The organism is Pelagibacterium xiamenense (genome assembly GCF_021166475.1).
GTDB classification, from domain to species: domain Bacteria; phylum Pseudomonadota; class Alphaproteobacteria; order Rhizobiales; family Devosiaceae; genus Pelagibacterium; species Pelagibacterium xiamenense.
In genome coordinates, this window is record NZ_JAJOYS010000002.1 from 851,069 (window position 1) to 966,411 (window position 115,343).

A 115,343-nucleotide genomic window follows, 5' to 3' on the forward strand; every position below is an offset into this window, starting at 1 on the left:
CCTTGTAACCGCAACCTGGGTTGGCTCGGAGAAGCCGTTCTCGGCCAACGATCTGAAGCGGCCCTCCGGTACGGGCCGACTGAAATAATAACCTTGTGCCTCGGTACAGCCGGCGCTGAGGATCACCTGCAACTGTTCCGGTGTTTCGACACCTTCGGCAACGGTGCTCATATTGAGCCGCCCGGCCAATTCCGACACCGATCTGATGATTTCAAAGCTGCCAAACGCGCCTTGCGAACCACGGATGAACGACTGGTCGATCTTTATCTTATCCAATGGAAAACGCATCAAATAGCTCAGCGAGGAGTATCCGGTGCCGAAGTCATCCAGGGCAACTTTCAAACCCAGAGAACTCAGATGTCTCAACATTTCGATGTTGGCCTGCGTATCCTGCAGCAGGACGGACTCGGTGATTTCCAGTTCTACGCGCTCCGCGGCCAGACCGGTCTCTGCAAGCGCCTGAGCAACCTGGTCGCACAGATTCGGGTTTCTGAACTGGACCGGAGAAAGGTTCACCGAAATGCGAGCATGCCCCGGCCATCCACAAGCATCCCTGAAGGCGCGTCTGAGTACCCACTCGCCCAGAATGTCGATAAAGCCGGTTTCCTCGGCGATCGGAATGAATTCTTGTGGCGACACCGGCCCAAACGTTGGGTGTGTCCAACGCAGCAGTGCCTCGCCCGAGGCCACCTGCATGGTTTCGAGCGCGACAAGAGGCTGATACAAAACCTCGAACTGACCCAGTTCCAGGCCAGTCCGGAGGTCGTCACCCAATTGGCGCCTGCGCAGTATCTTCGTTTCCATGTCCGGATCGAAACACATATAGGTGTTCGGTCCCGCGGCCTTGGCACCATAGAGCGCCAGATCGGCCTTCTTGACCAATTCATCGCTGGTCGTCCCAGCCTCTGTGGCAAACGCGATCCCAATGCACGTCGTCAAAGCAATATCTCTGCCGTCCAGATGAAAGGGCTGGCTGAATGCCGCAAGCAGACGCTCGGCAATGTCTACGGTATGCTCGATGAGGTCCCATTCTTGACGGACGAGGATCGAGAATTCGTCACCGCCCAGACGAGCGACAAGAGCGCCTTCGCCTGCCACAGAAGTCAGGCGCTGCGCTGAGGCCTTTAACAGGGCATCACCGACGGGGTGCCCCAATGTGTCGTTGATTTCCTTGAAGCGATCGAGATCGAGATAGAGCACCGCCAATCCGGCGGTTTTCCGATCGATCTGCTGAAGCGCCTTCTGAGTCTGATCCCAGAACGAGAGCCGGTTCGGCAAGCCCGTGAGATAGTCGTGATGCGCCATATGCGTGATCTTGTCCTGAGCGCGCTGGCGTTCGCTGATATCCTGGAATGTCGAGACCCATCCACCATCCGACAAGGGTTCATGAGACACACTGATGCTCGATCCGTTCTCCGTGCGAAAGACCATGGCGTGGAACGACGCTTCGTCCGAGGCAACGCTCCCCGCTCCAGGGATCACCTCTTTCGGAACCAGGTCCGACAATAAAGCGTTCGCCCAGTTGGCGTCTTCACTCAGTCCGAAGAGTTCGAGGAACCGGCCGTTGCAAACCAGCAGGCGCTGATTGGAATCGGTCAGGCAAAGTCCCTGCGACATGTTGTTGATGGCCGCCTCGAACCACTCGTTGCGGGTCTGTAGCGCCCGCTCCTTGCGGTTAAGTTGTTCGGATGTGTTCGCCAGAAGGCGATTGTGGAGCAGCACCAAAACTATGAACAGAAAGCCGCAGACAGTCAGCCCGACGGTTGCCCAGGTGAACAGGCGCTGGAGGTTGAACAACTCGTCGCGGTCCGCGTTTATGCGAGCGGAATTCCATGAATTTGCCGCAACTGATAGGCGCACGAGTTTCGGGTAGACGGGAGCGAGTATGGCCAAGGCCTCCTCAGCTACCCCCGGCGAGGCCAGATCGGTAATGAGCGGTTCAACCGCAGCCAAACTGGCGGCGAGATGGTCGACCGTTTCGCGGTTCCGCGGGTCGGCCAGTATGAACTCTGTAAGAAAGGCGGCTTGAAGGGTCTTCAGCCGATTGAGCACAATATCGAAACGCAATCGGACTTCCGCGACGTCAGCGTGCTCTTCGCCCAGCCGAAACGCGCTAATACGCTGCTCCAGCCGTGCAAATTCCGATGGCGTTTGAGCAATCAGCCAGCTCTCGTTGAGCCGGCCCATCGGATCAATCGTCACCTGCCTGTGGATGACCAGCGCGCCGAGATAGAGGGTCATGGTCACAAAGGAAATCGCGCTTGCTGCAAGTATAATCCGCAACAGGCGAAATGCCGGGCTCTCCTGCCTCACCGGCGACATGGAACGTTACTCGACGTAAATTTCTTTGACCTGCCATACCGCGCGGCCGTGGTAGGGTTGCCCCTGCAGTTCGGGATCGCTGTCAAAGGGATACATAACAAAGAACGGACCTTGGTCGCTGACCGGCATGTATTCTCCGTTTCTCTTTATGGCGAGGATGACACCATATTCTGTGAAATCGGTGACCGGAATGTCGACGCTATAGTCGTTTAGCGCCGTTACGGTTGCCGTGGAGCCCCCTATGTCGGCTTCCTGGAGGATCGTTTCCAAGGGCACGCCTTCGAAGGTGACCTCGCCCTCGTTCCACGGGGTATGCGTTCTCATCGTGACGAGCCCCATGCGCTCGAGATCGTCCCGGCTGAATATCACGGGGGCAGCCGTTTCTGAGCTTTCCATCACTAGCATAGGCACGTCGCTCTGGGCGGCGGCTGGTGCAGCAAGCAAAGAAAGGGCGATCAAGGACGCCACGCACAGGGGGGAGGCAGCTTTAGTCATGGGCTTGCTCCTTTCCTGCCTTATTCTTCGCACAAGAGCCTTCAGATGCAGTTAACGGCGAGGGTGCAACATCCTTGCGGACGTTAACCAAGCCTGCCAGATACGACCTCATCGGTGGGCCGGCCTAGACCTGCCAAGGAACCGATTCATTGGCCGATTGGTCAGGGCAGAGATTGCGAGGTGGCGAAGGTGACAAGGGGTCGATCGATATACCTGGACTTTGGAGCCAATGACGGCTCGACAGTGGCGGCTTACCTCGCCGCAGCGAAGGTGGATCTTTGCTACGCCTTCGAGCCGAACCCTACGCTTGCCGCCGCACTTCGTCTCCGGTTCGACGGTCAAGGGGTGGAGGTCGTGGAGAAAGCCGCTTGGGACAGAGATGGCACCATGCCTCTCTATCTCGGCCATTCCCAGTCATCGACGTTGCTCACCGGGAAAGTGCCTTTGGACAATTACCCCGAATATGTGATCACCTATGACGCATCCGTGGATGTGGTCACACTCGATACAGCGAAATGGTTGCGTGAAACCATCCGGCCTGGAGATGAGGTGGTCATGAAGATGGACATCGAGGGCTCGGAGTATGTCGTTTTGCCCAAGCTGATCGAAGGCGGCGAGATCGACATGATCGCCGAACTTCGATGCGAGTTTCATCCGGAGCGTTTTCCTGCGTACCAAGGTCTTCACGGCGACCTCGTGAAGGACCTTGCCTCCCGAACCCGACTGGTCGAGTGGCACTAGCCACTTCCGCCCATCGGCGCCTAGAATTTCCCGACGATGTTGATGAACACGCCGCGGTCGTCGAGGGTGAGGTCGCGCAAATCGTCCGAGAAACGACCAAAGTTGTAGCCCAAGCCGACCTTGAAATTATCACCGAAATGCCGGTAGGCGGCAGCGAGTGCGCCATAGTCGGTGGTCTGGGCTTCGGGCATATGCATCACGCGGCCTTCGATCAGTACGTCCCAGTTCTTGACGACATGCAAGTCGGCACGGATGATCGCCAAATGCGCTGAGGAGACCTGCCAGGTGTTCTCGAACGCGGTGCCCGATCCGTTGTCGGTCCGGTAGCGGATTTCGCCGTAGCGGAACCCGTATTTGCCGCCGAGGGTGAGCCAAGGTGTCAGGTCGTAATTGACGTCTGCAGAAAGAATGTGACTGCGCTGCGCGGGGGCATACTGGTCGCTCGCACTCCCGCTCGTGACCTGGTTGTTGCCGGGCAGGTCATAGAGCCAGGTGTAGCGGAAGAGTGCGTTGAGGCGCTCGTTGTCGACGGGTCGGTAGGCATAGCCGAACGAGGCTTCGACATAGTCGGTGTCCCCAAACGCCGTTTCCGGCGCGGTCGCGTCCGAAAGCACCGCGTTGATATTGGCGAGTAAACGCCAGTCGTCGCTGGTTTTCCAGGAAAGCCCCGAATTGAGCAGGTAGGAATTCTGATTCCGGCTGCCGTCCGACGACTCTTCGAGCCGCACTTCGGCATTGGCATGCGCGCGGATACCCGTCTCTTCGTTAACATAGCCGATGCCCACCGATGGCACCACGCGGTCGAAGTCCGCCCGCTGCAGGCCGGTCACGGGATCGATCGTGTCGTCCCGCACCTGCCCGGCCACCAGCCCGACATCGACGCTCCAAAACGCATCGGGTGTCAAAAGAACGCCATAGGTCTGCGTCAGCGAGCGGCGGCCGCCGAACATGTCGTAGCTGGTCTCCGCATAGGTCGAGGCGACTTCGTTGAGCCGGCGCTGCAGCCCCGTCACGATGGTCCCGTGGTCTTCACCCAAAAGATCGAACGTCTGATCGAGATCGAACGCCCGGTTTGGATCCAGCCGATAGCCGATATAATAGTGCTCGTCGTCGTTGGGATCGTACCCCAGCGATGCGAGCACCCCTAGCCCGTGCGTGCCATAGGAAATCTCACCGGACACCGACAGCGTCTCGGTCAACTGGAATTCGACCCCGACGCCGGTCCGGTCGTTCCGGTCGATATCACCGTCGCGCGCGAGCGTGGTTTGGCCGAAGACGTAGGCCAGCATATCCTCGTCCCATTCGTAGGTGAGCCGCGCGCCGGCATCGAGCCGCGAACCGTCATAGCCGCTTTTTCCCGCGGAGATGGCGTCCGGCGACATGAGTTCGGTGTAGCCGAGACCGAAGGCTACGCTTAAATAATCGTCGATCTGCCACGTGAGACTCGCATCGCCCTCGCGACTTATGTCACCGTCCGCGTCGCCGAAGTCGTCGTAACTTGCCGCGATCCCGAACGTCTCGCTAAGCGCGACATCGGCGCTTAGGCCCCATGCCCACTGGTCGGTCTGCACCTCTTGGGAGAGCGTGGCGAAGCCCTCGTCCTTTTCCTCGTAGTAGGCCTCGACCGTCCCTGCGAGCCCTTCCGTGCCAAGATCGGCGAGATCGGCCTGGCCTTCCACCCGCCACGCCCAGGCAGCGCGGTTAGAGACCCAGCTGATCCCTTGCTCGCCCCAGGTCAGGCCGCCATCGACGGACCGCAGGGACCCGAACCCTGGCCCCTCGGACCGAGCAATCTCCGCCCGGAGGAAGGTCGTCTCGGAATAGCGCAGTTGCGCATCGACGCCGACGGCGGTCTGGTCCGCGATGCCCGTGGTCTCGCTCAATCCCGTGACGCCGATCCGCACGTGATCGTTGAACCAGTGCTGGGCGCGCCCGCCGAGCGAATAGCCGTCCAGGTCCTCCGCCGAGGGAACATATTCGTACTGCGCAACCATGTAGACTGCATCGCCGCTCCCCGCACCCGGCTGCACCGGACTGCCAGACCCGGTGAACCAGGGCAGCGGCCGCGCCAGGATAACGACGCCCTGCAGGTAGTCGATGGTGTAGTCCTCGCCATAGCGCAGCACGCGCCGCTCGATCACCCGTCCGCTCACGCTGTTGCGGACTTCCACCGTGATGGTTTCCGACCCGATGGTGATGTCCTGCCGCTGGAGGAAATAGGCCGAGCCGCCCGTCGCCAGAAATTCCTCTCGCTGGGGCAGCGTATCGGGCAAGGCCGCATAGACCGTTACTTCGGTCTGCCGTTCGCCAAAGCCCGTCACCTGATCGGAGCGGTAGACCGCGTTGGCGCCGTAAAGCATGCGTTCGGTCCGCATGAACTCGGTACCGGTGATGCTGGTTTGGTAATTGCCCCACATCGCGTGGCTGTCGCCGCGCTCGAGCCGGACGTAGAACTTGCCGCTCGTGGGCGCATCCTCGATCATGGAGGAGTCATCGCCATAGACCGGGTAGTAGTCGTCAGGGTCGAGGTGACGCAAGAGCGCTCGTGGATCGCGGTCCCCAAGATTGGAAAAGAGGCTACCGAGCCCCTCTTCGCCAGTATCCGCGGCCGCGGTAAGCAGATACTCGCCTCGGATCTTGCCCTTGAGATAGAAGGCCAGCCGGCCCTCCGAGTAGACCGCATCGTATTCTCCTGGCCGCACGTTTTCGATCATCTCGTCGCCCATGCGCCTGCCGATGGTGAGATCGGCCAGGGCCACATAAAACCAGTCATTTTCCGGGATGGTGACGTCGCGCACGAACTGCAGCGTACTGCCCTTGCCGTACCCCGTGAGGTTAACGTCAACCGCATGCTGGCCAGCAGGCATTATCCGCCGGATGACGAAGCTCCTGTTGCCATCGACCGGCACCATCTCGCCAAGCGCATAGACATCGAACCCTTCGGGCACATTGCGGCCGTAGACCGTGACTGCGCCGCCATAAACCTGGATATTGCGGATCGCCGTCCGGTCGGTATCGAGATCGGGCAGCCGCGGGTCGAACCGGCCGTCACCACTAAGCGGCACCGTGGTCTTTACAATCGGCAGAGGCGCTGTCTGATCGAAGCGGCCCTGCGCATCATAGACACGCAGCACATAGGCATATTCGGATGCCTCGTCGTCAGGCACCCTCCATTGCGGCAAGTCCCAGGGCGTCGACGGCAACACCGCAAGGGGCCGGTCCGCGGACCCCGCACCGGCATCGTAGATCCGCACTTCGGCTTGCGCCACAAAGGCGGGGTAGTTGACATAGGCCCGGAACCGAACCGGATCGCCTGCCGCATACGACGTCCGGCGCGCCTCGGTCACGACATTGAGGACAGGCGTCGTGTCGAGCCCGTCATACTTCACCTGGATATCGACGGCGCTCAGCGCGAGGTCGGTGCTCCGCTCGACATCGGCAAGTGCGATCGGTGCGCTGGCGTCGAGCGGTTGCCCGTCGACACTGATGCGGAACGGGATCGACCCTGAGGGAACGCCCGATTCTGTGTTTTCTCCCACAGGCATGGACCCGGATTGGCTCTCATAGGCCGCCGCACCCGGAACCCCTTGCGTGCACCCGGCATCGGCGCATGGTCCGGTCTGCGCCGATGCGGCCGTGGAGGCCAGGACGACACCAGTCAGCAGGGTCAGCCACGACAAGAATGCGCTGGTAGCCTTGTTGTCCAACACCCTCATTGTCCGCCCTCCACGCGCACTTCGATTTCAAGTCTGTACAGCTCCGCAAAGGCGCTCCAGCGCGCGCGGATGAGCGCCGCCGTCTCGCGCAAGCGTGCTTGTGCGATATCGGTGTCGCCGCCCGCGGTGACGTAGGAAAGACGCAGCACCGAATGTTGCTCAGCCAGGAGCGCAACGAGCTGGTCGATCCCCTCGTCCCATTGCGGATTGAGCGCGGTCGTGCCGGGCACGAACGCGCCGTCCTCGAGATCGAGCCGCACCACCCGCCCGATCGCCGCACCGAAATTCAGTTCGGTCATCTTGCCCGCCGTGAGCCGCACGACGCGCGGGTTCTCCGTGGTCACCCGATAGCCCGTCGGCAGGGTGCGCGTGTCGAGCTTGAGGATGAAGTTCGAGCCGATGCGATGATCGGGCAAAAGCGCACACGCGACGTGGAACCGGCCATGTTGATCGGTGGTGATGAGCCACCCTTCCACCGATGCCAGCCGCACCCCGGGCAGCCCTAATTCACCTTCGTCCTGATAGCCGTTACGGTTGACATCATCGAAAACCTTCCCGACCACATCCCCGCAGTCGAATACGGCATCGTCCAACACGGTGAAAGGCGCTGTCACGACGGGGGTCACCGGCGTGTCCGGCGGTTCGGTGACCTGCACGGAATTCCTGTGTTCGCCCGGCTCGGCCGAACTGAGCACAAGAAGGCGCAGGCGGATTTCGAGCTGGCTATTGCCCGGCACCGACAGATTTTCGAAGTTGACGGTGTTGCCGCTGACCGTCGGGGTCGCCGGATTGCCGTCGATGGTTGCCGAGCCTTCGACGAAACGGAAGCCTTGCGGCACGATCTCGGTCACCGTCAACCCATCCCGCTCGTCAGGCGCAGCGTTGGTCGCTGTGATGAGAAATGGAACCTCCTCGCCCCGCCGAACAACCCGCAGCAAAGCGACCTTCTCGATTGAGATGAGGCCCGGAGCAGGAGGAGGGTCGTTCCACTGGATGACCAGCAAACCATTTCCGCCCGAGCCTAGCCGAGGGCCACCAATTGCCACACCGGCGATATACTGGGGGTCCGTCGTATTTGCAGGGTTCTCACGGTTGCCGGCAACAGTGCTGCCACTACTGATACTCGTCGATAGGTAGCTTGAACCGCCCGCCCCGCCGCCCTCTTGGCCACGTGCCGGATTGATGCCACCACACGTAAGGGCAACGAATTGTGCGGCTCCGCCGCCGCCGCCGAAAAAGCCACCGCCGCCACCACCGCCGGCGCCGGTATTGCCGGCATTCGTAAAGCCGCCGGCACCGCCCTGAAAACTGGAACCGGCCTCGCCCGGCCTGTTGCCCGCTCCCCCAGCGCCGCCGGCAACAAGCGTGCCTGCCGTTGCAGGAGCGCCGGGTCTGCAGCCATTGCTGAAAGCGGCATCCTGCTCCCCTGCGCCGGCAAAACTCTGGACGAAGGCTGTGCCTGCGTTGCTCGCGGTCGCTCCGGCTGATCCGCCACCGCCGGCAGCGGTAACCAATTCTGTGCCGGTGTCGTCGCGAAGCGCAGAACGGCCACCGCCGCTACCACCATCGAAATTGCCCGCGGTACTATCGTTACCACCCGCGCCACCGCCACCGTAAGTCGGCGTCGTGCTGCGGCTCTTGCCCCCTTCGCCGACGATGACGGTCAAAGTGCTGCCTGCATTCACCGTCAACGTGCCGCCAGCGAAGGCACCGGCGCCACCCAAACCTGTAGCACCGCCCGATGATGCGCCGCCGCCGCCGCCGCCCCAAAGCCTTACGTCGATCGTGGTCACACCAGACGGCACCGTGAAGGACTGATCGGTGCCCGAAAAACTGAAACGGCTGCAATATGCAAATCCGGCATCGGGCGTACAGCTTTCCTCCGCCGCCCGGAGACCTCCGGGCAGATCCAGGCCCCAGACCCACAAGGAGATGCCAAGAACCATGGCAAGGCGCCCTGCCCCCCTCATCGCGACGCCTCCACGCGCATTTCGATTTCAAGTCTGTACAGCTCCGCAAAGGCGCTCCAGCGCTCGCGGATGAGCGCCGCCGTCTCGCGCAGACGTGCTTGTGCGATATCGGTGTCGCCGCCCGCGGTGACATAGGACAAACGCAGGACCGAATGTTCCTCAGCCAGGAGCCCGACGAGCTGGTCGATCCCCTCGTCCCATTGCGGCGCGAGCGCGGTCGAACCGGGCACGAACGCGCCGTCCTCGAGATCGAGCCGCACCACGCGCCCGATCGCCGCACCGAAATTCAGTTCGGTCATCTTGCCCGCCGTGAGCCGCACCACGCGCGGGTTCTCCGTGGTCACCCGATAGCCCGTCGGCAGGGTGCGCGTGTCGAGCTTGAGGATGAAGTTCGAGCCGATGCGATGATCGGGCAAAAGCGCGCACGCGACGTGGAACCGGCCATGTTGATCGGTGGTGATGAGCCACCCTTCCACCGATGCCAGCCGCACCCCGGGCAGCCCTAATTCACCTTCGTCCTGATAGCCGTTACGGTTGACATCATCGAAGACCTTGCCGATCACGTCGCCGCACTCGAACACCGGATCGGCCAGCACGGTAAATGGCGCGGTGACAACCGGCGTCACGGGCGTATCGGGCTCCTCGATGACCTGCACGGAATTCCTGTGCTCGCCCGGTTCTGCGGTACTGAGCACCAGCAGACGCAGGCGGATTTCGAGCTGGCTGTTGCCTGGCACCGAGAGGTTTTCGAAGCTGACAGCGTCGCCGGAAATCGTCGGGGTCGCCGGATTGCCGTCGATGGTTGCCGAGCCCTCGACGAAACGGAAGCCTTGCGGGACCATCTCGGTGACTGTCAACCCATCCCGCTCGTCGGGCGCAGCGTTGGTCGCTGTGATGAGAAATGGAACCTCCTCGCCCCGCCGAACAACCCGCAGCAAAGCGACCTTCTCGACCGTAAAGGGGTCCTCATTGTCGAGGATGGTGTAGGTGCTGCTGACATTGGGCACGGCGCCGCAGGCTTGGGTTCCCGAGATCGTATAGTTGGCCGGATCCTCCTCGATCCGTATTTCGATGGTTTCGTCGCTCTCGGCATCGTCATCATCGACAATACTGATGCCCAGCGGAATGGGCTGGGTCGCGTCGTGCTCACCGGCCGGCACCGTGATGGCAAACACATTGGTGCCGCTCGGCGTGGTAAAGTCGGCGCCGAGCACCGCCGTGCCGCCGGTGATCGTGATCTGCACCGTCACTGGACTGTCGAGCGTGCCAGCCAGCCGGATCGCTGGAATGTTCGCCGTCGCGATCTCTTCGGCTCCTGATGACGAGCCCGGCTGAAACTCGATATAGGGCGTGAGCCTGACATCAATATCGTCGAGAATATTGCCTACACTGCCGGCTTCGCGCGACTGGAAGCCGATCGTCGTGAGGCCGTTCTGGTTCCAGGTAAAGGTGCCGGAATAGCGGGCCCAGGTCGTGCCGTCGGCCTGGTTTTCGAGATTGACAGTTCCGAGGCCGGTCGCCTCGATCAATCCGGAGCCTGCCGTGTTGGTACGGGCATCGAATATGGTCGTGGCGCCCGCGCCGCTTGGGTCAGTACCGATATTGAAGCGGAAGAGGTCCGTGTTGATACGGCCGCGGTGAAAGAGACTCCACTGCACCTGCTCTCCGGTGACCATGCAAACTTCCTGGTAAAGCCGCCGCCCGCCAGTATACGCGTTGAGTTCGGCCCATTGGTGGCCGTCAGGAGCAGTTATGCCTTCGGCATTGCGGAACATCTGGATGGGGCTCTCGACCGGCGGAGCCGCCTTGTGACCACCGCAGGTGCCGTGAGTACCGGCATGCCATGCACCGTTCCAGGTGGGCTCGGTCGTCTCCCACGCTGGAACGAGACTGGATTCACGGATGGTAAAGCAATTGGCGCTTGGCAGCACCGGCTCTTCGAAGCTGGTGTTGATGAAGCTGCGTTGGACTTGCCCATGCACGGCGGCAGTCGGAGCAAGCGATACGGCGACGGCAATGAAGAACGGGACAATGATTCGCAAAATGCGCGACATCGGGGACAGCGCGCAAACACTCCTCGCGGCACGGCCGGAAGACCGCCGAATGCGCACCGGCGTCAGGCTCCGTGCAGAACGTAGCGCCCTGTATCTGCAGGGGCAGACGCGTAAATGGATCGATTGTATTCAGCCATGGGTATCGCCGCTCTAAGTCCCCACATCTTAGAAATTATTTACCTTTAATTTCAATCAGGTATCTTAGCCGCCTGGTTTCCTCTCGCTATCCGTTATCGGAAGTCGTCGTATAGACGACCATCATTTGGGGGCATAGCAGACCGGTGGGAGACACATTTTTCTTCGGTTTTCGCGATATCGACGATTTACGCGAAAACTTGCGTGGTCGGAACACAGCGCCCGTACAGATTGAACCGGGTCAACTGCACATCCGCATGCGCAGCAGAGACCTCGACGGCGTAATATTCTCCGACGTCCATGTAAACCGTAAGGTCATAGACCATACTCGTATGGAGCCCGGATGGATCAGCTTTGTGGTCAACCTTTCCCCGGCGGTATTCTGCGGCATGGATGTCGCCGGGGGACATCTGACGATGTTGGCGCCAGGACAAGCATATCGCAGCGTGCTCGCCAGCCCATGGCACGCGATTGAGATGACCGGGCGGTTGTCGGTGTTTTCCGCCGAGGGGTTACGACCACCCCACGGTTCTGCGACCGGGCCCGGAAGAACAACGATTCCATTGACCAGTACACTGATCGGGGTTTTCAAACGCCTTGCCGCCGCAGCCTTCGAAGCCGGCGGGGCCAAGGATAGCTGGCTTCGATTTGCGGTGTTGAGTGCCCTTGGCGAAGCACTCGGAATAGGACAGTCCGTGCGAAAAGATCCGGACCGCCGGCCCTTGGCATCGGGCTACGGGTTAGCGCAGAAGGTGGTTCGGCACATTGAGAACCGATTTGGACAAAAGGTCTCCGTGACCGATATTGCCTCCGAACTCGGCGTGACGCCCCGCGCCCTTCACTATGCCGTTCGGTCCATATTCGGCATAAGTCCGTTCGAATTAATTCTCGCTTTCCGCCTCGGACACGTGCGCAAAGAATTGTGGGACAGACGGTTCCACGAGCACGGAATTACACGTGCAGCAATGACGCAAGACTTTGGGCACCTGGGAAGGTTTTCGCAGCAATATCGCTTTCTGTACGGGGAATTGCCGTCCGAAACACTTGATCGGATCCGACGGCTTGCCGGCACGTAGGCCGTTTGGCCCCCTGTCCCCGGCCGACGAACGACACTTGCTTGCCTCTGCTCCCATCGCGCAAGCAGGCATCGACGCGGGACAGCGAAGACGCCGACATCCCGCCTCGGCCGATCGCTACCTCGCTCCGCCGCACCATAGGACTGACGGACCAGCCAGCCCTGCTGAGCACTGACGCGGCGGTGCAGCAAACCGCCAGCACCGGCAAACCCGTCTGCGGCACCTTACTTCTTTAGGGCCGCAGAGCATTTGAGGCCGACAGTGGCCCGTCCGGTTCTGGTCGGGAAGGGATAAACTGTCAGTATTGCCGCCACTCTTTGCAGCCGACCAAGGTTCGTCGAAAATGCGCTTCGTAGCTCAAGGTAAACACACGGGAAAATCGGTAAGCCATTTCCACATGCGACCCGTGCAACACCACGAGTTAGACGCGCACCATGTCGCCTTGCGGATCAGTCGGCAATCTCGGCCACGATAGCGTCGCGCGGCGGCACGGTGAAGCGCATGCCATCAAGAGCGTCGCTCGCGCCCCAGAAGATTCGGCCAAACCTGGCCGAACCGTCCCCAAGTGCGATCCGGCCACTTTGCGGCTGCCGCGTCGAGTTGACGATCCAAAGGTAGGAGGATTTTCCGTCCGAGTGTACACGCGCCTGGACGTTATTGTTAGTGCTCGACACCCTTGCAGGCCGCCCGGCCCATTCGAGCATCTGCGCAAAAAACTGACGCCCGGCTTCGCTTTGGGTCCGGTAGTAGCCCACCGAGGGGTGCGTTCCCAATAAGAGGGTGTGCCCCGCACCGAACCGGTTCTCCGCGGCGGCAACACGGCCATCGGCGAACCAGCCACGCTCGCGGCCCTCACATCCGGAATAGGACTGGAGGAACCCGCCACCCTGGATTTGCGCCCCCTCGTAGTCGAACCGTATCCGGTCGCCGATGTCCGGCATGAACTCGACAGTATCTTCCTTGACCCCAAAGACCGCATCGAGACCCAGATTGGGCTGGACCGTGCCAGCCCGCCCGCGATCACCGAAATAGCCCGGACAGGCCTCGCAGATCAGCCGCCCGCCCTTGTTCACCCAGTCGGTCAGTTGGCGGGCGTGTTCGGCGGTGAGCATGATCGGATACGGGAAATAAAGGGTCTCATAGGCAGCGATGTCGTCGATATGTACCCAGTCTGCCTGAATGTTGTTGTCGAAAAAGCCGCGATAGGCGCCCCACATGGCCGCTGCATAGGTGTCGTAGCCACCTTCATGGCTCAGAAGATAATCCCATTGCTGTGTTTCAGGCGCGACAACGATCCCAATGTCGCCTCTAACGGGGCTGGCGGCCATGAGCGCTGACTGGTCGGGATGGTTGGCCCATTTGGCTATCGCGCTGGCGGCGTCCGAGCGCGGGGTGCGCGCACCGTCCATGCCGTAGGACCCAAAGGCGCCAAAGAGCGGGCCGTCGAGCAAGGGGCGATAGCGCAGATTGAGCACGCCCCGAGCGCCGCCGGCAAACGAGGTTAGCGTCCACACGCGGACATCCTCGGGCTCGGCGACGCGTCCGTCCTCCTTGTCGCGGCCCACGACCTGCGGTTGCATCCAGAGCGGGCCGCCCTGGCGCTCGGCGTGCCAGAACGGCTTGCCCCGCGCGGCGGCGCGGTTGAGATCGGCGGCATAGAAGCTGCGCCAGGCCTGGTTGCCCTTGCGCGCCTGAATCCAGGTGTAGCCATAGACTTCGACCTTGGAAGCGGCGAGCCAGTCATCGCTGCCGCGCGCGGCCATATCGGGTATGGCCCCGGCAACGCCATGCGCGGCGATCAGGCACTCGGAATCAACGGCGCGGATCGTATCGATGCGCCATTGCATTTGGCCGTAGTAGTTATCGCGCTTGAAGGCGAGCCAGTCGAGACATTCTGGATAGGGCGCGGTCTGGACCGGGGGTTCGATATCGTCCCATTCAGCATAGGAATAGCGATACCAGGCGCGCGCCAGCGTATCGAGGTCACCGTATTTCTCGCGCAGCCACTCGCGGAACGCGGCCTTGGTGTGGGGATTGTAATCGACGAGCGGGGAATAGTTGCACTCGTTCCAGACATCGTACCCCAGAAGCCCTGGGTGCCCCTTGTAGCGCTCGGCAAGCGCGGTAAGGAAACCGCCCGCGGCCTGTTTGACCTCAGGGCAGTTGAGCGTTAGCGCACCCGCCCCGCCCCCATTGGGAGCAAACCCGCCGGTTGCGGCCGAGACACCCATAATCGAGGACAAGGCGGTGCCGTCGGCCTTCATCTGGCGGGCGTGGGCGAATTTCCGATAGGCCCAGTCGGGCACGGTATGGGTCAGTTCCGCGATGATCGTCTTGATGCCGTTAGCGGCAGCGAGATCGAGCTGCCGGTCGTATTCTTCCCAGTCGTATTCGCCGGGTCGGCGCTCGATGGCGCTCCACATGAACCAGTGACGGAAGACGTTAATCCCGTCTTCGGCGGCAACCGCGTAATCGCGCTCCCAGTCCTCCCGAGGAGGGTTGGATTTGCGGAAATAGACAGCGCCGAATGGCACCTGCATATCGATCTTCGCCATGTGCTGAACTCCGTTTTGGCGGGTCACCGGCCACACCTCACCCGCGTTCCCGGCAGGCATGTGCCGGAAACAACGGTCGCGCGGGGCACCGGTCCTCGGTTTAGCTGTTGCCCGCGAGGGCCTCGAGGGTGAGATAGAGCGCCGAGTGATCCCGGTCGCCGTCGCCGCGTGCGATCGCCGCGTTCATCAATTGCTCGACCGCCGCCGCGTTGGGCAAGGCAAGGCCCAGCTGCCGCGCAGAATCGACTGCAAGTGCCATGTCTTTGCGGTGCAGCTTTATTCTGAACCCGGGGTCAAAGGTCCGCTCGATCATACGCTCGCCATGAATCTTCATGATCGTCGAGCCGGCGAAGCCGCCCAGGAGCGCCTCGCGCACGCGCGCGGGGTCGGCGCCCGCCTTTTGGGCAAAGACGAGACCTTCGGCCACCGCTTCGATGGTGAGACCGACGATGATCTGATTGGCAACCTTGGCGGTCTGTCCGTCGCCCACCGGGCCGACATGGGTGATGGTCTTCCCCATGATCTCAAACAACGGCTTTGCACGGGCGAATGCGTCTTCGCGCGCACCGACCATGATGGTGAGCGCAGCGTTGCGGGCCCCCACCTCGCCGCCGGATACCGGAGCGTCGACATAGGAACAGTCCAGGGCCTCGATGCGTGCGGCAAAGTCCTTGGTGGCAACCGGAGAAATCGAACTCATGTCGATCACCATCTTGCCGGCGCCTAGGCCTTCCGCCACACCGTCGGGCCCGAACAGGACCGCCTCGACGTCAGGGGTGTCGGGCACCATGAGGATCACCACATCAGCCGCCTCGGCTACCGCGCGCGGGCTTTCGAGCGCCTTGCCGCCCTTCTCGACTAATTCCTGGCTCTTGGGTTTGACCCGATGGAGAAACAGCTCGTGGCCTGCATCGATCAAATGTCCGGCCATGGGAAGCCCCATGACGCCAAGTCCGATAAATCCGATTTTCATCGCTGCACCACTCCTTAGATATAGGGTTTCATCCAGCCCAGACCGTCGCTGGTCTTGCCGCGGGGTTTGTACTCACACCCCACAAAACCGTCGTAGCCGATCCGGTCGAGTTCGGAGAGCACGAACCCGTAGTTGATTTCGCCGGTGCCGGGCTCGTTGCGCCCGGGATTGTCGGCGATCTGAACGTGGCCGATTCTATCCTTGTGCCGGGCGAAGGTCGCAACGAGATCACCCTGCATGACCTGAGCGTGATAGACGTCGTATTGCAGGAAAGCGTTGTCCGCTCCGACGGCATCGAGTATCCGCAAGGCGTGGTCGGTCCGCGAGACGAAAAAGCCCTGCACGTCGGCTGTATTGACCGGTTCGAGCAAGAGCATGATGCCCGCCTCCGCCATCCGGGGCGCGGCGTAGCGCAGGTTGTCGACAAGCGTCTCCTCGAGCGTGGCGGGATCGGCGCCTGCCGGTGCGAGCCCGGCCAGGCAATTGATCTTCCGACACCCGAGTACGCCAGCATAGGCAATTGCCTTGTCGACGCCCTGACGGAATTCGGTCACCCGGTCCGGCAAACAGGCGATGCCGCGCTCGCCCCCGGCCCAGTCGCCCGAAGGCACGTTAAAGAGCGCTTGTGTCAGATCGTGTTTGGCGAGTTGTTCGGCGATGTCGCCGGCGGGAACGTCGTAAGGGCTCATGTATTCGACCGCGGAAAAGCCGTCCGCCGCCGCGGCACCGAAGCGGTCGAGAAAGTCGTGCTCGGAATAAAGAAACGAAAGGTTGGCCGCGAATTTGGGCACGAGAACCTCCTTTTAGGCTTGGAAACGGTGGCGGTGCAGCATGCGCTTGTGGCGCGGATCGGGGCTCGGCACAGCGGAGATAAGGCTCTTGGTGTAAGCCATCTCCGGCGCGGTGCAGATCTTTTCTGCCGCATCGAGTTCGACGATCTTGCCCTTATGCATCACCGCCACGCGGTCGCAGAAATAGCGGACCGTCGAGATGTCGTGGGAGATGAAAATGTAGCTCAGGTCCAGCTGGCGCTGGATGTCGAGCAACAGATCGAGAATCTGGGAGCGGATCGATCCGTCGAGCGCCGAGGTCGCCTCGTCCGCAACGATGATCTTGGGATCGAGCGCCAAAGCGCGCGCGATGCCGATACGCTGGCGCTGACCGCCGGAAAAAGCGTGCGGGTAACGCTCCATGGCGAGCGGGTCGAGACCCACAAGTTCGAGAAAATGCGCGACCTTGTCCTCGATGGCCTTGCCGCTCATGCCTCCGGTGACGACGAGCGGATCGGCGATCACCTGTTTGACGGTCATGCGCGGGTTGAGCGACGCAAACGGGTCCTGAAAGACCAGCCGCACCTGACGGTGAAAATCACGCAGCTTGTCCTTGGACAGGGCCCGTACGTCGATCTCCTCGCCCGGTCCGGGCCGATAGGTGATCTTGCCTTCGGTGGGCTCAGTGATCCGCAGGATCAGCCGGCCGAGAGTTGTCTTGCCCGACCCGCTTTCGCCCACAATGCCAAGGTTTTCGCCTGCGTGGAGATCGAAGCTCACACCATCGACCGCCTTGAGCGCGGAAGGCACCTTGCCGAACCAGCTCGTACCGCCACCATAGACTTTCGTCATCTCACGCACCGAGAGGATCGGAGTGCTCCACTCCGCCGGGCCGCCCTGGGCCGCCTTGCGGCCTTCCTCGAGCTTGACCGTCGCCGCGAGCAAACGTTTGGTATAGGGGTGCTGCGGCGCGTGAAAGATCGTGTCGACATCGCCCGTTTCGACAATCCGCCCGAAGCGCATCACCGCAACCTCGTCGGCCACCTCGGCAACCACGCCGAGATCGTGGGTAATCAGCAGCATCGCCATGCCACGCGAGGTCTGCAGGCGCTTGATGAGGTCGAGAATGTCAGCCTGCGTCGTCACGTCGAGCGCCGTGGTCGGCTCGTCGGCGATCAGGATGTCGGGATCGCACGCGAGCGCCATGGCGATCATGGCACGCTGGCGCATGCCGCCCGAGAACTCGAAGGTGTAGCGGTCAATCATCTCTTCGGGTTTGGGGATTTCGACCTGTCGCAGGAGTTCGATGGTTTCGGCCCGCGCTTCGGCCTTGCTCATATCCCGATGAAGCCGCAGGACCTCGATGATCTGCGAACCGATCGTGTGAACCGGCGAGAGCGAGCTCATCGGTTCTTGAAAGATCAGCCCGATCTTGCCGCCGCGCAGCTTCAGTATCTCCTTGCTGCCGTCAGGAAGCGCCGTGACGTCGAGCGGATTGCCATCGGTGTTAAGTGTCACCGTGCCGCCCGAAATCCGCCCGGGCTTGTCGACGATGCGCATGAGCGCGCGCGCCGTGACGCTCTTGCCCGATCCACTCTCGCCCACGAGGCAAAGCGTCTTGCCGCGTTCGAGAGTGAACGAGACGTCGCGCACGGCGTGCAGGATATGCGTGCGAAGCGGGAAATCGAGGCTGAGATTTTCGACAGAAAGCACCGGCCCGCCGGTATGAGGCCGTTGCCCTGTTTCGCCGATTGCAGATATTTCAGCCATGGTCAGGACTCGTAGGGGTCGGCGGCATCGCGCAGACCGTCACCAAAGAAATTGAAGGAAAGCACCGCTACCACCACCGCGCCTGCGGGCCAGACAAGAAGCCACGGCGCGCTGGAAACGGTCCTGATGTTCTGGGCGTCCTGAAGCAGAACACCCCAGGAGACGACAGGCGGTTTGAGCCCGATGCCGAGGAATGAAAGCGCCGTTTCCGCGATGATCATGGTGGGAATCGCCAGCGTCACGACTGCCAGAATGTGGCTTGTGAGCGAGGGCAGGATATGCCGGAAGATCAGGCGCCGCTCCCGCGAGCCGTCGAGCCGCGCAGCCGTGACGAAATCCTCGGTCTTGAGCGCAAAGAAGCGCCCGCGCACCTCGCGCGCCAGCCCGGTCCACCCCAGAAGCGAGACGATCAGCGTGATGATGAAATAGACCTGCAGGGGCGACCAGGTGAGTGGAATGGCGGCGGCCAGACCCAGCCAGAGCGGAATTGTGGGCATGGCGCTCACGACCTCGATCAAACGTTGGATCGCGGTATCCACCCAGCCGCCGTAATAGCCCGAAAGACTGCCCAGAACGATGCCCAGAACCAGGCTCATACCCACACCGATCAGGCCGATCGACATCGAGACGCGGGTGCCGTAGATGAGCCGGCTCAAGAGGTCCCGCCCCAGCCTGTCCGTTCCCAGAAGATACATAGGCTGGGTCGGATCGAGCGCCCCCAGCAGGTGCATGTTCATGTCGAATAGCCCCCAGAACTTGTAGGGGGCGCCTTCGACAAAGAACCCGATCGGTACGATCTGCTCGTCGTCGGGCACGAAGGTCCGGCGATACGATTCCGGATCGACCTCGACCGCGTATCCCTTGACGTGGGGCAGGAACCGGCTCTCGCCGTCCCCGCCATCCACGAAGAACCCGATCGGCTGGGGCGGCGCGTAGGTATATTGCGGCCGCGACGCCGAGGGATCGCCCGGCGCCAGGAATTCGGCGAAGGCTGCGACAAGGTACAAAACGATGATGATTGCAGCCGAGACCAGCGCGAGCTTGTTGCGGATGAACTTGTGCCAGATCAGCTTCCACTGACCCGCCGCAGCCATTTCCTCGCGGCCGCCCTCCGGTTTGAGTGGCGTTACTGCGGGTCCGGTCTCATCCTGTATGTGAACTGTTCTATTCATGGCCATCACCGGAACCTGATACGCGGGTCGAGAAGCGCGAGGAGGATGTCGGAAATCAGCATGCCGACGAGCGTGAGGACGCCCATGAGCAAGATGAAGCTCCCCGCCAGATACATGTCCTGGGAGATCAGCGCGCGCAGCAGCAGAGGCCCGGCTGTCGGCAGATTCAGGACGATTGCGGTGATCGTGATGCCCGATACCAGTTCGGGCAGTACCCAGCCGATCGCGGAGACGACCGGATTGAGCGCGATCCGGACCGGATATTTGAGAATGACCTTGTGCTCGGGCAGTCCCTTGGCGCGTGCGGTGACGACATAGGGCTTGTGCAGTTCGTCAGTAAGGTTGGCGCGCAGGATGCGGATGAGCTTCGCCGTACCGGCGGTGCCGATCACGATGACCGGAATCCACAAATGCGCCAGAAGATCGAGCAATTTGCCCCAGCTCATCGGAGCGCCGGTATATTCGGGCGAATAGAGCCCGCCCACGCTTTGGCCCAGAAACCTGTAGGAGACATACATCAGTGTCAGCGCCAGAATGAAGTTGGGGATCGCAAGCCCGAGAAACCCGAAGAAGGTGAAAACGTGATCGCTGATCGAATGACGGCGGACGGCCGAATAGATGCCGATCGGAATCGAAACCGCCCAAACGAACAGGAGCGATGCGATGGAAAGAGAAAGCGTGGCGCCCATGCGGTCCCAGATCAGTTCCGAGACGGGCCGGTTCCACTCAAAGGAGTGACCGAAGTCGCCTCGCGTAACGATCCCCGTGATCCACTTCCAATATTGAACGTAGATAGGATCGTCGAATCCGTAGATCCGGCGCAAAAGCGCGATCTGGGCAGGGTCGACGTTCTGCCCGCTCTGGGTCATCGACGCGATCATCGAGGTCAGGTAGTCGCCCGGCGGCAACTGGATGATCAAAAAAGCGATCAGCGACATGCCGAACAGGGTCGGGATCATGTAGAGCAGCCGCTTGATGATGTATCGGATCATGGTCCGCCCTCCTCCGGCAGAGTCAGTCCGTATTGGTGGGCCGGTCCCGGCCGCGCCGGTCCCGATTTGACAAAGCCGGTGCTAGGCCCAGGTCAGATGAACGACCTCGAGCAGTTCGACCGAGGGCACGCGAACGCGCAGCACCGCGCCGACCCGTTCTGCATCGGCCTTCTCCCCAGAGACCAGCAAACGGGCGTTTACCCCGGCAATCCCATCGGGCAACCGCACGTTGACCGTTTGTGGCGCCGAGGGTTCGACGGACCGGATCGGCCCCTTCATCATCATTGGATTGGTGAGATTGAACAACACGACCGCCATACCGTTATCGCCGGTCCGGGCCGCCACGTCCATGACCCCAGGGCCCTCGACGCTGATCGCAGGCTCATCCCTTAACGTCCAGCGCACGAGATTGTCGATCAGGCGCCCGTGATCGGCTGCCAGCACCTGCCAGAACGTGGCGCCCAGGTTCCAGGGCACGTAGGCCGTGCGGCCGCCGGCGGCGTTTTCCGAAAGAATGACGGCCGGGGCGTGCGCGGCCTCGCGAGGATAGACTTCCTCCATGGGCAGATCGGGAAAATCAGGCACGAACAGGAAGGGCGTCTCTGCCTGTCCGGTCGCGGCGACATCGAGAAGCCGCGTGCCGCCGATGATGCGGCGGGCGCCCTCGTAGCCCGCGTTGACGGGATGGGCGTCGGTGAGCTCGACATAGGTGTTCTTGACCGGACCGCGCGCGTGTGCGCGTAGGGTAACGCCGAGCGCGTCCGCCAGACCGATTTCCGTGCGGCGCTTGCCGTCGGGGGTGCGGGTCGCGGTTTCCGAGGCCGCGATCAGACTACCGCCAGCAGCGACGTAGTCCGAAAGGACAGCGCATTGCGCGTCGGACAGGCAGACCGCGTTGGGCAGAACGACGACCTTGAACCTATTGAGCTTTTCAACCGTCATCGCCTCGTCCGAGATCATCTCGAACGGCAGGCCCGCCTCGACAAGCGCATGGTAAAAGCCAAGATCGTCGGCCTCGATGACGCGGCGCTCCTCGGGGGAGAACTGCTTGAGGGTCGTGCTCGGCTCGATCAGCGCGATTTCGGCGGTCGCCGTCATTGGGGCGAGCACCGGCTCGAGATCGGCATGGACGGCGAAGGCGTCGGCCACCGGTGCAATCCAGCGCTCGTCGGGCACAACGCCGTTGAATTTGGTGAACCAGGGCAACATGCCGTGTGCGGCGCCGTTCATCATCCAGGACTGGATTTCGGGCCCAGTGGTTACCGAATCCTTCCAGCGGTGCTCCTCTTCGGGACCGACCGAGGTAATCAAGATGGTGGGCCGCTCGGGGAACGTGGCGCGCATGCGCTTGGCGTTGCGCCCCGACATCCAAACGGGCTCTAGTCCGCGCCGCCCCTGATGGTCAACGACGAGGAACGGGCAGTGCTTTTCGATCAGCGCAAGGTCGAATTCCATGAGCGACGCGCCGCCCATATTGGGAATGAAGCTGGCATGGGGCTTGATCGCCTTGACCGCCTCGTCCCAGGAAATGACCATATTGGTCAACACCTTGCGCCGCCAGCCCTGCCAGGCCTGCCATGCAGGATCGTCCACCTCGGTGGTCGTGGGAAGCTCATGGCCGGTTTCGGCGCCGAAACGGCTCCGGCAGCTATCGCAATAGCAGATGCCGTGTCCCTGCCAGCGATTGGCAAAGACCGCGTCGATGTCGTAATCGCGGGTGATTTCCTTGACGACGTCGAGCATGAAGACGTTGTTGTAATCGCCATAGGCGCAGGTCACCCAGACGTCGGGATAGGCCCAGTGCCGGCGCGGATTGCCATCCTTGTCAACCGCGATCCATTCCGGGTGCGCATCGGCTGCGTCCTGATGGATGGCGTGCGGATCGACGCGGGCCATGACGTGCATGTCGAGAGCGCGGGCCCCCTCGACGAGCCGGCCGAACGGGTCGGTGTTCTCGATATACTTGCTCACATAGTGCAGCGGCACCTTGCTCGGGTAATAGGCGACGTACCCGCCTGCGCTCAAACAGACCGCGTTCGATTGCGTGCGCCGGAAAATGTCGATCCATTGCTCGGGATCGAACCGGATCGGGTCGTCTTCAGCGAGCGTCAATTGCGTCCAGCGCGTCGCGGACTTGTACCAGTCGCTCGTGCGCAATGTGGGTTTTGTGGTGGATTTCGTGTCGAGCATCGAACCGTCCGGTCAAGATGTGTTGGTGGGTGCGCCGGCCCCGCTGGGGCCGGCGCGGACGCGCCACAGGGAGGAGCGCTGTCAGGCTTTGAAGAACTGCTCGGGCATCGAAGGGGCCGGTGTGGGCCAGCCGAATGAGTTGGGCATGGTGTCCATGGTGTTGACCATGGCGTTCTTCACCACCCCGTAGCCATCGGGCAGATGGCACACCCCGAACACCAGGAACTGGTCGGCAGCGGTCTCCAGAATTTCGCGCATGATCGCGGTCTGCCGCTCCTGATCGCCGGTTTGCAGGAGCGTCTTGTAACGCTCCTGGAGCGCCTTGACGTCCTCGGGCGGCTCGATGGCATCGGGATTGTTCGGATCCGAGAAATAGAGTGCCCAGCCCGGCGCATAGAGCGAGTTCGACGTGTGCGGCACGAAATAACGGGCGTCGAGCATCGCCGCGATGCCGCTGTTGGCGCCGAATTGGTGCGCCGTGGCATCGAACTCGCGGCCGTTGCGGACGCGCGTTTCCCAGAGCGAACGGTCCATGGTGCGAATCTGCACGTCGAGGCCAACCCGTTGGAACATGGGCACAGCGAGCTGGAACATATCGATGAAGGTCGGACGCGCCTGATCGATCTCGAAAATGATCGTCAGTCGGTCGCCGTTCTCATCGAGACGATAGCCTTCACCGTCCTTCACGGGCAGCAACTCGTCCAAAAGAGCGGCGGCCCGGTCCGGATCGTATTCGATGTGCTGTTTCGCCAACCTCTCGACATAGAGCGGGTCGCTTTCGATGATCGAGGGTTGTGCCGGTGTGGACTGACCGACAAAGACCGAGTCGATCAGCGCCTGACGGTCAATTGCGATCGACATGGCCTCGCGGAAACTGCGGGTGTTGAACAGCTCGTTCTTGAACGGGTCGGTGTGGTTGAGATTGAGCTGGAAGACCATGGCATTGGCGGCGGTTTCTTTGAGCGTGTAGAACTCGTAATTGCCGCTTTCGCGCCCGTCGAACAGCACCGGTCTGTTGGTCGGCGTGGCGATGTACTGGTCCATCATGTCGATCTCGCCCTGCAGCGTCTTGAGCAGCAGAACTTCCGGATCGGCAACCATCTGATAGACGATCCGGTCGAAATAGGGCAGCTGGGTGCCTTCGGTATCGATCTTGAAATAGTAGGGATTGCGGACCGAAACGACCCGCTCTGTGCTCTCGCCTGGGGCGATGTCGAACATCCACGCGGTCAGCGTCGGTCGGTTACCGTTCTGGAAATAGGTATTGTCTTCGGCAAGTCCGGATTCATTCTGGAATAGCGCGATCCAGCTTTCCATGCCGCGTTCGCGGGCGAGTGCGTCGGCATCGGGGTTGTATTTGGCGTGGAACTGGCTGAGGTAATGCTTGGGCGCACGCACAGTCTGATCCTGGTTGGCCCAGGCGAGCTGCTGAACGAAGAAGCCGTTCGGCTCGGCAAAAGTCACCTTGAATGTCGTCTCGTCGACGACCTCAAGCTGGCCGACCTCCCCGCCGGAATACCAGAAGGCCTGCGTGCCCATGGCGACGTTTTCGTCGAGGAAGATGTCCTCGTACCAGAACTGGATATCGGCGGTGGTAAACGGCTCGCCATCGGACCACTTCATACCCTTGCGCAGGTGGAAGGTGTATTCGGTCGCGTCGTCGTTGACCTCGTAGCTCTCGGCCACGTTCGGGGTCACGCCCGACCAGTCGGGGGTAAAACGCACGAGCGGCTCATAGGCCTGGTAGCGGAACATCATGGACAACGAGCCGCCGCCCACCAGCGCGTGGTTCCAGTCGCCGCCCTGCTGTCCGGGACGTTCGCGGGGCGTCACCACCAGCGGGTTTTCCGGCAGGCGCTCGTTGATGGGTGGCAGATCACCGGCCTCGACAGCCTCGCGCAGCGATTCACTCTCAACAGGCGTCGCGGACTGCCCCAGGGCAACGGGGGCCATCAGGCTTCCAGCCAGCGCCGTGCTGCCGAGCAGAAACATTCTACGATCAAGTTGCATTTTTATCCTCCTCCGAGTGCGCTAGAAAACTCTCCAAATTTTCTGCGTTTGTTATTGCTATTTTCGGTATTTTGTTATGTAAAGCGTTATGTTTTGTTATCGAAGAACGACGGGTTGGATCGGGACCCAGGCGATCGTTCCCTGATGGATTCCCGCTCCCTGTTGCATGCAGTTAGGAGCGCAGTTAGTTGAAGGGTTCACATTTGGGACAAACCGAATGCCAAAAATAACGCTACAAACGCTCGCCGAGGAAACAGGGCTTTCGAAATTCGCGGTGTCGCGCGCCCTGGCGGGCAAGAGCGGCGTCAGCGACGCGACACGGGCACGCGTGCTCGAGGCCGCCGACAGGCTCGGCTACAACCGCACCACCCGCAAGGACATCAAACCGATCGGCCTCGTCTTTGACGATACCGACGTCATCAACAGCGAATTGCACCTTCAGATACAGAGCGGAACGCAGCGCGAGGCAGACAGGCAGGGATATCCCGTGCGTGTCCAATGGACACACTTCGCCGAGGAACTTGCTGTCTTCGCGTCCCGCTGTTCGGGCCTGCTGCTGGTGGGCCCACACCGCAAGGAGAGCCTCGCGCGGGCCTACGCGACCGGCGTTCCGATCGTCAGGCTGGGTTGGGTGGACCCGCTCGAGCAGGTCGACAGGGTCGCAGGCACAGACCATGACGCCGGCGTCGCGGTGGCGGACTATCTTTACAATCTGGGACACCGCACAATCATCTACGTGCAGGGCATTCCCGGCTATCGCGGTCGCCTCGAGCGCCTGCACGGCCTGCGCGAAGGACTAGAGGACAAGCCGGACGCGTCAGTCATCAACCTCGATTGGGAGGAAGGTGACAGCTTCAAGAATGTGCTGCGCCGCCGTTTTCCCGAGGGCTTTGACGCCACAGCGTTCTTCTGTTCCCACGACGGATTGGCCGTGACCGTAGTGTCAGAGTTGCTTTCGTGGGGGTATCGGATACCCGAGGACATTTCGGTGATCGGGTTTGGTGATCACGCCGCAGCCAAACAGATCTTGCCGCAGCTGACAACGGTACGCACCCCGGGTTACGAAATCGGCGTCGCCGCGGTGCGCCTGATTCTCGACCGGCTGCAGCAAACCGACGGCGCGGTCTTTCCGATGCGTATACAGATCCCGTGCACACTGGTCGAACGTGATTCGGTGGCGCCCTGCCCCACTGCAAAACGAAGCCGCACGGGGCGGCCACGGGCCCGCACTTAATCTCGGCATCCTAGCCGCAAGATCGAATTGGCTTCACGCCATCGAACTTCGGCTTGCGGGATACGGTGATAGTCCGAAGGATTTAGCATTCTCGAACGCGCAGCCTTTCGGGTTCTGGCCAACAAACGGAGAGAGTCGACATTCGGCGTCCATAAGCCGCTCTTGGCAGCGGCGAAGCCGAGGTTGCCATCTCTCCATCGAAGACCGTTGCAGAAGCGATTAAGACTGTAGGGATAAGCGGCCCAGTTCTGACGTGATCTCGCGCGATGAGGTCTGCAAACCCTCAAGGTAGCGGTCCACGGCCTCCGCCCGGTTGCGAAACGCGGATGTGAAATAGGTCAGCCCCAGACTGGCGGCGACACGGCCCTGCTCGTTGAATACCGGCACAGCCAGCGTATTTGAATTACTAGGTTCAACATGTGCCGCACGCTCTGCAAAGCCCTGCTTCCGGACGCGCTTGATCAACGACCAAAGCCTGTCTGGATCCCGCGCCAGTTCATTCTCAGCGTCAGGGCTGTGCGAAAGCATTTCGATGGTCAGTTCGATCTGCTCGTCAGGCGCAAACGCAAGGTAGGCCAGACCCAACCCCCGGTAAAAAAGCCCCAGACGCATATTGACCGTCTTGTGGAACGGCGACATCGCGCTATCGGGCACGGTCGAAAACCGGACCACAACGGCGTCGGTATCGAATATGGCAATCGCGATCGGCCATTGATGCGCGCGCGTTAGGGCAACCGCCCAGGCCCGTCCCGCTTCAACCACCAGCGGGTCCTTATGATACCCCGAACTCAACGAGTCGACCAACGCCGTCACTTGGTAGCCGCCCTGGCGCGGGTCATTGTCGACATAGCCCGCTTGCTCGAGCGTTGATAAGATCCGCACAAGAGTGGACTTTGCCAGGCCCGTCCGCGCATGCAGGTGCGCGATGGAGGATACCGGCTGCAGATTGAGCTCTTGCAGCACGCGAAACGCCCTTTCCACCGACCGTACTGACATCCCATCCACCTTCTTGCCGTTCCATCTGGCGGAACGATAACGCATTTGCTTTGCCTCTTCTGCCCCTCTTCGGAGACATTGCCTCGAAAATTCGCCCACCCTCAGGGAGAGACGAGCACAATGACCAAGACTTCATTTCGGGACGAAGCGCGAGAGATCATGGCGGGCGCGGACGAAGCGCTCGTGGATGAGTTGATGCAGGGCGCGGTCGACCTCCACGTCCACTCCGGCCCCTCGACAATGCCTCGCCAGCTCGATCACTTCCAGGCTGTCGAGCAAGCCGCTCAAGCCGGCATGCGGGCCGTGCTTTTCAAAGATCACCACTATTCAGTCGCGCCCTTCATCCCCATCATGGACCGCGTGCTCGGTCACCATGGGGTCAAAATGTTTGGCGGGCTTGTGCTCAACAACGCCCCGGGCGGACTGAACCCCTATGCGGTCGACTTCAACGTGAAATCGGGTGCGAAGCTGATCTGGATGCCTACCGCCCATGCGGCCAACCACATTCGCAACACCCACCGCAAAGCCCGTCTTGCGAGCACTGTGCAGCTTAAAAAGCCCTACGGCATCACCGTCGTCGATGCCAACGGACAGCTCCTCGACGTGGTCAAGGAAATTCTCGACATCATCGCAGAGCACGACGTTATCCTGTCGTCGGGACACTTGCACATTGCCGAGGTCTGGCCACTCTTTGATGAGGCCAAGCGTCGCGGCGTCGGAAAATTGCTGGTCAACCACCCCTCGTATGGCCTCCATTGCACCTATGACGACATGGCGGAGCTCGCCGGGATGGGCGCTGTACTCGAACAGTCCGCATGCCTCTATGTCGATTCCCGCTTCAACGTTTACCCGCCCCAGGAACTCAAGCGCCAGATCGATGCCGCAGGGGTCGATAACTCCTCGATCGGCTCGGATCTGGGCCAGGTCGACAACCCCAGCCCCGTCGAAGGCATGCGGCAGGCCATAAAGCTTTGCCTCGGACTGGGATATTCGCCCGACGAAATCAGAAAACTTGTCGGCACCAACTCCGCCCGTCTTCTCGGGCTCGATCAATAGGCCCGTGCGGCCCATACTCAGGGAGGATCAATCCAATGACAAATTACCTTCGCTCAACTCTTCTTGCCACGACACTTGCTTTTGCAGGCGTCTCCGGTGCCGCCGCCCAGGACGGCGATATCAATCTGCCCAACACGCTGGCCTGGAGCGCATTCGACGTCGGAAGCTCGGGCTATAACCAGGCCGTCGCCATCGGCCAGGCCTTGCAGAACGCATACGGCATCTCGCTGCGGGTCATTCCTGCGGGCAACGACGTTTCAAGGCTGGCTCCGGTGCGCAACAACCGCATCCCCTTCGCCGCGGCCGGCAACGACGTGTTTTTTGCAGCCGAGGGCGTCTCTGCGTTCGCGACACCTGAATGGGGGCCCCAGCCGCTGCGCATGCTCTCGAGCGCGTCCGCAGACAATTGCCTGGCACTCGGAACGGCCGGAGAAGCCGGCATCCAGTCCATGGACGACATCGCAGGAAAGCGCATCGCCTGGGTTCTGGGTGCCCCCGCGCTGCAGACAAATATCCGGGCCTTCCTTGCCTTCGCCGGTCTGACAGTCGATGACGTGACTCTCGTTGAGATGCCCGGCTACGGCCAGGCATGGCAGGCGCTGATCGACGGCCAGGTCGACGCCACCACGGGCCTCACGACCGGTGGCATCGTTGAACAGGCCGCAGCATCCCCCAGGGGCCTGCACTGGGTCGACATGCCCTTCGACAACGAGGAAGGCTGGGAAAGGCTCAAGGAGGTCGCTCCCCATCTTGCACAGCGCGAAGGAACCGTGGGCGCCACCTTGTCGCCGATGAACCCCCTGCACTGTATGGCGGCCCCCTACCCGGTTCTGGTGACGTATGAGAACCAGGATGACGAACTGGTTTACAATATGACCAAGGCGGTTGATCAGCAGGTCCAGGCGTTCGCCAACGCCGAGCCAACCGCAGCCGGGTGGATCGCCGAGCGCCAGTTGTTCACATGGGTTCTGCCGTTCGATGACGATGCCATTCGCTACTGGAGTGAACGGGGCATCTGGACGGACGAGATGCAGGCGCACAACGACCAGCTGGTCGAACGCCAGTCGGTTCTCGCTGAGGCCTGGGAAGGTCTGACGGATCTTTCCCCGGAAGGGTTTGAAGAGCGCTGGATGGACGCGCGTGCAGCGGCGCTTACTGAAGCCGGCATGCCGGTCTATTTCGAGTAAGGGTAATTACCGGTCAGGAGACCCAGAATGCAGGTTGAACAACACGCTCACGAGCAAGAGGTGAAGGACAAACGGCTCGGGGGATTCCCGCTGTGGATCACCCGCGCCTTTACCGTCGCCATTCTCGTTCTGGCGGTCAACCAAATCTTTAACCTGGGCTTCCTGGCCGGATTTACACTGCTCGAAAACCGTTACCTTTACGCGATCCTGGCGTTCGCGCTCCCACTGATATTTATTTACTACCGCGCCAATCCCAACTCCCGGGCCGAGACGGTTCCGCTTTATGACTGGGCGCTCTCGGCCATCGCTTTCGCCACCTGCGGCTATTTCTTTGCCAATGGGCTCAATATCGTCATGCGGGGTTGGGAGATGGCCCCGCCCGATCAGGCGGTCTGGGTTTCGGGTGTTTTGTGGGTCCTCGTCGTGGAGGCTGGCCGTCGCGCTGGCGGAACTGTTCTGGCCGCCATCGTCGGCATCCTTTCGCTTTACCCGATCTTTGCGGGCTCCCTACCCGGGCCTATTTCCGCCTTTCCCGCCCCGCTTGATCTCACAGCCGCATACCACGCCATGAGTTCAGAGAGCATTTTGGGTGTGGCGTTCCGCTCGTTTGCCAACCTTATCGTGGGCTTTATCATCTTTGGCGCCGCCCTCCAGCACACCGGTGCGGGCAAATTCTTTATCGACCTGGCGTTCGCGCTGCTCGGCCATGTTCGGGGCGGCCCGGCCAAGGTGGCAATCTTTTCGAGCGGATTGATGGGCTCGATGAGCGGGAGCGTCGTGACCAATGTCCTGACCACCGGCCCGATGACCATCGCAGCCATGAAACGCACAGGCATGAAGGGCACCTTTGCCGCCGGGGTGGAAACCGCGGCCTCAACCGGAGGGGTGTTGATGCCGCCGGTCATGGGGGCCACGGCCTTTGTCATGGCCAACCTGCTTGGTGTTCCTTATGCCGATATCGCTCTGGCCGCCATCATTCCATCGGTCCTGTTCTTTTTCGGCCTGTTCATACAGATCGATGCCCGCGCGGCCAAGGAAGAGCTCAAAGGGCTGCCGCGCGCCGAACTGCCAAAGCTCGGCGAAACGCTGCGAGAAGGCTGGTACTACCTGTTCGCTTTCGGGCTCCTGATCTTCATGCTGCTGGTGCTCAAGCGTGAGACGATCGCGCCGTTTTTTGCCGCCCCGGCGCTGATCATCATCAATCAGCTCGCCTCGCGCAAACATCGGTGGGGATGGGCCGAATTCGGTGCCTTTATCGACAGCCTTGGCCGCTTGTTCGCCAATCTCATTGGCATTCTCGCCGCGGTGGGACTGATCATCGGCGCCCTCTCGGTGACCGGGCTTGCAGGCACCCTCGTCAACGATCTCCTGCGGATCGCCGGGGGCTCCTCCATCCTGCTCCTGATCATGGGCGCCATCACCAGCCTCATCCTGGGGGTCGGGATGACCTCGACCGCCGCCTATATCTTTCTGGCCATCCTGCTTGCCCCGGCGCTCATTTCCTCGGGGCTCAACGCCATCGCGGCGCATATGTTCATCTTTTACTGGGGGATGCTCTCCTTCATCACCCCTCCAGTTGCCCTGGGCGCCTTCGCAGCGGCCTCTGTGGCACGCACGCCGCCGATGCGCACCGGCTTTGAGGCAATGAAGCTCGGCAGCGTGATCTATTTCATCCCGTTCTTTTTCGTCTTCCAGCCCGCCCTCGTCCTCCAGGGCACGCCGTTGGAAGCCGTCGTCGCGCTTGGCTTGGCGGCGGCCGGGATCCTGATCTTTGCCGGCGCCATGCAGGGATACCTTTTAATGGTGGGGCCGCTGTTTACCGACAAGAGCTACAGCTGGCCGTTGCGCCTCGTGCTGATCGCCGGAGCCCTAATCATGGCCGTGCCCGCTGACGCCATCCCCGGATGGACTGATTTTGCCCTCACCGTGCTGGCGCTGGTCTTTATCGCACCGGTCATCCTGCTCGCACTGGCGCAAAACCACTTCTGGCCGGCCAACAAAGCCCAAACCAATTAGCGTCTTTTAAGAACCTCGGAGTGTCGAAATGAAACTGGGTACCATTCTCCAGAACAATAAAGCTGTGCTTGTTGCCGAGCGTGACGGCAAAGCCGTGCCCGTGGTCCAGGCCTACAAGGTGGCGGGGCTCGAGGACGCCCCCTGCACATTCAACGACCTCGTCGAAGCCGGCAAGGACGAGCTCGCGCGTCTTACGACCGCCGTCCGTCAGGCCCCTTTGGACATCGCGCTCGAACTCGAGCACCTGAACTGGCTGCCGCCCCAGCCCCGCCCCAGCAAGGTCATTGGGGTGGCGTTCAACAATATGGGCATTCGCAAATCCGCCCATAAGGACCCGGGCGTGCCGAACTTCTTTTTCAAAGCGCCCTCCTGTTTGACCGGGCACAACCAGCCCATCGTCATGGAAAAGCACTACGGGGAAACCATACCCGAGCTCGAACTGGGCGGCGTCATCGGCAAACGGTGCAAGCACATCTCGGTGCAGGAGGCCAAAGAGGCCATTTTTGGCTACACCATCATCAATGACGTCACGTCCCATGGGCTCAAGTTCGGCATGGACTCCATTGCCACCACACGTGAGCCGCACCTCCTGCGATCCCACCATCTGGCCTGGCGCAACCGCAAGGGTGAGGACGATAACGACGTCTATTTCGTCTATCACGCGCGCTCGAAAGCCAGCGATACGTTCGGACCAATGGGCCCCTGGATTACCACCGCCGATGAGATTGCCGATCCCAATAGTTTGGACGTCAAGGGTTGGCTCGACGGCAAGCCGTTCGCCGTCGACAACACATCGAGCTACCGCTTCAAGATTGAAGAAGTGGTGGCCGAGGCCAGCCGCTACTTCACGCTCGAGCCGGGTGATGTCATCTGTTTTGGAACCTCTGCCAAGGGCGTGGGCGAGTTCCCCAACGGTCATCGCAACGTCAATCTCCACCAGCGCGACGGGACCATTACAATTGAAATCGAAGGCCTGGGGTCGCTCGCCAACCCCATTCAGCGTAGTTGGGCCAAACAGGACGTTTAAAGATGGCGCAAACAATGCAAGTGGTCGAAGTCCGCGAACCCGGAGGACCTGACGTCCTCTATTTTGGTACGCGCAACGTACCGGTACCCAACGCCCACGACGTGCTGATCGAAGTCAAAGCGGCCGGCGTGAACCGACCCGATATTCAACAGCGGCGTGGGCTCTATCCGCCTCCGCCAGGGGCCTCGGATCTGCTGGGACTCGATGTCGCCGGTATCGTCGTCGAGGTGGGCGACGCGGTAACCGGGATCGCCGTCGGGGACAAGGTGTGCGCCCTCACAAATGGCGGCGGCTATGCCCAGTATTGCGCCGTTCCCGCACCCCAGGTCATGCCTATCCCCGAGGGGTTCGACTTCGTTCAGGCAGCGTCGCTGCCCGAAGCGTTCTTCACGGCCTGGAACAACGTGGTCTGGCTCGGACGGCTGGGACACGGCGAAAAACTGCTCATTCAAGGCGGAACGAGCGGTGTGGGGCTGGCGGCCACCCAGATTGCCCATCAGTTGTTTAACGCCAGAGTGGTGGCGACCGCGAGCACCCCGCAAAAGCGAGCTGTGTGTCGCGAACTTGGCGCCGAAGCTGCCTTCGACTACAAGCTGGAGGACTGGGACGCGCAGATCGGTCAGTATATCGGTCCGGATGGTTTTGACGTCATCTTGGATGGTCAGGCCGGTCCCTACACCCAAAAACAGCTCGACCTCCTTGGCTTTGATGGTCGTTTGGTACTCATCGCCAGCCATCTGGGGCCACAATCCGAGGTAAACGTGCGCGCGCTTGTCCGGCGACGTCTGACACTCACCGGCTCGACGCTTCGGCCCCGCGATGCTGCCTATAAGGGCGCGTTGGCATCAGAGTTGGTCGAAAAGGTCTGGCCGTCGCTGACAAGCGGAGCCATCAAAAGCGTCATCTTTGATGTGCTGCCCTTTTCCGAGATTTCCCGAGCGCACCAATTACTCGATGCCAACCAACAAATTGGCAAGGTTGTCCTGAATTTGGACGAGCTTTGACACAACGGCGTTGGCACTTCGTCGGTTAAAACTTACCTCGCAGCTAAAAAAGAGATTAGCCTACGAATACGGCCACGGCTCGTACAACGATTGCGGCAGGCTCCGCCTGGTTCAGACCGCAAGCACTGGGTACTGAGCCTACCTTCCCGGCAACGAAACCGCCTTTGTCAGGCGCAATTCAAATCACGATCGAGCGCACACGTCCTACCGGCATTATGCGTGGGCTTCGTGATCAACCGGATTGCAGGGTCTCATTGCGTGTTGCGAGGGAAGCGTATTGCCGAGAGTGGCTGAACGCCCCGGTTGCGGCGGCTGCATTGTCAGGAAGCAGCAACCAGCGAAGTGAAGCAGGTATCAACGCTTTGATACCCCATAACCTCGCCGTGAGCCGATACATCTCGAATTGGACACCTTCTGACCAGTTGCACCAAACTTCGATGGCAGCAGGGCAATTTTGAATTGTCCTCGAGGGGTTCCTGCCAACGATAATCGATCCGACACCTCGAACTACACGTGGCCAGGCTAAAGCGGCCCAGGCGGCCCTGGCGGTGTCGATTGTGTCATCATTGAACGCAACGCATTGGATGGCGGCGACAGCCGCTTTGCATTTGCAAGCGTACATAAGTCAATGAAGGAGGAGACTTTAGTGACAAAACCTCGAATGCCCATCCCAGGCCCCAAAGCGACCATTCGCAGTCTTGGCATCGTAGCGATGCTGACCCTTTCTAGTGCCCTCGCCGCTCAAGAGGCGGAGCCGGCCGTCAGCAACGAGCTCATCGTAACTTTGCTCGGAACGGGCACACCCGGAGCCGATCCGTCGCGATATGGCTATTCAAACCTAGTGCAGGCCGGCGAAATCACGTTGTTGATCGACGCTGGCCGAGGGGCGCCAGTGCGTATCAATCAGATGGGTCTCAGAGTGGGCAGCATAGACGGTGTCTTTCTTACCCATTTCCATTCCGATCACATTAACGGACTCGGCGACGTTTTCATGACCGGATACCTCACAGGCCCTATCGGCGGTCGGGAAGAGCCGATGCGGCTCATCGGGCCTCGAGGGACCGTTAGGATCGCCGAAGGCTTGGAAACGGCCTACCGCGTCGATGCTGAGATAAGAATTGACGATGAAGGTGTGCCCGAAGATGCAACCTTCATAAGCGCGCACGAGGCCCAATCTGGTGTCGTGTTTGACCAGGACGGTGTGACCGTAACCGCGTTTGAGACGCACCATGGAGAGGCCATCAAACCGAGTGTCGGTTATAGGATAGACTATGCAGGAAAGTCAGTCGGCTTTTCGGGCGATGTGGCTAATGATGCTGGCATCATAGAACACTTGCAAGGGGTCGATCTTTTGGTTCATTCGGTTGCAACAGCACCAACCGAGATGCTGGATTTGCCTTTCGTAAAACGGGTCCTTAGCCATCATATTAGCCCGCAGGATGCAGGGCGAACCTTTGCGCAAACTCAGCCAAACATGGCTGTATATTCTCACGTCGGTCGCCTTGGAGACGGCGAGGTCCGAATGACCGACCTTGTAGAGGCAACCCGCCAAACCTATGGTGGTCCGCTCACCGTGGGTGAAGACCTGATGCAGTTCCGCATCGGGGACGATGGCCTTGCCATTGTATCTGCACGAGACTGATGATCCAAAAAGGGTGCCGCTATCGAGCGTTGAGAATAACGATCGCATCGCCAGCGGCTCTTCAGCGAACATTGCGGGTGGCGGCAATAGCGCCACCCGCAATCTGGTGAAACAGGGCAGGAAACCCCAATCTTGTGGTTGATCACGCGGTCGGGGGCGTCCTCTATTGGGAGCGCGCTGCAGTCATCGGATGACCGATATGGGAGCGCAAAGCGGCCGTTAACTCGAGAAAATCTGCGCTGGTTCAAGGTCGAGCATTAAGCACGACGGCTCTGCGGCACAGACCCGTTCTGGATTGGCGACGACAATTATTTTAGCTGAAATTGGTTGCGGGGCTCGCAGCCGTCATTATCAGCAGGGAAGTTTCCAGACCGTGGCACGACGAACCAGTTTGATCCACTTGGCTTTCGCCGACGCACAAATCCAATGTCGTGTTTGGGGCCGGTTGCAGACTGTCTGTTGTTGGCGAGGAAGCGGAGCAAGCCGAATTTGGGCATTCGAGCCCTGAGTGGGAGCATGAGATCCTTTATCGATTACTGCAAAGTAAGCGAGGCCGGAAAAACGAAAACGCTCACTTCGCGAGCCATGATCGTCCTGCACTCATTTGACAAGGGCATGTTGCACCCTTCCAGGACTGGGGCTCTGTTTGTGACGCGCTCCAACGTAACGAGCTTTTGAGATATTTGTCGCAGCCACCACGCGAGTACCCAGAGTAAAGGAGGATATTACGGACCCCTCCACCGACTCTTGCGAACCTCACCCGGATCTGAATTGCGTGGAAAAAACTGAAAATGCGCATTTGGCTCAACAAGAGCGCAAGCAAGATCGTCGCCAATGTCAGTGATAGCGGGCTGGTTATAAATCCCTGCAGCATAATTTCAGGATCCTCACGGGCGCTTCCTGTCGCCGCTGCTGCAAAGATACGGAATTACCACGCGCGTGGATCGATCCCCACGCATTTCAGCCTTTGCGGCGCGCTCGATGTGTCTGACGTTCGCAGAATTTTCAGGGTTCTGTCTGGATTGGAGGCCGTCCATCGTTGCCATGTGATCGTTAGATTGACTTGCCGCGCGCCGAGACTGGCCAAAGCGTCTCGACGACCCCGTTGCGGACGCAGACATACCAATCGTGCAAATTGCAGGTCGGGTCGCAGTGGCCAGGAATGAGACGCAGACGCTGATTGCATTTCAAGGTGTTATCGGGATCTGCAATCATGAGGTGCTCGTCATTGCAGCTGAGCACATCAAGAGTTTCCTGTCCCCAAACCTTTGGCAGGCCTGAATCGAGCGACTGGGATTTCAGTCCCGCATCACAAACGGCCCTGCCCGCCCCCACAACGCTCATGACCGAAGTCAGCACAAACAATGCATGACGAAAGTTTGTTGAGGATCGGCCATCTTCATCCTCGATAGCACCGTAGGAAGCGTCCATGAACGCGTAAGAGCCCGCCTGCACTTCATTATAGACGCCCGTCGCCGCTTCAAATTGTGCTGTGCCGGTCCCGGCTCCTGCAATGATGTCGCATGAAAGCCCTCTCGCCTGTAGTCCCAAACATGCTGCCTTCACTGTTTCGACAGCTAGCGCAATCGCAGCGTGGCGCTCGGCGTATTTGATCAAATGTTGGGCTGGGCCATGATAGGCTTGGATACCGGCAAAGTGCAGGCCCGGCGTCGCGGCAATCGCACAGCCCAGATCGATCGCATTGCAAGATGTCTTGACCCCACATCGCCCCGTGCCCACGTCGATTTCAGCAAGAGCTTCGATGATGACATCATGGTTTTGCGCCGATCGCGACAGTGCATCGAGATTGGCAAAATCATCGACACACACCAAAATGCGAGCGCGTCTTGCCAATTTGGCCAAGCGGTCTATGCGGGCCGGATCGGTGACCTCGTTGGAGATCATGACATCGGTGAACCCAGCGCGCACAAACACTTCCGCTTCGCTGACTTTCTGACAACAAATCCCTACTGCGTTGCCTTTTTCGATCTGGTATTTGGCCACATCGACGGACCTATGCATTTTGGCGTGGGCACGATGACGGACAGAATGTGACGCACAAAGTGAGCGCATGCGTTCCACATTGTCCTCGAAAGCATCAAGATCAATGATCAAAGCTGGAGTGAGGATGTCGCTCTCAGCCATCCCCGGGAACGCGGGGACATCAAAGCCCAGCTCAAGCGTGGTAAGATCGGGAGCGATCATGGCCTGGGTACCCCCTTGATAGAGCGATGGACATGGCATACTTGGCGCCATGTCGCGTTACGTGTGCGCTACCGACACGTCTGGCGGCGTTGGCCCTGCCAACCTTGTACTGGCAGTTGAAACTGCTACCTTTGAAATTGCGCTCAATCTCAGCGACGCAGCGATCCGTCAGGCCGCTGCGGGCACTTTGGTGTCGCTCATGCGATAGCGAAACTTTACATCGGTCAAGCCAAGATCATCGGACAATTGAGCAGCAAAGAGTTGCGGGGCCAAGATGTCGATGATGCCCTGGGCCAATCTGTTGTCCCAGTTGGGCACCTTGATGACCGTCAGATTCTGGCCATCAGCAATACCATCGGACGTCGTGATCAAAAGACAGGGGCAACCAATCTTGTCGACCTGTTGGGCGAGTTGGATCTCGCGGCCATTGCCCACAATCAAAACGCCTGTTGTTTCGTCCATAGCTTCAAGCGGACCGTGCAGATAGTGGCGTGTGTCATAGGCAGAAGCTGGGATACGCGCGGCTTCGCGAATGAGGAGCGAAGCACCATCAGCTGTGCCGAGCGCGGACCCTGCACCGACACAATCAATGGCCCGACGGCCCTTAAACAGTTTGCCCAACCGTTCCATCTTGGCCGCTGCGGTCGCAAGGACATCGCCAACCGAGGTGGCAAGCTGCGCCCAATCGGTGTTCTCACCCGTGAGCTTGTCCAACACCATGCCTGTTGCCAAGAGTGTCGCGCTATAGCCGGTGCTTGATGGCGTTGCGTCACTGCCATTGTTGAGGCGAAGATGAAGGTTTGCCGCCTTGGCAAGCGGGCTTTCAGAATCGCTTGTTATCGCCAGGCGCGAGGCCGATGGCAGGCGCTCGAAGGCCTCTACGGTTTCAACGCTGCGCCCTCGATGCGACAGCCCAATCAGGGCATCGGCAAGATCATGGCCCGCGCTCATATCGCAAGACCGGATTGCAAAGGCTCGACGACCACGATCCTGGAGCTGGCCGGCTGCCACGACCGCGGCAGCATAGCTCGCTCCGATCCCAGTGATGCCGATGAGAGGTTGGTCGAGGCTGGAGACATCGAGCCCTTCGAGTTCCTCGCTTGCTGCGGCGTGGGTGTCTGTAAGAGCTTGGGGTTGGCGTGCTATTGTTGAACGATAACTCACAGGCGTCTTCCTTTTTGGGTCAGTTTTTTAATTGGTCTGAACACGTGCGGCGGTCGCAGTCGGCTCTTCGATGAGAAACTGCGCCAATACGCATGCACCCTCGACGGGCTTTCCTTTGAACAGGTGTGGAGTGAGCGCAGGGCCGGCCAGATTTTGCGTGGCCTTTTCAAACGCGGTCCAAAGAAGTGGTTGAGAGGCAATCACGCTTCCTCCGGCAACCACGTGCCTTCCAACAGCGCCGCGTGCGACCAGCCTTTGGACCAGATCCGCCAGCGCCATACCGCCTTCCTTGATCACTTGCTGGGCAAGCTCGGATCCAGCTTGGGCAGCGTCGAAAACCGTGCGGGCATGACTGCCAATTGCAGCGGCTGTTCCCAAATTGGTAAGCGTGCTGCCAATGCGCGGCACCCCAGGGATGTCCATGGCCTTAAACAGGCCCTGGCACAGAGGCTCGTCCATGCTGCCACCAAGATCGAGATGGAGGGCGATCGCCTTGGCTGCCTCCCTCACCAGTCCCGCAGCGCTGCCTTCATCGCCAATGGCCCAGCCCCAGCCGCCCGCAACGAGCATTTCACCTGAGGCTTCCCGGCATACGGCGATTGAACCGGTCCCGGCGACAACGCCGATCTGGTTTTTAAATCCCAAGGCAAGTGGCATCAGTTCGGCGTCATTGACCACTTCAACGGGGGTTTTCGTTCGGGCCGAAAGTTCTTGCTGAAACGCCAAACATTCCAAAGCATCGTCGCATCCGTGAGCGCCAATTCCGATGGCATCGACCACGGAACCCTCAGCCAATTGGTCGACCATTTTCAAAAGGGATTCAGCGTCTTCTGAGATATGGCGTTTGCGCCAGGACGGGGATGAATAGATCTCTTCCCGTGCATGTTCGCCCTGTGTGATTTTAAGGTGAGTCTTGGTGCCGCCGATATCGATGCCAACGATCAACGGCGTTCTGTCAGGTCTGGAGGTGCTCGTCATTGTGTCGGCAGGCTCCGGCTTCGAAGGCGGGCCCCGTCCGGTCCAAACAGCATGGCGTAAGACAAGTCGGCAGCCGCCCGGATTCGGCTTTGTCCCGAGTAGGTCTTGCGGTCAGCCCGAACGATAATGCGCGAGGTTTCCGACACGTCGACATGAACATAGGTCACATCGCCTAGTTGCTCGACAAAGACCACATCGCCTTCCAAGAGCAGCTCTTGTTCCAAGGCTTGCTCGTCGTCCTTGAGAATGCGTAGGTGCTGGGGACGAAGGCCCAGTTCCATCTCATCGCTGTCGGTATCGAGGCCATCAAAAGCCAGTTTGGTTAGCCGGTCGCTGCCCTCAAGGGAGAGCCCAATGGTATCGCCCCCAACGGCTTTGACCGAGACCGGCAGGAAGTTGATGCGCGGCGAGCCCACAAATCCGGCGACAAAGCGGTTGTCGGGATCATCGTAAAGCGTAAGCGGATGACCGGCTTGCTGAATATGGCCACCATTCATCACCACCATCTTGTCGGCCAGGGTCATCGCCTCGACCTGGTCGTGGGTGACGTAGATCATCGTGGTCTTCAGCCGCTTGTGAAGATCGATCAACTCTGTGCGCATCTGAACGCGCAGTTCGGCGTCAAGATTGGAAAGCGGTTCGTCAAAGAGAAAAACCTTGGGCTCGCGCACAATCGCACGACCGATGGCGACACGCTGCTTTTGGCCGCCCGAGAGCTGCCCAGGTTTGCGCTCCATCAGGCTTTCAAGGCGCAGGATGGAGGCGGCGCTTTCGACGCGCTGGCGAATAAACGCCTTGGCGCGGTGCGCCATGCGCAAGCCAAATGAAATGTTGCCGAAAACGCTCATATGAGGATAGAGCGCGTAGGACTGGAACACCATTGCCGTGCCCCGATCGGCAGGTTCAACCTCGTTCATCACCTCGCCGTCGATCTTGATTTCACCCGAAGTCGGTGTCTCAAGTCCGGTGATCATGCGCAAAAGGGTTGATTTACCGCATCCTGAGGGTCCCACGAACACGACGAACTCGCCCTCTTTGATGGACAGATTGACGTCTTTGAGGACATTGACCGGACCAAACGATTTGGAAATCGAAGCAATTTCAAGAAATGTCATGGTCTCTCACTTTCAGCCCTTCGTTCCAGACATCGCGACGCCTTCCACGATCTTGCGCTGGAAGATCAGGAAAAATACCAAGGGCGGAATCGCGGCGAGGAGATTGGCAGTCATTACGATATCGACGGTGTGATGGGAGAGGGGTGAATTGAACAGCCCCACAACCTGGCCAACCGTGTACATCTGAGGATCAGATGAGATGATGAGGGGCCACATGTAGTTCCCCCATGTCTGGATAAAGGTCAGGATCGCCAATGTGATCAGGGCGTTCTTGGACAAGGGGATGACCACGTGCCAGTAGATCTGGAAGTGGCCAGCGCCATCAAGCCGTGCCGCCTCAATCATGTCCCTGGGGATCGAGCGCATGAATTGGACGAGCAAAAACAAACCGAACGCTGACGAAAGGCCGGGCACGACAAGGCCCTGCATCGTATTGAGCCACCCCAATTGTGCCGTGAGCAGATAGGTTGGAATGATGGTGACAGCGGTCGGCACCATCAGTGACAACATCACGATGGCAAAGAAGGTGCGTTTGCCCGGAAATTCGAACAAGGCGAACTCGAACGCCGCCATTGAGCCGAAAATCAAAACTCCGGTGATGGTCAGAAGCGCATAGAGCAGCGAGATCAGATAGGCGCGAAAATATTCGGTTTCGGTCAGCACCATGCTGATCTTTGCCCAGCCATCGCCCAATGAGGTCGGATAAAGGCGCGGATTGATCGATACCGGTTCACCGGGCACGGAAAACACCACATTGATCATCCACCAGATGGGCAGAATGGCAATCAGGGCCACCAGGAACGCCGCGATCCATTTTGCAACCAGCCAGATCGAGACGGCCCGGACTTTACGCGGTGTGGTGACGGCAGTGGCTGAAACGGAAATTTTCATTGGCGGCTCAACCTTGAACGGATGGCAAACATGACAAGTGTGATGAGGACAATCACGATGGTGAGCATGAACCCGTAGGCTGCAGCCTGGCCAAAGCTTACCGATCCAAAGGCGCGCCCCATCATGTCCATGACCGGAAACAACAGCGCATTGCGGCGTCCGCCATAGCTTATGAAAGACGACCCTGTGAGCAGCCATGGCGTATCGAAAACCTGCATTGCCGAGATGACGCCATAAGTGAGCACAAAAAACAGCACCGGCCCCAACATCGGGATCGTGACAAAGAGCGTTTGCTGGAGCTTGCTTGCGCCATCGAGGCGCGCAGCTTCATAGAGCTCTTTTGGAATGTTTTTCAGCCCGGCAAGTATGATCACCATGTTGAACCCCGCCGATACCCAGATATCGACCGCGATCAGGGCATAGATCATCGTACTGGTGTCGTTGAGGAAATTGACCGACGGGATGCCAAACCACCCCAGAACCATGTTGAGCAGCCCTAGGTTCGGAGCGTAGATCCAACGCCAGATTGTTGCCGCGAGAAATGCTGGCAGGGCGACGGGCAGAAAATAGGCGCTGCGGAAGAAATTGGCCCAACGGCCCGTGAAACTGTCAACGAGCAGTGCGAGCAAAAAAGCTGTCGTTATGCCCAATGGGACGGTCAGGGAAATATAGACAAGCAGATTGCTTGCTGCACGGCCGAAGTCGCGAGAATCCCAGATTTCAAAGTAATTGGCAAAGCCAACAAAGTCCCCGAGTGAGACTGCGTTCCATTCAAAGAAGCTATAAACCAGCCCGCTGAGAATGGGATAAAGAAAGAATGCACCAAACAAGATCAAAAACGGCGCAATCATCAGATAGTGCGGCAAGTGTCGTCGCATCAAAATATCGACCCCGAACCCAAATAAGGGGCGTAGCCGGAAAATCCGGCCACGCAGTTTTGCAAGAGCGCTAGTCAGCCAAACAGTCGTTGAGCTCGGCGATCATCTCTTCGGCACCCTCTCGAGGAGAGAACTCGCCATCAGCTGTGGCCGCGGAATAATCGACCACGATTGCGTTGTGGCAATTGGGAACGGCCTCAACGAAATAGGGAGGCTGAACGTCCATGGCGTATTTCACCGACTCCACCGAGCGTTCGATCAGCGGCAGGGACGCGACCTCAGGATCGGCCATTGCTGCAGCGTTGGAGTTGTAGCGCGAGAGCAAGGACGCCCAGCGTGCCATTTGGTTCTCGCCGGCAACATAGGCGGCAAATTCCCAGGCGATATCTTCGTTCTCGCCCGGCGCGACACCGATGAACTCATAGTTCTGGATGCCGCCGTGCTTGCCTTCTTCAATTCCCGGCATGAGAACGAAATCGTAGTTGAGGTTCCCCGCTTCAGCGGCCTGCTCATATGTGGGATTGGCCCAAGGGCCGATCGTGTGGAAAGCAAGCTGGCCGGAGATGAACAGGTCACGGGTGGACTGGTCATTGCGGCTTGTGCCCGAGTTGATCTCGGACAGATCAACAAACATTTCGAGCACTTGGGCCATGACATCGGGATCAATTCTGGTGGTCCGCGTGTCCCAATCGATCCCCCAGGTCGAATTGTCTCCAACCATGCCGTACATTTCTGCCACGGAATTAAAGATTAGTGTCTGGTCAGGGATCGCAAAATAGCCGGCATCGCTAACCGCCTGCATCTGTTCGAGCCATTCGGCCCAAGTGGCGGGAGGGGTAGAGGTATCTACGCCGGAAGCTTCGAGCACATCGAGATTTCTAAACAGCAAAGTGCCATAGCCGGTGTATGGCAGACAATAGAGCTCGGTTTCAGAGGCCATGCACCGCTCGACAGCAGCCGGGTCGAACTGCGCTCTGTATTCCTCTGGCATGGCCATCCACTTGTCGTAAAGATTGGCCAATGCGCCAACGTCAACAAGTGTTGATCCCATCGCAAGCCCGTTCATAAAGACGTCCGGCAAAGTCCCGCTTGCTGCACCGGCAATCTGGCCTGCCGTGAGATCATCGTCACCGCGTCCGCTCATTTGTATCGTTACATCGGGATGCTCGGAGATAAATTCTGCGATGAACTCTTCTTGCAAGGCGCCGGCTTCGCCTTGGCCAAAGTCGGAATAGACCCAATAGTCCAGCGACTGCGCGCTCGAAGGAGCGGTGAGTGCGACGACCGCAACAGCACTAATGCCCCCCAAAATTGTTCGCCTAACCTTTGTGCTCGTCATACGTACCTCCTTTGAATTGATGTTCCCATCATGTGCCGGATCAGCCGGCCCCTCATATTCGTGCCTTATGGCGCCAAACATTAGGCAACTTAACAAACAAACTATGCGTGTCAATAGGAGTGGCACGCTGGAGGCGCGAGCAGGTGCGCTGAGAAGCGTTCAGGCGGCGAGAATTGAGGAAAGGGCGTCCTCGATTGCCAAGCTCTCAATGCCAAGCACAGTGGCATCAGAGGCCAGCGAGCTGCATACGATCTTGGCAGGATAGGCAAGCCGGTCTGCTTCCTTTTGAACGCCAGGCAAGAGCTGTGGAGAGGCACCCAGGCCGCCACCCAGAACGACCAGACCGGGATCGATTACGCTGATACAGGTCGCAACCAGTCGTCCAATATCGGTTGCATGTTGTTCTACAAAGCCGGCAGCGACTTTCTCCCCTGATGCGGCAAGGCTTAAAAGTTCAGCGGTATCTGCTGGAGGCGCACCTGCGTGGGATGGCCACTCGGTGCGAACCCTTCCAAGGAACGCTTCGGCGCCCATATAGCGCTCGATTGCCCCTGGTTCTGGCGCAACTCCCGGAGCAAAAGGGTAGGTCAGATGGCCGATTTCACCTGCAGACCCATTCCGGCCGCGCACCAGTTGGTTTGAGACCACTATGCCCAGGCCGATCTTGAGCCCGATTTGAATGAAGGCAAAAGTGTCATACCCTTTTGCACAGCCGTGAATTTGCTCTGCAACCGCTGCGCAATTGACGTTGTTTTCCATAACAACGCGGACACCGGGAGGCGGGGCAAAATGGGAAAAAATCTGGTTCTGCCCTGTGGAGCCGACATCGCCGTCTTTGCCCACAACACGCGATGGCAGCGCGATACCAAGAGAGCGAAGCGGGCCCCATTCGGGTCGGGTTTCTCTTATGGCCTCGGCGACTTCATCGGCAACGGCCAAACTAATTTCGGCGCTCAGCTGTTGCTGACTGGAGGCCAACTTGTAAACACGGCTGTGCAACAAACGTCGATCGAGCGTGGATAGCCGAAGCCGGATGTGGGTTGACCCCGCGTCGATAGCGAGAACATGCCCTGCTCCTGGGCCGACCCGATACTTTGAGGCCTTGCGACCGACCGCACCTTGGACTTCACCCACCAGCTCGACGAGCTTTTGCTTTTCGAGCTCGGCGATTGCAGCAGACATTGTTGGTCGTGACAAGCCAAGCTCGGCACCTAGAACCGGCCGCGTGGAGGGCGCACTTTTTGCAAGAGCACGGAAAACTGACTTCGCACTACCGGTCAGAGGATTAGGCAACACACTTCGACCCATGCTTGTGCAATTCCCATTTGTTTGACCAGATAACTATTCCCAGCCAAGGCAGGCTGTAAGGTGGTTGAAATAACGCATCCATCGAGGGAATGCCAGACCTGCCAAGGTTGCTCTTCAAATGCCCGTTGTGTTCCTCGAATTGAACTTGTCACTGATCGGTCCGAGCCCCGCTTCCGACGCTTTTCGGTCCTGTTGTGGCACACCAGTGGCGCCGTCTCCATCGGCACAAGAAACACCGCAAGATGCACGAGCTCACCTTGAGCCGGAGGTGTGCGGGGGAGGCACCCCGATCATGCCGGTCGTGCGATCCACCGGCAGCTCTTAGGAAGTTTGCTCGTGCGGCGTTTATGGCTAAATGAGGGCGCATAGCTGCCGGTCTGCTAGTTCGTGCCGCGATTTATTCTCAATTGAGCGGGGCGTAAAGAACTCACCACCGCCCTTACTCTCTGAACCGGCAAAACCCGACAGGAAATACACATAGACCCGACCGAGAACGTCCCGTACCTTGTCGGTGCTATTGTGCATGCCGATGTTTGAATACAGATCAATCAACTCGCCCAGCATCGTATGGTTGAGCGTGGGTCGCGCATAGTATTTGGGCAGAACGTCCTTCAAGCCCTCGTTAGAAGGCTCCTGCTCGATGGCATCCTTAGCCTGATCGATCAACAGCCCGATCTCGGGACGCTTCGCATTTGCCTGCAAATGCGACCAGCGGGCTGTTTTGGGCACCCAGAAGACGTTATCCCGATGTATTCTTCGGGGACCTCCGGGTCGGCATATTCATCGGCCTCTAGCTGCGCAAAGAGTCGCCAATTGCACCCGGGTTCATCGAAACCAAGCGCCGGGCGTTTTGCGGCCACAGTACGGACACAACAAAAAAGGACCTAACCGCCACCTGGGTTAAGTCCTTGAAATAATTGGTTGCGGGGGCAGGATTTGAACCTGCGACCTTCAGGTTATGAGCCTGACGAGCTACCGGGCTGCTCCACCCCGCGCCAAATCTGTCATTGAATTGCGGCAATGTGTGCCGCTCAGACGCCGCCTATATAGGGGTGCAAATCCGATTTGGGAACCCCCTCCAGCCCCATAGACGACATTTTTTTGACAGTTGTGGAACAGCCGGTGCGTCATCGGGCGATTGCACCGGACGGTTACAAGTTGTAAGCCTGCGCTCGGCTCATCTTGCCGTCTTCCAGCCCCGCCCGGGGCAAAACCATCAAGAGGCTTCGTCATGGAATTTCGCGAACTCGGCCGCACCGGCATATCCGTGAGCCGCATCTGCCTGGGCACGATGACCTGGGGCGAGCAAAACTCGGAGGCCGACGCGCACGCGCAGATCGACTATGCGCTCGAAAGGGGCGTCAATTTCCTCGATACCGCCGAGCTCTATTCCACCCCTGCCCGCGCCGAAACCCAGGGACGCACCGAAGAATATATCGGCAACTGGCTGCAAACCTCCGGCAGGCGCCAGGACGTCGTCATCGCCAGCAAGATCACCGGACCCGGCAATGAATGGATCCGTGGCGGCCGCCCGATCGATGGCAAGGAAGTCGTGGCCGCGCTCGATGCCAGCCTCAAGCGGCTGCGGACCGACTATATCGACCTCTACCAGCTCCATTGGCCCAACCGCCGGCACTACAACTTCAACCGGTCCTGGGGCTTCGACCCCTTCTGCCAGGGCCGCGAGGGGGTTCGCGAAAACATGCTCGAAACCCTCGAGGCGCTGGACGCGCAGGTCAAGGCAGGCAAAATTCGCGCCGTCGGCGTTTCCAACGAGACGAGCTGGGGCCTGATGGAATTCCTGCGGCTCGCCAGGGAGCATAACCTGCCGCGCCTCGCATCGATCCAGAACGAATACAACCTCCTGCGCCGCCATTTCGATCTCGATCTCGCCGAAGTCGCCTATTTCGAGGAAATCGCGCTGCTTGCCTATTCCCCTCTCGGTGGCGGCGTTCTGAGCGGCAAATATCTCGATGGCCAGGTGCCCCGGGGCACGCGCGGCGACGTCGGCGACGTCTGGCGCATGAGCGAACATTCCGAACCTGCCATCCGGGCCTATGTCGAACTTGCCAAAGCGCACGGCCTCGACCCCTGCCAGATGGCGCTCGCCTACTGCCTCACCAAGCCGTTCATGACATCCGTCATCATCGGCGCGACCTCGATGGCGCAGCTTGAGGCCGATATCGGCGCAGCGGACCTGACGCTGTCCGATACCGTGCTCGAGGGGATCGAAGCCATCCACCGCCGCTACCCGCGCACGGTCTGACGCTGCCCCGCGCATGCCTCTTCATCCGGCGGCCCTTGGGTCCCGGGTATCAATAAGCGTGGACGGTATGCGGCGAGACGCGCCTCATACTGAAATATAAAATAGCGAAGCGAGCCTCGCCGCATACACCCGGGATTTTCGGCTTATGGCGGCGTCCCGGGCTGGGGTTTGTCGTAACCTTTTCCCTGAGAAGAAAAGGCTCGGTGCCCCTCTCCCTTTCGGGAGTACGACGGGGATATCAGTCCCCGTCCGGCCTCTGTCCGCTTTGGGCCTTCCCCGCAGCGACCCGCGAGGAACCCGGACCGGACCCGCCCAAACGTTCGTTGCGCTCGCGCCCATCAGAAGCGGGTCCGTACAGAGCAGAATAGCCCGGGTTGCCAAGGCGGGGATAAGTTTGTCGCGAACACGCTCGGCAGCGCGTATCCCCGGCGTTGCGCCTCGCCTCCTCGGCCGGGGTGGTGGGCACCGCAGGAGATACTGGCGCGCCACCCACCCCTGGACATCCCTCGTTATCTTCTTTATAAATTACTGACCAGTCAGTAATTAAGTAGACGCCATGGCAAAGAACCCCAAATTCAAGCGGCGCAAGGATGCCCGGCCCGACGAGATCGTTGAGGCCGCGCTCGAAGTGTTTGCGCGGCGCGGCTACGCCGCCGCGCGGCTTGACGATATCGCGGCGCGGGCCGGCGTCTCCAAAGGCACGCTTTATCTCTATTTCGAGAGCAAGGAATCGTTGTTCGAGGCCGTGGTAAGCCAGTCCTTTGCGCCCAATATCGAAAAGGTCCGCGCGGCCATCGCCCTTGCCGACGGGCGCATCGGCAAACTCTTGCCCACGCTCCCGCCCGTTCTCGCACACATCATGGAATCGGTTCCCGTCGCCGCGATCGTCAAGATGGTGATCGGGGAAAGCCAGAACTTTCCCAACATCGCGCGGTCCTGGTACGAGGTGATGGTCAACCCCGTTGTCGGCCTCGTGACCCAGACCATCGCAGACGCGCAGGCGCAAGGCGAGATCCGGCCCGGCGACCCGCGCAACTACGCGGTCCAGATGGTCGGACCGATTTTCATGTCCTTCATCTGGAACTCCGTTATGGCCCCGGTGGGCGCAGAGCCTTTTGATATCGAAAGCCTCGCGCGCCAGCACATCGAAACGATCATGCGCGGCGCCTTGCTCGATCCGGAGGCCGCGCCATGAGCCACCGCCTGCGCCCCCTCCTTGCCATAGTCGTCTTCGCGGGTCTTGCCTATTTCAGCTTTTGGTACTTCACACGGCCCGTCGAACCGGCGGTCCTCAACGGCTATATCGAGGGCAATACGCTCTACCTCGCCGCGCCGGCCGCCGCGCCGCTCCGCTCTCTTGCCGTCGCCGCGGGCGACCGGGTGAACGCAGGCGATCCGCTCTTTTCGCTCGACGAGACCATCATCAACGCCCAGATCGCGCAGGCCGAAGCCGCCATCGGCGCGGCGGAAGCCCGACTCGACGACGCACGAGCGGGCGAGCGCCCTGCCGAACTCGCGGTCTTGTCGGCAAGGCGAGACGGCGCCCAAGCCGCCTTTGACGAGGCCCAGACCGAGCTCGGGCGCATCCGCGAACTCGTCGAGCGTGGCACGATGGCCCAGGCGCGGCTCGACCAGGCGCAGGCTGCAGCCGATACCGCCGCGGCAACCCTCGAGCAGGTGACGCGCGAGCTTGCGGCCGCCCGGCTCGGCGCCCGCCAGGGGCAGATCGACGCTGCCGCGGCCAATGTGACGCAGACCCGGGCAGCGCTTGCCGAAGTCGAGGCCCGCCACGCGCAGATGAGCCCCGCCGCACCCGCTGCCGGCCGCATCGACGAGGTCTATTTCCAGGTCGGCGAGTGGGTAAGCGCGAACCAGCCGGTCGTCGCGCTTCTGCCCGACGACGCCGTCCACATCCGCTTTTTCGTCCCCGAACGCGACCTACCGCTTTACGCCCCGGGCACCGAAGTGACCTTCGCCTGCGACGGCTGCAACGCCCGGATGAGCGCGACGGTAACCTCTGTCAGCGCCGAGCCCGAATTCACCCCACCGGTGATCTACAGCCGCGACAGCCGCGGCAAGCTCGTCTTCGAGGTGGAGGCCAGCCCCGTAGCGGCCGCCGGCCTCGCGCCTGGCCAGCCTGTCGACGTCCTGGCGCTTGCGCACCCCGAAGCCCCGCACGAGGGGGTAGATGATGGCTGGGCGTCGCTGGGCCGGCTCGGGGACATGGTCGTGAACGGGTTCGAAAACCTCCTCCCGCGCGAACCGCGTGCTCCGGACCTCGACGACGCCGCGCAAGCCGGCGGGGAGCCGTGAGCCATGGCCGACGCCATCGTTGTCGAAAACCTCAATAAGAGCTTCGGCGACAAGCACGTCGTCCGCGACGTCTCGCTGACGGTCGCCGAGGGCAAGGTCACGGGGTTCCTTGGCCCCAACGGCTCAGGCAAGACCACGACGATGCGCATGCTGTGCGGCCTTCTGACCCCCGACAGCGGCGCGGGTTCGTGCTTCGGGCTCGACATCGTGCGGGATTCGCGCCGCATCAAGCGGCTGACCGGCTACATGACACAGAAGTTCTCGCTTTATGAGGACATGACCATCGAGGAAAACCTCATGTTTGTGGCCCGTGTCTACGGCATGACCGACCGGCGCAGGCGCGTCACTGAGGCGCTGGTCAAGCTCGGGCTCGAGACCCGCCGCCGTCAGGTCGCGGGCGCGCTTTCGGGCGGATGGAAGCAGCGGCTCGCCCTTGCCGCCGCGACGCTCCACGAGCCGCGCCTGCTGCTCCTCGACGAGCCGACCGCCGGCGTCGATCCCAAGGCCCGCCGTGAGTTCTGGGACGAGATCCACGCGCTCGCCGCCGAAGGCCTGACCGTGATGGTTTCGACCCATTATATGGACGAGGCCGAACGCTGCCACGACATCGCCTATATTGCGTACGGTCAGTTGATCGCCCGCGGCACGGTCGACGAACTCGTCGACCGTTCGGGACTTTCGACCTATGTCGGCGAAGGCGCCGGAGCCGACCGGCTCGTCGCCGAGTTGGCCGGCCAGCCCGGCGTCGAGATGGTCGCCCCCTTCGGCTCCTCGATCCACGTGAGCGGCCCGGACGCCGAAGCCCTCAAGGCCGCCATCGCGCCGTTCGACAAGGCGCCCTACACCTGGCACCCCGGCCGCCCGACCATCGAGGACGTGTTCATTCACCTGATGAACCGCTCGGAGGACAATTTCCAATGATCTCCGGCACCCGCATCACGGCGGTCATGATCAAGGAGTTCATCCAGCTCACGCGGGACCGGCTGACCTACGCCATGATCCTGGGGGTGCCTATCATGCAGTTGCTGCTCTTCGGTTTCGCCATCAATACCGACCCGCGCGACCTGCCTGCCGTCCTACTCGATCTCGACAACTCCGCCTATTCGCGCTCGGTCGCCGCCGCCATCCGCAACACCGGCTATTTCACCTTCACCGAAGAGGCCCGGGGGCCCGAAGACATCAATGACGCCATCGAAACCGGCGCCGCCCAGTTTGCCGTCACCATCCCCGCCGACTTCTCCCGGCGCGTGGTGCGCGACAACGATCCGCAAGTGCTCGTCGAAGCCGACGCTTCGGACCCCACCACCGTGGGCAGCGCACTGGCTGCGCTCGCCAACCTGCCCACCCAGGCGCTCGCCCACGACCTTTCGGGCCCCACCGCCCGCGCGCCCGCCGTGCCGCCGTTCGAGATGGTCATCCACCGGCGCTACAACCCCGAGGCGATCACCGCCTACAACATCGTGCCGGGGCTCCTGGGCATCGTCCTGACGATGACGCTGGTCATGATGACCGCCCTAGCCCTCACGCGCGAGCGTGAGCGCGGCACGATGGAAACCCTGCTCTCGACCCCGGTCGAACCTATCGAGGTGATGATCGGCAAGCTCGCGCCCTATGTCGGGATCGGCTTCATCCAGACCGTCATCATCCTTGTCCTCGCCCGCCTGATTTTCGGTGTGCCGCTTTCGGGGGGATGGGATGCGCTGATCCTCGGGGTGCTGATGTTCATTGTCGGCTCGCTGGCGCTAGGCTTCCTCTTTTCCACCGTCGCCAAAAGCCAGCTCCAGGCCATGCAGATGTCGGTCTTCTACCTCCTGCCCTCGATTCTCCTCTCGGGCTTCATGTTCCCCTTCCGCGGCATGCCCGAATGGGCGCAGGCGATCGGCACGGCGATCCCCGTGACCCACTTCCTGCGCGTCGTGCGCAGCGCGCTCCTCAAAGGCGTCGGCATGGCCGATACCTGGCCGAGCCTGGCCGCGCTCGCGATCTTCGTTTTGGTCGTTTCCGCCGCGGCTATGAGCCGCTACCGCACAACACTTGATTAATTTCGCGTCACGGAATAGCGGTTGATCAATCGCGCGCCGCAATCCTCCGCGCACGCATCAGGGATGACGCTTTGACCGGAGAGCCTTCCGCCCGCAAGGGCACGACGGTAGACGATATGGTCCGCGCGATCGCCGAAGCGATCGTTAACGGCGAATGGTTACCCGGCGCGCGGCTGGACGAGCACGGGCTTGCTGCGCGATTCGAGGTGTCGCGCACGCCGGTCCGCGAAGCGCTGAGCCAGCTCGCCGCCATGGGACTCGTCGAACGCCGCCCCAACCGCGGCGCAGTGGTTGCGAGCATCGGGGACGACCGGCTCGTCTCGATGTTCGAAACCATGGGCGCGCTCGAAGCCGCCTGTGCCCGCCTCGCTGCCGAACGCATGACCGTCGTCGAACGCGCCCGCCTTGAAGAGGCCCACCTGGCCTCGGCCAACCATGTCCGCACCAGCGCCGTCGACGCCTATGAGGCCCATAACGCGCGCTTCCACGACCGCATCTGCGAAGGCGCGCATAACGGCTATCTCGCCGAACTCGCAATGCTCACTCGCGCACGGCTCGCCCCCTTTCGGCGCGCGCTTTTCGCCCATCCTGAACGCCTCTCGCAGTCCTACGAGGAGCACGACGCGATCGTCACCGCCATCCTGCGCGCCGACGCACCCGGCGCCGAAGCGGCGATGAGGGCGCACCTCGCAGTCTTCGACCGGCGCCCCGACACCGCCCAGCGTCCGGCGGACGCCGTAAGGATAGCGCCGCGGCCGGTACCATAGCAAAGCGGCACCGGAAGCCGCCTGCGTTCAGCGCTTCTCGCGCCTATCCTCGCGCATTTCGAACCACAGCGCGTTCAGGATTGCAAAGCTGCACGCCAGCCCCACGCCCAAAATCCAGGAAAAATACCACATAGCGAATTCTCCTCAGTACGCGTTGGGGTTTTTCGAAACGCTGTCGCCGCTCACCGGCCCGCTCATCACCTTATAGACCCAGCTCGTATAGGCGATGATGATCGGCATGAAGAAGGCCGTCGCGACCAGCATGACGAACAGCGTCAGATGGCTCGACGACGCATCCCACACCGTGAGGCTCGCATCGGGATTGTGCGACGACGGCAAGAGGAACGGGAACATCGAGAGCCCCGCCGTCGAGACGATTCCGAAAATCCCGACGGCGGAGGAAAGGATCGCGACAATGTCGCGCCCGGTTCTAAGCCCCGCAACCGCCAGGGCCATCCCGGCGAAGCCGAGGACCGGCGCGGCGATCGTCCAGGGATGCACGCCATAATTGACGAGCCACGCCCCGGTCTGCCGCGTCACCGCTTTGGCGAGCGGGTTCGACCCCGCATCGGTCGCCACCTGCGAGGTGATCGCATAGCCCTCAAGCCCAAAGGCGACCCAGAGCCCCGCAAGCGCAAAGAGCACGATTGCGGCGAGCCCAGACCACTGCCCGTAACGCGCCGCGCGCTCGGCGATCTCCCCGCTCGTCCGCTTCGCGATGACCGATGCGCCGAGCGTCACGACCATCGAGACGCTGACGAGCCCGGCAACCAGCGCGAACGGCCCCAACAGCCCGAGGAACGATCCCTGATATGAGGGCCGCAGCGTCCTGTCGAGGTCGAACGGCGCGCCCTGGAGCACGTTGCCCATCGCCACACCGAAGATCAGCGCCGGCACGAAGCCACCGATAAAGAGCGCCCAGTCCCACACTGCGCGCCAGCGGTCGTCAGCGATCTTGCCGCGGAATTTGAACCCCACGGGCCGCAGGATCAGCGCCAGAAGAATGACGATCATCGCGAGGTAAAAGCCCGAGAACGACACCGCATAAAGCGGCGGGAAAGCCGCGAAGATCGCTCCGCCCCCGAGGATCAGCCAGACCTGGTTGCCTTCCCAGGTCGGCCCCATGAGGTTGATGAGGACGCGCCGCTCCTCGTCTGTCCGGGCGACGGCGGGCAATAGCGTACCGATCCCGAGATCCATCCCGCCCATGATCGCGAACCCGATCAGCAGGACGCCGAGCAGAGCCCACCAGATGAGGCGGAGGCTCTCGTAGTCGATGGGAATATAGTCCATTGTCCTTGCTCCTTATTCCGCGGGGACGGTCCGCGCGCCGCGCGCGTCTTCGGCTTCGGTCACCTCGGGCTCGCCGCTCAGAAGCGCGGCATAGTCCTTGGGCCCGGCCTTGATCGCCTTGACCATCAGAATGACCATGATGATCGCGAGCACTGTGTAGAGCGTCACGTAGAAGGTGAGGCTCAGAACGAGGTCGGTCACCGTGAGGCTCGAAGCCGCGTAAAAAGTCGGCAACACGCCCTCGATGGCCCAGGGCTGTCGCCCGTATTCGGCGATCACCCAGCCCGCTTCCGCCGCGAGCCACGGCAAAGGCAGGACCGCTACGGCGGTTCCCAGGAACCATTTGTGCGTCAAGAGCGTCCCGCGCGAAGCCTTCCAGAAGGCAAAGGCGAAGAATGCGATGAAGAAGAAGCCGATCCCGACCATCAGCCGGAAGGTCCAGAACAGCGGCCAGACGTCCGGCACCGTATCCTGCGCCGCCATCGCGATCTCCGCGTCGGTCGCATTTTCGATGTCGTCGCGATACCGTTTGAGCAGGAGCGCATAGCCGAGCGTGTCCCAGCTTTCCACGATGGTCTGCCGCGCCTCGGTATCCTCGGGATTATCCTGGAGCGTCGCGAGTGCCGTGTACGCGCCGATCCCCTCGCGGATGCGCTCGTCGGCATGCTCGATGAGGTCTTCGATACCCGGCAGCTCGGTATCGAACGAACGTGTCGTTATGATACCCAGAACCCACGGAACCTTGATTTCGAAGGTTTCGCCATTTCCCAGCGGGAACGCGACAAGGCTCAGGCCCGCCGGCGCCGGCTCCGTTTCGTACATCGCCTCTATGGCTGCGATCTTCATCTTCTGGTGCTCGGTCGCGACATAGCCGCTTTCATCGCCCAGAACGACCACAGAGAGCGCTGAGGCCAGCCCGAAGCTCGCGGCCACGACCATGGACCGTTTGGCCAGCTCGAGATGCTTGCCCTGCAGCGCAAAGAGCGCCGATATGCCGAAAACGAATACGGCACCGACAACGTAGCCGGCGCTCACCGTGTGGACGAATTTCGCCTGCGCCACGGGGTTGAACACCACCGCCATGAAATCGGTGATCTCCATCCGCATGGTATCGGGATTGAACACCGCGCCGACCGGATACTGCATCCAGCCGTTCGCAATGAGAATCCAGAGCGCGGAAAAATTCGCGCCCAGCGCCACGAGCCAGGTGACGGCAAGATGCCCGACCTTGGAAAGCCGGTTCCACCCGAAAAAGAAAAGCCCGATGAAGGTTGCCTCGAGGAAGAAGGCCATAAGCCCCTCGATGGCAAGCGGTGCCCCGAAGACGTCGCCCACATAGTGGCTGTAGTACGACCAGTTCATCCCGAACTGGAATTCCATGACGATGCCTGTCGCCACGCCCATGGCAAAGTTGATGCCGAAAAGCGTACCCCAGAACAGCGTCATCTTGCGCCAGATTTCGCGCCCCGACATCACATAGGTGCTCTCCATGATCGCCATCATGAAGGAAAGACCGAGCGTGAGGGGGACAAACAGGAAGTGGTAGAGCGCCGTGGCCGCAAATTGCAGGCGCGACAGATCTACGACGAGTTGATCGATCATGAGAACTTGCCCCTGTATCTCTGGCAGGCATTATGGCCCGCCATACCGGGGTGGTAAACGCGCCAGAGACGCAAGCATTGATCCAAATCAATGCGATAGCGCACCGCAGACGCGTTCCACCGCGGTCACGCAACCATCCTAGCGCCCCGAACTTTGCGCCGGGAAGACGTGGGGATGTCGCGCGGCATGCTGCCACGGGGGACTTGATCCACATCAAAGAACGCCCCCAAATTATCCCCTAATCGATTGGACGGCTGCATAAGCGTCCAGCAGCTAGCCCCTCTGCCTCCCCCTCTCTCCTTCGGGCAGGGGGGCACCAAAAAAAGGACCGCTATGCCGGAGGTCCAGCACAAAGACGACGAACGCTCACAACTGCGAAGGCTGAAGGGCCTGCGCGCCAGGGGTGGGGCGCACGCGACCCTTGCCATCGTCGTTCCGCTGATCTCCGGCACCCTTTTGGTGCTCCAGGCCGTACTTCTCGCCAATGTGCTGGGCCGGACCGTCCAGGGCCATGCCCCGCTTTCCGCCGTCTGGCCCATGATTCTCGGTATCGCCTGCCTGATCGTCCTGCGCGCAGCGCTCGGTGTTCTCGCCGAACAGGCCGGCCAGATCGGCGCGGAAAGGATCAAGTTCTCGCTCCGGCGCGAGCTTTTCGGCCACCTCCTCGACCGACGCCGCGCGCTCGGCCTCGCCCCGGCCTCCGGCGCCGTCACCGCCGCGCTCGTAGATCAGGCCGAAGCACTCGACCCCTTCTTCGCCCGTTATATCCCTGCCATGGTGAATGCGGCCATCCTGCCCCTCGCCTTTGCCGCGATCGTCGTCCCCGTCGACTGGCTCGTCGGGCTGCTGTTCCTCATAACCGCGCCTTTGATCCCGCTTTTCATGGCGCTGGCGGGCTGGGGCGCGCAGGCCGCAACCGACCGGCAGGCCAAGGCCCTCGCCGCGCTCTCAGCCCACTTCGCCGACCGCCTGCGCGGCCTTTTGACGCTTAAGCTTTTCGGCCAGGCCGATGCTGCGACCGTCGCCGTCTACGACGCGAGCGAAGCGTTGCGCCGCCGCACCAACGCAGTCCTGCGCATTGCCTTTCTCTCGTCGGCCATCCTCGAATTTTTCGCCGCTCTCGGCGTTGCCGGCGTCGCGCTCTATGTCGGGCTCACCTTCCTGGGCTTCATCCCCATCCATCCCGGGCTGACACTGACCGGCGGGCTTTTTGCACTCATTATGGCACCGGAGGTCTATAACCCCCTTCGCCAGCTCGCCGCGCATTACCACGACCGCGCCGCTGCCAGATCCGCGCTCGCCGAAATCGAAGCACAGTTCGCCTGCATCGATACCCTCTCCGCGGCGGCAGCGGAGGCCCCCGCGCCGGTTGCCGCCGGCCCGGCCGCACTCGACGTCAGAAACCTGACGATCCGCACCGAAACCGGCCGCGCCATCCTCGAAGGACTGGATCTTTCGCTTGCCCCGGGCAGCCATCTCGCCATCATGGGCGAGAGCGGCATCGGCAAATCGACGCTCGCGCGCGCCATCACCCGGCTGCTCGACCATGAAGGTACGATCGCGATAGACGGCACGCCACTGGCGGCCATCGATGAATCGGCTTTACGCAAGCGCGTCGCGTTCATCACGCAAAGGCCGCGCATTTTTTTCGGCACCATCGCCGAAAATATCGGGTTCGCTGCGCCCGGCGCGCCGCCCACCGCCATCCGCCTGGCCGCCGACCGCGCGCACGTAAGCGCATTCGCGGATATGCTGCCCGACGGGCTCGATACGCGCGTGGGCGAAGGCGGCGAGGGGCTGTCGGGCGGACAGGTTCAGCGGATCGCGCTGGCGCGGCTGTTTCTGACCGACCCCGGCCTCATCGTTCTCGATGAACCCACAGCCCATCTCGATCCCGAAACCGAAGCGCGGGTGCTCGATGACATCTTCGCCTTCGCCCAGGGCCGCACCCTGATCGTTCTCACCCACGCCCGCGCTGTCGCCGTCCGTGTCGACAAGGTCATGACGCTGGCGGGCGGCAAACTGTTCCCGACCGCGGTGCGGCACGAAGATTCGGCCGCACCGTCCCGGGGGCACCAGGCATGAAGGCGCTTCTCTTTTTCGCACCGCTCCTGCGCCCCCACGTCAGGCGCTTCGCACTGGCGCTGGCGCTTTCGCTCATAACCCTCGCCGCCGGCACGGCCCTGCTGGGCGTCTCAGGCTGGTTCCTTACCGCCACCGCGCTCGCCGGCGCCGTCTCGTTCAATCTCTTCGCTCCCTCCGCAGCCGTCCGGGGCTTCTCCTTTATCCGCATTCTCGCACGCTACTTCGAAAAGCTCGTCGGACACGACGCGACGCTCAAACTCCTCTCCACCATAAGGCAATGGCTCTTTGGCGCGCTCTTCCCGCGCCTGCCCCTGCCGGATCGTTCACTGCGCCACGGCGATCTTGTCTCGCGCCTTACCGCCGACGTCGACGCGCTCGACGAAATCGTTCTGCTCGCCATCGGCCCGCTTCTTGCCGCGCTCATCCTCGGCGGCGTCATGAGCGCAATTCTTTTCGCGCTCCTGCCCGCGGCCGGTTGGATTTATCTTTCCGCCCTCCTCGCCGCCGCCATCGCGCTGCCGGCCCTGCTCGCCGCCGCAACCCGGAAGACCGGCGCGGCCCTGGTTACGGCGGCTGCGGACCTGCGCACCCACGTCCTCGACGCCATCGCCGGGCACGACGACATCACCCTTTTCGGCCGCAAGGACTACGCCGCCGCCCGCTTCGCCACGGCCGGCGAAACGCTGAGCCGTCTGCGCCGCCGCCAGGCGCTCGCAACCGCTCTCACATCCGGCGCGGTCGCGGCACTGACCGGCCTGGCACTCGCCGCAATACTCTATTTCGGGCTCGCAGCGTTCGCGCAAGGCGCACTTTCGGGGCCGGTTCTTGCAGGACTCGTCTTCGGCGTCATGGGCAGTTTCGAAGCCACCAGCGCCATCGTCCGTTCCGTCGGCAAGTTCGGCACGGCTGCCGCCTCGGCCCAACGCCTCCACGCCATCGCGACCCTCCCCCCGGCCATCCGCGAGCCGGCCCGGCCCGTGGCACTTCCCCCTGGCACCGATATCGTGTTCGAAAACGTCGGCTTCGCCTACCCGGAGGGCGAGCCGGTCCTTGAAGCCCTCGACCTCACGCTCGCCCCGGGCGAACACGTCGCCATCGCCGGGCCCAGCGGCGCGGGCAAATCCACCTTACTCAACCTGCTCCTTCGCCTCGCGGACCCGCAGCAAGGCCGCATCGCAATTGCCGGCGCCGACATCCGCGACGTCAGCCTTGCAAACCTCCACGCCCGCATCGCGCTGCTGAGTCAGGACAGCCCGGTCTTTTTCGATACCGTCCGCAACAACCTCCTCATAGCCCGACCCGAGGCAACCGACGCCGAACTCTTCGCCGCGCTCGCAACCGCCAGGCTCGACAATACGATCCGCGCCCTGTCCGCGGGTCTCGACACCATGGTCGGGGAGACCGGCGCGACGCTCTCGGCGGGCCAGCTCCGCCGCCTCTGCCTCGCGCGCACGCTCCTTTCCCCGGCCGCAATCGTCGCGCTCGACGAGCCAACGGCCGGTCTCGACCGAGAGACCGAATTGGCGTTCCTTTCCGACCTCCCCCGTGCCCTTGCGGACCGTACGGTGCTCCTCGTCACCCACGCCGCCCTGCCGGCGGGACTGAACCTCCGCACCCTGACCCTTGCCCGTGGCTCGTTGACCGAAACGCGGCCCTGAGGACGTTGCATCGGGCTGGATCATCGCGTAAAGGTAAACATGAGCGACCTACTCATATAAACTTCTATCCAGATCGGCTGCCCGCGCGCACCATGGCCTCACCCCAACCGTACCCGCACGCGACCCCGATCCTCGACGCCCCAACGCCGCAGGCCTGGGCACAAACCCATTTCGCCGGGCTTTTTCCGTATCATTTCACCGCGCCGCCCGGCACCCGGCACACCCGCGTGACACTCCCCGACCTACTCGCCGAGGATGCTGCGATCCTGCGCAGCTTTCACGCCCGGCTCGTCGAAAACCGGGCGCCGGCACCAGCCGCCGCGACCTATATGGCCGCATGGTTCCCCGGCCGCGCCACTGGCGCGCTCGCCTACAGCCTCATCGCTGCGGATGCAGGCTTCCTCATCACGCCCGAAGCCGCCCAGTGGTATCTCCATCCCGGCGGCTGGCCCGACCGGTTCGAACTCGTCGGCCCCATCAAGGCGATCGTCGCCCCGGACCATCCCTGGGCCGGACAAAAGGCCGTCGAGATCGTCCCGTCGCGTCGTGAACGCCACGCCCGCGTCATGGCCGCGGCCATCGCCACCATGACGCCGCTCGTCGAAGCGCTCGCAACCCTCTCCCGCGCCAAACCCAAAAGCCTTTGGCCCGAAATCGCCGACGGCATCGCCAGCGCGCTCACCTATCAAGAGCATATCGCGATCACCGAGGACCGGCTCGATACGCTGCGTGCGCTATGCGCGCTCCCCGGCATGCCGTGGAAGCGGCAGCCCCACATCGAAAAGCTGCAAACGCGCTTCGGCGCCGCGTGCGCCACCCACAAATCCGGCTGCTGCCTCGCCTATACCGAACCCTATACGGAGATTGCGGACGTCGATCTGCTCCCCAGCCAGATCGACTACCGGAACGCTTTCCCGGAGCCCGCCTGCGCCCCACGCTATTGCGACACGTGCCGCTTCCGCGACAGGGCCGACAGCCTCGCGCGCCAGCTCTGGTGGCGCGAGCGCGAACACGCCGACAGGTTGGAGGGCTAGCGGCAGCACCCGGTTCGTGCAGCGCGCGACGAGTGGGTCTACGCGCCCATCCCCTCGACCGCCCCCAGCAATCTCTCGGCCAGAAGCAACCCCGCCCCGGTCGTCATCAGCATCTGCGGGAAAGCGAGCCATTCGAGCGTCCATGCCGCGCCCGAGCGCTCCTGCTCGTGCACCATTGCCTGCCCCATGCCCGAAACCAGCGTACTGTTGTACCGCGAAAGACCCACCAGCACCTCGGCGGCGACGGGATTGGATTTGTGCGGCATCGCGGACGATCCCCCACCGCCCGCAAGCGCGATCTGCCCATCCCCGGCAAGCGCCATGAGCGCGATATCCTGCCCTATCTTACCCAGCGTGCCGGACACCCCGGCGAGCCACGACGCGCATGCGAACATGCCGTCACGCTGGCTGTGCCACGCCTTGTCCGGCGCCCAAAGCCCCAGCTCCGCCGCCATCAGCGCCACCACCTCGCCGGCCTTTTCGCCGAACTTGGCCCTGTCGCCCACCGCGCCGCCCAATTGCAGGACGAGCACCGCTTCCCGAACCGCCGCGAGCCGATCGATATGCCTTTGGAGCGGCAGCCGCCAATCCGCGATCCGGCCGGAGACTGAAATCTCGAGCGCGTCCTGCATCCGCGTCCGCGCCATCAGCCGGTTGCCCCCGAACCGACCATCGAGCACGCCCAAGGCCTCGACGATACGCCCCAGCCGGTCCTCGAAAAGCGAGAGGATCGCCTTGAGCCGGACCATGAGGCTCGTATCGATCACGTCCTGGCTCGTCGCGCCGAAATGCACGTATTCGCGATGCGCTTCGGGCACCGCGGCGCGCAATTGCCGCACCCATTCGACGACCACCACCCCGTCGCGCGCGGCCGCTATGCGGATATCGCCCCGGTTGGGGACGAATTGGGCACACGCCCCGGCAATCGCCGGCCCCGCCTCCGCAGGAATAAGCCCCGCCGCCGCCTCGGCCCGCGCCAGCGCCGCCTCGAACGCCGCCATGGCATCAAGGTCGGCCGCAGCGCCCAAATGCACGGACACCTCGTCATCGCCGAGAAGACCCGAAAGGAGCGGATGGTCGAAGGGGGATGCGGTCATGAAGGATCAGACGTCAAAGAACACCGTCTCGTTCTCACCCTGGAGATGGATGTCGAACCGCACCGTATCGCCCTCGCGTTTGCCGATCAACGTAGCCTCGCGCCCGAGCGGCCGCGCCATGGCGAGCACGGGGTCCTGGGCGTTGGCCGTCTCCTCGTCGGAAAAATACATCCGCGTATGAAGCCCGATATTGATCCCGCGCGCGACGATCCAGAACGTGATGTGCGGTGCCATCGTCGCGCCGCCCGGCCCGGGCACCGGCCCCGGCTTGATCGTCTCGAAGCTATAGCGCCCGTCGGTATCCGCCGGGCAGCGCCCGAAGCCGGTGAAGTATGGATCCGCGCCCGCCCGGTGCTCTTCGGGACTGTTGAAGATCCCGCCCGCATCGGCCTGCCAGATCTCGACCACGCAATCGCCGACAGGGTTCCCCCCGCCATCGATCACCCGGCCGGTCACCGTAATCCGCTCCCCGCGCACGCCATCCGAAACCATGGTCTTGCCCAGGTCCTCGGGATATACTCCGGTGATGCCGCAAAAGTTCGGTACCGCGCCGATATGGACGTAGGGACCCGCGGTCTGCGACGGGGTTTCCTTGAACTGGTTGAGCGCCTGGACCATCAGTTCCCCTCCGCACGGTTTTCAAAGAACGTCGAGCGCCGCCCCCGCAGCACGATGTCGAACTTGTAGGCAAGGCTGTCCATCGGAATCGAATTGGCCCAATCCAGCGGTGCAGTCAGTTGCTCGACGGCCCGCTTGTCCGAAATCGTATTGAGGATGGGGCACTTGGCAACCATCGGATCGCCCTCGAAATACATCTGCGTAATGAGCCGCTGCGCGAACCCCGATCCGAACACCGAAAAGTGGATATGCGCCGGCCGCCAGTCGTTGACCCCATTCGGCCAGGGGTACGGCCCGGGCTTGATCGTACGGAAGTAGTAATAGCCTTCCCGATCGGTGATCGACCGCCCGAAGCCGCCGAAATTGGGGTCGAGCGGAGCGATATAGGACTCCTTTTTGTGGCGATAGCGGCCCCCGGCATTGGCTTGCCAGTATTCCACCAGCACATCGGGCACCGGGCGTCCCATCTCGTCGAGCACACGCCCGTGCACGACGATCCGCTCGCCGATGGCCGACCCCCCGGCCTTGGCGAAGTTGTGGATGAGGTCGTTGTCGAGTTCGCCAAGCATGTTGTGCCCGAAGGCCGGCCCGGTCTTTTCCGAGAGCGTGCTTTCGAACGCGATCAGCGCCTTCTTGGGCGCCCGCAGCACCGTCGACTTATACCCCGGCGTATCCGCCGCCGGATGCCAGTTCCGGTCGCGCGCCGGAAACGGCGCCGCTTCCTTGCGCCTGTTGGACAACGTTTCGTTCATGCCCCCGCTCCCACATCTTCAGCCAAAATATCGCGGATGATACCGATCGCATGGTTGGCCGCCGGCACCCCGGCATAGATCGCCACATGCATCATGACCTCCTGGAGGTCCGTCTCGCTCGCGCCCGTGCGGCGGGTGGCGCGCACATGCATCGCCATTTCCTCATAGTGCCCCAGCGCCGCGAGCAGCGCGATCGTGACGATCGAGCGCTCGCGCTTGCTCCAGGTCTGCCGCGACCACACATGCCCCCAGGCCGCCTCGGTGATGAGCGTCTGGAACGGCGCCTCGAACGGCGTCGCACTTTCCTGTTTCCGGTCGACATAATCCTCGCCCAGAACCGCCCGCCGTGTGGCCAATCCCTCCTCGTAGCGCGCCCGCGCGTCGTGCTGCTCGCTCATGCCTCTTGTGCTCCTTGCTCGGAAAATGCCGCTTCCGCGATATCGCGGATGATCGCGCTCACGCGCTCGGGCGCCTCGACGCACGGGATGTGCCCGACCCCTTCGATGAGATGAAACTTTGCGCCCGCGATGTGGTCGGCAAACGCGCTCACCAGATCCGGCGGCGTCGCGCCGTCGGCACTGCCCACGATGCAGGCTGCCGGCACCGCGATCTCTCCGGCTTGCGCCTTCATGTCGAAATCCCGTATCGCCGCGCATGTTCCTGTATATCCGTCCACCGGCTGGCGCAGCAGCATGTTGCGATAGCCCGGAAAATCACCGCTCTCACGCTGCCGGAATCCCGCGCTGAACCAGCGCTCGAGCACCCCCTCGGCAATCGCTTCCAGCCCTCCGGCCTCGACGGCTGCGATCCGGCGGTCCCAGAACGCCGCGTCGCCGATCTTGGGCGCGGTATTGGAAAAGACGATCCCCGCCACAAGTTCCGGCATTCTGGCGTAGACCGCCTGCACCACCTGTCCGCCAACCGAAAGCCCGCAAAAGACGGCCTTGCCGATGCCGAGAAACGCCAGAAGCGCGATGAGATCGTCCGCGTGGTCCTCTATTCGATAGGGTGGCGTGCCGAGATCGGAAAGCCCGTGCCCGCGCTTGTCGTAAACGAGCACCGCATAGTCGCTTTCGAGCGCCTGGACGACATCGTCCCAGATCCGCAGGTCGGTCCCGAGCGAATTGACCATCACGATCACGGGCTTGTCGGCCAACAGGCCCGACAGCCGGTAGTGGATCGTCACATCTTCAAGTCGCGCAAACTGCAAACCGCGCACCTCCTTTTGGTGCCGCTATAATGTTAGCGGCAATCGGTATTGTAAAATGAAACATCCAGCCATAATCATAACCGCTCAGTGATGAGATGGCGATGCGCCCATCCCCGTCCTATGCCACGCGAAAAGAGCGCCCATGATCGACAGCCGCGTCCGCTTCCGCCACCTGCGCACCTTCATCGAAGCCGCGCGCCAGCGGTCCATCGGCAAGGCCGCAGAGGTCCTTCATGTCACCCAGCCAGCGGTGTCCAAAACCATCCGCGAACTCGAAGAGATCCTCGGCGTCAAGCTCTTCGAAAAGGAAGGTCGGGGGGTGCGCGTCACACGCTATGGCGAGGTCTTCCTGCACCACGCCGGCGCCTCCATCGCCGCAATCCAGCAGGGCATCGACAGCCTCGACCGCGGCAATTCCGGCCCGCCGGTCCGCGTCGGCGCACTGCCGACCGTCTCGGCCCGCATCATGCCCCGCGCCATGGCGCTGTTTCTCAAGGAAGATACCGACAGCCCCATAAAGGTTGTGACCGGCGAAAATATGGTGCTGCTCGACCAGCTTCGTCTGGGCGTCCTTGACCTCGTCATCGGCCGCCTCGCCGCGCCCGAACACATGAGCGGGCTCCATTTCGACTATCTTTATTCCGAACAGGTCCGCTTCGCCGTCCGCAAGGGCCATCCCCTTCTCGCCGCGGCGCGCTTCGACTTCGCCGCGCTGCGCGACTATATCGTGCTGATGCCTCCCACCGGCTCGGTCATCCGCCCCTTCGTCGACCGCTTCCTGCTCTCCCAGGGTCAGGCCAGCTTCCCCCGCGCCATCGAAACCGTATCGGATTCCTTCGGCCGCGCCTTCGTTCTCGACTACGACGCGGTCTGGATCATTTCCGAAGGCGTGATCGACCGCGAACTTGCCGCCGGCCGCCTCGAACTGCTCCCCGTCGACACCGCCGACACAAGAGGCGCCGTGGGCCTCACCACCCGCGAAGACACCCCCACCAACGCCTCGGTCGATATCCTGACGCGGACGCTGCGTGAAACGATCGCTGAGCTGGGGCTTTAGGGTGAACGTGGGGGTTGCGCACCCTCTCTCGCTCTATCGTCGTCCGCGGGCTTGACCCGCCCCCGAAACGTCGTCGGCGCCGTGCCCGCCCGCCGCGCGAAGAACCGGCTGAAATATGCCGGATCGGAATACCCCAGCAAAATCCCGATCTCCTTGATCGAAAGCGCGGAAAACTGCAGATACCGCTTGGCCTCGAGCACCACGCGCCGCTCGATCACCGCGAGCGCAGAGGCGCCGAACACCCGCCGGCACACGCGGTTGAGGTGCGTCGGCGTGATCCCAAGCTTTCCCGCATAAAACGGAACTGCCCGGCTCTCCCGGAAATGCGCATCAACCAGAGCCTGATAATCCCGCGCCAGCATTTCGGCCCTGTCGCCCTTGCCCCCAAGCCCGGCGCTGTCCAGCCGCCAGATCGCGAGCAAAAGCAGCATCAGCCGCGCCTTGAGCGCCGCGATCTGCCCCGGCGCCTCGCGGTCCGCCTCGACGACGAGACGCCGCACCGCGTGATCGATCTCCCCCTCCACCCCCCGCGCCGCGAGGTTGGCGACGATCCGCGGCCGCATCACGTCCTCGACCATTTCGGACACATCCGCGAGCACCGCGCGCACATCCCGCGCAAAAAGCGTCAGCACCACGCCCTCGACATCGGGGCTGAACCGGTACGAATGGACGATAAGCGGCGGCACGGTCACGAGCGACGCCCCCGTCAGCGTCCGGCTCTCCTCATCGATCGCAACCTCCGCAACCCCGCTGGCCAGATAAAGGACCTGGAAAAGCTGCTCGTGCCGGTGCGGCGCGATGTGAAAGCCGTAAAGCTGCGAGCGCGAGGTGATCGTCTCCCAGTGCAGCCAACTCTCGCTGCCTGTTTCGCTTTCCCCGTAGAGCGCATATGTCGGGATGGTATTCATGTTCGGATAATCCAACTCTTTGTCCGCCCTGTCCATTGGAAAATCCCCACCTGCCACGCATTCTCCGGCCGAACACGGAGGAGAGATCATGCGCACACAGGTTGCGATTATCGGCGCCGGTCCCGCCGGGCTGACGCTCGGGCGCCTGCTTGAAAAGGCAGGCATCGACGCGGTGATCCTCGAGCGCAAGAGCGCCGACTACGTCCTCTCGCGCATCCGCGCCGGCGTCCTCGAACAGGCCTCGGTCGAACTCCTCTCCTCGGTCGGCGTCGACGAGCGCATGAACGCCGAAGGCATCGTGCACGAGGGTGTCGAGCTCTCCTTTGACGGCGACATGCTGCGCATCGATTTCGAGGGCCTGATCGGCCGCCACGTCATGGTCTACGGCCAGACCGAAGTCACCCGCGATCTGATGGACGCCCGCACCCGATCCGGCGCCAGGACCGTCTACGAGGCAGAGGACGTCGAAATCCTCGATTTCGACGGCGCCACCCCCAAAGTCCGCTACAAAAAGGACGGTGAGCCCCACGAGATCGCCTGCGATTTCATCGCCGGCTGCGACGGCTTCCACGGCGTCTCCCGCCAGTCCGTGCCCGAGGCCGCGCTCAACATCTACGAACGCGTCTATCCCTTCGGCTGGCTCGGCGTCCTCGTCGAGCAACCGCCTGTCGCCGACGAACTGATCTACGCGCACCACCACCGCGGCTTCGCGCTTTGCTCCATGCGCAGCCACACCCGCTCGCGCTACTACGTCCAGGTCGACGCGAGCGAGAAGGTCGAAAACTGGTCGGACGAAAAATTCTGGGACGAACTGCGTGCCCGCCTCAACCCCGAGGTCGCCGAGGCGCTCAAGACCGGACCCTCGATCGAAAAATCCATCGCCCCGCTACGGAGCTTCGTTGCCGAACCAGTGCGCTTCGGCCGCCTCTTTCTCGCCGGCGACGCCGCCCACATCGTGCCCCCGACCGGCGCCAAGGGCCTCAACATGGCGATCCACGACGTCGGTCTCCTCGCCGCCGCGCTCGCCGAGCATTACGCGGAGAAATCCGACGCGGGGATAAATGCCTATTCGGAGAAGCTTATCGCCAACACGTGGCGCACCGAACGCTTCTCGTGGTGGATGACCCAGCTGCTTCACACCTTCCCCGAAACCGGCCCCTTTGGCCGCAAGATACAGCGTGCGGATTTCGATTACCTCCAGGCCTCGGTTCACGCCCGCCGCGCACTCGCGGAGAACTATACCGGGTTCCGGCAGGAGGCCGGCTAGCGCCGCGGATCAGACCGGTGGCGCAGGCGTCCGGTCTGTTGAAGGTGCCCCTTCATCTGACCTAATGGCCGCTCGCCTGGTGACAGCCCGAGTTTCCTCGGCGGCAAATTCCTGCAATAAGCGGCTATCGGGTATTCAAACGGATGAGGGATGAACCATGAGCGGCAAGATCGCGATCCTGCTGGCGGCCGACGTTGCCCAAAGGCACATCGATGACCTCAATGAGGCGTTCGACGTTCACGTCCTTCCCGGCGACGCGAAGGAGGCCGACGCGTTGCTCGACGCGAAAGGCACCGACATCCGGGGTATCGCGGTGCTCAAGACGCCGATCACCAAGGAACTGATCGACAGACTGCCCAATCTCGAACTCATATCGAGCTACAGCGCCGGCATCGAGAACATCGACACCGGCTATGTCCGCGAGCGCGGCATCGCGATCGCCAATACCTCGCATATTCTCGCCGAAGAGGTCGCCAACCTGACCCTGGCGTTGGCGCTGTGCGTCACGCGCAACATGATGAATGGCCATCTGCACGTCCGTGGCGGGCACTGGCCGACCGGCGAAATGCCGCTCACCCGATCGCTTGGCGCAATGAATGTGGGGATCGTGGGCATGGGACACATCGGCGCCGCGGTCGCCAAGCGTCTTGAATGCATCGGCGCCCGGATCGCATATTCGGGGCCGCGCCCCAAGCCGGTCGACTATCCCTACCACGCCAATGCACGTGACCTTGCGGCGGCATCCGATATGCTGATCGTAACGTGCCCGCTCCTGCCCGAAACCGTGCACCTGATCGATGCCGAAGTGCTCGACGCCCTGGGTCCGGATGGATACGTCGTTAATGTTGCACGGGGCCCGATCATCGACGAAAAGGCGCTGATTGCCACCCTTGAGGGCAACCGCATTGCCGGCGCAGCGCTCGACGTCTTCGAAACCGAGCCGAACGTTCCCGAAGCGCTCAGAACCAGCCCACGCGTGGTCCTTGCGCCGCACATCGGCTCGGCGACGGTCGAAACGCGTCAGGCGATGGGCGATGCAATGGTCGACGCGCTTGTTCAACACTTTGGCGTCACGATCACGCGCTAGCGCCGCTCCTCCCGAGACCCCACTGCCTTTTACCGGCCAAGCTCAACCCAGGGATGCAGGCAACCGGCTAAGGTAAAAGAGTGACGTAACTGCGCTCGGTTGCTAGCGTCCGGTTTGGATCAACGAGGCTCCGCCAATGCTCCCGCCCGCTGCACACTACTTGCCGGACTATATTGGCAAGCAGCACGAAGCTTCGCTGCTACGGCTCATCGATGACCAGCCCTGGCTTACGGACCTTAAGCGGCGTGTTCAACACTACGGCTTTCGGTATGACTACAAATCGAGACGCGTCACCCACGATGCATATCTCGGGCCACTGCCGGACTGGCTGGAGGCACTCGCAGATCGACTTTGGAGGGACCGCATTTTCGACCAGCGCCCCGACCAGATCATCATCAACGAATATCAGCCCGGCCAGGGCATCGCGCCTCACATCGACTGCCAGCCCTGCTTTGGCAAAACCATAGCGTCTCTCAGCCTCGGTTCGGCGTGCGTGATGGAGTTTACTCAAGCCCACTCCGGGCGGGCCACCTCACGGCTCCTTCACCCTCGCAGTCTCCTCGTGCTCCATGACGATGCGCGCTTCAGCTGGAAACACGGCATACCGGCGCGCAAGACCGATGTCATCGATGGCCTGAGGTTTGAGCGCGGTCGGCGTCTTTCCTTGACATTCAGGACAGTGATCCTGGACCTGTAATGCCCTGCGCTACACCCGCCTGCATTCTATTCCGCGCGGCCCAGCAATGCCCGGGCTGCCTTCAAATGCGGCAGGTCGACCATCTTCCCCTCGATCTGCAACACGCCGGCCCCGGGGCTGGCGGCAAAGGCCTCGACGATCGCCCGCGCCTCGACAAGCTCGCGTTCGCTCGGGGTGAAGGCCTCATTGATGACCGGCACCTGCGAAGGGTGGATCGCCATCATGCCCGAGAACCCGTCGCGGCGGCTGCGCGCTGCAAAGCCAGCGAGACCTTCGCTGTCGCCGATGTCGGGATAGACGGTGTCGATCGCCGGTACGCTGGCCGCGTGCGCGGCAAAAAGGGCGAGCGATCGGACGGTCTCATAGGGTGCCGTGAAGCGTCCGCCCTCTTGGCGTGCGGTCGCGGCACCGACGGCAGCAGAAAGGTCCTCGGCGCCCCATGTGAGGCCCAGGAGCCGGTCCGCGACGGCTTCGAATGTCCCGAGCGTGAAGACCGATTTCGGGGTTTCCGTGGCGATGGGGAGAACCTTGACCGCCGACAGCCCCAGCATCGCCGCAAGGTCGCGGACCGACGCGGCGCCCTCGGCCTTGGGCAGCACGAGACCATCCGGCTTTGCGGACAGAACGACGGCGATATCGTCCCGCGCCAGAGGCGAACTCAAGGAATTGATCCGCACCAGCAACGGCACGTCCCGCCCCGCCCGGGAAAGAAACGCTGCGACATCCTTCCGCGCCCAGGGCTTGCGGTCGGGCGAAACGGAGTCCTCGAGATCCAGGATCACAGCGTCAGCGCCGCTCGCGACCGCCTTTTCCATGCGATCCGGCCGATCGCCCGGCACAAAAAGGAGCGAGCGCAACCTCATGCTTCCCGCCTCCTGATAAGCGCCGTCCGCAGGCATTCGCAGACCACGTCGCCGTGCTGATTTCGCGCGCGATGAGCAAAAGTGACGATTCCGGCATTGGGGCGGCTTTTGGAGGCCTGTACTTCAACGATCTCGGTTTCTGCCCTCAAAGTGTCGCCGATGAACACCGGCTTAGGCATACGCACCTTGTCGTAGCCCAGATTGGCGACGAGCGTGCCGAGGGTCGTCTCCTCGACGGTTAACCCGACCATCAGGGCGAACGTGAAGGTGCCGTTGACGACGATCCTGCCGAATTCGGTCGTCGCCGCGTATTCGGCATCGAGGTGCAGCGGTTGGGGGTTGTGCGTGAGCGTAGAGATCAGGAGGTTGTCCGTCTCCGTCACCGTGCGGCGGATGGGATGGACGATCGTATCCCCCAAGCTCCACTCCTCGAACCAGCGTCCGCTCATGCCCCCTCCTCCTCGATCCGCACGAGGATTGCTCCTTCCTCGACCTGCGCCCCCAAGGCCGTACCGAGCACAACGCGGCCGGCGAACGGCGCCGTCAGCGTATATTCCATCTTCATGGCTTCGAGGACCAGCAGCGGCTGGCCCTCTTTTACCGCGTCACCGTCGGCAATCGAAAGCGCGGTGACCGTGCCCGGGATCGGCGCGGCGATGGCCCCGTCCCCGGCCGCCGCGTGGGCAGCTTCGGTACGAGGGGGCGCAAAACGCCATGTCTCTCCGTTTTCGGTGACGAGAACACCGTCTCCATGCCGGATCGCATCGAGTGCGGAGACATCTCGAACAAGCCCTGTGACGGTATCGTCGCCCAACCGCATGCGAATTTCCCCTTCTGCGGGTGCGTTCACGCGAAACCCTGCGAGCGCGCCCCAGGCATCGCGGGACCGCGGCAGCATGGCGGCCGCGGCCGCGGAGCGCGCCTTCTCCGAGGGTTCGGGTGCCGCCGCAAGCGTGACGCCGGCATGTGCGATGAGGCCGGTATCAACATTGCCCGCGCGGAAAGCCCCATTGTCGAGCACGCGGACGAGGAAGCCCGCATTGGTACGCACGGGAAAGATCGATGCACCCGCACAGCTATCACGGAGCCGCCCGATTGCCGCGTCCCGCGTCTTCCCATGCGCGATGAGCTTGGCGATCATGGGGTCGTAGAAGGGCGTCACCTCATCGCCCTCGCGCACGCCAGTTTCGATACGCAGGCCACCGGGCAGCGCGAAGCGTTCCAGACGGCCCATGGACGGCAGGAAATCCTTCGCCGGATCTTCGGCATAGAGCCGGGCCTCCATGGCCCATCCGTCAATCGAAATCTGGTCCTGCGCTCTGGGCAGCGTCTCGCCCGCGGCGATGCGCAATTGCCACTCGACGAGATCGACGCCCGTGATCTCCTCGGTCACGGGATGCTCGACCTGCAGGCGGGTGTTCATTTCCATGAACCAGACGCGGTCGGCGCGCAGCCCGCCCGAGGCGTCGGCGATAAATTCGACGGTCCCTGCCCCCACATAGTCCACAGCCTTGGCGGCACGGACGGCAGCCGCGCAGATGTCCGCGCGCGTTGCCGCGTCCATACCCGGTGCGGGTGCCTCTTCGATCACCTTCTGGTGCCGGCGCTGAACGGAGCAGTCGCGCTCGAAGAGGTGTACGACGTTGCCGTGCATGTCCCCGAAAACCTGCACCTCGATGTGGCGGGGCCTGGATACGTACTTTTCGATCAGGACCCGCGCATCGCCGAACGCCGCCGCGGCCTCGCGCTGGCAGCTCTTAAGCGCCGCAGCGAAATCCTGAGACCGTTCGACCCGCCGCATCCCCTTGCCGCCGCCGCCCGCGACGGCCTTGATGAGCACGGGATAGCCGATCCCCTCGGCCTCTCGACAAAGGCGCTCGGGAGATTGATCCTCACCCAGATATCCGGGAGTGACGGGAACCCCGGCCTCGGCCATCAGCTTTTTCGCGGCGTCCTTGAACCCCATCGCGCGGATCGATGCCGGCGTCGGGCCGACCCAGATGAGGCCGGCATCGAGGACCGCCTGAGCGAAATCTGCATTCTCCGAAAGGAACCCGAACCCCGGATGGACCGCCTCAGCGCCGGTTTCATGCGCCGCCCCGATGATGCGGTCCCCGACAAGATAGCTCTCGCGCGCAGGAGAAGGGCCGATATGAATCGCGGCATCGGCCATCTCGACATGCAGGGCACCCGCATCGGCGTCGGAATAGACAGCAACCGTTCGCAACCCCATGCGCCGCGCCGTACGGATGATCCGGCACGCGATCTCGCCCCTGTTCGCAATGAGTATCGAGCCAAACATCGCTACATCCTGAAGACGCCGAACTGCGCGCGCTCTGGGATCGGCGCATTCATCGTGACGCTGAAAGCGAGCCCGAGGATATCGCGGGTCTGCAGCGGATCGATAATGCCATCGTCCCACAGCCGCGCGGCGGCGTAATAGGGATTGCCCTCCTCCTCGTAGCGGGCGCGAATGGGATCCTTGAACACCTCTTCGTCCTCGTTGCTCCAGTCTTCTCCCCGCGTTTCGAGCGCGTCGCGCCGCACCGTGGCCAGCACCGAAGCGGCCTGCTCGCCGCCCATCACCGATATGCGCGCGTTGGGCCAGGTGAAAAGAAAACGCGGGGAGAAGGCCCGGCCGCACATGCCGTAATTCCCCGCCCCAAAACTGCCGCCGATGATGACGGTGATCTTGGGTACGCTCGCCGTGGCAACAGCAGTAACGAGCTTGGCGCCATCCTTGGCAATCCCGCCCGCCTCGTACTTGCCGCCGACCATGAAGCCGGAGATATTTTGCAAGAAAAGCAACGGAATGCGGCGCTGACAGGCCAGTTCGATGAAATGAGCGCCCTTGAGCGCACTTTCCGAAAACAGCACCCCGTTATTCGCGAGAATGGCGACGCGCATCCCCCAGATGTTGGCAAAGCCGCAAACGAGCGTTGCCCCGTAGCCAGCCTTGAACTCGTGAAAGCGCGAGCCATCGACGAGGCGGGCGATCACCTCGCGCACGTCATAGGGCGCACGTACGTCCTTGGGAATATGGCCGAGCATATCGGCGCCGTCTGCCAACGGCGGCTCGATAGCATCCAGCGCGGGCTCGGGACCGGCCGCAAGCGTCGAAACGATGTCGCGTACGATCGTCAGGGCATGCGCATCGTTGTCGGCGACGTGATCGACCACACCGGACCGCTTGCCATGCGTTTCAGCCCCGCCCAGTTCCTCGGCCGAAATGACTTCGCCCGTCGCTGCTTTGACGAGCGGAGGGCCGGCGAGAAAAATGGTCCCCTGATTGCGCACGATCACCGTTTCGTCCGACATGGCGGGAACATAGGCGCCTCCCGCGGTGCACGCGCCCATGACGCACGCGATCTGCGGAATGCCCTTGGCCGACATCTGCGCCTGGTTGAAAAAGATGCGGCCGAAATGGTCGCGGTCGGGGAAGACCTCTGCCTGATAAGGCAGGTTCGCGCCTCCGGAATCGACGAGGTAGATGCACGGCAGGTGGTTTTCCAGCGCGATTTCCTGCGCCCGCAGATGCTTCTTGACCGTGATCGGAAAGTAGGCCCCGCCTTTAACGGTCGCATCGTTCGCAACGATCATAACGAGGCGCCCGGAAACGCGGCCTATCCCGGTGATCAACCCAGCCCCCGGAGCCTCACCGCTGTATAATCCGTAGCCCGCGAGTTGGCCGATCTCGAGGAAAGGCGATCCCGGATCGAGGAGGTTCTCAACGCGTTCGCGCGGCAGCATCTTGCCCCGTCCGACGTGACGCTCACGTGCGGCCTGAGGGCCGCCAAGCGCGGCCTCCGCCACGCGCCGCCGCAAGTCTTCCGCCAATGCGCGATTCTTTTCGGCGTTGGCGACGAAACCGGGATCGGCGCGATTGGCGGATGCAGGCAGAATGGGCGCAGTCATCCGGCGATTAACTCCCGGCCGATGAGGAAACGCCTGATTTCGTTGGTACCCGCGCCGATATCGTAAAGCTTGGCGTCGCGGACGTAGCGTTCGACCGGCCACTCCTTAGTGTAACCGGCGCCGCCGAGCGCCTGCACAGCCTCGAGCGAAACCTTCACCGCGTTTTCAGAAGCCAGGAGAATGGCACCGGCTGCATCGAAACGGGTCGTCCGCCCGGCATCGCAGGCCTTCGCCACCGCGTAAACATAGGCGCGTGCGGAATTGAGCGCGACATACATGTCGGCGACCTTGGCCTGCATGAGCTGAAAATCACCGATCGGCCTGCCGAACTGCTTGCGGTCGCGGACATAGGGCAGCACAGCATCAAGGCACGCCTGCATGATCCCCAGCGGCCCTGCCGCGAGGACGACGCGTTCATAGTCGAGCCCCGACATCAATATCTTTGCCCCCTCCCCGACCGCACCCATCACATTTTCGGCGGGCACCTTGCAGTCCTTGAAGACGAGTTCGGCCGTATCGGATCCGCGCATCCCCATCTTGTCGAGCTTGGGGGAAACCGAAAAGCCCTCAAATCCCTTTTCGATGATGAAGGCCGATATGCCCTTGGGACCCGCCGACGGATCGGTCTTGGCATAAACCACCAACACGTCGGCCTTGGGAGCGTTCGTAATCCAGAATTTCGTGCCGTTCAGAAGATAGTGATCACCGTTCTTGTCCGCACGCAGACTCATCGAGACGACATCCGACCCCGACCCGGCTTCCGACATGGCAAGCGCGCCCAGATGCTCGCCGGAAATAAGCTTGGGCAGATAATTGCGCTTCTGCGCATCGGTGCCCCAACGCCGGATCTGATTGACCGCGAGATTGGAATGGGCGCCATAGGAAAGTCCGACCGAGGCCGAGGCGCGGCTGACCTCCTCCATCGCGACACAATGCTCGAGATAACCGAGCCCCAGCCCGCCGAACTCCTCCTCCACCGTGATGCCATGCAACCCGAGCGCGCCCATTTCCGGCCAGAGGTCGAGCGGAAACGAATTGGTCTCGTCGATCTCGGTAGCACGCGGCGCGATGCGGTCGGCGGCAAAGCGAGCGGTCGTTTCGCGGATGGCATCGGCTATTTCGCCGAGGGCGAAGTCCAGGGTCGTCATCTCGTGCCTCCTCAGGTCCATGTCCGCGGCTCGATGAAGATCAGCGCCGGGTTCTCCAGAAGCCGCTTGAAGCGCTGGATAAACTTGGCGGCATCGTAACCATCGACAATCCGGTGATCGAACGAGGATGAAAGGTTCATCATCGTGCGGATCGTCACGTGATTGTTGATGACGACCGGGCGTCCCATGAGCTTGTTCGGCCCGATGATCGCGACCTCGGGATGGTTGATGACCGGAGTCGCAGCAACGCCCCCGAGCGCGCCGAGGCTGGTCAGCGTGATGGTCGAACCCGACAGTTCCTCGCGCAAGGCGGCGCCCTCCCGCGCCGCGTTGGTCACGCGGCTCATCTCGCGGGCGCAATCCCAGATATCGAGCGCCTCGACATGACGGACGACCGGCACGACCAGCCCGTCCGCGGTCTGGGTCGCGATGCCGATATGGATCGCCTCATGCTGATGCAGCACACCGGCTTCGTCGTCGTAGCGGGCGTTGATGTGCGGAAACTCGGGCAAAAGCTGCGCCAGGGCACGCATGAAGAACGGCAACAGCGTCAATTTGGGCTGAGCGCCCTGGCGCGCGGCGTTGATTTCCCGGCGCAGCCCCTCGAGGGCCGTCATGTCGCAATCTTCGACATAAGAGAAATGCGGAATGCGCCGCGCCGAGGTTTCCATTTTCTCCGCAATCCGGCGCCGCAAGCCAATGATGCGCACCTCGCGCACCCCGTGGCGCTCGCGGGCAATGGGCTTAGGCGCGCGGTCCTTGAGATAGGCGTCGAGATCGGCATCCGTGATGCGGCCCTCGGGACCAGTTCCCATCACGTCGGCTAGGTCGATCTCGAGATCCTCGGCGCGGCGACGCGTGGCTGGAGACGCAAGGATGACCTCAGGCTGTCCGTTTGCCTCCTCCGGCACCGAGGGTTCGGCGACGACGTCCTCCAGCTCTGCCTTTGCGGCCTCAGGTGGAGCTTCGTTCGGATTCTTATGCGCGGATTCTTCTGGAGCCTCGCCCTCGATCTCAAGCTCCACCAGCACCGAACCGACAGCGACCTTATCGCCCGGCTCGCCGTGTACGGCCAGGACCGTCCCGGTTACCGGCGATGTCATGTCGATCGTCGCCTTGTCGGTCATTACGTCGACGAGCGTCTGGTCTTCCTCGACCCAATCGCCAGGCTTGACGTACCAACCGGTGATTTCGGCCTCGGCCACGCCTTCACCGATATCGGGCAGCCGGAACGCAAAGGTCTTCATGCTACCGCCTCCGCACAATGCTGGAGCGCCTTGCCGACGCGGATCGGACCGGGGAAATAGTCCCATTCAAATGCATGCGGATATGGGGTGTCCCAGCCGCAAACGCGTTCGATGGGCGCGCGCAGGTGGTAAAAGCACCGCTCCTGGATCAAGGCGGAGAGTTCGGCGCCGAAGCCGCCATAGCGCGAGGCCTCGTGAACAATCACGCAGCGCCCTGTCTTTTTGACCGATGCCACGACGGTATCGATGTCGAGTGGCACGATCGAGCGCAGATCGATGAGTTCCGCATCCACCCCGGTCTCCTTGATCGCCGCTGCCGAGACATGCACCATCGTGCCGTAGGCGAGCACGGTCACCTCCTTGCCGGGGCGCACGACGGCGGCGGAGCCCAGCGGAACCGTGTAATGCCTTGCCGGAACGTCGCCTGCCGGATGCTCAGCCCAGGTCTTGAGCGGCTTGTCATAGTGGCCGTCGAACGGGCCGTTGTAGATGCGTTTGGGCTCAAGGAAGATCACCGGATCGTCCTCCTCGATCGCAGCGAGCAGCAGGCCCTTGGCATCGTAGGGGTTGGACGGAATAACCGTCTTCAGCCCCGTCACATGGGCGAAGATCGCCTCGGGGCTTTGCGAATGCGTCTGTCCGCCGAAAATCCCCCCGCCATAGGGCGAGCGCACCGTGATCGGGCACCAGAATTCCCCGTTCGAGCGGTATCGCAATCGCGCCGCTTCAGAGACGAGTTGATCGTAGGCAGGCAGGATATAATCGGCGAACTGGATCTCGATGATGGGCCGGAGGCCATAAGCGCCCATGCCGATTGCCGTTGCCACGATGCCGCCTTCGGAGATCGGCGCATCGAAGCAACGGGTCAGCCCGTGCTTTTGCTGCAAGCCTTCAGTCACGCGAAAGACCCCGCCGAAATAACCCACATCTTCGCCGAAGACCAGCGTGTCCGGGTCGGTCGCCAGCTTGATGTCGAGGGCGGAATTGAGCGCCTGGATCATGTTCATATTGGGCATCGTCAGACCCCTGCCTCGCGCCGCTGCTCGAGGATGCGCCAGTCTGGCTCATGGAACACGTCCTCGAACATCTCGCGCACGTTGGGCTTCGATTGCCCGAGCGTGCCGACGGCTTCCGCCTGCCTGGAGGCGGCCTTCACCGTTTCAGTCAATTCCTCCGTGAGGGCCGCATGCCGGTCCTCGTTCCACTCGCCGATGGCAATGAGATGGGATTTCAGACGTTCGAGCGGATCGCCCAAGGGCCAGAGACGCGCCTCCTCGTCGGGACGATAGCGGGTGGGATCGTCGCTAGTGGAATGGCCGGCGGCACGATAAGTGAACAGTTCGATCAGCGTCGGACCGTTATTGGTCCGCGCGCGCTCGGCAGCCCATTCGGTGGCCGCAAAAACGGCGAGAAAATCGTTGCCGTCCACGCGCAGCCCGGGGATTCCGTAGGCGATCGCCTTGGCGGCAAAAGTCGTCTCGTTGCCCCCCGCGATGCCGGAAAAACTCGAAATCGCCCACTGGTTGTTGGTGACGCACAGGACGACCGGAGCATGGTAGACCGACGCGAACGTCAGCGCTTCGTGGAAGTCGCCCTCCGCAGTGGTTCCCTCCCCGACATGGCCGATGGCGATCTTGTCGTCGCCCTTGAAGGCCGACGCCATGGCCCAGCCGACAGCATGACCGAACCGTGATCCGACATTGCCCGAGAGCGAATAGAACCCGTATTCGCGCGCCGAATAGAGGATCGGCAATTGCCGTCCGCGCAAGGGATCGCGCTCGTTGGAATAAATCTGGTTGCACAGGTCGAGCAGTGGATAGTCCCGCGCCATCAGCCAGGCGAGCATGCGATAGGTGGGAAAGCACATATCCTCGCGCCCCATGACGAGCGCCTGCGCCGCCCCGATCGCCTCTTCGCCCAGCGAGCGCATGTAAAAGCTTGTCTTGCCTTGCCGGTGCGCGCGAAACATGCGGTCGTCGAAGACCCGGGTCAAAAGCATCGCCCGCAGCCCCTGCCTCAAAACGTCTGGCATAAGGCGCGGGTCCCACGGCCCAACCGCCCTGTGCTTCTCGTCGAGCACGCGAATGAGGCTATAGGGCAAATCCCGCATCCCGGCCTCGGGGTCGGCAATATCGGGCCGGCGGACGTCCCCGGCCGGTGGAACCCGAACATGAGAAAAATCCGGCGCGTCGCCCGGACGGGCCCACGGCTCGGGTATACGCAGGCGCAGCGGCGGCCTGTTGGACATGCTGCCCTCCTCCCAGATAGCACCATTCCGATAGCCTGCATGATACAACTAATACGGAGGGATACGGCGACCTATCTTCTTGCCATTTTGGCCAAACCCGAGTATCCATCTCCTATATCGTGCACCAAATTTAGGACAATTATTTTGGACGATATGGATCGCAAGATTCTCAGGGTCGTTCAGAACGACAGTACCGCCTCGATCGCCGAGATGGCTGACGCGGTCGGCCTGTCCCACACCCCGTTCTGGCGGCGTTTGAAAAAGCTCGAGGCCGAGGGCGTGATCCGCGAGCGCGTCGCCATTTTGGACGCCGAAAAGCTCGGGCTCGGCATCACCGTTTTCGCGAACGTAAAGCTCCGGCAGCACGACGAAGATACGCTGGAAGCGTTCGAGCGCGAGGTTGCAGAATTCCCTGAGGTGGTCGAGTGCTTCTCGATGAGCGGGGAGACGGACTACGTGGTCCGGGCCCTGGTGCGATCCATCGAGGAGTATGAGCGGCTACTGAAGCGCAAGCTTCTGCACCTGCCAGGCGTTGTCGCGATCAACTCGCATTTCGCCCTCAAGTGCATCAAGCTGACAACCCGATTGCCAGTTTGACCCCCACCGGGTGGAAGCCAGCAAGGCACGAACCGGGTTAACGCCGGTGAACGACGCGGCTCAACACGAGCCACGTCGATGCACCGGCTTGAGTTTCAGGTGCTTGGATCTTTGGACTGGAGGGCCGAAACGATCTCCTTGTTGGTGATCGACCCGACAGGCGAACCCTCGGTATCGGTGACACCTACGACTTCGGCCCCTGTCGAGAGGCTGTCGATCACCTCGGCCACAGGCGTTTCCACATGCACTTCGGTCTGCGCCGAAGGCATCGGAGTTTCCAGCATCACATCCCCCGCCGTCAGGACGTTGAGCGGGTTCATATGCGTGACGAAATCCTCGACGTACGCGTTGACGGGATTGGCTATGATCTCTTGCGGTGTGCCGCATTGCACGATCCGCCCACCCTCCATGATCGCGATCCGATTGCCCAGCTTGAACGCTTCGTCGAGGTCGTGCGAGACGAAAATGATCGTGCGCTTGAGCTTTGCCTGAAGCTCCAGAAGCTCGTCCTGCAGCCGCGTACGAATGAGCGGATCGAGCGCCGAGAACGGCTCGTCCATCAGAAGGATCGGTGCCTTGGTGGCAAAGGCGCGGGCCAGCCCGACGCGCTGCTGCATTCCGCCCGAAAGCTCGCTCACCTTGCTGGCGGCCCATTCCGAAAGACCCACGAGCTCGAGTTCCTCGCGCACTTTCTCCTCGCGTTCGGCACGGCTCATGCCGCCCAACTCCAGTCCCAGCGCAACGTTGTCGAGGACGTTGCGCCAGGGCAGCAGGCCGAACTGCTGGAAAACCATCGCGACGCATTCCCGGCGCAGCCGCAAAAGCTCATCCTGGGAGCAGCTGGCCGGATCGCAGGACCAGCCGTCGGACGAAACAGTGACCGTTCCGCGCACCACCGGGTTAAGCCCGTTTACGGCACGCAGCAGGGTCGACTTGCCCGATCCCGAGAGCCCCATCAGGACGACGATTTCACCTTCCTCAACTTCGAGCGAACAATCGTGAACGCCGAGAATCTGATTCGTCTCCTGCTGGATGTCGGAACGGCTCTTGCCCTCGTCCATCAGGGGCAACGCCGCCTCCGGATTGTCCCCGAAAACGATGTTGACCTTATCGAATACGACAGCCTTGCTCATGTCTTGTCCTGTTGGATGCGCAGCATACGGTCGAGAATGATCGCAACCACGACGATTATGAACCCGCTTTCAAAGCCAAGCGCGGTGTTGACCTGATTGAGCGCGCGCACCACCGGCACACCGAGCCCATCGGCGCCCACGAGCGCAGCGACCACGACCATCGAAAGCGACAGCATGATGGTCTGGTTAAGTCCTGCCATGATCTGCGGCAACGCATGGGGCAACTCGACCTTGCGCAGTTTCTGGCTGCTCGTGCCGCCGAACGCCTCGGCGGCCTCGAGCAATGGCGTCGGTGTCGAGGAAATTCCGAGGTAAGTCAGCCGGATCGGCGCAGGCACGACGAATATCACCGTCGCGATCAGCCCCGGAACCATCCCGATACCAAAAAAGACGATTGCGGGAATGAGATAGACGAAGGTCGGCAGCGTCTGCATCAGATCGAGCACGGGCTGGATGAACCGGTACATACGAGGCCGGTGCGCCGCGGCAATGCCGATGGGTACGCCGATCGCCATACAAACAAGGCATGAGCAGATAACCAGCGTCAGACTCTCGGTCATCTCCTCCCAGTAATCCTGATTGACGATAAAGAGAAAACCGAGCCCGACGAAAAGACAGGTCTTCCAGTTGCGCTGCAAGAACCACGTAAGCGCCACGAAGATCGCAATGATGAAAAAGGGGTGCGGTGTCTGAAGGAGCCACAAAAGCCCATCGATCAGCGCCTCGGCGCCATCGGCAAGGATCTCGATAACGCCTTCAAAATTGTCCTTCAGCCAGTCGAAAAACGCACTCGCCCAAGCGCCGACAGGTATCTTGTTTTCAGTCAGCCATTCCAATGGCCAGCCCCCTTTTTGGAAATGACATGGAACACCAGCCCGGCCCACCGGGCCGGACTGGTAAAGCGATTACAGTCCGAGTGCCTCGGTCACCGCAGCGGTCGCATCTCCGCCGTCAACCGTGGTGACGCCGTCGAGCCAGCTCAGCGGCAGATCGGAATTCGCCTGCATCCACTCGAGGGTGGCATCGTCGGCATCCATGCCCTCGTCGAGGATCTTGCCCATGATCTCGTTCTCCATCTCCAGGGTGAACGAGAGATTCGCGAGGAGCTGCCCCACATTCGGGCATTCGTCGACGAAACCGGCGCGCGTTACGGTGTGGACCGTACCCTCGCCGCCAAAGAAATCCTCACCACCAGGCAAGTAGCGCAGATCGAAATTGGCGTTCATCGGATGCGGTTCCCAACCGAGGAACACAACGTCTTCCTGATCGTCATAGGCGCGCGAAACCTGTGCCAACATGCCCTGCTCGGAGCTCTCAACAACCTCGAAACCTTCGAGCCCGTGCGCATTCTCTTCAATGAGGCTCACCAGGTAGGCATTGCCTTCATTGCCCGGCTCGATGCCGTAGATCGTCTCGTCGAGTTCGTCGCGAAAGTCCGCAATGTCAGCGTAGGACTGCAGCCCCTTCTCATAGGTATAGGCCGGAACCGCCAGCGTATACTTGGTGCCCTCGAGATTGGTCGCGACCGTCTCCACTTCGCCGCTTTCGAGATAGGGGCCGATAGCGGCCGACTGCGCGGGCATCCAGTTGCCTAGGAACACGTCGATGTCGTCGCTTTCCAAAGAGGCAAAGGTCACGGGCACCGAAAGCACCTTCACATCGACCTCGTATCCGAGTGCTTCGAGAACGTGCTTGGTTGCCGAGGTCGTCGTCGTGATGTCGGTCCAACCGACATCGGAAAACGAAACTTCGGTGCATTGGGCTTGAGCGAACGCTGCACTCGAGACCAGCGAAAGAGCCAGCGCGCCGGTCAGGGTCGCGGCGTGTTTGATCATAGCCTTCTCCTCTTTTTTGAAAGGGGCTGAGGTGTCGGATTTTGTTGATTGACGAGTCAATCAAAAACAAATTAGGAGGAGATGTAAACAGTTTTCTCGGGAAAGTCGCAAATATGCCGAAGATTGGTATGCCGATTTTGCGCCGGAAAGCGCTGATTTCCGCGGCGATTGCGGAGATCGGAGAGGCCGGTTCATTGGAAGTGACTGTCAGCCAGATTGCGAGGCGTGCAGGTGTGTCTTCCGCACTTGCCCATCATTATTTCGGCTCTAAGGATCAGATATTTCTGGCAGCGATGCGTCAGGTTCTGGAGACTTTTCGAATCGCTGTCCGCGAACGGTTGCGCCTGGCCGACACCCCTGAAGAGCGCATCCGCGCCATCATCGATGCGAGCTTCGAGCAAAGCCAGTTCGAGCGCGAAATCGTCGCCGCTTGGCTGACCTTTTACGTGCGTGCCCTGCAATCCCGCCCCGAGCGGCGTCTGCTCCAGATCTATGCCAAGCGCCTAAACTCCAACCTGCTGTTCAACCTGCGTCAGCTCTTCGACGACAGGACTGCCGAGAAAGTCGCCCAGGGCCTCGCTTCGATGATCGACGGCTTTTACATCCGCCACGCACTGCAAGACCAGGCGCCCGACCGCGAAGGCACGCGGGACATGGTCAAGGACTACCTCAATCTCTGGCTGGAAAGGACCGCGCGGACGTGACCGGAAAACCCAATATCCTCGTGTTCATGGTCGATCAGCTCAACGGAACTCTGTTTCCCGATGGCCCTGCCGATTGGCTGCACGCACCTAATCTCAAAGCGCTCGCGGCTCGATCCACCCGGTTTGCCAATACCTATACCGCTTCGCCGCTCTGCGCACCGGCGCGTGCGAGCTACATGACGGGTCAGCTCCCCCATCGCACGCGGGTTTATGACAACGCCGCCGAGTTCGCATCCGACATTCCGACCTACGCCCATCACCTGCGCCGCGCGGGCTACCAGACGACGCTTTCGGGCAAGATGCATTTCGTCGGGCCCGATCAGCTTCATGGCTTCGAGGAGCGGTTGACGACCGACATCTACCCCGCCGATTTCGGCTGGACGCCCGACTACCGCAAGCCTGGCGAGCGGATCGACTGGTGGTACCACAATCTCGGCTCGGTCACCGGTGCCGGTGTCGCCGAAATTTCCAACCAGATGGAATACGACGACGAGGTCGCCTACCACGCAACCCGCAAGGTCTACGATCTCGCCCGCGGCAATGACGATCGCCCCTGGATGCTGACGGTCAGCTTCACCCATCCCCACGACCCTTACGTCGCGCGCAGCAAATACTGGGATCTCTACGAGGACTGCGAACATCTGCTCCCAGAAGAACCCGCCCTGCCCTACGACGCGCACGACCCGCACTCGCAACGCATCTTCGATGCCAATGACTGGCGCGAGTACGACATCACCGAGTCCGACATAAGGCGCGCCCGCCGCGCCTATTTCGCCAACATATCCTACCTCGACGACAAGATTGGCGAAGTGATGGAAGCCTTGCGGACCACGCGGCAGGAGGAAAACACCATCATCGCCTTCCTCTCCGACCACGGCGATATGCTGGGCGAAAAGGGCCTCTGGTTCAAAATGAGTCTCTATGAGGGCTCCGTGCGCGTCCCCCTGATGATTTCCGCGCCGGACCTTCCGGCCGGGCGGATCGATACGCCGGTGAGCTCACTGGACGTCACCCCGACCTTCGCAGAGCTCGCCGGCATCGATCTTTCCGAGATCACGCCGTGGACCGATGGCGAATCCCTCGTCCCGCTCACCACCGGCGCAACCCGCGATACTCCGGTTCGCATTGAGTACGCCGCCGAAGCCTCCTATGCACCCCTGGTCGCCCTGCGCGAAGGCCCTTGGAAATACGTTCATTGCGAACTCGATCCGCCGCAGCTTTTCGACCTCGACGCCGATCCGCGCGAAGCCACGAATCTCGCACAGGACCCCGCCCACGCCGAAACTGCGGCTCGTTTTGCCGCAAAGGTCGAGGAACTCTGGAATATCGCCCGGTTCGACGCCGAAGTCCGTCAGAGCCAGGCGCGCCGGCGCATCGTCTACGACGCGCTGCGCAACGGCGCATACTACCCCTGGGACTTCCAGCCTCTGCAGAAGGCCTCGGAGCGCTTCATGCGCAACCACATGGATCTCAACGACCTCGAACACAGCCAACGCTTCCCGCGCGGAGACTAGCCCATGCACGCTCAGCCCAAGGCCAGCCATTTCGTCGACGGCCGCTATGTCGAGGATACTGCCGGCCAAGAGATCACCTGTATCTTCCCCGCAACCGGGGCAGCCATCGCAACGGTCTATTCGGCGACGCCCGCAATCATCGAACGGGCACTGGCCTCCGCAGCCCGCGCCCAACGCGAGTGGGCGAGCTTTGCCCCCGTTGAACGTGGCCGCGTCCTCCGCCGGGCTGCCGGCATCATCCGCGAGCGCAACGAAGAGCTCTCTCAACTCGAAACTCTCGACACGGGCAAGCCTATCCAGGAAACCCGGGTAGCGGACGCTACCTCGGGCGCCGAGGCGCTCGAATATTTCGGGGGACTGGCAGCGACCCTCACGGGTGAAACCATCCCGCTCGGCGGGGATTTCGCCTACACGTTGCGCGAACCGCTGGGCGTCTGCGTGGGCATCGGTGCCTGGAACTACCCGACCCAGATCGCCTGCTGGAAAGCCGCCCCCGCGCTTGCCTGCGGCAACGCGATGGTCTTCAAACCCTCCGAAACCACTCCGCTCTGCGCCCTCAAGCTCGCCGAAATTTTTGTTGAGGCCGGCGCGCCCGCTGGGCTTTTCAACGTCGTTCAGGGCTATGGCGACGTGGGCGCCGCCCTCGCCACACACCCGCGCACCGACAAGGTGTCGCTCACCGGCTCGGTGCCGACGGGCAGAAAGGTCTATGCCGCCGCAGCCGAGGGCATCCGCCACGTCACGATGGAGTTGGGCGGCAAGTCGCCCCTGATCATCTTCGAGGATGCCGATATCGAGAACGCGGTCTCCGCTGCCATCAACGCCAATTTCTATTCGACCGGCCAGATCTGCTCTAACGGCACCCGCGTCTTCGTCCATAAAAGCATCGAGGAGCAGTTCATCGCCCGCATCGCCGAGCGTTCGACGAAAGCGGCGATCGGCGACCCACGCGAGGATACCACCCAGATCGGGCCGCTGATCTCGAGGGCACAGCACGAGAAAGTGCTCGACTATATCGAAATCGGCAAATCCGAAGGCGCAAGGCTCGTCTTTGGCGGCGGCATCCCACAAGGGCACGAAGGCAAAGGCTTTTACGTCGAGCCGACGCTATTCTCCGGCGTCACCGACGATATGCGCATCGCCCGCGAGGAAATCTTCGGCCCCGTCCTTTCGGTTCTCACTTTCGAAACCGAAGACGAAGTTCTCGCCCGCGCCAACGCGACCGACTTCGGCCTTGCCGCAGGCGTTTTCACAAAGGATCTTACCCGCGCCCATCGCATGATGGCGGCGCTCGAGGCAGGCACCTGCTGGATTAACACCTACAACCTCACGCCCGTCGAAATGCCGTTCGGCGGCGTCAAGCGCTCCGGCGTCGGCCGCGAGAATGCCCGGGCCGCGATCGAGCATTATTCCCAGCTCAAATCCGTCTACGTCGCCATGGGTGACGTCGAAGCACCGTTCTAGGAGGCAACTCCGTGCAGGCAGATTACATCATCATCGGGTCGGGCTCGGCGGGTGCTGCTATGGCCCACCGGCTGAGCGAGGACGGTAAGCACAACGTCCTCGTCCTCGAATATGGCGGTACCGACGCCGGTCCCTTCATCCAGATGCCGGCAGCGCTCAGCTATCCCATGAACATGCGCCGCTACGATTGGGGTTTCATGAGCGAACCCGAGCCAGGCCTCGGCGGACGCCGCCTGGTTGTCCCGCGCGGCAAGGTGATCGGCGGCTCCTCCTCGATCAACGGCATGGTCTATGTCCGCGGCCATGCCCGTGACTTTGACCACTGGGCCGAATCCGGCGCCGCAGGCTGGGGCTATGCCGACGTCCTGCGCTACTTCAAGCGCATGGAAAACTGGCACGACGGCAATCACGGCGGCGACCCCGACTGGCGCGGCACAAACGGCCCGCTCCACGTGACCCGCGGCCCGCGCGCCAACCCGCTCTATCAGGCCTTCGTCGACGCCGGCGCACAGGCCGGGTTCGAGTTGACCGACGACTACAACGGACAAAAGCAGGAAGGCTTCGGGCCGATGGAGCAAACAGTCTGGCAGGGCCGGCGCTGGTCCGCGGCAAATGCCTACCTGAAGCCGGCGCTCAAGCGCCCCAATCTCGACCTGCTCCGCTGCTTCGCCCGCAGAATCGTCATCGAAAACGGCCGCGGCGTCGGCGTCGAAATCGAGCGTGGCGGCAAGATCGAAACCGTCCACGCTGCCCGTGAGGTCATCGTTGCGGCCTCTTCGATCAACTCACCCAAGCTCCTGATGCTATCGGGCATCGGCCCGGCCGCGCACCTCGCAGAACACGGCATCGACGTCATCGCTGACCGTCCCGGCGTGGGGCAGAACCTTCAGGACCATCTCGAGCTATATATTCAGCAGGCCTGCATCCAACCCATCACCCTGTACAAGCACTGGAATCTTTGGGGCAAGGCGCTAGCGGGAGCACAGTGGCTGTTCTTCAAAACCGGGCTGGGTGCTTCCAACCAGTTCGAAAGCGCAGCCTTCATCCGCTCGCGTGCCGGAATCGATTACCCCGACATCCAATTCCATTTCCTCCCCATCGCTATCCGTTATGATGGCAAAGCGGCAGCCGAAGGCCACGGCTTCCAGGCCCATGTCGGCCCGATGCGATCGAACTCGCGTGGCGCGGTGACACTTAAATCTGCCGACCCCAAGGCCGATCCGTCGATCGTCTTCAACTACATGTCCGACCCGCAGGACTGGGTCGATTTTCGCCATTGCATCCGCATCACCCGCGAAATTTTCGCTCAGCCCGCCTTTGACCCGTATCGCGGCAAAGAGATACTGCCCGGGGCGAACGTTCAGAGTGACGACGAACTCGATGCGCATATCCGCGCGCATGCCGAAAGCGCCTATCATCCCTGCGGCACCTGCAAGATGGGCAAAGCGGATGACCCCATGGCTGTCGTCGATCCAGAGTGCCGCGTCATCGGCGTCGAAGGTCTGCGCGTCGCTGACAGCTCGATCTTCCCGCGCATTACCAACGGCAATCTCAACGCCCCCTCGATCATGGTCGGCGAAAAGGCCTCCGACCATATCCTGGGGCGCCCACTACGCCCCGCCGACAACGCGGAACCCTGGATCAACCCGCGCTGGCGCGAAACCGACCGCTGAGGAATTCCCGATGGACCGTCCACCCCATTCACGGTGAGTGCAATACGGTCTTGCCCCATAAAGCGGGTTCAGGCTGGCGTGGCGCGGTAAGCGGAATGTCGTCTGTTCCCCTGTGTTTCCTCCCCCATATGAGGGACGGCAGCCGGTTTGCGGCGGTGTAGCTCCGGGTCACCGAACGATGACACGGATGGAGAACACGCTATATGATCCGGCAGCTTGCAAGCAGCATTACCGGCCTGGGACGCGCGTTGGTGGCGACCCTATTGCTTGTCGCGGCGTCGACGACGGGGGCATCGGCCCAGATTCAGGTGCCCGACGCCATCGCCGCCAGAAGCGTGATCCTCTCACTCTATACCATCAACTCCATGTTGGAGCAGCAAGGCGCCGGCCTTGAGGCCGGCCGTCAGGTGATGACATCCTTTCGCGCGTTCCTTTCTCCCCAACTCATCGAGGAGATCGTGGCCAGCGAAGGTGGCTTCCGTCCACTGAGCGGCACGTATGAAGGCGCCGTGGACGATTATGAACTGCGGGTGGCGGAGGATCAGCCGGACGACGGCATCGTTTTCGAGGCCGCAGTGGAATCTCAAGGCACGGTCCGTTTGATTGCGTTCGCCCTCTCGCAATCGGGCGGCCGCCCTCTGATAACACGGATATGGGGCGATGGCTGGACTTTCGGTGACGGTAACGCCGAGACGTCGCAACAGGGCCACGGCACTCCCGCGCAGGCTCCGAGCGGTGAAGAACAACTTGCCCTCGCGGCCGCGGATCAAGGCGGCGCAGCTGCGGAAGGCGCGCCCGAAGGTAACGCACCGCTCTCCCTGCCATTTCAGGACGGGTTCGACGGCGCGGCGCTAGGACCTCAATGGAGCGTGGTGGGGGAAGCCTCCGACAAGTTCGTTGTCGAGGACGGGGTCGTCTACCAGATCGCGACGGGCGGCGACGACGATTTCCGCAATGAGGGCAGCGAAAACATCTTCCGGCTTGGCGGCGCGCCCGAAGGCGATTTCGACATGACCCTGGCCGGGCTGCTCGAAGCCAAGACCGGTAGAGAAGGCATCTGGCTGGGTCTTTATGAGGATGAAACCAGCTTCCTTGCCGCCAATCTCTACGTCTACACCAACGGCTGCGGTCCGTATCTCGGTCTTTGGATCGTCAACCGTCAGCCCGTTGCGAACCTTGACGAGTCGTTAACCAGCGAATTCGACGACAATCTCTTTGACAAGGGCCCCATTCTATCAGGCACCTGCAATGCCGGTAACCGGGAAATCGGCGACGCCATTTTGCAACGCCTCAACGAAACCGGCTTCTCGCTGACCCTGTCTCGCCGGGGTTTCCGCTATTTCGCCACGGCCGAATTCGATCTTCCAGCCTTCGGCGACAATTCAGGCGGTCCCGTCAGCGTAGCGACTCAAGAGGTGGCCCGCACAACGGCCGCCGGCAATCCCGCCTTCATGCTTGGGCAATTCCAGCGCGCCGGGAACGGCGAGTCGATCGCACAATTCGACAGTTTTTCGATCTCGGCGCCGCTGCACTGAAAGCAGCCAATAACACAATGGGAATCCGGCCTATGTTTCATACTCTAAGGATAGCTGTTTGCGGCCTGTCCATTTCGCTACTCGCGGTGTCCGGAGCGAGCGCACAGGCGCAGGACATCGATGCGGCAGTCGCGCTGGTCGAGCAATTCATTGCCGCACATATGACCCATCTCGACACTATGCAGGGTCCGTTGCTGAATGATGCGCAAGCCGCCGCGCCCTATGTGCTCGACGGGCTTGCGGTGGACGGACTGCAGGGGCGGCTCGGGTTCGACCCGGTTTATAACGCGCAGGACTACGAGATATCCAACATCCGGGTCTTTGCCGATACCGACGCGCCATTCCTGCGCGGCGCGGCGCAGGTGCGGGTCAACCTTGAGAATTTCGGGCAGCGCCAGGACTTCGTCTATACGCTCGTGCCAGTGCCCCCCGGCAATGTGTGGCAGATTTCCGATATTTATTCAGTCACAAGCGACTGGTCGCTCGCCGACATTGCCTACGATCTGGGAATAGATCTGAGTGGCGGAACCGGACCTGAAACAACCCTTGAGAACGTGGACCTGCCTATTCCGTGCGCCTTCGCATGCGGCAATCCAGTCGACGACCCGATCGTGGTTCCCGGCACCGAAACCATCATCGTGCCCGACCCCGTCATCGTCCCCGGTATGGAACAAGGCGACCTGCCCGGCAACGGCATCAATCCCGAAGGCCGGAACCTCCTGGTCATTCTCGACGCTTCCGGGTCGATGTGGGGACAGATCGACGGCGTTGCCAAGATCACGACGGCCCGGCAGGCCTTATCCGGCATTGTGGGAGACCTCGATCCGGCAATGAATCTGGGGTTGATGGCCTATGGCCATCGACGCGAGGGCGATTGCGCCGATACCGAAATTCTCTATCCGGTCGCCAATTACGACCCAGGCAGGCTGCTGCCGGCGATAGAGGGTATTTCGCCGCTCGGGAAGACGCCGATCGCCGGGGCCCTGGAACAGGCGGCCGCCGCGATGCCCGCATCCGGCCGCCCTTCGAGCGTCCTGCTGATATCCGACGGGCTGGAAACCTGCGGTGGCGATCCCTGTGCCGCCGCAGCCAGGCTGGCCGAAAGCGGGATCGATACGCGCGTTCACGTCGTTGGCTTCGATCTGAACGAGGAGGAGCACGCCGCGCTTCAGTGCGTCGCCGAGAACGGGAACGGCACCTACTATCCCGCCAACGACGCACAAAGCTTTCTCACAGCCGTCAACAACGCGATTCACGAAGCGGAGAACGCCATCTCCTCCACGCCGGCACTCGCTCCGGATCCCGCGGCGGAAATTGTTTTTGAGGACACTTTCGACGGTCCGGCGCTCGATACGGCATGGCGGGTGGACAACGCGATTGACGAACTCACCACGTTTACGCCCGAAGGCGCGCTGTTCGTGGCCGCGCTTGGCGACGCTCCCTATTTCAAAAATTCCAACGCGACCAACCGTTTCATTCTGGATCGTCCGCTTCCCGAAGGCGATTTCGATCTGGTTCTGGAATTCAGAATGAAGGTGCAAACCAAGCATGAAAGTTTGCTGCTGTCGTTGTTTAGCGCCGCCCATGAGCAAATCGGCGCCTATATGTGGCTCGAACCTTTAGGCTGCGGCAACTATCTCAATCTCTCGCTGATCAGATTGTCAGGCAGCGAGGACGACCCACAAACGACCTCTTTCGATACCAGTCTGTTCAGCGGACCGTGGGCGGACGAGGTTTGCTACGACGGGCGCGCGCGCGCCGATGCCATAGTTGAAGCCCTGGGGCGGGACGGTGCACAACTGCGCCTGATGCGGCGTGGCCGGGAAATCACAGCGTCTTTGGAACTGCAGATGCCAGAAACTGGCGAAACGCTCTCCTACACGACCGAGCCGATCACGATGCTTCGCCTGTCCGGCGCACCCAGCCTGCTTGCAGGGCACGGGCACAAGGCGCAACCAGGCGAAAGCCATTTCGAGTTCGACCGCTTCGCCATTGAGGTGCCCCGGCAATGATGCCACGCCGCACACTCGCTCCTGTTCTGCTGGCCATAGCCCTTGGCGCCGTTCCAGTATCCCCAGCCCGGGCACAGGGCGAAATGAGCTTTACCGAGGCCGAAGCGGGGGGCGATGAAAGCCTGTTCGATCAGTTGGAGCCGCAGCCGGATGCAGAAAGCGGCGGAATGAGCTTCGACGAAACGGCGATAGCCGAGCACGACGCGCTGGCCTGCGCAGCCGGTTTCGGGTGCGAGGGACTGGGCGTGAACCAGGACGACGCGCTGGTCCTGACCGGACACAATACCGCCGATACCGCCCGCGAGGCGTATCGGGAGCAGTATGGAGAGCCACTTTCGGATTCCACAGATCCGGTCGATGGCGACGACGGCAATCCGTCCGGCTCAGGAGACGAGACGCAACGAGACGAAAGCCTGTTCGACCGTGTGGAAGCCGGGCAGGAAGATGCATCGAGTGACGATGGAATGAGCTTCGATGAGACGTCCATCGCCGAGCACGACGCATTGGCCTGCGCGGCCGGTTTGGGATGCGAGGGACTGGGCGTGGACCAGGAGGACGCCCTTGTTCTAACCGGACACAACACCTCCGAAACAGCCCGCGAGGCCTATCAGGAGCAGTACGGAGAGCCGCTTTCGGATAACACCGAGCCGGGTCCCGACCAGGACCTGTCGGTGGACACGCAGGGCGGAGACATGTCGTTCACCGACGGGGATATGTCAGAGGACAGCGGCAGCATGGCTTTTGATGAGGACGAGGTGGGCGAGGATGGCGCAGATATGTCCTTCACTGAAGAAGACGTGCTGACCAACGAAACTGACGCATCCCACGGGAACAGGTTCACCGAAGGCGAAATCGCCGCGTTCAGTCCGGAAGAAGATGAGCTATGGGCGTGCGCTGCCGCGTTTGGCTGCAACGGTGCCGCCGCGGGATTGACACCCCATCAAGCTCTGCACCGGTTGGGGCTGCCCGACTTTTCCTATGAGTGGCCGCTGGCAGCCTGTGCAACCAATGCGCCCGGCGCCTGCGAGGAGATAGGCATCAGCTTGATGGATGCCATGCGGATCATGTCGCACCTGGCCAATCCCAATCGATAATCACCAGATCAGGATCCCAACGTCATCATGGATGAATAGATGATCGCCCCATTCCAGCCCTGTGTTTTTGCAATCATGACATTCCTTGCCGTTACCGGTGCTGCCGCCGCGCAATCGGAACCGGTATCCCCGGCATGCCACGATGCGCCGGATGCCTGGGTTGACGTCACAGAGGCCCGGCTGGCCGGAGACTGGCAGATTTCAATGGGACCGGGCATCCTCACAATGCAAGGGAGGACCGTCCCGCTTCCCGACCCAGGCGACGTCCAGATCGCGGCGTTGGAGTTCGCGGAGACAGCTCTTTTCATCAGCGGTGGCCCGATACCGGAAGGTGAAGTGGAACTTCGGCCCTGGCGGAACGGGCTGAACTTCGATCTGCCTGTGGGCAGCGTACTGGGCGATGAGGATATCCCCTCCGACCCCGTGACTGCGTTCCTCAAGCAGCATTTCGGGTCGGATGTGGCCCAGAATGCAGACATTGCCGCGGCAGCCGGATGCGAGGTCAATGCGTTACCTCAACTGCATGGGAGCGGAATATTTCAGGACCCGGAGGGCGAGGTCAATTTCGATCTGTACCTGGTCGTCCTGTCTGATTTCTGGATCTACGGCATCACGGTGGGGACGTTCAACGGCGGCGATGGCGTCGCGCGCAGGGTCTTCGAGATGCGGCGCTGAACGATCAGCCGAGCCAGCCAAGTGGGCCCGACAACAGGCGTGAGGTGAGTTCGGACTGGCTATGGACGTTCATTTTCGAGAATGCCTTCTTGAGATGGCCGCGCACGGTGCTGACCAGAATGCCCAGGGTTTCCGCGGCCTCCTCCGGCGACCTGCCGCCGGCGATCAGAAGCGCGATTTCGGCCTCCTTGCCGGTAAGGCCATAGGCAAGCTCGACCAGCGCCATACGCGAATCCGCCTCGAGATCCCCGCCGGGATCGGTACGCAACACAAGGACGGAGGCCGGTCCCTGCCGTTGCAGGCTCGTCTGCTTGAGTGCATCGGGGTAGAATCGGACAGCAACCGGCATGTCGTCGTGGACAATGAGGGTGTCGCGATGCCCCATCCGCTTGGTGGGACCGGCACGCTCGCCCCTGAGCAGCCTGCCGGTGAGGGCGTTGGCAACTCCCTTTTCTGAACCTGACAGGCCGCTTGCCGGGAACAATCGCGCAAGCGCCTCGAAATAGGTTCGGTTGGAATGAAGCAATTCACCTTCACCGTCGAGTATGGCGACGCCGATCTGAAGCCGTTCGATAACCGACTGTAACAGAACGCCCAGAGTGGCGTTCATCATCACTTGCCGGTTTAGATTGAACGAACGCTCCCAGTGCGGCATCAGCGACAGGATACGCTTATGCAGCGCAGCCTCCGCGAGATCGCCCGAGCGTTCGGCCTCGTAAATCATGCGATATATGATCTCATTCCATCGGCTTTCGTCGTCTATGGCGTTATAACAGAGTTCGACAAGCTCTCCGGGGCTCATATCCACGGACGCTCCCAGGCCGCTTGTCATTGCCAGCAACTCCGATGTGAGCTCGGCGACGCCGATCTCGGGGCCTTCTTCTTCGGGATGCCACTCCTCACCGACCCATCGAACGATGCGTTCGGCAATGCCGAAGCGCTTCTCCTCGAGAAATAGCGCCGATCGCGCCCCTTCGATGCGGGCCGACGCGATGTCGTCAAAGCCGACGCGTTCGAGGAAACGTTCCACAGGCGGCAGAAAACCGCCGTCGCGCAACATCGCGTCCTCGCCGCCAAACAGGATCAGGCAGCGCGTGCCCGGTACGACAGAGGCACTCTTTGGCCACTTCCAGGCTGAAAGCATGCCCGAAAAAATGTTGTACCAGTATGCCGGCGTTGGGGTCGGCCAGCCCAATGGATCGGCAACCACGGAATCGATCAGAGCGCGATCGGCGCTCATGACGTCGGCGGGATGACGGCGCTCCTTCAGATGTGAGCCCAGGAACGCATAAAGATGGTGCAGAGACTGCTCGTCGGGTGCGTCCGCCGTGCCGAGTTTGCAGCGTGTCTGCGAGAAGGTCTTGCCGAACATGGCGATGGCGCGTTGGTTCGGCGGCGGCGAGATCAAGACGATATGGCGCGCAAGGTCGGGCCAGCTCTTGAGCACCTCAAGCGTCAAAAGCGCGGTGATGTTGGGCACAACGACCAACCGGTGTTCCCAGGGGATGCCGGCGAAACTCTTTTCAAAGAACAGGCGCATATCGGCGACGGCACGCTGCCAGCCCCCTTCATAGTCGAGGTGCCCGAGCGGGTTGTGACTGCCGGTGGACTTGCCGTGCCCGCGTATATCCCCTGAATAGGTGTTCCATCCGAGCTGGCGAAAGGCCGCGCCCAGATCGTTCAGCATACCGGAATGGGTTGGTTGGCTATGGCCCAGAAATACGGCTCTGTGGCCTTCGGCAGGCCTGCTGCCGGGGTCAACGGTCCACTTGCGGAAAAGCAGCGGCTGGCTGCTGTCGCCCACCAGGAATTCCGTATCCATATTCATCCCCCAAGCCAGTCAGGTGTTCAAAAAAACACTTAAGACAATCAAGTAATTGCCTACAGGCGCTTGTGTGAACTTGGCCTGAATGGACCTGACAGCATTCATGCTGCCCGGGCGTGACTATAGAAAAGGTCTGGCAGAGAGTGAAGCGGGCGGCAGTGAGGCAATCGAGGGAAGTTTCAATTGCGGAACCGCGCAAGGTCCCGTTTTCTTTGGAGAAACCGCGGACGAGCGGAATTTTTCGGCATATCGCGCAGCGCTGCGGCGACCGCAGCGCCGATCCCGCGCGATCATTCGACGTAGCGTTTGATGGAAAGTTTGGCGGCTTCGAATTCTTCCAGCATGCCGGGCAGGAGGCGGTCGATGCCGCCCTCCGAGGCATTCTCTCCAACCAGCTTGTCCTGCGCCATGAAGAACAGAACGTCGTCTGCAAGGATGAACCCGACATTATGAAAGCGGGCCCCAAGGTCGAGCATGGTCGTCTGGGTGGCCGGTGTGAGTACTTGCAGAACTTCCCGCGAAACATCGCTGCCGCCGCCTGTCGCCACGGGGCGTCCGGAAATATGAAATCTCTCGTTGAACTGAATCGACTCGGTCTTGATGTCGCGATCCAGTGGCCCCTTGTTGACGATATTCTCAGGGCGGATCACCGCGCGGATGCCGGTTTTCCGGCCGATCCGATAGGCCCCGAGCAATGAAAAGAACTGGCCGAAGCCGCCCTTGCCGCCGCGAGCGTCCTGCCGCATCTCGCGTGTGCCGAGGCCCGCTTCCATCTGCCTCGCCCCCACCGCGATCCACAAGGGCAGGCCGTCTTGGGCACTCTCGCCCCAGAACTCACCATCGAGCCGCACCCCCATGAAGGATCCGGCCTGCATCTTCGTCAATTCGGGAATATGCGCCTCGATCCTTTCCAGGCGCGGCGGCTTTACACGTTGGGACCGACGCTCGTAATTGCCCCCGGAGTCACGGACCGGGGTGCGTTCGATCTGCCATTCGAGGAATGTTCCGGTATAGGACCAGCCCTTGTCCTGCGCGATACGGACCCTGCGGTACGTCCGGCGGCCATCGGCGTTTTCAAGTAGGTCCACCAGAAAGATCGCGCCGAAGGCCAGCGTCGTGACCGCGACGGGAATGAAGGGAAAGCCGTCGCCGGCAAAGCCGGCCACCATCGTCCAGATCAGGGCGAGTAGCGCGGCTGGAAGGGGGAGACGTTTCAGCCAGATGGGGAGCACGATGCCCGAGCGGATGCTGGATATATCCGGGGTCTCTACCGCAATCTCGCCTTCGAACGGATCCCAGTGCCGCCGCGCGTTCATGAGCCCCCCGGCAGTTCGATTCTGGGCAACGCACGCGCGGCTTCCGCCTCTGCGCCGACGAGGGTGAACGGCGTGGCATGGTCGAGCCTCATGGCGCGGGCGATCCAGTTGGTGGGAATGGCATCAAGAAGGGTGTTGTAGCGCTCGACATTGGCATTGTAGAGCCGCCTGGCAGCGCTGATCTGGTCTTCGGCTTCTTCCAACTGCTTTTGCAGCTCGCGGACATTGCCCGTTGAACTGACTTCCGGTGTATCCTCGGAATAGGCGATAAAGGCGCGCAGCGCGGCGGACAATTCGCCTTCCGCAGTCTGAACGGCCTCGATGTCGCTACCGCGCACGCTCATTGCAGCACGGCGCGCGTCTATGAGCGCGTCGAAGATCCGGTTTTCCTGCGCCATCGCGCCCCGCACGGAGTCGACCAGCGCAGGAATGAGATCGTGACGGCGCTTGAGTTGGACGTCGATCCCCGAATAGCCGGTCGTCACGGCGTTCTTGGCGGCCGCCAACCGGTTCTGCAGAAAGATGAATATGAGTATACCAGCGGCGATAATGAGAATGGTTGTGATCATATCTGGTCCCGGATGCCTCCACGCGATGCCTTGTGCGCCGGGTCATTGATGTAGCCGGGCACGGGCACAACGAGGTCCCCCAAATGAGGGACCAGGCAGAGCCGTCCGAAGGAAAACAGGAAACGGGGTTCTGCGCGAACAACTACTGGCGATTTGACTGTTGGGAGTGGTAGTTATCCTGAATGCCGTTGCCCGCTGACATGTTTGAACTCGGCCCAGTCATCTTCGTCCTGTTCGCGCCGCTTGTTTATGCGCTCGTGCGGGCACGCAATACGACGCGGGCCGACTTCATCTTCAATTCTGGCCGTACCGGAACGCTTGCGACCGTTGCGGGAATTGTCTGCGGGAACATCGGGGCCGGCACGTTCGTCGCGCTCCTCTTGTTCTCGGATGCCAGTCCGATACTTGGCGTTTCACTGGCCGGCGCATATGCGCTCGGTCTTGTCATCTGCGCTGTGATTGCGCCTGTGGTTCACCGGCAGTCGAGCCAGTATGGGGTTCATGGACTGGTCGATCTCATCGTAGCGGCCCATGGTGTCCGCCACCCATTGGCGATCTGGATCCCGATTGCTTTCGTTTTCCTTCTGCGCACAGCGGTGCAGCTATTGGCGCTGGCCACGATCCTGGCAACGATCATGCCCGTTTCGAACCTGGTCGCGCTCGTTCTGGCGAGCGCCCTCACCGGGATTTACACCGCCATTGGCGGTTATCGCGTGGCGACGGAAACCGATATCTTTCAGGCCATTGTCATACTCGTGGGCATTGGCCTGCTCACGGTCACGAATGCCGGTGACGTGCCGCATATCGACAATGTGTTCGACCTTGGCCCTTACAAGTTGCCGCTGCTTTTCGGCATCTGGCTGTTTATTCCGGTCAGCGCGGTCCTTGCCGTCGACAATTGGCAACGAATGGCAACCGCCCGGGCGCCGGCGGTTGCACGCCGGGCCTTTTTGCTCGCGGCGCCCTTATGCCTGTTTTGCTATCTTGGCATTGTCTGGCTGGGGCTCAAAGGCCACGCTGATGAAGAGGTTCTTGCCGTATTGCGGGCGACCATGCCGGCTCAATGGACCTGGCTGGCCGATGTAATGCTGATCGCAGTGCTCATGTCGACGATGGACACGTTCGTCATGCCGCTGGTCACCAGTCTGGAGCGCACACGCTACACACTGCGGCAACTCCAGCTGATCGTATTGGTGTTATTTGCCGTTCTGGCCGTTGCCGCCTACACGATGGGGCCGTTGCTCAATTCGATCATCGCCGCCTTCAGCTCGCTGGTGGTTTTCCTGCCCGCGGTTCTTGCCGCACTGATCTGGCGGCGGCTCAGTGCCGCCGCCGCGATAATCTCGTTGAATCTGGGCGTGGCGGTCAGCCTGATCCTTGTCGGCGTCGATCTGAACTATGCCGCTTTCGCGGGGTTCGCGGCCGCACTGATAACCTATGGCGTGACGTGGGCACTTGCGCTTCGGGGAGAAGGGCACTCCCGGCACAGGGGTCAATTGCTCCGGAACAGCCGATGAACCCGCCGGATTACTGAGTTTTCTCAGGTTCAGGAAGGTCCTGGCTTCGATCCTCCTCGATCACGATCTCCGCAAACCCGTCACCCTCGATGTGGATTGCGGGACAGGCCCTGGGCTCACGATTTGAATGATCGTACCAGCACTCCTCGATCTCGTAGGCGATCTTCAAATCAGCGCAGGCCGTTTCGGTGTTGATCCCGGTGGCGGTCCGAACCTCCGACATGCCCGCATCGTCCCAGCCCGTAAAGACCCATTGCAGCGGCAACCGGGTCGATGTGCCGTCGCGCGTATCGCTATAGCGCGCATCGCCATAGAGGGCGTAAAAACCCTGTTCCTGCTTGTTGACAGTAGCGATGGTTTCGGGTCTGCAAACGCCGCTATCGGTTTCCTCTGCACGGATGACGACCTGTAATTCGCCCGGAGGGACGCCACCGGCCACCTTTTGCTGGCTGAATGCAACCGCGGCAACGCCTGCGGCAAGCACCAGACCGCCAACGATGGAAGATACGACCATGTATTTAGGTACCGCCACCGCCTTCTCCTAGCCTGCTGTCGTGGGAAGATAGAGGCCCGCACACGACGCCTCTCCGCGGGCATCCATCATGGCGAGAAAAAATCCGGTTTGTTCCTCAGTCCGCATGAGACCGTCGGGAGCCCGGAGCTCTATTGCCGCTTCAAGCCGTGCGCCCGGCACGAAATTGTCGCCAGGAAAGAAATTGTCGCCGGGGAAAAAACTGTCCCCCGGGAAAAAGCTGTCGCCGGGAAAGAAGCTGTCGCCCGGAAATTCGGACTCACGCGGCGCGACCCTGAATGGCTTGGACACGAAAACGTCCACCGTCCGGCCCCGTTCGACGCGGCCGATACCGAACGCGCCGGTTACGGATTGTCCAAGACCGGACCTCATGATGATGTTCCAAATGAGGCCGCGCCGAAGTTCTGAACCGGCCAATCCGGCAAGGCCTCGCGGCTCCCGCAATGCAAGTTCCAGTGCAGCTGCCTCTCGGGCCCACACGGGGCCGGTAGCCAGTCCGGCCATGCCGGCCAGCGTCAATTGATTGAAACGTCTGCGTGTGAGCAAAGTACATCTCCTGATAGAAGCTCAGTCGGGTACATTGCTGCACATATGCCCGATAGCGCCCCCTCCCAAATGGGAGAGAGATATCTTTGTTGAAGACGTTCTTGTCCCCCCGGTGACCCACAGGCGGTGACATTCTCATGCATGGCTGGTGTCGGCGAGGTCGAGACTGTCGATGATGCTCGTCACCAGCTCGAGCTCGCTCAGGAGGTTGCGGGCGCGTTCCCTCCCGTCCCGAATTGGACGAAATACGTTTCCGATCTCGAAACGCCGGGCGGCCGAACCGATGCGAACATTTATGAGTAAGCGATTGTCCATGAACGCCATCGATACGCCCCGCCGGTTGTTGAGGCGTTCGGTGAGTTCCACGATCCGTTCCATGAAGCGCGGCGTGAGCAGGTAACGGGCCTCGACCTGATCGGTTGAAAAGACCTCGAATCGATCTTCAAACCGGGGATCTTCCAGCCGAACCCGCCCGCCGTTCTGGCGCATTCGTTCCAACGCGTTGCCAACCCAATCGGTATCGGCAACGACAGTCGTCTCGCCGTCGAAAGGCTTATTGAAGCTGTAAACCAGCATCAAAGCACGCCATCTGGCATCCTGTCTCGAGAACTTGCCCTCGCACAACTCGAAATCCACGCCCCTGACATGCCCCTCGATCCGGTCTTCAAGTTTCGCGCTCTTGTAAAAGGGCAGGAGCGGTTTGAAGCGGTCCAGCGGGAAATCGAATTTTCTAATCGCGTACTCAAAGCCTAAATAAGCACACACGCCTCCGGTCAGAACCTGCTTGTAGCGGTTGGTCAGTCCCAGATAGGCAAGCCCCGCGCCCAACAAGCCACCGAATCCAACCGCAAAGGCAGCCAGGGCGACCGGACCGTCGGACCGGTTCATCTGCGCAAGGACTGCGACTGCGCCGAACCCGATTGCGCCAAGTATGGCAAGCCCCACGACGAGCCACATCCGCTTCTTCCGGTGCGTTTCGAGACCGGCAAGCGCGGGTTCTATTTCGCGCGCATAGTAGCTGTCGAAATCGTGTTCTGAGGCATTCGCCCCCGCAAAAGTGTTCATGGTCTCGCCGGATCAGGTAGGGAAAAAGCGACGGTGCGCGTGAAATTCGCTTCCGTTCAAGCTACGAGCAGCCGGAAGTCACGCGCCTCTCCCAAATTGGAGAGACATGCAAATGTTCAGTTTCGCACTGGAAGGAGACACGGCGGAACCGCTTGCGGGCGCCAGGCCGGGACCGTTCAGCCGGTGTGATCGTTGAACCTCAAAACCACAGTCGTTGCGTTAGCCCATCCGCGCGAGAGCGCCCGCGCCGCCCTGAGCGATGGCGATCGTTGCCATTATTCCGAGCGCTATAAGTGTGAACTGCCTGTATCGCGCCTCGTCGGTCCGCGCGAAGATCCAGGCTCCGGCAAAGTGGCCGGCACCCATCACCGGCATCAGGAAAAGCGCGAGGATCGCCAGATCGGCGCTCGCCAATCCAGCGATGGCGAGACCCGGCAGTGCAAAGAGAGTCGTCGCGAAAAAGAAGACAAGGAGCGTTGAGCGCGCTGTTGCCGGCGTCATACCGCGCATCATGCAGTAGATGATTGCAGGTGGCCCCGGAATGCCCGCCAAACCGCCCAGGAATCCGGAAAGGGCGCCGACCGGCAACGCGGAGGCCGGCCCGGGACGGAAGCGCGTCAGACTATGGCCCTGCGCGAGCGCCAGCGTTGCACCCGCAACCACGAGGCCGATTGCGATCTGCACAATATCCGGGGCGGCGAGCGCCAGGAGCCAGACGCCAGCGGGCGTGCCGATGAGTGCCCCCAGGGTGAGGATCCCGACCGTGCCCTTGTCAAACGCGCCGCGATGAAGCCAAAGATCCGCCAAACCGGCCAGGGCCTGGATGAAAACCGACATTACAACCGCTTTCGCGGGCGCAATCACGAGACTCATGAGGGGAACCGCCGCGAGCGCAAAGCCGAACCCTGTAAGCCCGCGCAAAAGTGCCGCGCCGAATATAATAATGCCGATGGCGGTGATCGCCGTGCCGCTCACCCGCCGTCTCCCGCCAAACGGGCGAGCGCTATGGGCGTCAGGTCCTCGAGATAGGGTCCGATGATCTGCACGCCGAGCGGCTTGCCCTCGCCGGATATCGTGACCGGCATCGTCGTTGCGGGGAGCCCACAGCAACTGGCGACCGCTGCCCAGGCGATATTGTCCTCCGCATCGATCGTCTGCCCATTGACGGTCAGTGTGGCGCCAGCCGCCTCGGCATGAGCCAATGCGGGAACGATACAGGGCGGACAGATCACGGCGTCATGGTTCTCGAACACCCGCTGCCATGCCCAGCGGAGTTCGAAACGCGTCTCATTGGCGCGAACCCAGGCGGCGTGGCTCATCGTGGCGGCGCGAAGCCGCTGCGCTGCGATCGTGTCGTCGTCCGAGGCGAGGTCCGATACCCGCTCACGGAGCCGTGCGGCCTCTGCCTCGGTCTGGCCAATGGAAAGCGCTGTGCCGAGCAGCGCGATATAGGTTTCCGTCAGTTTCCTGATATCGGGAATGATCCGCTCGGCGCGTTCGACCTTCGCCCCGGCATTTGCGAGTCGGCCCGCCAGTTCGGTGACCGCGCCGCGGACGCTCGGATCGGTCGGTACCATTGGGTGCGCATCAAGAACCAGAACCCGGAAATCCTTGCACGCGTCATGCCGCGCCTGTCGCAGTGCCAACCGGTAGCCGGCTGCCTCATTCGCGTCAGGCCCGGCCATGGCCAGTAATGCGCGCGCGAGATCGCGGGCGCTGCGCGCCATCGGGCCCGGACTTGAAATGTCGAGCGGGGCCAGTCGTCCATCGAGAACATGGCCCCGCAGCGGGATCAGCCCATGCGTCGCCATATGTCCGAAGATGCCGCAAAAATGTGATGGCCCGCGGATCGAGCCGCCGAGATCCGAGCCGATATCGAGGTAGGACAGCCCCGCGGCCACCGCGGCGGCAGCACCTGAGGACGAGCCGCCAGGAGTCCAATCGGCATTGAGCGGGTGATGGGTGCGGCCGTAAACCGGGTTCGTCGCATGCCATCCTGCGAGCCCTTCGGATACGTTCGTCTTTCCTACTACGACCGCGCCGGCCTGCCGCAGTCGCGCGACGGCCACAGCGTCGGTACGGGCGATGGCATCACGATATGCGGCCAGTCCCCAATTTGTGGGCAGCCCGGCGACGTCAAAACTCTCCTTGATGGTGATGGGCACACCAAGGAGCGGCAGCCGCTCACCTGCCCGCAGGCGTCTGTCTGCCGCCGCAGCGGCCATGCGGGCGCGATCGATATCGCTCACAACTATGGCATTTAGCGCACTGTTTCGCGCTGCAATCTCCCCGCACAGACGTTCAAGCGCATCGCTTGCAGAGATGGCCCCGGCGGCAATCGCCTCGGCCAGCCCCGTTGCGTCGAGCACGCCCTCAGGCCCTCATGGCAAAATAGTCGCGCGCAGCGGCCAGGCACGATTCGAACATGCTGGTATCGTCGTTGGCAAGCCGCGCGCCCGCATTGGGACGGATAACTTGCCCGCCCCGTGCGATAATGCCCCCGTCGATCATCAGATTATCGGCCATTTCGTGATCTTCGACCATCTGCCCGTCAGGCGCACGCAAGAGCCCATCGACCGGCTTGATGGCGCCGACATAGTAGTCATTAGCGGCCCGTTCGTCATAGTCGCGCGGATCGTTGGAGTACCCGAAGACCGGTCGCCCCAGCGCACACATGAAGCCCAGTTCGAACACCGTTCCAACGTCGGCGCTAATGCCGCGGAAGGGTGTCAGGTTGGCGATGATGAAATCCGCGCTTTTCATCAGACGCTCGTTGAGCGTGGAGATGAACATGCCGGATTCGAACTTGCCACTGGGAAAGTCGTCCTCTTCGACGCTCGCGACGGGGGTAAACCCGTAGTGCCGGGCGATATCCTTCTTTTGCTCGATCAGCTCATTGCCGTTGGCAAAAAAGACCTCCGGGCCAGCCAGATAAACCTTGCTCATCTGTCCCTACTCCAGTTCACCCGCGGCGATCGCTTCCATGAGGCGCTCGCGATAGGAAGTATCGACGTCGGTAATCTTATTCTCGACCCGCGAGGCCTCTTTCATGAAATGCTCGTATCCCCGGCCCATTTCCCAACCGCGCTTTGTGTGCATGTCGATGGCAAAGTCGGGGACCTCGGGAGCCTTGTCGCGCACGCTGAGTTCGAGCTTTGCAAAATTGACCATATCGTCGGAGGTGCGGTCCTTGGGACTGTCGGCAATCAGACGTATGGCATGGGCGGCAAAAAGGAACCGGTCTCCCACTGGGCGCGGATAGCGGGCATGGGTGCGATAGAGCGTATCGACCAGCACCGGCAACATGGTGTTGCCGACGCCAACATCCTCGACGGCGATGACGCACAGGCGCGCCCAGAGCATCTCCTCAAGTTCGGCGCTCGAGATGAACATCTCATATCCCAGCAGAAGGGCCGTTTCGGCCATGCCGCGCCTGAGGGATTTCTGAAGGCCCGAGATTACTTCATCTGCGGGCACGTCGTGCAGCGTTCTGACCTTCTGCCAGGGATCGGGCGGCAGAGTAACTTTCATTTTTTGCTCCGGCGTTCTACTTGAGTTCGGTTTCCACAAATTCGACCGGCGCATCGGTGCGGTTGACCACCGTGTGGTGGACCCCCGCGCGCCGGAAGTAAGCCTCGCCCGCCGTGATGGTCGACTCAGTCTCGCTGCCGTCGGGATTGACCATGGTGAGGGTGCCGCCGATCACGGGGACGACGACATAGTCGGCCTCGTGCGTGTGCCACCCGGTTTGCGTTCCGGGGGCGAATTGCCATCGCGTAACCCGGACACGTTCGTTGTCTTCCTGAACGGTCGCGACCGCCAAAGGTGCGTCTTCAGTCATGACATTATTTCCATTTCTGGTTGACCCGCGTTTCAGCAAGGGTCGCCGCGGTAAAGCACAGGACCGAGATGGCTGTGGCGACGACGCTTGTGCCGAAGGCCTGAGCGGTGTCGAAATCGGTCGCGGCGGCGCGGAACATGTAACCCAGCCCGCTCGACCCCATGAGAAATTCCGCCACCATCGCCGAGAGGACTGCGGGGGGCGCGGCCAGGCGCAGCGCGATCATCCAGTTCGGCACCGCCGAGGGCATGACGAGGTGAACGAACCGGCGCCATTTCGAGGCGCCCAGCACCTGAAAGAGATCCTCGCTCCCCGGCGGCAGGGCGCGCAGCCCCGCAGAGGTGAAAACGAAAGCGGGAAAGAACGAGATGATGACGACGATGGCCAGCACAGTCCTGACATCGTAGCCCAGAAGACGCGCGAGGACGGGGATCAGCGCAACCACCGGAACCGAGGAGAAAATCAGCCCCAGGGGGATAAGAATCCCGCTCAACACCCGCGAGGTCCACGCGACGACGGCGATCAGTGTGCCCAGGGCCATGCCCATGACGAGGCCGCCCGCCGCTAGCAGCAGCGTTTGCGACCCGTTCTGCCAATAGGATCCGGGGTTCTGCACGATGTTGAGAAGGACATCGATCGGATGCGGCATGACAATGGCATTGACACCCGAGATCGAAACCCAGGCCTGCCACGCCAGCAATACCGCCAGCACGCCCCAATACCGCGAAACAAGGGTCAAGAAGAACCCGCCGGAAGACCGTCGGATCTGTGCAGACTGGCTCATCTGAACCTCCCGTAGACGAAGCGTTCGAGAAGGCTCATCGCGCCGAAGGCAAGGAGCGAGGCCGTCGATGCGATAAGGACAGCGGACCAGAGCAAGGGGATCTGGAAGTTCTGCATGGCACTGACCATCAACAGTCCCAATCCACGGCTGGACCCGAACCATTCGCCCAGAATGGCGCCGATAAAGGCTGCGGGGATAGCGTATTTCATTCCCGACACCAGGGCCGGGAAGGCGGCCGGCATATCGAGACTCATAAATCGCCGGATTTTGCTCGCGCCGATCACCGCAAAAAGATCACGGTGTCCGCGGGTCGAACTCTGCAGGCCCGATGTGGTCGCGACATAGATCACGAAGAAGACGTTGAGCGTCGCGATCGCCATGCCGGTGACTTCGCGGCTTAAAAGGACGATGAAGATGGGCGCCAGCGCGATGGGCGGGATCGCGTTGACGACGCTGGCAAAGCGATCCATCCCGGGACGCAAGGGGTTGATCACATGCACCAAAGCCGCCATCGCGATCCCGATGACGAGCCCGAGAACATAGCCGGCGGCCACCATCGAAAAGCTCGCCCCCATGGCACGCAGGAACAGGCCCTGGCGCGATGGCTCGAACAGGAAGGCGAGCACATCGGACAGCTTCGGCCAGGTCAGTCCAGCAAGCCGATACGCGCCGATGACTTCCCACAGCACCAGAAAGAGCCCGATGCCGAGGACGCCCAAAACGAGATCGGTCGCCTTTTCGCGGTCGATCTTCATCATGACGCCGCCGCCTCCTCCGGTTCGAGGGCGAGCGTGAGCTCGTCGGCGAGGCTATGGAATTCGGCGGTACGCTGCACTTCAGGGCGGCGCGGACGCTCGAACGGCACCGCGATGGACTTGACGACCCGCCCGGGCCGTCCGCTCATGACGATGACACGGTCGGCGAGAAACAGGGCTTCTTCGACCGAATGGGTGACAAGCAGCGAGGTGATGCGCTCCTCGCCCCAGATCCGCTGAAGTTCGACATTCATGTGCCGGCGCGTCACCGCGTCGAGAGCCCCGAAAGGCTCGTCGAGCAACAGGACGTCCGGGTTCAGGATAAGCGCGCGGGCGATCGATACACGCTGGCGCATGCCTCCCGAAAGCTGGCTGGGTCGCGCGTTCTCGAAGCCTTTTAGACCCACAAGTCCCAGGAGGTCGGCAATGCGCTCGTGGTCGACCGGACGCCCGGCGACCTTGTAGGGCAATGCTATGTTGTTCTTCACCGACAGCCAGGGCAGCAGAGCGTGATCCTGAAAGGCGACGCCGAGCCTGTGCTGGCGCGATAGCGAGAGCGGATCGCGGTTCTCGATGGCGATGCGCCCGGTGGTCGGGTCTTCGAGCGCGGCGACGAGGCGCAGGATGGTGCTCTTGCCGCAGCCTGAGGGGCCCAGAAGCGCGACGAATTCGCCTTTCTCGATCTTGAGATCCACCGTATCGACCGCCACCAGGCTTTCGCCATTGTCGAGCGTGAAGACCTTCCCGACGTGATCGATGTCGATCGCCCAGGGTGTGGAACTGACTTGGGGGTGCGGTGCGGACACGGGGCCTCCGGCTTAATAAGGTGTACCGCCGGCATCGGCATTGATTGCCTGCCCGCGGATCATCATGGCGTTGTCGCTGAGCAGGAACGAGGCGATGCGTGCCACTTCCCGCGGTTCGGTGTGCCGGCCGAGGCTGGCATTCGTCATCTGGGCATAAATGTCCGCCGCGCCCTCGCCGGTCACCGCCGAATAGGCATGCGCGACCTCCTCGAGCATCGGCGTCGCCATACCACCCGGGCACAGGCAGTTGACGTTGATGTCGTGGGGCGCGAGCGCTTCGGCGAGGATGCGGGACATGCTGATAAGCGCGGCCTTGCTCGCGCTGTAGGCCATCGAATCCGCGTGCCCGACCTTGCCGGCTTCCGAGCCCACATTGACAATGGCACCGCGCACGCCCTTTTCGATCATATGCGCGCCAAGATGGCGCGCCATGTCGTAGGCGCCGAAAAGATTGACAGCGAACTGTATCTCCCAGTCGGCGCGCGGAACAGCGAGGGGATCGGCATGCCGCACCATGCCCGCGCAGTTGACCAGCCCGTCGATCATTCCCCCCAGCTCAATCGCCGTCTCGGCCACGCGGGCGACCGATGTTTCGTCGGCGAGGTCGACCGTGAGCGCCGTGCAATCGGTTCCCCAATCTGCAACCCGGGCGTCGAGCGCCGCCTTGTCGCGATCCGCGCCGATCACCGTCGCCCCCTCGCGTGCCAGAAGCGCACAGATCGCGCTGCCCAGCCCGCCGGCAGCGCCCGTGACAAGGATCGTCTTTCCCGCGTGGACCGGAAATACCGCCGGTTTCCTGACAGGCAGAGGAGCGCCTCGTGCTATGGTGGCGTATTTGCTCATGACGTCACGCGACCAGGGCTTCGAAACGCTCGGAGATGACCGGCAGACGCTCATTGAGCTTGGCCTTGATCGCAGCGGTATCGATCGAGACCATTTCACGGTCCTTCATGACGATCTTGCCGTCGATCACAACCGTCTCGACATCACGGCCCACGATGATGCTGGCGGCAACAAAGAGCGGATCGTAAAGCGGCGCGTGGTCCATCCGGGAGGTATCGCACAGGAGGAAGTCGGCCTTTTTGCCGATTTCGAGCGTGCCGATGCTGTCGAGGACGCCGAGTGCCCGTGCGCCGCCGATCGTGGCGATGCGCAGAAGTTCTTCCGACGAAATCGGCTCACGCTGGTGATAGGCCGAGCTGTTGATGGCCTGCTGGCCGACCCGGGCGACATGAGCGACCTGGAAAATGTCGAGGGTACCGCCCGCGCCCGGACCATCGGTCCCGAGCCCGATATCGATACCTCGGCGCCACATTTCGATAAGTCGCGGATGGCCGATCGAATAATTGTTGAACCCGCAATGGCAGGCGGAGACGCGGTGCTCCTGGTAGAGATCGACCTCGCGCGGCGAGAGCAGCACCGAATGCGCGCAGTGCAGATGGTGCGAGAGCAGGCCCAGCGAATAAAGCCACTCTGTCGGGCGCATGCCGAATTTCTCGTTGGTGTAGTCGATCTCGTACGTGCCCTCGCACAGATGCGTGTGCAGTTTGACGTCGAGGTCGTTGGCCGCGACGATGACATCGCGCACGAGTTCGGGTGAGCAGACGATCACCTGACGCAGCGACAGCCAGGCTTTCACGCGGTCATTGTCCATCCAGCGCTTGACCAGCGCGACGTTGCGCTCGAGCGCCTCGTCATGGGTCATGAGCATGTTCTGTGGCACATCGGCGCCGATCGTTTCGCTCTGGTCGACCGTGGAGAGGGAAATGAAGCCGCGGATGCCGGTGTCCATTGCCGCACGGCCCATCTCGTCGGGATGCGGCCCACCGGCCTCGGCAAAGCAGGTCGTGCCGACCTGGATCATGTTGGTGTAGGCGACGAGCCCCGACAGGTAGACGTCTTCGGGCTCGAGGCAGCTTTCGAACGGGATCAGATAGTTCTTCCAGACGGGTTGCTTGAGCGGCCGCTTGCGGGCGATCTGCTGCAGCTTGCCGCGCAGGAGTTGCTGACCCGTGTGGAAATGTGCGTCCACGAGGCCCGGCATGGCGATCCGGCCGCGTCCGTCGATGACCGAACCGGCGCTGATGCCCGCGGCTTCGTCGCTCGTGCCCAGCCAGACGATCCTGCCATCGCTGACGGCGATCGCGCCGTCATTGATGACCGTGTTGTCCTTGTCGAGCGTGACCACCTCACAACCCTTTACAATGATATCCGCCGTCGCGGGCGCGGTGTTCTCGCTCATGATCCGTCCTTGAAGTCGTAAGTCTTGCGCTTGAGCGCGGGATGTCCCCGGGGCGGCGCCATGTCGCCCCGGGGCGGGTGCCTAAAGCGTCGCCCACGCCTCTTCGACGAGGCTGGGATCGATGATGGTGTCGACCTCGGGCAACTCCGTGCGTCCGGTGGCCCGGGCCGCCGCGTACATCGGGCCGCCGATTTTTTCGGGATCGATCTGCAGGAGCTTGTAGTCGCTCGCGCCTTCGGGCCGCCAGAAAGGCATCTGGAGTTCGTTCTGGCGAATCTGCTGGTCGAGATCGAGGCCGTAATCGGCGCCGTATTTCTCGACCGCAAGACGAGGCGCATAGGTGAGATCATCCTCGTTGACCTGCCATGCCTTGATGAGCGAACGCAGATAGGCGACGAGAGCGGGCCGGTTGGCCTCGAGGAAGGCGCGATCGACGAAGACGATACCGGCATAGCTGGGGAAACCGAGTTCGTCGAAGCTTTTAAAGAAGAAGTCCTCGTCGCGCACCAGGCCCATCTGTTCGAGCGTGATCGTCTGGTTTGTCGCAAAGGCCGTGTAACCGTCGCCGTCGCCGGCAACGAGCGGTTCGGGCGAGAAGCCCGCGGGGACCATCGTCCAGTCATCGGCAGGAAGTCCGGCAAGCCCGAGCGTAGCCTGGATGGCCGTTTCCTCGGCCGGGCCCTGCGCGAGGATCCGGCTGCCGATGATGTCCTCGGGTGTGAGGATGGGCTTTTGCGCCAGAGAGATGATGCCGAGCGGCGAGGACTGCATGCGGGCGGCGATCATGACATAGTCATTGCCCAGTCCGATGGCGTCGAGAAAAGGTAGCCAGCTCGTATAGCCGATATCGGTGTTCCCCGCGGCGACGAGCGTGAGCGGATCGGGAGCGTTTGGGCCGCCCGGCGTCACCGTCACGTCGAGCCCGGCATCAGCGAAAATGCCGTCCTCAAGGCCGATCCAGTGGTCGCCATATTCGACATTGGCGATCCAGCCCAGTTGTACGCGCAGGGCTGTCGTGTCCTGAGCGAAAAGGGCGCGGACCGGCAGGGCGCTCAGGCCGGCGCCGGCGGCAGCCGCCTTCAAAAGCGTACGTCTATCCATTGTTCATTGCCTCCTGGGCAGGGTTCATGGCCGCGCGGCAAAGCGCGCGGCAGTGAAAACCGTTTGGGTGAGATCAGATTGTGGCGAGCGCTTCCTGAAGCGGGGTCAGATCGACCAGATCTTCAATGGGCGGCACAGTTCGGCCAGCGGCAATGGCCGCTTCTGTCATCGTACCCCCAATCACCTGTGGGTCGAACATGAAGAGTTCGCCCCCTTCCTCAGGTGTCAGGAGCGGGATCTGGCGCGCCATCTGGGCCTGCTGCTGGGCAAGGTCGAGCCCGAGATCGGCGCCGTAATTGTCGATGACGATCTGGGGGGCGTAGTCGGGATTGTCGATTGCGTATTGCCAGCCTTTGACCAGTGCCTTGAGGTATCCCACGACTGCTGCGCGGTTGTCCTCGAGGAAGCTGCGCTTGGTGACCACGATGCCTTGTTTGACGACGTAGCCGAGGTCGTCAAAGAGCGTGACAACGAAGTCCTCGCCTTCGGTATAGCCGAGTTGCTCCATGGTGATGGGCTGATTGGTGGCGAAGCAGAAATAGACATCACCATCGCCCGCGATCAGCGGCTCGGGCGAAAAGCCCGTCGGGATGATCTCATAGTCGAGCGGCAGGCCGGCATTACCGAGGACTGAGTCGATGATGACCGAGTCCGAGGGGTTCTGCGCCAGGATGCGCTTGCCCACGAGATCCTCGGGCGTCCGAACGGGATTGGAGGTCATCGACATCAGCGCGGCCGGGCTGCGCTGCCACTGGGCACCGAGGACGACGAAATCGTTGCCCTGCTCTATGGCGTCGAGGATGGGCAGCCAGTTGGCCGTGCACATCTGTGCGCGGTCGGCCGAGAGCGAGACCAGCGTGTCCGGCGCATTCGGGCCGCCCGGCAGATAACCGGCGTCGATACCCTCCTGGGCGAAGTAACCCTGTTCCAGGCCGGCCCAGAAGCCGCCGTATTCAACGTTGGAAATCCAGCCGAAAGCAGTCGTAATCGGCGTCGAAGTCTGCGCAAATAGGGTTCTTGGCAGGAGCGTCGCGCCAAAAGCTGCCGCTCCTCCGAGCAATACATTGCGTCGTGTCGTTCTGAACTGGTTGCCAAAGGACATAGCACTGCCTCAATGCGTTGTCCTCCCCCCGAAAACCTCACCTGTGTTGACAGCTGCTTGTTGGCGTCTTTGTAACGAGCTGTTACAAAGACGCTAGCATATGAAATTTTCATTACAAGCATAAAATGGAGGCAATGGACGATTATGCCTACAGAATGGGCTCGGGGCTATCTCCCCGCCGACTCGGTCGTTGCCGAAAAGATCGCAGCGATCTATCCGGGCTTGTCCGCGGCATTGAAGCAGTTCGCCGATTTCGTTCTGGCCGAACCGATGAAGGTCGCGAAAATGTCGATCAACGAAACGGTTCACGCCTCGGGCGTTTCGGTCGCCACCGCCAACCGGTTCGCACGCAAGCTCGGCTTTGAGGGTTATGCGCAGTTTCGCACCGAGGTGATCGAGGCGTTCGAACCCATGTTCGCGCCGGTCGAGCGGCTGCGCACGGCGATCTCGAAGGATTCCCCGGCCGCCGAGATTGTCGCCTCGTCGCTTGAGGAGGATATCGAGAACCTGCGCGCCTCGATGCTCAATCTCGACGCTGCGCGGCTTGAGCAGGCGGTCGAGATGATCGTGAAGGCGGACCGGATCTACATGCTGGCGTTCGACAATGCCGGTGCGCTCGCCAATGTCTTCGCCCATCGTATGGAAATGGCGGGCAAACGCATCCGGATGGTCGACAATGCCGGCGGCACGCTGACCGCGGCGCGGCATCTGTCGAGCTTCACCGAGCGCGATCTCGTGTTCGCGATCGCGTTTCCGCGCTATATGCGCGATACCGTCGATCTGGCGCGCGCCGCGCACAAGAAAGGCCTGCCGATGCTCGCGCTCACCGACACGCAGGCCTCACCGCTTGCAAGCCTTGGAAGCCTGACGCTTTATGTCCACTCGCGCCGCACCATCGGATCGACATCAGATGCCGCTATCCTTGCCATCCTGGAAGCACTGGCCGCCGCGGTTTCCGCCAAACTGCCAGGGGCGACGGACGCCGCCCAGCATTTCGCCGATTTCGCCTATCCCTGGTTCATAAGCCCGGGCGGGCGGGGTTAGCGGGCTAGCATGGCGGCCTTGAACATGGTCTCGAACCTTGGGGCGTCGACTTCAAGCGCAACCTTCGCGTTGGGTACAGTCGTGCCGGTCTTGCGCCGGTCGGGGATTACCTGTCCGCGCGTCAGTTCGCCGACGCATTCGACGTCGACCTGCATCGCCTCGAGGGTCACGATGGACGGGTCGTGCGCCACTGCGACCGCCAGGGGGTCGTGCAGAGCACAGTAGTCGATGCCCGGATATTGCGCCTGGTAGGCCGAAAGATAGAATTGCGCCGCCTGCATGGCATAGCGCGCGGCCCCCCCGCCTTTTTCGCCGATCTCGGCGATCATTGCGGCGGTGAGTTTTGTCTTCATCGTCACGTCCATCCCCACGATCGTGACGTCGGCACCCGATTGCAGCACGATCCGCGCCGCCTCGGGGTCGTTGAAGAAATTGGCGTCGGCTACCGGGGAGGGAATGCCGGGCACGCCCGGATGCCATATGGTGCCGCCCATCAGAACGATGCCCTTGAGCTTTTCGGCAATATCGGGCGCCTTCATCAGCGCGTGCGCGACATTGGTCATCGGCCCGACCGGCACCAGCGTCAGCGCGCCGGGATTGGCGCGCACCCGCTCTATGATGAAATCAGGGGCCCAGGTTTCGACCGGCTGCGCTGCGGGGGCGGGCATCTCGACGTCCCCGATCCCGTTGGCGCCGTGGATGCGGCTGCCGCGCTTGGAGAAGGGCCGCGTGAGCGAACGTGCGGCACCCGAGGCGACAGGAATGTCGCCACGACCTCCGGCTTCGAGTATCTGCAGCGTGTTGCGCGTCGCCGAGGCCACATCGATATTGCCGTAAGTCGCCGTCACCGCCTCGAGCTCGACCTCGGGCGCGTTGAGCGCGTAGATGATCGCCATGGCGTCATCGATCCCGGTATCGACGTCAAGAATAATGCGGCAGTGGGACATGCGGGGTTTCTCCAGGCGGGGATGGGCCGGGGCGCCGGACGGCAACTCCGTGTAAGAATTATTGCAGACCTTCGATAAATCGTAAACCTGGTTTCACGATCCAGCGCCCGCGACCCGATCGCCGCCGACATAAACGTCCGCGATATTGGGACGCGATGCCGAATAGACGATCTTTTGCAAAAGCTCCTCGGGCGTGATGTCGCCAATCGCCCTGATGGTACCGTGCGGCGAGTCAACGTTGACCACCATGGCGTCAAAGTTCATGCCGACTTCGAACGTTCCGACAGGAAGTTCGAGCGCATTCCCGCCCCCCGCCGTCGCGAGGTGAAACGCGGTCGCGAAATCGATTGCGGAGCCCGGAACGCCGCGTTCGGAGGCCGGTTTTCGCGAATCGACGCCGGCTTCGAGCATGCGCGCGGCGTGCAGCGTCATGCGCGTGGCCTCGAACATCGAATGGGTCGGTCCGCCCGAAACGTCAGTCCCCAGCCCGACCCTTACACCCTTTTCAAGCGCCCTTTTGAGCGGGAACACGGCTCCGGCGAAATAGGCGTTGGAAAGCGCGCAATGGGCAATCGACGCACCGCTTTGCACCATGAGATCGAAATCGTCCTCGGACATGAAATTGGCGTGAGCCAGAACCGACCGCCGCGCAAGGAGACCGTATCCGTCAAGCGTTGCGGTGTCCGATTTGCCCATTCTTTCAAGAACATGGCCATGCGCCCAATCACTTTCCGAGCAGTGGGTCTGCACATGACATCCGGTCTCGCGCGCGATCGCGCCAAGGCCTTCGAGCGCGGCATCGGTGCATGAGGGCACAAAGCGCGGCGTGATCGCGGGCAGCACACGGCCTTCGGCGTTGCCGGGATGGGCCTGGATATATTCGATCAGTGCCCGCGTATCGGCCAGCGCCGCATCGGCCCCGGCATCGCGGTAATATGAAGGGCAAGTATCCGGGTGGTCCATCACCACCTTGCCCACAAGGGCCCGCTGACCGCCCGCAAGACACAGGTCGGCAAGGATTTTCGTCGCCTCGAGATGCACCGTTGCGAAATAGAGCGCCGTTGTCGTACCCGCGGCCAGAAGATCGGCGACAAGCAACGCATAGCTCTTTTTGGCAAATTCGGTATCGGCGTAGCGGGCCTCGAGCGGAAACGTATATTTTTCGAGCCAGACCTCGAGCGGGGCGTCGAGGGCCTGCCCCAGCTGGGGGTATTGCGGCGCGTGGACGTGCAAATCGACGAAGCCGGGCAGAACGCACCGCCCCTTGCCGAGCGCTAAAAGCCGGCCTTCGCTTTGGGCCCGGCTTTCAATGTCTTTAAACGCGGCATGCCCATGCTCGTATACGCCATCGATCCTGCCAGCCTCATCAATCGACACGAGCGCTTCGGCAAGAACGTCGATTGCTCCATATGTCGGCGCATGAAAGAAATCCCCCAACACTACCTTGCCGCGCAATGACATTGCCCGCTCCGCCTAAACCAACGCAAAGGCAAAGACTCCCGTTTCGGCAAAACAATGTCAATGCTATTGACTTATCCCGAGCGCCTCACGGTCACCGCATACCCATTTGAGCATTCCATCACCAGCGTCTTTCAGAACCGGCATCGCCAAGCGTAGAAGCAAGAGAGCAAACCATCGCGTCCAGCGAATGCACCGCCGTCACCCCATGCGCGACCATGTCGCGCCAGACCTTAACCACCTGCAATATAAAGAAAAATTTGGTAGCGGAGGAGGGACTTGAACCCCCGACACGCGGATTATGATTCCGCTGCTCTAACCAGCTGAGCTACTCCGCCCCGGGAAAACGCCTGCGCGATCTGGGCATCGTTGTCGCGCCCGGACCGTCATCAGTGCGCGAGGCACGGCGCTTATTAGGGACCGGTGCGGGGGCTGTCAAGCGCAAGGCACTTAGCGTAGCGCTTTTTCGTTCTAGCCCTAGTGAAATCGGCAGTTGTTCGACCGGATCGAATGATACGTTCGCGCGCGTGCTCTGGGCTGTCGCACCACGCACCCCTATATTGGCACCAACAACGGCTTGAAAGGATAGGCCATGACACTCGAACTCAAAGGCCTGCACCATTTGACCGCGATCACGGCCAATGCGCGGGAAAACCTTCGCTTTTATACCCAGGTGCTGGGGTTGCGGCTGGTCAAGCGTACCGTCAACCAGGACGACACCACCGCCTATCACCTCTTTTACGGAGACGGCATAGCCTCGCCGGGTTCCGACATCACCTTCTTCGACTGGCCCGCCGCGCCTGAACAGCGCGGTACGCATGCGATCGTGCGGACGGCCTTTCGCGTAGAGGGGGAGGCCACGCTTGCCTGGTGGAAGAGCCACCTCGAAAGCAACGGCGTCGCGACCTCGGACATCGCCGAGCGCGCCGGCCATGTGAGCCTCGATTTCGAAGACCCCGAAGGCCAGCGTCTGCGGCTCGTCAACGACACCCGCGCCGGCGGTGCGAGCCCCTGGGACAAAAGCCCGGTGCCCATAGACCGCCAGATAAAAGGCCTGGGACCGATCACGATGAGCGTGCCGGACCTGCGCCGAACCGAGCCCGTCCTCACCTCGGTGATGAACATGCGCAAAGTCCGCACCCATCCAGCGACCGAGGCGCAAGGCGAAGTGCATGTCTTTGCCATGGGCGAAGGTGGCGCATCGGCCGAACTGCACGTTGCGGTCGAACCGCACCTGCCCTTTGCCCGCCAAGGCGCCGGAGGCGTCCACCACGTCGCCTTCCGGACGCCGGACAAGGCCGAATTCGACAGCTGGGTCGAACGCACCGCGAAAATCGGCGTGCCGACATCGGGCGAGGTCGAGCGCTATTATTTCACCTCGCTCTATTTCCGCGAGCCCAATGGCATCCTCTTCGAAATCGCCACGGACGGGCCGGGCTTCGATGTCGACGAGCCGCTCGAAACCCTCGGCGAACACCTCGCCTTGCCGCCCTTCCTCGAGC

At 61.8% G+C, this 115,343-nt stretch carries 97 protein-coding genes and 2 tRNA genes (2 of these 99 running past the window's edge); 34 read left to right on the plus strand and 65 right to left on the minus strand.

Going from position 1 to position 115,343, the window contains the following annotated elements; genetic code table 11:
• Both LSG43_RS12010 and LSG43_RS12015 read right to left on the minus strand, forming a co-directional pair.
• On the minus strand, positions 1 to 2,322 hold the 5' portion of the coding sequence (locus LSG43_RS12010) for a putative bifunctional diguanylate cyclase/phosphodiesterase (RefSeq protein WP_231804408.1). Its footprint begins 6 nt before the window's first position; 2,322 of the gene's 2,328 nt are visible here — the first part of the coding sequence; its start codon is at positions 2,320 to 2,322; its stop codon lies beyond the left edge, outside the window.
• Positions 2,323 to 2,328: 6 nt separating this feature from the next.
• Positions 2,329 to 2,817: a putative pterin-binding protein gene (locus tag LSG43_RS12015; RefSeq protein ID WP_231804410.1), complete on the minus strand. Its 489-nt coding sequence runs from the start codon at positions 2,815 to 2,817 to the stop codon at positions 2,329 to 2,331.
• A 189-nt stretch (positions 2,818 to 3,006) separates the two neighbouring features.
• Here LSG43_RS12015 and LSG43_RS12020 point away from each other — a divergent pair, with 189 nt between their 5' ends.
• A complete protein-coding gene (locus LSG43_RS12020) occupies positions 3,007 to 3,558 on the plus strand; it encodes an FkbM family methyltransferase (protein ID WP_369412485.1) in 552 nt (183 codons plus the stop codon).
• 20 nt (positions 3,559 to 3,578) lie between these two features.
• Here LSG43_RS12020 and LSG43_RS12025 read toward each other — a convergent pair whose 3' ends face one another.
• Genes LSG43_RS12025 through LSG43_RS12040 form a run of 3 tightly spaced genes read right to left on the minus strand, consistent with a single transcriptional unit; the run spans position 3,579 to position 11,286 of the window.
• A complete protein-coding gene (locus LSG43_RS12025; protein WP_231804414.1) occupies positions 3,579 to 7,274 on the minus strand; it encodes a TonB-dependent receptor in 3,696 nt (1,231 codons plus the stop codon).
• Positions 7,271 to 9,220 carry a glycine-rich protein gene (locus LSG43_RS16550; protein WP_304622651.1) on the minus strand — a complete coding sequence of 650 codons (1,950 nt, stop codon included), beginning with the start codon at positions 9,218 to 9,220 and terminating at the stop codon, positions 7,271 to 7,273. The genes LSG43_RS12025 and LSG43_RS16550 overlap by 4 nt, the downstream gene beginning before the upstream one ends.
• Positions 9,221 to 9,240: 20 nt before the next feature.
• Positions 9,241 to 11,286 (minus strand): Calx-beta domain-containing protein, encoded by a 2,046-nt coding sequence (locus LSG43_RS12040; RefSeq protein WP_231804416.1) that lies wholly within the window; start codon positions 11,284 to 11,286, stop codon positions 9,241 to 9,243.
• A gap of 293 nt (positions 11,287 to 11,579) precedes the next feature.
• Here LSG43_RS12040 and LSG43_RS16645 point away from each other — a divergent pair, with 293 nt between their 5' ends.
• A complete protein-coding gene (locus LSG43_RS16645; RefSeq protein WP_231804417.1) occupies positions 11,580 to 12,509 on the plus strand; it encodes a helix-turn-helix domain-containing protein in 930 nt (309 codons plus the stop codon).
• 449 nt (positions 12,510 to 12,958) lie between these two features.
• Here LSG43_RS16645 and LSG43_RS12050 read toward each other — a convergent pair whose 3' ends face one another.
• The 8 genes from LSG43_RS12050 to LSG43_RS12085 all read right to left on the minus strand — a co-directional run bounded on the left by LSG43_RS12050 (position 12,959) and on the right by LSG43_RS12085 (position 24,941).
• Entirely contained in the window at positions 12,959 to 15,064 is a 2,106-nt protein-coding gene (locus LSG43_RS12050) for a beta-galactosidase (RefSeq protein WP_231804419.1), read from the minus strand.
• 100 nt (positions 15,065 to 15,164) lie between these two features.
• Positions 15,165 to 16,037: a 2-hydroxy-3-oxopropionate reductase gene (locus tag LSG43_RS12055; protein WP_231804420.1), complete on the minus strand. Its 873-nt coding sequence runs from the start codon at positions 16,035 to 16,037 to the stop codon at positions 15,165 to 15,167.
• 14 nt (positions 16,038 to 16,051) lie between these two features.
• Complete coding sequence (gene hyi / locus LSG43_RS12060; RefSeq protein WP_231804421.1) at positions 16,052 to 16,828, minus strand: hydroxypyruvate isomerase; 777 nt, start codon at positions 16,826 to 16,828, stop codon at positions 16,052 to 16,054.
• A 12-nt stretch (positions 16,829 to 16,840) separates the two neighbouring features.
• On the minus strand, positions 16,841 to 18,577 hold the full coding sequence (locus LSG43_RS12065) for an ABC transporter ATP-binding protein (RefSeq protein ID WP_231804422.1): 1,737 nt from the start codon (positions 18,575 to 18,577) through the stop codon (positions 16,841 to 16,843).
• 2 nt (positions 18,578 to 18,579) lie between these two features.
• Positions 18,580 to 19,749 (minus strand): ABC transporter permease, encoded by a 1,170-nt coding sequence (locus tag LSG43_RS12070; RefSeq protein ID WP_231804424.1) that lies wholly within the window; start codon positions 19,747 to 19,749, stop codon positions 18,580 to 18,582.
• A 5-nt stretch (positions 19,750 to 19,754) separates the two neighbouring features.
• Complete coding sequence (locus tag LSG43_RS12075) at positions 19,755 to 20,741, minus strand: ABC transporter permease (RefSeq protein WP_231804426.1); 987 nt, start codon at positions 20,739 to 20,741, stop codon at positions 19,755 to 19,757.
• 81 nt (positions 20,742 to 20,822) lie between these two features.
• Positions 20,823 to 22,931: a family 10 glycosylhydrolase gene (locus LSG43_RS12080; protein ID WP_231804428.1), complete on the minus strand. Its 2,109-nt coding sequence runs from the start codon at positions 22,929 to 22,931 to the stop codon at positions 20,823 to 20,825.
• Between the two features lie 81 nt (positions 22,932 to 23,012).
• Positions 23,013 to 24,941, minus strand: coding sequence for an ABC transporter substrate-binding protein (locus tag LSG43_RS12085; protein ID WP_231804430.1), 1,929 nt, complete (start codon positions 24,939 to 24,941; stop codon positions 23,013 to 23,015).
• 217 nt (positions 24,942 to 25,158) lie between these two features.
• On the opposite strand from LSG43_RS12085, the gene LSG43_RS12090 reads away from it, so the two are divergent.
• Positions 25,159 to 26,175 (plus strand): LacI family DNA-binding transcriptional regulator, encoded by a 1,017-nt coding sequence (locus LSG43_RS12090; RefSeq protein ID WP_231804432.1) that lies wholly within the window; start codon positions 25,159 to 25,161, stop codon positions 26,173 to 26,175.
• A gap of 219 nt (positions 26,176 to 26,394) precedes the next feature.
• On the opposite strand, the gene LSG43_RS12095 is transcribed toward LSG43_RS12090, so the two are convergent.
• The gene (locus LSG43_RS12095) at positions 26,395 to 27,216 is read right to left on the minus strand and encodes a helix-turn-helix domain-containing protein (RefSeq protein WP_231804434.1); all 822 of its coding nucleotides are present in this window, start codon (positions 27,214 to 27,216) and stop codon (positions 26,395 to 26,397) included.
• A 75-nt stretch (positions 27,217 to 27,291) separates the two neighbouring features.
• Here LSG43_RS12095 and LSG43_RS12100 point away from each other — a divergent pair, with 75 nt between their 5' ends.
• The 6 genes from LSG43_RS12100 (at position 27,292) to LSG43_RS12125 (ending at position 35,103) form a co-directional block, all read left to right on the plus strand.
• The gene (locus LSG43_RS12100; protein ID WP_231804436.1) at positions 27,292 to 28,227 is read left to right on the plus strand and encodes a DUF6282 family protein; all 936 of its coding nucleotides are present in this window, start codon (positions 27,292 to 27,294) and stop codon (positions 28,225 to 28,227) included.
• A 35-nt stretch (positions 28,228 to 28,262) separates the two neighbouring features.
• Complete coding sequence (locus LSG43_RS12105; protein ID WP_231804438.1) at positions 28,263 to 29,414, plus strand: TAXI family TRAP transporter solute-binding subunit; 1,152 nt, start codon at positions 28,263 to 28,265, stop codon at positions 29,412 to 29,414.
• Between the two features lie 27 nt (positions 29,415 to 29,441).
• Complete coding sequence (locus tag LSG43_RS12110; protein ID WP_231804440.1) at positions 29,442 to 31,430, plus strand: TRAP transporter permease; 1,989 nt, start codon at positions 29,442 to 29,444, stop codon at positions 31,428 to 31,430.
• A gap of 28 nt (positions 31,431 to 31,458) precedes the next feature.
• Positions 31,459 to 32,457 carry a fumarylacetoacetate hydrolase family protein gene (locus LSG43_RS12115; protein ID WP_231804442.1) on the plus strand — a complete coding sequence of 333 codons (999 nt, stop codon included), beginning with the start codon at positions 31,459 to 31,461 and terminating at the stop codon, positions 32,455 to 32,457.
• 2 nt (positions 32,458 to 32,459) lie between these two features.
• A complete protein-coding gene (locus LSG43_RS12120) occupies positions 32,460 to 33,461 on the plus strand; it encodes an NAD(P)H-quinone oxidoreductase (protein WP_231804444.1) in 1,002 nt (333 codons plus the stop codon).
• Between the two features lie 580 nt (positions 33,462 to 34,041).
• Positions 34,042 to 35,103: an MBL fold metallo-hydrolase gene (locus LSG43_RS12125; protein WP_231804445.1), complete on the plus strand. Its 1,062-nt coding sequence runs from the start codon at positions 34,042 to 34,044 to the stop codon at positions 35,101 to 35,103.
• Positions 35,104 to 36,156: 1,053 nt separating this feature from the next.
• Here the strand turns inward: LSG43_RS12125 and LSG43_RS12130 are convergent.
• The 10 genes from LSG43_RS12130 to LSG43_RS12175 all read right to left on the minus strand — a co-directional run bounded on the left by LSG43_RS12130 (position 36,157) and on the right by LSG43_RS12175 (position 45,976).
• Positions 36,157 to 37,308, minus strand: a complete 1,152-nt coding sequence (locus LSG43_RS12130; RefSeq protein ID WP_231804447.1) for a DSD1 family PLP-dependent enzyme — start codon at positions 37,306 to 37,308, stop codon at positions 36,157 to 36,159.
• A 168-nt stretch (positions 37,309 to 37,476) separates the two neighbouring features.
• Complete coding sequence (locus tag LSG43_RS12135; protein ID WP_231804449.1) at positions 37,477 to 38,472, minus strand: SIS domain-containing protein; 996 nt, start codon at positions 38,470 to 38,472, stop codon at positions 37,477 to 37,479.
• Positions 38,473 to 38,499: 27 nt separating this feature from the next.
• A complete protein-coding gene (locus LSG43_RS12140; RefSeq protein WP_231804451.1) occupies positions 38,500 to 39,450 on the minus strand; it encodes an N-acetylglucosamine kinase in 951 nt (316 codons plus the stop codon).
• The gene (locus LSG43_RS12145; RefSeq protein WP_231804453.1) at positions 39,447 to 40,565 is read right to left on the minus strand and encodes an ABC transporter ATP-binding protein; all 1,119 of its coding nucleotides are present in this window, start codon (positions 40,563 to 40,565) and stop codon (positions 39,447 to 39,449) included. Before LSG43_RS12145 ends, LSG43_RS12140 begins: the two co-directional genes overlap by 4 nt.
• Positions 40,566 to 40,577: 12 nt before the next feature.
• Complete coding sequence (locus tag LSG43_RS12150) at positions 40,578 to 41,456, minus strand: carbohydrate ABC transporter permease (protein ID WP_231804455.1); 879 nt, start codon at positions 41,454 to 41,456, stop codon at positions 40,578 to 40,580.
• Positions 41,453 to 42,322, minus strand: a complete 870-nt coding sequence (locus LSG43_RS12155; RefSeq protein WP_231804457.1) for a carbohydrate ABC transporter permease — start codon at positions 42,320 to 42,322, stop codon at positions 41,453 to 41,455. Before LSG43_RS12155 ends, LSG43_RS12150 begins: the two co-directional genes overlap by 4 nt.
• An 82-nt stretch (positions 42,323 to 42,404) precedes the next feature.
• Positions 42,405 to 43,673, minus strand: coding sequence for an ABC transporter substrate-binding protein (locus LSG43_RS12160; protein WP_231804459.1), 1,269 nt, complete (start codon positions 43,671 to 43,673; stop codon positions 42,405 to 42,407).
• A gap of 159 nt (positions 43,674 to 43,832) precedes the next feature.
• Positions 43,833 to 44,981 carry an ROK family transcriptional regulator gene (locus LSG43_RS12165; protein WP_231804461.1) on the minus strand — a complete coding sequence of 383 codons (1,149 nt, stop codon included), beginning with the start codon at positions 44,979 to 44,981 and terminating at the stop codon, positions 43,833 to 43,835.
• A 351-nt stretch (positions 44,982 to 45,332) separates the two neighbouring features.
• Positions 45,333 to 45,710 carry an N-6 DNA methylase gene (locus tag LSG43_RS12170; protein WP_231804463.1) on the minus strand — a complete coding sequence of 126 codons (378 nt, stop codon included), beginning with the start codon at positions 45,708 to 45,710 and terminating at the stop codon, positions 45,333 to 45,335.
• A gap of 189 nt (positions 45,711 to 45,899) precedes the next feature.
• Positions 45,900 to 45,976, minus strand: a tRNA-Met gene (locus tag LSG43_RS12175).
• Between the two features lie 236 nt (positions 45,977 to 46,212).
• Here LSG43_RS12175 and LSG43_RS12180 point away from each other — a divergent pair.
• The 6 genes from LSG43_RS12180 to LSG43_RS12205 all read left to right on the plus strand — a co-directional run bounded on the left by LSG43_RS12180 (position 46,213) and on the right by LSG43_RS12205 (position 52,369).
• Positions 46,213 to 47,247, plus strand: coding sequence for an aldo/keto reductase (locus LSG43_RS12180; protein WP_231804466.1), 1,035 nt, complete (start codon positions 46,213 to 46,215; stop codon positions 47,245 to 47,247).
• A 556-nt stretch (positions 47,248 to 47,803) separates the two neighbouring features.
• The gene (locus LSG43_RS12185; protein ID WP_231804468.1) at positions 47,804 to 48,442 is read left to right on the plus strand and encodes a TetR family transcriptional regulator; all 639 of its coding nucleotides are present in this window, start codon (positions 47,804 to 47,806) and stop codon (positions 48,440 to 48,442) included.
• Positions 48,439 to 49,560 carry an HlyD family secretion protein gene (locus tag LSG43_RS12190; RefSeq protein WP_231804470.1) on the plus strand — a complete coding sequence of 374 codons (1,122 nt, stop codon included), beginning with the start codon at positions 48,439 to 48,441 and terminating at the stop codon, positions 49,558 to 49,560. Before LSG43_RS12185 ends, LSG43_RS12190 begins: the two co-directional genes overlap by 4 nt.
• A 3-nt stretch (positions 49,561 to 49,563) precedes the next feature.
• Positions 49,564 to 50,481, plus strand: a complete 918-nt coding sequence (locus LSG43_RS12195) for an ABC transporter ATP-binding protein (RefSeq protein WP_231804472.1) — start codon at positions 49,564 to 49,566, stop codon at positions 50,479 to 50,481.
• The gene (locus LSG43_RS12200; RefSeq protein WP_231804474.1) at positions 50,478 to 51,602 is read left to right on the plus strand and encodes an ABC transporter permease; all 1,125 of its coding nucleotides are present in this window, start codon (positions 50,478 to 50,480) and stop codon (positions 51,600 to 51,602) included. Before LSG43_RS12195 ends, LSG43_RS12200 begins: the two co-directional genes overlap by 4 nt.
• Positions 51,603 to 51,718: 116 nt before the next feature.
• On the plus strand, positions 51,719 to 52,369 hold the full coding sequence (locus LSG43_RS12205; RefSeq protein WP_231804697.1) for a GntR family transcriptional regulator: 651 nt from the start codon (positions 51,719 to 51,721) through the stop codon (positions 52,367 to 52,369).
• A gap of 27 nt (positions 52,370 to 52,396) precedes the next feature.
• On the opposite strand, the gene cydX is transcribed toward LSG43_RS12205, so the two are convergent.
• From cydX to LSG43_RS12220, 3 genes are read right to left on the minus strand one after another with little or no spacing between them, the layout of a single operon-like run.
• Positions 52,397 to 52,501 carry a cytochrome bd-I oxidase subunit CydX gene (gene cydX / locus LSG43_RS12210; RefSeq protein ID WP_231804476.1) on the minus strand — a complete coding sequence of 35 codons (105 nt, stop codon included), beginning with the start codon at positions 52,499 to 52,501 and terminating at the stop codon, positions 52,397 to 52,399.
• 12 nt (positions 52,502 to 52,513) lie between these two features.
• Entirely contained in the window at positions 52,514 to 53,662 is a 1,149-nt protein-coding gene (gene cydB / locus LSG43_RS12215; RefSeq protein ID WP_231804478.1) for a cytochrome d ubiquinol oxidase subunit II, read from the minus strand.
• A gap of 12 nt (positions 53,663 to 53,674) precedes the next feature.
• Entirely contained in the window at positions 53,675 to 55,261 is a 1,587-nt protein-coding gene (locus tag LSG43_RS12220) for a cytochrome ubiquinol oxidase subunit I (protein ID WP_231804699.1), read from the minus strand.
• A gap of 336 nt (positions 55,262 to 55,597) precedes the next feature.
• On the opposite strand from LSG43_RS12220, the gene cydD reads away from it, so the two are divergent.
• From cydD to LSG43_RS12235, 3 genes are all read left to right on the plus strand, one after another.
• Positions 55,598 to 57,349, plus strand: coding sequence for a thiol reductant ABC exporter subunit CydD (gene cydD, locus LSG43_RS12225; protein WP_231804480.1), 1,752 nt, complete (start codon positions 55,598 to 55,600; stop codon positions 57,347 to 57,349).
• Positions 57,346 to 59,007, plus strand: coding sequence for a thiol reductant ABC exporter subunit CydC (gene cydC / locus LSG43_RS12230; protein ID WP_231804482.1), 1,662 nt, complete (start codon positions 57,346 to 57,348; stop codon positions 59,005 to 59,007). Before cydD ends, cydC begins: the two co-directional genes overlap by 4 nt.
• A gap of 92 nt (positions 59,008 to 59,099) precedes the next feature.
• Positions 59,100 to 60,041 (plus strand): hypothetical protein, encoded by a 942-nt coding sequence (locus tag LSG43_RS12235; RefSeq protein ID WP_231804484.1) that lies wholly within the window; start codon positions 59,100 to 59,102, stop codon positions 60,039 to 60,041.
• A 38-nt stretch (positions 60,042 to 60,079) separates the two neighbouring features.
• Here the strand turns inward: LSG43_RS12235 and LSG43_RS12240 are convergent, their stop codons facing one another.
• From LSG43_RS12240 to pcaD, 5 genes are read right to left on the minus strand one after another with little or no spacing between them, the layout of a single operon-like run.
• Positions 60,080 to 61,138, minus strand: a complete 1,059-nt coding sequence (locus tag LSG43_RS12240; protein WP_231804486.1) for a 3-carboxy-cis,cis-muconate cycloisomerase — start codon at positions 61,136 to 61,138, stop codon at positions 60,080 to 60,082.
• A 6-nt stretch (positions 61,139 to 61,144) separates the two neighbouring features.
• Positions 61,145 to 61,756: a protocatechuate 3,4-dioxygenase subunit alpha gene (gene pcaG / locus LSG43_RS12245; protein WP_231804488.1), complete on the minus strand. Its 612-nt coding sequence runs from the start codon at positions 61,754 to 61,756 to the stop codon at positions 61,145 to 61,147.
• Entirely contained in the window at positions 61,756 to 62,508 is a 753-nt protein-coding gene (pcaH, locus tag LSG43_RS12250) for a protocatechuate 3,4-dioxygenase subunit beta (RefSeq protein WP_231804489.1), read from the minus strand. The genes pcaG and pcaH overlap by 1 nt, the downstream gene beginning before the upstream one ends.
• Positions 62,505 to 62,906: a 4-carboxymuconolactone decarboxylase gene (gene pcaC / locus LSG43_RS12255; RefSeq protein ID WP_231804490.1), complete on the minus strand. Its 402-nt coding sequence runs from the start codon at positions 62,904 to 62,906 to the stop codon at positions 62,505 to 62,507. The genes pcaH and pcaC overlap by 4 nt, the downstream gene beginning before the upstream one ends.
• The gene (gene pcaD, locus LSG43_RS12260; RefSeq protein WP_231804491.1) at positions 62,903 to 63,718 is read right to left on the minus strand and encodes a 3-oxoadipate enol-lactonase; all 816 of its coding nucleotides are present in this window, start codon (positions 63,716 to 63,718) and stop codon (positions 62,903 to 62,905) included. The genes pcaC and pcaD overlap by 4 nt, the downstream gene beginning before the upstream one ends.
• A 142-nt stretch (positions 63,719 to 63,860) precedes the next feature.
• Here pcaD and pcaQ point away from each other — a divergent pair, with 142 nt between their 5' ends.
• A complete protein-coding gene (gene pcaQ / locus LSG43_RS12265) occupies positions 63,861 to 64,775 on the plus strand; it encodes a pca operon transcription factor PcaQ (protein WP_231804492.1) in 915 nt (304 codons plus the stop codon).
• Here pcaQ and LSG43_RS12270 read toward each other — a convergent pair.
• Positions 64,772 to 65,683, minus strand: a complete 912-nt coding sequence (locus tag LSG43_RS12270) for a helix-turn-helix domain-containing protein (protein WP_231804493.1) — start codon at positions 65,681 to 65,683, stop codon at positions 64,772 to 64,774. The genes pcaQ and LSG43_RS12270 overlap by 4 nt on opposite strands.
• 88 nt (positions 65,684 to 65,771) lie before the next feature.
• On the opposite strand from LSG43_RS12270, the gene pobA reads away from it, so the two are divergent.
• The 3 genes from pobA to LSG43_RS12285 all read left to right on the plus strand — a co-directional run bounded on the left by pobA (position 65,772) and on the right by LSG43_RS12285 (position 68,734).
• The gene (gene pobA, locus LSG43_RS12275; RefSeq protein ID WP_231804494.1) at positions 65,772 to 66,950 is read left to right on the plus strand and encodes a 4-hydroxybenzoate 3-monooxygenase; all 1,179 of its coding nucleotides are present in this window, start codon (positions 65,772 to 65,774) and stop codon (positions 66,948 to 66,950) included.
• 157 nt (positions 66,951 to 67,107) lie between these two features.
• Positions 67,108 to 68,037: a 2-hydroxyacid dehydrogenase gene (locus tag LSG43_RS12280; protein WP_231804495.1), complete on the plus strand. Its 930-nt coding sequence runs from the start codon at positions 67,108 to 67,110 to the stop codon at positions 68,035 to 68,037.
• Positions 68,038 to 68,173: 136 nt separating this feature from the next.
• Positions 68,174 to 68,734, plus strand: coding sequence for an alpha-ketoglutarate-dependent dioxygenase AlkB (locus tag LSG43_RS12285; RefSeq protein WP_231804496.1), 561 nt, complete (start codon positions 68,174 to 68,176; stop codon positions 68,732 to 68,734).
• Between the two features lie 26 nt (positions 68,735 to 68,760).
• Here the strand turns inward: LSG43_RS12285 and LSG43_RS12290 are convergent, their stop codons facing one another.
• Genes LSG43_RS12290 through LSG43_RS12325 form a run of 8 tightly spaced genes read right to left on the minus strand, consistent with a single transcriptional unit; the run spans position 68,761 to position 78,155 of the window.
• On the minus strand, positions 68,761 to 69,597 hold the full coding sequence (locus LSG43_RS12290; protein WP_231804497.1) for an HpcH/HpaI aldolase/citrate lyase family protein: 837 nt from the start codon (positions 69,595 to 69,597) through the stop codon (positions 68,761 to 68,763).
• Positions 69,594 to 70,046 carry a MaoC family dehydratase gene (locus LSG43_RS12295; protein ID WP_231804498.1) on the minus strand — a complete coding sequence of 151 codons (453 nt, stop codon included), beginning with the start codon at positions 70,044 to 70,046 and terminating at the stop codon, positions 69,594 to 69,596. Before LSG43_RS12295 ends, LSG43_RS12290 begins: the two co-directional genes overlap by 4 nt.
• On the minus strand, positions 70,043 to 71,899 hold the full coding sequence (locus LSG43_RS12300; RefSeq protein ID WP_231804499.1) for an acetyl/propionyl/methylcrotonyl-CoA carboxylase subunit alpha: 1,857 nt from the start codon (positions 71,897 to 71,899) through the stop codon (positions 70,043 to 70,045). Before LSG43_RS12300 ends, LSG43_RS12295 begins: the two co-directional genes overlap by 4 nt.
• Before the next feature lie 2 nt (positions 71,900 to 71,901).
• Positions 71,902 to 73,512: a carboxyl transferase domain-containing protein gene (locus tag LSG43_RS12305; RefSeq protein WP_231804500.1), complete on the minus strand. Its 1,611-nt coding sequence runs from the start codon at positions 73,510 to 73,512 to the stop codon at positions 71,902 to 71,904.
• Positions 73,509 to 74,660 carry an isovaleryl-CoA dehydrogenase gene (locus LSG43_RS12310; RefSeq protein ID WP_231804501.1) on the minus strand — a complete coding sequence of 384 codons (1,152 nt, stop codon included), beginning with the start codon at positions 74,658 to 74,660 and terminating at the stop codon, positions 73,509 to 73,511. Before LSG43_RS12310 ends, LSG43_RS12305 begins: the two co-directional genes overlap by 4 nt.
• Positions 74,661 to 74,671: 11 nt before the next feature.
• On the minus strand, positions 74,672 to 75,907 hold the full coding sequence (locus LSG43_RS12315) for a dihydrolipoamide acetyltransferase family protein (protein WP_231804503.1): 1,236 nt from the start codon (positions 75,905 to 75,907) through the stop codon (positions 74,672 to 74,674).
• On the minus strand, positions 75,904 to 76,923 hold the full coding sequence (locus LSG43_RS12320; protein WP_231804505.1) for an alpha-ketoacid dehydrogenase subunit beta: 1,020 nt from the start codon (positions 76,921 to 76,923) through the stop codon (positions 75,904 to 75,906). The genes LSG43_RS12315 and LSG43_RS12320 overlap by 4 nt, the downstream gene beginning before the upstream one ends.
• A 2-nt stretch (positions 76,924 to 76,925) precedes the next feature.
• Complete coding sequence (locus tag LSG43_RS12325) at positions 76,926 to 78,155, minus strand: 3-methyl-2-oxobutanoate dehydrogenase (2-methylpropanoyl-transferring) subunit alpha (RefSeq protein WP_231804506.1); 1,230 nt, start codon at positions 78,153 to 78,155, stop codon at positions 76,926 to 76,928.
• Positions 78,156 to 78,308: 153 nt separating this feature from the next.
• Between LSG43_RS12325 and LSG43_RS12330 the strand changes: the two genes are divergently transcribed.
• Entirely contained in the window at positions 78,309 to 78,752 is a 444-nt protein-coding gene (locus LSG43_RS12330) for an Lrp/AsnC family transcriptional regulator (RefSeq protein WP_231804701.1), read from the plus strand.
• 95 nt (positions 78,753 to 78,847) lie between these two features.
• Here LSG43_RS12330 and choV read toward each other — a convergent pair whose 3' ends face one another.
• The 3 genes from choV to choX form a co-directional block, all read right to left on the minus strand.
• On the minus strand, positions 78,848 to 79,885 hold the full coding sequence (gene choV, locus LSG43_RS12335) for a choline ABC transporter ATP-binding protein (RefSeq protein ID WP_231804508.1): 1,038 nt from the start codon (positions 79,883 to 79,885) through the stop codon (positions 78,848 to 78,850).
• A complete protein-coding gene (gene choW / locus LSG43_RS12340) occupies positions 79,882 to 80,721 on the minus strand; it encodes a choline ABC transporter permease subunit (protein WP_231804510.1) in 840 nt (279 codons plus the stop codon). Before choW ends, choV begins: the two co-directional genes overlap by 4 nt.
• A gap of 69 nt (positions 80,722 to 80,790) precedes the next feature.
• Positions 80,791 to 81,720, minus strand: coding sequence for a choline ABC transporter substrate-binding protein (gene choX, locus LSG43_RS12345; RefSeq protein ID WP_231804512.1), 930 nt, complete (start codon positions 81,718 to 81,720; stop codon positions 80,791 to 80,793).
• Positions 81,721 to 81,833: 113 nt separating this feature from the next.
• Here choX and betI point away from each other — a divergent pair, with 113 nt between their 5' ends.
• The 8 genes from betI (at position 81,834) to LSG43_RS12385 (ending at position 92,391) form a co-directional block, all read left to right on the plus strand.
• Entirely contained in the window at positions 81,834 to 82,424 is a 591-nt protein-coding gene (betI, locus tag LSG43_RS12350) for a transcriptional regulator BetI (protein WP_231804703.1), read from the plus strand.
• Positions 82,421 to 83,938: a choline-sulfatase gene (gene betC / locus LSG43_RS12355; protein ID WP_231804514.1), complete on the plus strand. Its 1,518-nt coding sequence runs from the start codon at positions 82,421 to 82,423 to the stop codon at positions 83,936 to 83,938. Before betI ends, betC begins: the two co-directional genes overlap by 4 nt.
• A gap of 3 nt (positions 83,939 to 83,941) precedes the next feature.
• Complete coding sequence (gene betB, locus LSG43_RS12360) at positions 83,942 to 85,402, plus strand: betaine-aldehyde dehydrogenase (protein WP_231804516.1); 1,461 nt, start codon at positions 83,942 to 83,944, stop codon at positions 85,400 to 85,402.
• 59 nt (positions 85,403 to 85,461) lie between these two features.
• The gene (gene betA, locus LSG43_RS12365; RefSeq protein WP_231804705.1) at positions 85,462 to 87,075 is read left to right on the plus strand and encodes a choline dehydrogenase; all 1,614 of its coding nucleotides are present in this window, start codon (positions 85,462 to 85,464) and stop codon (positions 87,073 to 87,075) included.
• A gap of 203 nt (positions 87,076 to 87,278) precedes the next feature.
• Positions 87,279 to 88,610 carry a hypothetical protein gene (locus LSG43_RS12370; RefSeq protein WP_231804518.1) on the plus strand — a complete coding sequence of 444 codons (1,332 nt, stop codon included), beginning with the start codon at positions 87,279 to 87,281 and terminating at the stop codon, positions 88,608 to 88,610.
• Between the two features lie 32 nt (positions 88,611 to 88,642).
• Positions 88,643 to 90,622, plus strand: coding sequence for a vWA domain-containing protein (locus LSG43_RS12375; protein WP_231804520.1), 1,980 nt, complete (start codon positions 88,643 to 88,645; stop codon positions 90,620 to 90,622).
• A gap of 83 nt (positions 90,623 to 90,705) precedes the next feature.
• Positions 90,706 to 91,716: a hypothetical protein gene (locus tag LSG43_RS12380; protein ID WP_231804522.1), complete on the plus strand. Its 1,011-nt coding sequence runs from the start codon at positions 90,706 to 90,708 to the stop codon at positions 91,714 to 91,716.
• Between the two features lie 39 nt (positions 91,717 to 91,755).
• Positions 91,756 to 92,391: a hypothetical protein gene (locus LSG43_RS12385; protein ID WP_231804524.1), complete on the plus strand. Its 636-nt coding sequence runs from the start codon at positions 91,756 to 91,758 to the stop codon at positions 92,389 to 92,391.
• Positions 92,392 to 92,395: 4 nt separating this feature from the next.
• On the opposite strand, the gene LSG43_RS12390 is transcribed toward LSG43_RS12385, so the two are convergent.
• From LSG43_RS12390 to LSG43_RS12400, 3 genes are all read right to left on the minus strand, one after another.
• Complete coding sequence (locus LSG43_RS12390; RefSeq protein ID WP_231804526.1) at positions 92,396 to 94,213, minus strand: serine aminopeptidase domain-containing protein; 1,818 nt, start codon at positions 94,211 to 94,213, stop codon at positions 92,396 to 92,398.
• A gap of 293 nt (positions 94,214 to 94,506) precedes the next feature.
• Entirely contained in the window at positions 94,507 to 95,532 is a 1,026-nt protein-coding gene (locus LSG43_RS12395; RefSeq protein WP_231804528.1) for a hypothetical protein, read from the minus strand.
• Positions 95,529 to 96,101: a LemA family protein gene (locus LSG43_RS12400; RefSeq protein ID WP_231804530.1), complete on the minus strand. Its 573-nt coding sequence runs from the start codon at positions 96,099 to 96,101 to the stop codon at positions 95,529 to 95,531. The genes LSG43_RS12395 and LSG43_RS12400 overlap by 4 nt, the downstream gene beginning before the upstream one ends.
• A gap of 182 nt (positions 96,102 to 96,283) precedes the next feature.
• Between LSG43_RS12400 and LSG43_RS12405 the strand changes: the two genes are divergently transcribed.
• Positions 96,284 to 97,618, plus strand: coding sequence for a sodium:solute symporter family transporter (locus LSG43_RS12405; protein WP_231804532.1), 1,335 nt, complete (start codon positions 96,284 to 96,286; stop codon positions 97,616 to 97,618).
• Positions 97,619 to 97,628: 10 nt separating this feature from the next.
• Here LSG43_RS12405 and LSG43_RS12410 read toward each other — a convergent pair whose 3' ends face one another.
• The 15 genes from LSG43_RS12410 to LSG43_RS12480 form a co-directional block, all read right to left on the minus strand.
• On the minus strand, positions 97,629 to 98,150 hold the full coding sequence (locus LSG43_RS12410) for a hypothetical protein (RefSeq protein ID WP_231804534.1): 522 nt from the start codon (positions 98,148 to 98,150) through the stop codon (positions 97,629 to 97,631).
• Between the two features lie 9 nt (positions 98,151 to 98,159).
• Entirely contained in the window at positions 98,160 to 98,522 is a 363-nt protein-coding gene (locus LSG43_RS12415; RefSeq protein WP_231804536.1) for a hypothetical protein, read from the minus strand.
• Positions 98,523 to 98,831: 309 nt separating this feature from the next.
• The gene (locus LSG43_RS12420) at positions 98,832 to 99,653 is read right to left on the minus strand and encodes a DUF3137 domain-containing protein (RefSeq protein WP_231804538.1); all 822 of its coding nucleotides are present in this window, start codon (positions 99,651 to 99,653) and stop codon (positions 98,832 to 98,834) included.
• Between the two features lie 327 nt (positions 99,654 to 99,980).
• On the minus strand, positions 99,981 to 100,736 hold the full coding sequence (locus tag LSG43_RS12425) for a sulfite exporter TauE/SafE family protein (RefSeq protein WP_231804540.1): 756 nt from the start codon (positions 100,734 to 100,736) through the stop codon (positions 99,981 to 99,983).
• Positions 100,733 to 102,130 (minus strand): amidase, encoded by a 1,398-nt coding sequence (locus tag LSG43_RS12430; RefSeq protein ID WP_231804542.1) that lies wholly within the window; start codon positions 102,128 to 102,130, stop codon positions 100,733 to 100,735. The genes LSG43_RS12425 and LSG43_RS12430 overlap by 4 nt, the downstream gene beginning before the upstream one ends.
• 4 nt (positions 102,131 to 102,134) lie before the next feature.
• Positions 102,135 to 102,707, minus strand: coding sequence for a nucleoside 2-deoxyribosyltransferase (locus tag LSG43_RS12435; RefSeq protein ID WP_231804544.1), 573 nt, complete (start codon positions 102,705 to 102,707; stop codon positions 102,135 to 102,137).
• A gap of 6 nt (positions 102,708 to 102,713) precedes the next feature.
• Positions 102,714 to 103,292 carry an AAA family ATPase gene (locus tag LSG43_RS12440; protein WP_231804546.1) on the minus strand — a complete coding sequence of 193 codons (579 nt, stop codon included), beginning with the start codon at positions 103,290 to 103,292 and terminating at the stop codon, positions 102,714 to 102,716.
• A 16-nt stretch (positions 103,293 to 103,308) separates the two neighbouring features.
• On the minus strand, positions 103,309 to 103,602 hold the full coding sequence (locus LSG43_RS12445; protein ID WP_231804548.1) for a cupin domain-containing protein: 294 nt from the start codon (positions 103,600 to 103,602) through the stop codon (positions 103,309 to 103,311).
• Between the two features lie 4 nt (positions 103,603 to 103,606).
• Positions 103,607 to 104,386 (minus strand): ABC transporter permease, encoded by a 780-nt coding sequence (locus LSG43_RS12450; protein ID WP_231804550.1) that lies wholly within the window; start codon positions 104,384 to 104,386, stop codon positions 103,607 to 103,609.
• Complete coding sequence (locus tag LSG43_RS12455) at positions 104,383 to 105,144, minus strand: ABC transporter permease (protein ID WP_231804552.1); 762 nt, start codon at positions 105,142 to 105,144, stop codon at positions 104,383 to 104,385. Before LSG43_RS12455 ends, LSG43_RS12450 begins: the two co-directional genes overlap by 4 nt.
• Positions 105,141 to 105,947, minus strand: a complete 807-nt coding sequence (locus tag LSG43_RS12460; RefSeq protein WP_231804554.1) for an ABC transporter ATP-binding protein — start codon at positions 105,945 to 105,947, stop codon at positions 105,141 to 105,143. Before LSG43_RS12460 ends, LSG43_RS12455 begins: the two co-directional genes overlap by 4 nt.
• Before the next feature lie 12 nt (positions 105,948 to 105,959).
• A complete protein-coding gene (locus LSG43_RS12465; protein ID WP_231804556.1) occupies positions 105,960 to 106,790 on the minus strand; it encodes an SDR family NAD(P)-dependent oxidoreductase in 831 nt (276 codons plus the stop codon).
• 4 nt (positions 106,791 to 106,794) lie between these two features.
• Positions 106,795 to 108,189 carry an amidohydrolase family protein gene (locus LSG43_RS12470; protein WP_231804558.1) on the minus strand — a complete coding sequence of 465 codons (1,395 nt, stop codon included), beginning with the start codon at positions 108,187 to 108,189 and terminating at the stop codon, positions 106,795 to 106,797.
• A gap of 81 nt (positions 108,190 to 108,270) precedes the next feature.
• Positions 108,271 to 109,290, minus strand: coding sequence for an ABC transporter substrate-binding protein (locus LSG43_RS12475; RefSeq protein WP_231804560.1), 1,020 nt, complete (start codon positions 109,288 to 109,290; stop codon positions 108,271 to 108,273).
• A 73-nt stretch (positions 109,291 to 109,363) separates the two neighbouring features.
• The gene (locus tag LSG43_RS12480) at positions 109,364 to 110,392 is read right to left on the minus strand and encodes an ABC transporter substrate-binding protein (RefSeq protein WP_231804562.1); all 1,029 of its coding nucleotides are present in this window, start codon (positions 110,390 to 110,392) and stop codon (positions 109,364 to 109,366) included.
• 144 nt (positions 110,393 to 110,536) lie between these two features.
• On the opposite strand from LSG43_RS12480, the gene LSG43_RS12485 reads away from it, so the two are divergent.
• On the plus strand, positions 110,537 to 111,436 hold the full coding sequence (locus LSG43_RS12485) for a MurR/RpiR family transcriptional regulator (protein WP_231804564.1): 900 nt from the start codon (positions 110,537 to 110,539) through the stop codon (positions 111,434 to 111,436).
• Here LSG43_RS12485 and LSG43_RS12490 read toward each other — a convergent pair.
• The 3 genes from LSG43_RS12490 to LSG43_RS12500 form a co-directional block, all read right to left on the minus strand.
• On the minus strand, positions 111,433 to 112,383 hold the full coding sequence (locus tag LSG43_RS12490) for a nucleoside hydrolase (RefSeq protein WP_231804566.1): 951 nt from the start codon (positions 112,381 to 112,383) through the stop codon (positions 111,433 to 111,435). The two genes, LSG43_RS12485 and LSG43_RS12490, sit on opposite strands and share 4 nt — an antisense overlap.
• A 93-nt stretch (positions 112,384 to 112,476) precedes the next feature.
• The gene (gene guaD, locus LSG43_RS12495) at positions 112,477 to 113,844 is read right to left on the minus strand and encodes a guanine deaminase (protein ID WP_231804568.1); all 1,368 of its coding nucleotides are present in this window, start codon (positions 113,842 to 113,844) and stop codon (positions 112,477 to 112,479) included.
• Positions 113,845 to 114,102: 258 nt separating this feature from the next.
• Positions 114,103 to 114,179: transfer RNA gene (locus LSG43_RS12500), tRNA-Met, on the minus strand.
• Positions 114,180 to 114,433: 254 nt separating this feature from the next.
• Here LSG43_RS12500 and LSG43_RS12505 point away from each other — a divergent pair.
• Positions 114,434 to 115,343, plus strand: the 5' portion of a protein-coding gene (locus LSG43_RS12505) for a ring-cleaving dioxygenase (protein ID WP_231804570.1). 44 nt of this gene lie beyond the right edge of the window; 910 of the gene's 954 nt are visible here — the first part of the coding sequence; its start codon is at positions 114,434 to 114,436; its stop codon lies off the right edge, out of view.

Excerpts from the sequence above, each read along its gene's own strand:
- LSG43_RS12290 (WP_231804497.1), bottom strand. The coding sequence starts at position 69,597 with ATGAGGTTGCGCTCGCTCCTTTTTGTGCCGGGCGATCGGCCGGATCGC.
- LSG43_RS12285 (WP_231804496.1), top strand. The coding sequence starts at position 68,174 with ATGCTCCCGCCCGCTGCACACTACTTGCCGGACTATATTGGCAAGCAG.
- LSG43_RS12405 (WP_231804532.1), top strand. The coding sequence starts at position 96,284 with ATGCCGTTGCCCGCTGACATGTTTGAACTCGGCCCAGTCATCTTCGTC.
- LSG43_RS12015 (WP_231804410.1), bottom strand. The coding sequence starts at position 2,817 with ATGACTAAAGCTGCCTCCCCCCTGTGCGTGGCGTCCTTGATCGCCCTT.
- LSG43_RS12280 (WP_231804495.1), top strand. The coding sequence starts at position 67,108 with ATGAGCGGCAAGATCGCGATCCTGCTGGCGGCCGACGTTGCCCAAAGG.
- LSG43_RS12440 (WP_231804546.1), bottom strand. The coding sequence starts at position 103,292 with ATGAAAGTTACTCTGCCGCCCGATCCCTGGCAGAAGGTCAGAACGCTG.
- LSG43_RS12370 (WP_231804518.1), top strand. The coding sequence starts at position 87,279 with ATGATCCGGCAGCTTGCAAGCAGCATTACCGGCCTGGGACGCGCGTTG.
- LSG43_RS12240 (WP_231804486.1), bottom strand. The coding sequence starts at position 61,138 with ATGACCGCATCCCCCTTCGACCATCCGCTCCTTTCGGGTCTTCTCGGC.
- pcaC (WP_231804490.1), bottom strand. The coding sequence starts at position 62,906 with ATGAGCGAGCAGCACGACGCGCGGGCGCGCTACGAGGAGGGATTGGCC.
- LSG43_RS12195 (WP_231804472.1), top strand. The coding sequence starts at position 49,564 with ATGGCCGACGCCATCGTTGTCGAAAACCTCAATAAGAGCTTCGGCGAC.
- LSG43_RS12130 (WP_231804447.1), bottom strand. The coding sequence starts at position 37,308 with ATGATCGCTCCCGATCTTACCACGCTTGAGCTGGGCTTTGATGTCCCC.
- pobA (WP_231804494.1), top strand. The coding sequence starts at position 65,772 with ATGCGCACACAGGTTGCGATTATCGGCGCCGGTCCCGCCGGGCTGACG.
- LSG43_RS16550 (WP_304622651.1), bottom strand. The coding sequence starts at position 9,220 with ATGGTTCTTGGCATCTCCTTGTGGGTCTGGGGCCTGGATCTGCCCGGA.
- LSG43_RS12450 (WP_231804550.1), bottom strand. The coding sequence starts at position 104,386 with ATGAGCCAGTCTGCACAGATCCGACGGTCTTCCGGCGGGTTCTTCTTG.
- LSG43_RS12150 (WP_231804455.1), bottom strand. The coding sequence starts at position 41,456 with ATGAAAATTTCCGTTTCAGCCACTGCCGTCACCACACCGCGTAAAGTC.
- LSG43_RS12415 (WP_231804536.1), bottom strand. The coding sequence starts at position 98,522 with ATGAGGTCCGGTCTTGGACAATCCGTAACCGGCGCGTTCGGTATCGGC.
- LSG43_RS12300 (WP_231804499.1), bottom strand. The coding sequence starts at position 71,899 with ATGTTTGGCTCGATACTCATTGCGAACAGGGGCGAGATCGCGTGCCGG.
- cydB (WP_231804478.1), bottom strand. The coding sequence starts at position 53,662 with ATGGACTATATTCCCATCGACTACGAGAGCCTCCGCCTCATCTGGTGG.
- LSG43_RS12105 (WP_231804438.1), top strand. The coding sequence starts at position 28,263 with ATGACAAATTACCTTCGCTCAACTCTTCTTGCCACGACACTTGCTTTT.
- LSG43_RS12475 (WP_231804560.1), bottom strand. The coding sequence starts at position 109,290 with ATGGATAGACGTACGCTTTTGAAGGCGGCTGCCGCCGGCGCCGGCCTG.
- cydC (WP_231804482.1), top strand. The coding sequence starts at position 57,346 with ATGAAGGCGCTTCTCTTTTTCGCACCGCTCCTGCGCCCCCACGTCAGG.
- LSG43_RS12320 (WP_231804505.1), bottom strand. The coding sequence starts at position 76,923 with ATGCCCAATATGAACATGATCCAGGCGCTCAATTCCGCCCTCGACATC.
- LSG43_RS12470 (WP_231804558.1), bottom strand. The coding sequence starts at position 108,189 with ATGAGCGAGAACACCGCGCCCGCGACGGCGGATATCATTGTAAAGGGT.
- LSG43_RS12070 (WP_231804424.1), bottom strand. The coding sequence starts at position 19,749 with ATGAATAGAACAGTTCACATACAGGATGAGACCGGACCCGCAGTAACG.
- LSG43_RS12080 (WP_231804428.1), bottom strand. The coding sequence starts at position 22,931 with ATGCTCGACACGAAATCCACCACAAAACCCACATTGCGCACGAGCGAC.
- LSG43_RS12145 (WP_231804453.1), bottom strand. The coding sequence starts at position 40,565 with ATGACATTTCTTGAAATTGCTTCGATTTCCAAATCGTTTGGTCCGGTC.
- LSG43_RS12185 (WP_231804468.1), top strand. The coding sequence starts at position 47,804 with ATGGCAAAGAACCCCAAATTCAAGCGGCGCAAGGATGCCCGGCCCGAC.
- LSG43_RS12445 (WP_231804548.1), bottom strand. The coding sequence starts at position 103,602 with ATGACTGAAGACGCACCTTTGGCGGTCGCGACCGTTCAGGAAGACAAC.
- LSG43_RS12085 (WP_231804430.1), bottom strand. The coding sequence starts at position 24,941 with ATGCAACTTGATCGTAGAATGTTTCTGCTCGGCAGCACGGCGCTGGCT.
- LSG43_RS12095 (WP_231804434.1), bottom strand. The coding sequence starts at position 27,216 with ATGCGTTATCGTTCCGCCAGATGGAACGGCAAGAAGGTGGATGGGATG.
- LSG43_RS12190 (WP_231804470.1), top strand. The coding sequence starts at position 48,439 with ATGAGCCACCGCCTGCGCCCCCTCCTTGCCATAGTCGTCTTCGCGGGT.
- LSG43_RS12400 (WP_231804530.1), bottom strand. The coding sequence starts at position 96,101 with ATGATCACAACCATTCTCATTATCGCCGCTGGTATACTCATATTCATC.
- cydD (WP_231804480.1), top strand. The coding sequence starts at position 55,598 with ATGCCGGAGGTCCAGCACAAAGACGACGAACGCTCACAACTGCGAAGG.
- LSG43_RS12100 (WP_231804436.1), top strand. The coding sequence starts at position 27,292 with ATGACCAAGACTTCATTTCGGGACGAAGCGCGAGAGATCATGGCGGGC.
- LSG43_RS12110 (WP_231804440.1), top strand. The coding sequence starts at position 29,442 with ATGCAGGTTGAACAACACGCTCACGAGCAAGAGGTGAAGGACAAACGG.
- LSG43_RS12180 (WP_231804466.1), top strand. The coding sequence starts at position 46,213 with ATGGAATTTCGCGAACTCGGCCGCACCGGCATATCCGTGAGCCGCATC.
- guaD (WP_231804568.1), bottom strand. The coding sequence starts at position 113,844 with ATGTCATTGCGCGGCAAGGTAGTGTTGGGGGATTTCTTTCATGCGCCG.
- pcaH (WP_231804489.1), bottom strand. The coding sequence starts at position 62,508 with ATGAACGAAACGTTGTCCAACAGGCGCAAGGAAGCGGCGCCGTTTCCG.
- LSG43_RS12375 (WP_231804520.1), top strand. The coding sequence starts at position 88,643 with ATGTTTCATACTCTAAGGATAGCTGTTTGCGGCCTGTCCATTTCGCTA.
- LSG43_RS12140 (WP_231804451.1), bottom strand. The coding sequence starts at position 39,450 with ATGACGAGCACCTCCAGACCTGACAGAACGCCGTTGATCGTTGGCATC.
- LSG43_RS12025 (WP_231804414.1), bottom strand. The coding sequence starts at position 7,274 with ATGAGGGTGTTGGACAACAAGGCTACCAGCGCATTCTTGTCGTGGCTG.
- LSG43_RS12490 (WP_231804566.1), bottom strand. The coding sequence starts at position 112,383 with ATGTCCCACTGCCGCATTATTCTTGACGTCGATACCGGGATCGATGAC.
- LSG43_RS12165 (WP_231804461.1), bottom strand. The coding sequence starts at position 44,981 with ATGGGTCGAAGTGTGTTGCCTAATCCTCTGACCGGTAGTGCGAAGTCA.
- betB (WP_231804516.1), top strand. The coding sequence starts at position 83,942 with ATGCACGCTCAGCCCAAGGCCAGCCATTTCGTCGACGGCCGCTATGTC.
- LSG43_RS12120 (WP_231804444.1), top strand. The coding sequence starts at position 32,460 with ATGGCGCAAACAATGCAAGTGGTCGAAGTCCGCGAACCCGGAGGACCT.
- LSG43_RS12270 (WP_231804493.1), bottom strand. The coding sequence starts at position 65,683 with ATGAATACCATCCCGACATATGCGCTCTACGGGGAAAGCGAAACAGGC.
- pcaQ (WP_231804492.1), top strand. The coding sequence starts at position 63,861 with ATGATCGACAGCCGCGTCCGCTTCCGCCACCTGCGCACCTTCATCGAA.
- LSG43_RS12390 (WP_231804526.1), bottom strand. The coding sequence starts at position 94,213 with ATGGATACGGAATTCCTGGTGGGCGACAGCAGCCAGCCGCTGCTTTTC.
- LSG43_RS12420 (WP_231804538.1), bottom strand. The coding sequence starts at position 99,653 with ATGTGGCTCGTCGTGGGGCTTGCCATACTTGGCGCAATCGGGTTCGGC.
- LSG43_RS12305 (WP_231804500.1), bottom strand. The coding sequence starts at position 73,512 with ATGACTGCGCCCATTCTGCCTGCATCCGCCAATCGCGCCGATCCCGGT.
- LSG43_RS12090 (WP_231804432.1), top strand. The coding sequence starts at position 25,159 with ATGCCAAAAATAACGCTACAAACGCTCGCCGAGGAAACAGGGCTTTCG.
- LSG43_RS12310 (WP_231804501.1), bottom strand. The coding sequence starts at position 74,660 with ATGACGACCCTGGACTTCGCCCTCGGCGAAATAGCCGATGCCATCCGC.
- LSG43_RS12115 (WP_231804442.1), top strand. The coding sequence starts at position 31,459 with ATGAAACTGGGTACCATTCTCCAGAACAATAAAGCTGTGCTTGTTGCC.
- choV (WP_231804508.1), bottom strand. The coding sequence starts at position 79,885 with ATGAGCAAGGCTGTCGTATTCGATAAGGTCAACATCGTTTTCGGGGAC.
- LSG43_RS12315 (WP_231804503.1), bottom strand. The coding sequence starts at position 75,907 with ATGAAGACCTTTGCGTTCCGGCTGCCCGATATCGGTGAAGGCGTGGCC.
- LSG43_RS12055 (WP_231804420.1), bottom strand. The coding sequence starts at position 16,037 with ATGAAAATCGGATTTATCGGACTTGGCGTCATGGGGCTTCCCATGGCC.
- LSG43_RS12050 (WP_231804419.1), bottom strand. The coding sequence starts at position 15,064 with ATGGCGAAGATCGATATGCAGGTGCCATTCGGCGCTGTCTATTTCCGC.
- LSG43_RS12205 (WP_231804697.1), top strand. The coding sequence starts at position 51,719 with ATGGTCCGCGCGATCGCCGAAGCGATCGTTAACGGCGAATGGTTACCC.
- LSG43_RS12380 (WP_231804522.1), top strand. The coding sequence starts at position 90,706 with ATGAGCTTTACCGAGGCCGAAGCGGGGGGCGATGAAAGCCTGTTCGAT.
- LSG43_RS12200 (WP_231804474.1), top strand. The coding sequence starts at position 50,478 with ATGATCTCCGGCACCCGCATCACGGCGGTCATGATCAAGGAGTTCATC.
- LSG43_RS12075 (WP_231804426.1), bottom strand. The coding sequence starts at position 20,741 with ATGATCCGATACATCATCAAGCGGCTGCTCTACATGATCCCGACCCTG.
- LSG43_RS12330 (WP_231804701.1), top strand. The coding sequence starts at position 78,309 with ATGGATCGCAAGATTCTCAGGGTCGTTCAGAACGACAGTACCGCCTCG.
- LSG43_RS12325 (WP_231804506.1), bottom strand. The coding sequence starts at position 78,155 with ATGTCCAACAGGCCGCCGCTGCGCCTGCGTATACCCGAGCCGTGGGCC.
- betA (WP_231804705.1), top strand. The coding sequence starts at position 85,462 with ATGGCCCACCGGCTGAGCGAGGACGGTAAGCACAACGTCCTCGTCCTC.
- LSG43_RS12485 (WP_231804564.1), top strand. The coding sequence starts at position 110,537 with ATGCCTACAGAATGGGCTCGGGGCTATCTCCCCGCCGACTCGGTCGTT.
- choX (WP_231804512.1), bottom strand. The coding sequence starts at position 81,720 with ATGATCAAACACGCCGCGACCCTGACCGGCGCGCTGGCTCTTTCGCTG.
- LSG43_RS12295 (WP_231804498.1), bottom strand. The coding sequence starts at position 70,046 with ATGAGCGGACGCTGGTTCGAGGAGTGGAGCTTGGGGGATACGATCGTC.
- LSG43_RS12395 (WP_231804528.1), bottom strand. The coding sequence starts at position 95,532 with ATGAACGCGCGGCGGCACTGGGATCCGTTCGAAGGCGAGATTGCGGTA.
- LSG43_RS12480 (WP_231804562.1), bottom strand. The coding sequence starts at position 110,392 with ATGTCCTTTGGCAACCAGTTCAGAACGACACGACGCAATGTATTGCTC.
- pcaG (WP_231804488.1), bottom strand. The coding sequence starts at position 61,756 with ATGGTCCAGGCGCTCAACCAGTTCAAGGAAACCCCGTCGCAGACCGCG.
- LSG43_RS12435 (WP_231804544.1), bottom strand. The coding sequence starts at position 102,707 with ATGAGCAAGGTTTATCTGGCTGGCCCGGAGGTCTTTTTTGCCAACGGC.
- LSG43_RS12065 (WP_231804422.1), bottom strand. The coding sequence starts at position 18,577 with ATGGCTGAAATATCTGCAATCGGCGAAACAGGGCAACGGCCTCATACC.
- cydX (WP_231804476.1), bottom strand. The coding sequence starts at position 52,501 with ATGTGGTATTTTTCCTGGATTTTGGGCGTGGGGCTGGCGTGCAGCTTT.
- LSG43_RS12385 (WP_231804524.1), top strand. The coding sequence starts at position 91,756 with ATGATCGCCCCATTCCAGCCCTGTGTTTTTGCAATCATGACATTCCTT.
- LSG43_RS12455 (WP_231804552.1), bottom strand. The coding sequence starts at position 105,144 with ATGATGAAGATCGACCGCGAAAAGGCGACCGATCTCGTTTTGGGCGTC.
- LSG43_RS12160 (WP_231804459.1), bottom strand. The coding sequence starts at position 43,673 with ATGACGAGCACAAAGGTTAGGCGAACAATTTTGGGGGGCATTAGTGCT.
- LSG43_RS12465 (WP_231804556.1), bottom strand. The coding sequence starts at position 106,790 with ATGAGCAAATACGCCACCATAGCACGAGGCGCTCCTCTGCCTGTCAGG.
- LSG43_RS12235 (WP_231804484.1), top strand. The coding sequence starts at position 59,100 with ATGGCCTCACCCCAACCGTACCCGCACGCGACCCCGATCCTCGACGCC.
- betI (WP_231804703.1), top strand. The coding sequence starts at position 81,834 with ATGCCGAAGATTGGTATGCCGATTTTGCGCCGGAAAGCGCTGATTTCC.